This window comes from Pseudomonas sp. GD03862, from assembly GCF_029840855.1.
Lineage (GTDB): Bacteria > Pseudomonadota > Gammaproteobacteria > Pseudomonadales > Pseudomonadaceae > Aquipseudomonas > Aquipseudomonas alloputida.
The window spans coordinates 1-113623 of sequence record NZ_JAOCDI010000014.1 but is presented as its reverse complement, the minus strand read 5'-3'; the positions used below and the strand labels follow the sequence as shown (position 1 = coordinate 113623).

106 protein-coding genes, 1 other RNA gene and 1 pseudogene (1 of these 108 cut by a window edge) are annotated in these 113623 nt (G+C 61.2%); 62 read left to right on the top strand and 46 right to left on the bottom strand.

What is annotated here, in order from left to right; translation table 11 throughout:
- On the bottom strand, window positions 1–710 hold the 5' portion of the coding sequence (locus tag N5D53_RS12035; RefSeq protein ID WP_064491627.1) for an IclR family transcriptional regulator. The gene continues 124 nt to the left of window position 1, outside the view; only the first 710 of its 834 coding nucleotides appear in the window; it begins with the start codon at window positions 708–710; its stop codon lies beyond the left edge, outside the window.
- 112 nt (window positions 711–822) lie between these two features.
- Between N5D53_RS12035 and hmgA the strand changes: the two genes are divergently transcribed.
- The 3 genes from hmgA to maiA are packed head-to-tail and all read left to right on the top strand — an operon-like array spanning window position 823 to window position 4065.
- Window positions 823–2124: a homogentisate 1,2-dioxygenase gene (gene hmgA, locus N5D53_RS12030; RefSeq protein ID WP_104962552.1), complete on the top strand. Its 1302-nt coding sequence runs from the start codon at window positions 823–825 to the stop codon at window positions 2122–2124.
- A gap of 3 nt (window positions 2125–2127) precedes the next feature.
- Window positions 2128–3420 carry a fumarylacetoacetase gene (fahA, locus tag N5D53_RS12025; protein WP_064491625.1) on the top strand — a complete coding sequence of 431 codons (1293 nt, stop codon included), beginning with the start codon at window positions 2128–2130 and terminating at the stop codon, window positions 3418–3420.
- Between the two features lie 12 nt (window positions 3421–3432).
- Entirely contained in the window at window positions 3433–4065 is a 633-nt protein-coding gene (gene maiA / locus N5D53_RS12020; RefSeq protein WP_104962551.1) for a maleylacetoacetate isomerase, read from the top strand.
- Here the strand turns inward: maiA and N5D53_RS12015 are convergent.
- Window positions 4059–4865: a tetratricopeptide repeat protein gene (locus tag N5D53_RS12015; protein ID WP_190869986.1), complete on the bottom strand. Its 807-nt coding sequence runs from the start codon at window positions 4863–4865 to the stop codon at window positions 4059–4061. The two genes, maiA and N5D53_RS12015, sit on opposite strands and share 7 nt — an antisense overlap.
- 124 nt (window positions 4866–4989) lie before the next feature.
- Here N5D53_RS12015 and N5D53_RS12010 point away from each other — a divergent pair, with 124 nt between their 5' ends.
- On the top strand, window positions 4990–6009 hold the full coding sequence (locus N5D53_RS12010; protein ID WP_104962549.1) for a Glu/Leu/Phe/Val dehydrogenase dimerization domain-containing protein: 1020 nt from the start codon (window positions 4990–4992) through the stop codon (window positions 6007–6009).
- A gap of 58 nt (window positions 6010–6067) precedes the next feature.
- Here the strand turns inward: N5D53_RS12010 and N5D53_RS12005 are convergent, their stop codons facing one another.
- The 3 genes and pseudogenes from N5D53_RS12005 to N5D53_RS11995 form a co-directional block, all read right to left on the bottom strand.
- Window positions 6068–6331, bottom strand: a complete 264-nt coding sequence (locus N5D53_RS12005) for a YebG family protein (protein ID WP_003251679.1) — start codon at window positions 6329–6331, stop codon at window positions 6068–6070.
- Window positions 6332–6592: 261 nt separating this feature from the next.
- A pseudogene (locus tag N5D53_RS12000) lies at window positions 6593–6847 on the bottom strand (DUF3077 domain-containing protein); the annotation flags it as partial.
- A 154-nt stretch (window positions 6848–7001) separates the two neighbouring features.
- Window positions 7002–7244, bottom strand: coding sequence for a hypothetical protein (locus N5D53_RS11995; RefSeq protein ID WP_088513312.1), 243 nt, complete (start codon window positions 7242–7244; stop codon window positions 7002–7004).
- Window positions 7245–7692: 448 nt separating this feature from the next.
- Here N5D53_RS11995 and N5D53_RS11990 point away from each other — a divergent pair, with 448 nt between their 5' ends.
- Window positions 7693–8163: a phosphate-starvation-inducible PsiE family protein gene (locus N5D53_RS11990; protein WP_003251685.1), complete on the top strand. Its 471-nt coding sequence runs from the start codon at window positions 7693–7695 to the stop codon at window positions 8161–8163.
- 3 nt (window positions 8164–8166) lie between these two features.
- Here the strand turns inward: N5D53_RS11990 and N5D53_RS11985 are convergent, their stop codons facing one another.
- Both N5D53_RS11985 and N5D53_RS11980 read right to left on the bottom strand, forming a co-directional pair.
- A complete protein-coding gene (locus N5D53_RS11985; RefSeq protein WP_003251688.1) occupies window positions 8167–8457 on the bottom strand; it encodes a DUF3509 domain-containing protein in 291 nt (96 codons plus the stop codon).
- A gap of 120 nt (window positions 8458–8577) precedes the next feature.
- Window positions 8578–8925, bottom strand: coding sequence for an HPF/RaiA family ribosome-associated protein (locus N5D53_RS11980; protein WP_014592331.1), 348 nt, complete (start codon window positions 8923–8925; stop codon window positions 8578–8580).
- Between the two features lie 256 nt (window positions 8926–9181).
- Here N5D53_RS11980 and N5D53_RS11975 point away from each other — a divergent pair, with 256 nt between their 5' ends.
- From N5D53_RS11975 to N5D53_RS11950, 6 genes are all read left to right on the top strand, one after another.
- Window positions 9182–9487, top strand: coding sequence for a DUF3649 domain-containing protein (locus tag N5D53_RS11975; protein ID WP_104962548.1), 306 nt, complete (start codon window positions 9182–9184; stop codon window positions 9485–9487).
- Complete coding sequence (locus tag N5D53_RS11970; RefSeq protein WP_104962547.1) at window positions 9484–11061, top strand: PepSY-associated TM helix domain-containing protein; 1578 nt, start codon at window positions 9484–9486, stop codon at window positions 11059–11061. The genes N5D53_RS11975 and N5D53_RS11970 overlap by 4 nt, the downstream gene beginning before the upstream one ends.
- On the top strand, window positions 11061–11387 hold the full coding sequence (locus tag N5D53_RS11965; RefSeq protein ID WP_190869987.1) for a DUF3325 domain-containing protein: 327 nt from the start codon (window positions 11061–11063) through the stop codon (window positions 11385–11387). The genes N5D53_RS11970 and N5D53_RS11965 overlap by 1 nt, the downstream gene beginning before the upstream one ends.
- Before the next feature lie 5 nt (window positions 11388–11392).
- On the top strand, window positions 11393–11968 hold the full coding sequence (locus tag N5D53_RS11960; RefSeq protein ID WP_076402252.1) for a sigma-70 family RNA polymerase sigma factor: 576 nt from the start codon (window positions 11393–11395) through the stop codon (window positions 11966–11968).
- Entirely contained in the window at window positions 11965–12945 is a 981-nt protein-coding gene (locus tag N5D53_RS11955; protein ID WP_190869988.1) for a FecR family protein, read from the top strand. Before N5D53_RS11960 ends, N5D53_RS11955 begins: the two co-directional genes overlap by 4 nt.
- Window positions 12946–13143: 198 nt before the next feature.
- Window positions 13144–15534, top strand: coding sequence for a TonB-dependent receptor (locus N5D53_RS11950; RefSeq protein WP_104962544.1), 2391 nt, complete (start codon window positions 13144–13146; stop codon window positions 15532–15534).
- A gap of 29 nt (window positions 15535–15563) precedes the next feature.
- Here the strand turns inward: N5D53_RS11950 and N5D53_RS11945 are convergent, their stop codons facing one another.
- Window positions 15564–16439 (bottom strand): AraC family transcriptional regulator, encoded by an 876-nt coding sequence (locus N5D53_RS11945; RefSeq protein WP_104962543.1) that lies wholly within the window; start codon window positions 16437–16439, stop codon window positions 15564–15566.
- 185 nt (window positions 16440–16624) lie between these two features.
- On the opposite strand from N5D53_RS11945, the gene N5D53_RS11940 reads away from it, so the two are divergent.
- Window positions 16625–17527 (top strand): DMT family transporter, encoded by a 903-nt coding sequence (locus N5D53_RS11940; RefSeq protein ID WP_190869989.1) that lies wholly within the window; start codon window positions 16625–16627, stop codon window positions 17525–17527.
- A gap of 404 nt (window positions 17528–17931) precedes the next feature.
- Here N5D53_RS11940 and N5D53_RS11935 read toward each other — a convergent pair whose 3' ends face one another.
- On the bottom strand, window positions 17932–18906 hold the full coding sequence (locus N5D53_RS11935; protein ID WP_190869990.1) for a D-glycerate dehydrogenase: 975 nt from the start codon (window positions 18904–18906) through the stop codon (window positions 17932–17934).
- Window positions 18907–19081: 175 nt separating this feature from the next.
- Entirely contained in the window at window positions 19082–20029 is a 948-nt protein-coding gene (locus N5D53_RS11930; RefSeq protein WP_003251712.1) for a LysR family transcriptional regulator, read from the bottom strand.
- Between the two features lie 192 nt (window positions 20030–20221).
- Between N5D53_RS11930 and N5D53_RS11925 the strand changes: the two genes are divergently transcribed.
- Genes N5D53_RS11925 through N5D53_RS11910 form a run of 4 tightly spaced genes read left to right on the top strand, consistent with a single transcriptional unit; the run spans window position 20222 to window position 24986 of the window.
- The gene (locus tag N5D53_RS11925) at window positions 20222–21751 is read left to right on the top strand and encodes an efflux transporter outer membrane subunit (protein WP_129932698.1); all 1530 of its coding nucleotides are present in this window, start codon (window positions 20222–20224) and stop codon (window positions 21749–21751) included.
- On the top strand, window positions 21748–23925 hold the full coding sequence (locus tag N5D53_RS11920) for an FUSC family protein (RefSeq protein WP_003251716.1): 2178 nt from the start codon (window positions 21748–21750) through the stop codon (window positions 23923–23925). The genes N5D53_RS11925 and N5D53_RS11920 overlap by 4 nt, the downstream gene beginning before the upstream one ends.
- Window positions 23915–24115: a DUF1656 domain-containing protein gene (locus N5D53_RS11915; protein ID WP_003251718.1), complete on the top strand. Its 201-nt coding sequence runs from the start codon at window positions 23915–23917 to the stop codon at window positions 24113–24115. Before N5D53_RS11920 ends, N5D53_RS11915 begins: the two co-directional genes overlap by 11 nt.
- A gap of 10 nt (window positions 24116–24125) precedes the next feature.
- Window positions 24126–24986, top strand: coding sequence for an HlyD family secretion protein (locus N5D53_RS11910; protein ID WP_004575355.1), 861 nt, complete (start codon window positions 24126–24128; stop codon window positions 24984–24986).
- A gap of 71 nt (window positions 24987–25057) precedes the next feature.
- On the opposite strand, the gene N5D53_RS11905 is transcribed toward N5D53_RS11910, so the two are convergent.
- Window positions 25058–25510: a universal stress protein gene (locus N5D53_RS11905; protein WP_190869991.1), complete on the bottom strand. Its 453-nt coding sequence runs from the start codon at window positions 25508–25510 to the stop codon at window positions 25058–25060.
- A 217-nt stretch (window positions 25511–25727) separates the two neighbouring features.
- Between N5D53_RS11905 and N5D53_RS11900 the strand changes: the two genes are divergently transcribed.
- The 4 genes from N5D53_RS11900 to N5D53_RS11885 all read left to right on the top strand — a co-directional run bounded on the left by N5D53_RS11900 (window position 25728) and on the right by N5D53_RS11885 (window position 30852).
- Window positions 25728–26633, top strand: coding sequence for a LysR family transcriptional regulator (locus tag N5D53_RS11900; RefSeq protein WP_003251728.1), 906 nt, complete (start codon window positions 25728–25730; stop codon window positions 26631–26633).
- Window positions 26634–26769: 136 nt separating this feature from the next.
- Window positions 26770–28311, top strand: coding sequence for an MFS transporter (locus N5D53_RS11895; protein ID WP_020192686.1), 1542 nt, complete (start codon window positions 26770–26772; stop codon window positions 28309–28311).
- 28 nt (window positions 28312–28339) lie between these two features.
- Window positions 28340–29401 (top strand): HlyD family secretion protein, encoded by a 1062-nt coding sequence (locus N5D53_RS11890; RefSeq protein WP_049587435.1) that lies wholly within the window; start codon window positions 28340–28342, stop codon window positions 29399–29401.
- The gene (locus tag N5D53_RS11885) at window positions 29398–30852 is read left to right on the top strand and encodes an efflux transporter outer membrane subunit (protein ID WP_279840346.1); all 1455 of its coding nucleotides are present in this window, start codon (window positions 29398–29400) and stop codon (window positions 30850–30852) included. The genes N5D53_RS11890 and N5D53_RS11885 overlap by 4 nt, the downstream gene beginning before the upstream one ends.
- A gap of 529 nt (window positions 30853–31381) precedes the next feature.
- On the opposite strand, the gene N5D53_RS11880 is transcribed toward N5D53_RS11885, so the two are convergent.
- Entirely contained in the window at window positions 31382–32194 is an 813-nt protein-coding gene (locus N5D53_RS11880; RefSeq protein WP_020193631.1) for an SDR family oxidoreductase, read from the bottom strand.
- 123 nt (window positions 32195–32317) lie between these two features.
- The gene (locus N5D53_RS11875) at window positions 32318–32782 is read right to left on the bottom strand and encodes a hypothetical protein (protein WP_014592314.1); all 465 of its coding nucleotides are present in this window, start codon (window positions 32780–32782) and stop codon (window positions 32318–32320) included.
- 169 nt (window positions 32783–32951) lie between these two features.
- Here N5D53_RS11875 and N5D53_RS11870 point away from each other — a divergent pair, with 169 nt between their 5' ends.
- Window positions 32952–33404: a hypothetical protein gene (locus N5D53_RS11870; protein ID WP_190869992.1), complete on the top strand. Its 453-nt coding sequence runs from the start codon at window positions 32952–32954 to the stop codon at window positions 33402–33404.
- Between the two features lie 39 nt (window positions 33405–33443).
- Here the strand turns inward: N5D53_RS11870 and N5D53_RS11865 are convergent, their stop codons facing one another.
- The 13 genes from N5D53_RS11865 to yaaA all read right to left on the bottom strand — a co-directional run bounded on the left by N5D53_RS11865 (window position 33444) and on the right by yaaA (window position 51181).
- Window positions 33444–34898, bottom strand: coding sequence for a mannose-1-phosphate guanylyltransferase/mannose-6-phosphate isomerase (locus tag N5D53_RS11865; protein ID WP_029615389.1), 1455 nt, complete (start codon window positions 34896–34898; stop codon window positions 33444–33446).
- A 35-nt stretch (window positions 34899–34933) separates the two neighbouring features.
- Window positions 34934–35581, bottom strand: coding sequence for an alginate O-acetyltransferase AlgF (locus tag N5D53_RS11860; RefSeq protein ID WP_104962537.1), 648 nt, complete (start codon window positions 35579–35581; stop codon window positions 34934–34936).
- A 20-nt stretch (window positions 35582–35601) separates the two neighbouring features.
- The gene (locus tag N5D53_RS11855; protein ID WP_266023133.1) at window positions 35602–36759 is read right to left on the bottom strand and encodes an alginate O-acetyltransferase; all 1158 of its coding nucleotides are present in this window, start codon (window positions 36757–36759) and stop codon (window positions 35602–35604) included.
- Window positions 36760–36770: 11 nt separating this feature from the next.
- Entirely contained in the window at window positions 36771–38228 is a 1458-nt protein-coding gene (locus N5D53_RS11850) for an MBOAT family protein (protein WP_010952409.1), read from the bottom strand.
- A 182-nt stretch (window positions 38229–38410) separates the two neighbouring features.
- On the bottom strand, window positions 38411–39514 hold the full coding sequence (locus N5D53_RS11845; RefSeq protein ID WP_279840341.1) for a mannuronate-specific alginate lyase: 1104 nt from the start codon (window positions 39512–39514) through the stop codon (window positions 38411–38413).
- Window positions 39515–39522: 8 nt separating this feature from the next.
- Complete coding sequence (locus N5D53_RS11840; protein WP_279840340.1) at window positions 39523–40962, bottom strand: alginate biosynthesis protein AlgX; 1440 nt, start codon at window positions 40960–40962, stop codon at window positions 39523–39525.
- Between the two features lie 13 nt (window positions 40963–40975).
- A complete protein-coding gene (gene algG / locus N5D53_RS11835) occupies window positions 40976–42535 on the bottom strand; it encodes a mannuronan 5-epimerase AlgG (protein ID WP_003251754.1) in 1560 nt (519 codons plus the stop codon).
- Window positions 42536–42556: 21 nt separating this feature from the next.
- Window positions 42557–44035 (bottom strand): alginate export family protein, encoded by a 1479-nt coding sequence (locus tag N5D53_RS11830; protein ID WP_064490718.1) that lies wholly within the window; start codon window positions 44033–44035, stop codon window positions 42557–42559.
- Window positions 44032–45465 carry an alginate biosynthesis TPR repeat lipoprotein AlgK gene (gene algK / locus N5D53_RS11825; RefSeq protein ID WP_279840339.1) on the bottom strand — a complete coding sequence of 478 codons (1434 nt, stop codon included), beginning with the start codon at window positions 45463–45465 and terminating at the stop codon, window positions 44032–44034. Before algK ends, N5D53_RS11830 begins: the two co-directional genes overlap by 4 nt.
- A 10-nt stretch (window positions 45466–45475) precedes the next feature.
- Window positions 45476–46642 (bottom strand): PilZ domain-containing protein, encoded by a 1167-nt coding sequence (locus N5D53_RS11820; protein ID WP_070384331.1) that lies wholly within the window; start codon window positions 46640–46642, stop codon window positions 45476–45478.
- Window positions 46643–46679: 37 nt separating this feature from the next.
- Window positions 46680–48161, bottom strand: a complete 1482-nt coding sequence (locus tag N5D53_RS11815; protein ID WP_003251762.1) for a glycosyltransferase family 2 protein — start codon at window positions 48159–48161, stop codon at window positions 46680–46682.
- Between the two features lie 86 nt (window positions 48162–48247).
- Window positions 48248–49564, bottom strand: coding sequence for a UDP-glucose/GDP-mannose dehydrogenase family protein (locus N5D53_RS11810; RefSeq protein ID WP_004577139.1), 1317 nt, complete (start codon window positions 49562–49564; stop codon window positions 48248–48250).
- Between the two features lie 837 nt (window positions 49565–50401).
- The gene (gene yaaA / locus N5D53_RS11805; protein WP_104887081.1) at window positions 50402–51181 is read right to left on the bottom strand and encodes a peroxide stress protein YaaA; all 780 of its coding nucleotides are present in this window, start codon (window positions 51179–51181) and stop codon (window positions 50402–50404) included.
- 137 nt (window positions 51182–51318) lie between these two features.
- On the opposite strand from yaaA, the gene N5D53_RS11800 reads away from it, so the two are divergent.
- Complete coding sequence (locus N5D53_RS11800) at window positions 51319–52446, top strand: polysaccharide deacetylase family protein (RefSeq protein ID WP_014592303.1); 1128 nt, start codon at window positions 51319–51321, stop codon at window positions 52444–52446.
- A gap of 281 nt (window positions 52447–52727) precedes the next feature.
- Entirely contained in the window at window positions 52728–54122 is a 1395-nt protein-coding gene (locus N5D53_RS11795) for a PhoH family protein (protein WP_003251772.1), read from the top strand.
- A 45-nt stretch (window positions 54123–54167) separates the two neighbouring features.
- Here the strand turns inward: N5D53_RS11795 and N5D53_RS11790 are convergent, their stop codons facing one another.
- The 4 genes from N5D53_RS11790 to N5D53_RS11775 are packed head-to-tail and all read right to left on the bottom strand — an operon-like array spanning window position 54168 to window position 59739.
- A complete protein-coding gene (locus tag N5D53_RS11790; protein ID WP_266023125.1) occupies window positions 54168–55373 on the bottom strand; it encodes an MFS transporter in 1206 nt (401 codons plus the stop codon).
- 5 nt (window positions 55374–55378) lie between these two features.
- Entirely contained in the window at window positions 55379–56923 is a 1545-nt protein-coding gene (locus tag N5D53_RS11785) for a carbamoyltransferase C-terminal domain-containing protein (protein WP_104962529.1), read from the bottom strand.
- Window positions 56904–58640 carry a class I SAM-dependent methyltransferase gene (locus N5D53_RS11780; RefSeq protein WP_256597878.1) on the bottom strand — a complete coding sequence of 579 codons (1737 nt, stop codon included), beginning with the start codon at window positions 58638–58640 and terminating at the stop codon, window positions 56904–56906. Before N5D53_RS11780 ends, N5D53_RS11785 begins: the two co-directional genes overlap by 20 nt.
- Before the next feature lie 16 nt (window positions 58641–58656).
- Window positions 58657–59739 (bottom strand): SagB/ThcOx family dehydrogenase, encoded by a 1083-nt coding sequence (locus N5D53_RS11775; protein ID WP_104962528.1) that lies wholly within the window; start codon window positions 59737–59739, stop codon window positions 58657–58659.
- A 456-nt stretch (window positions 59740–60195) separates the two neighbouring features.
- Here N5D53_RS11775 and moaC point away from each other — a divergent pair, with 456 nt between their 5' ends.
- From moaC to moaE, 3 genes are read left to right on the top strand one after another with little or no spacing between them, the layout of a single operon-like run.
- Entirely contained in the window at window positions 60196–60666 is a 471-nt protein-coding gene (gene moaC, locus N5D53_RS11770) for a cyclic pyranopterin monophosphate synthase MoaC (protein ID WP_003251775.1), read from the top strand.
- A complete protein-coding gene (gene moaD / locus N5D53_RS11765) occupies window positions 60666–60911 on the top strand; it encodes a molybdopterin converting factor subunit 1 (RefSeq protein WP_003251777.1) in 246 nt (81 codons plus the stop codon). Before moaC ends, moaD begins: the two co-directional genes overlap by 1 nt.
- A gap of 2 nt (window positions 60912–60913) precedes the next feature.
- On the top strand, window positions 60914–61360 hold the full coding sequence (moaE, locus tag N5D53_RS11760; RefSeq protein WP_010952421.1) for a molybdopterin synthase catalytic subunit MoaE: 447 nt from the start codon (window positions 60914–60916) through the stop codon (window positions 61358–61360).
- A 193-nt stretch (window positions 61361–61553) separates the two neighbouring features.
- Here moaE and rhlB read toward each other — a convergent pair whose 3' ends face one another.
- Together rhlB and N5D53_RS11750 are read right to left on the bottom strand one after the other, a co-directional pair.
- A complete protein-coding gene (gene rhlB / locus N5D53_RS11755; RefSeq protein ID WP_190869999.1) occupies window positions 61554–62996 on the bottom strand; it encodes an ATP-dependent RNA helicase RhlB in 1443 nt (480 codons plus the stop codon).
- Window positions 62997–63096: 100 nt separating this feature from the next.
- Entirely contained in the window at window positions 63097–63753 is a 657-nt protein-coding gene (locus N5D53_RS11750; protein WP_010952423.1) for an alpha/beta fold hydrolase, read from the bottom strand.
- Window positions 63754–64085: 332 nt separating this feature from the next.
- Between N5D53_RS11750 and N5D53_RS11745 the strand changes: the two genes are divergently transcribed.
- From N5D53_RS11745 to N5D53_RS11730, 4 genes are all read left to right on the top strand, one after another.
- Window positions 64086–65114, top strand: a complete 1029-nt coding sequence (locus N5D53_RS11745; RefSeq protein ID WP_010952424.1) for an amino acid ABC transporter substrate-binding protein — start codon at window positions 64086–64088, stop codon at window positions 65112–65114.
- 67 nt (window positions 65115–65181) lie between these two features.
- Window positions 65182–66360 (top strand): amino acid ABC transporter permease, encoded by a 1179-nt coding sequence (locus N5D53_RS11740; protein ID WP_190870000.1) that lies wholly within the window; start codon window positions 65182–65184, stop codon window positions 66358–66360.
- Window positions 66361–66370: 10 nt separating this feature from the next.
- Window positions 66371–67468: an amino acid ABC transporter permease gene (locus tag N5D53_RS11735; RefSeq protein WP_010952426.1), complete on the top strand. Its 1098-nt coding sequence runs from the start codon at window positions 66371–66373 to the stop codon at window positions 67466–67468.
- 10 nt (window positions 67469–67478) lie between these two features.
- The gene (locus N5D53_RS11730; protein ID WP_003251792.1) at window positions 67479–68243 is read left to right on the top strand and encodes an amino acid ABC transporter ATP-binding protein; all 765 of its coding nucleotides are present in this window, start codon (window positions 67479–67481) and stop codon (window positions 68241–68243) included.
- A 129-nt stretch (window positions 68244–68372) separates the two neighbouring features.
- Here the strand turns inward: N5D53_RS11730 and algW are convergent, their stop codons facing one another.
- Window positions 68373–69533: a Do family serine endopeptidase AlgW gene (gene algW / locus N5D53_RS11725; protein WP_014592300.1), complete on the bottom strand. Its 1161-nt coding sequence runs from the start codon at window positions 69531–69533 to the stop codon at window positions 68373–68375.
- Window positions 69534–69701: 168 nt separating this feature from the next.
- Between algW and N5D53_RS11720 the strand changes: the two genes are divergently transcribed.
- From N5D53_RS11720 to cysN, 3 genes are all read left to right on the top strand, one after another.
- A complete protein-coding gene (locus N5D53_RS11720) occupies window positions 69702–70460 on the top strand; it encodes a Nif3-like dinuclear metal center hexameric protein (RefSeq protein ID WP_020191611.1) in 759 nt (252 codons plus the stop codon).
- A gap of 223 nt (window positions 70461–70683) precedes the next feature.
- Window positions 70684–71601 carry a sulfate adenylyltransferase subunit CysD gene (cysD, locus tag N5D53_RS11715; protein ID WP_003251799.1) on the top strand — a complete coding sequence of 306 codons (918 nt, stop codon included), beginning with the start codon at window positions 70684–70686 and terminating at the stop codon, window positions 71599–71601.
- Window positions 71602–71617: 16 nt separating this feature from the next.
- Entirely contained in the window at window positions 71618–73519 is a 1902-nt protein-coding gene (gene cysN / locus N5D53_RS11710) for a sulfate adenylyltransferase subunit CysN (protein WP_003251801.1), read from the top strand.
- Between the two features lie 220 nt (window positions 73520–73739).
- On the opposite strand, the gene N5D53_RS11705 is transcribed toward cysN, so the two are convergent.
- The 6 genes from N5D53_RS11705 to N5D53_RS11680 all read right to left on the bottom strand — a co-directional run bounded on the left by N5D53_RS11705 (window position 73740) and on the right by N5D53_RS11680 (window position 77695).
- On the bottom strand, window positions 73740–74009 hold the full coding sequence (locus N5D53_RS11705) for a bacteriocin immunity protein (RefSeq protein WP_104962524.1): 270 nt from the start codon (window positions 74007–74009) through the stop codon (window positions 73740–73742).
- The gene (locus N5D53_RS11700; protein WP_108190990.1) at window positions 74003–74323 is read right to left on the bottom strand and encodes an S-type pyocin; all 321 of its coding nucleotides are present in this window, start codon (window positions 74321–74323) and stop codon (window positions 74003–74005) included. The genes N5D53_RS11705 and N5D53_RS11700 overlap by 7 nt, the downstream gene beginning before the upstream one ends.
- 260 nt (window positions 74324–74583) lie before the next feature.
- Window positions 74584–74841 (bottom strand): bacteriocin immunity protein, encoded by a 258-nt coding sequence (locus N5D53_RS11695; protein ID WP_104962522.1) that lies wholly within the window; start codon window positions 74839–74841, stop codon window positions 74584–74586.
- On the bottom strand, window positions 74831–76177 hold the full coding sequence (locus N5D53_RS11690) for an S-type pyocin domain-containing protein (RefSeq protein ID WP_279840336.1): 1347 nt from the start codon (window positions 76175–76177) through the stop codon (window positions 74831–74833). Before N5D53_RS11690 ends, N5D53_RS11695 begins: the two co-directional genes overlap by 11 nt.
- Window positions 76165–77103, bottom strand: a complete 939-nt coding sequence (locus N5D53_RS11685; RefSeq protein ID WP_223843594.1) for a hypothetical protein — start codon at window positions 77101–77103, stop codon at window positions 76165–76167. Before N5D53_RS11685 ends, N5D53_RS11690 begins: the two co-directional genes overlap by 13 nt.
- A 112-nt stretch (window positions 77104–77215) precedes the next feature.
- Entirely contained in the window at window positions 77216–77695 is a 480-nt protein-coding gene (locus N5D53_RS11680; RefSeq protein WP_003251803.1) for an Lrp/AsnC family transcriptional regulator, read from the bottom strand.
- A gap of 127 nt (window positions 77696–77822) precedes the next feature.
- Here N5D53_RS11680 and N5D53_RS11675 point away from each other — a divergent pair, with 127 nt between their 5' ends.
- Window positions 77823–79019 carry a methionine gamma-lyase gene (locus N5D53_RS11675; RefSeq protein ID WP_279840335.1) on the top strand — a complete coding sequence of 399 codons (1197 nt, stop codon included), beginning with the start codon at window positions 77823–77825 and terminating at the stop codon, window positions 79017–79019.
- A 159-nt stretch (window positions 79020–79178) separates the two neighbouring features.
- Here the strand turns inward: N5D53_RS11675 and N5D53_RS11670 are convergent, their stop codons facing one another.
- Window positions 79179–79616, bottom strand: a complete 438-nt coding sequence (locus tag N5D53_RS11670) for a DUF1043 family protein (RefSeq protein ID WP_010952432.1) — start codon at window positions 79614–79616, stop codon at window positions 79179–79181.
- Between the two features lie 135 nt (window positions 79617–79751).
- Between N5D53_RS11670 and N5D53_RS11665 the strand changes: the two genes are divergently transcribed.
- From N5D53_RS11665 to zapE, 3 genes are all read left to right on the top strand, one after another.
- The gene (locus tag N5D53_RS11665; protein ID WP_279840334.1) at window positions 79752–80387 is read left to right on the top strand and encodes an alpha/beta fold hydrolase; all 636 of its coding nucleotides are present in this window, start codon (window positions 79752–79754) and stop codon (window positions 80385–80387) included.
- 25 nt (window positions 80388–80412) lie between these two features.
- Window positions 80413–81762, top strand: a complete 1350-nt coding sequence (locus N5D53_RS11660; RefSeq protein WP_279840333.1) for a tryptophan--tRNA ligase — start codon at window positions 80413–80415, stop codon at window positions 81760–81762.
- 212 nt (window positions 81763–81974) lie between these two features.
- Window positions 81975–83069 carry a cell division protein ZapE gene (gene zapE / locus N5D53_RS11655; RefSeq protein WP_279840331.1) on the top strand — a complete coding sequence of 365 codons (1095 nt, stop codon included), beginning with the start codon at window positions 81975–81977 and terminating at the stop codon, window positions 83067–83069.
- 106 nt (window positions 83070–83175) lie between these two features.
- Here the strand turns inward: zapE and N5D53_RS11650 are convergent, their stop codons facing one another.
- Window positions 83176–84096 (bottom strand): GlxA family transcriptional regulator, encoded by a 921-nt coding sequence (locus N5D53_RS11650; RefSeq protein WP_172402841.1) that lies wholly within the window; start codon window positions 84094–84096, stop codon window positions 83176–83178.
- Window positions 84097–84286: 190 nt separating this feature from the next.
- The gene (locus tag N5D53_RS11645) at window positions 84287–85327 is read right to left on the bottom strand and encodes an NADP(H)-dependent aldo-keto reductase (RefSeq protein ID WP_279840330.1); all 1041 of its coding nucleotides are present in this window, start codon (window positions 85325–85327) and stop codon (window positions 84287–84289) included.
- A 258-nt stretch (window positions 85328–85585) separates the two neighbouring features.
- On the opposite strand from N5D53_RS11645, the gene rplM reads away from it, so the two are divergent.
- The 7 genes from rplM (at window position 85586) to N5D53_RS11610 (ending at window position 90449) form a co-directional block, all read left to right on the top strand.
- On the top strand, window positions 85586–86014 hold the full coding sequence (gene rplM, locus N5D53_RS11640; protein ID WP_003251819.1) for a 50S ribosomal protein L13: 429 nt from the start codon (window positions 85586–85588) through the stop codon (window positions 86012–86014).
- Between the two features lie 14 nt (window positions 86015–86028).
- Window positions 86029–86421 carry a 30S ribosomal protein S9 gene (gene rpsI, locus N5D53_RS11635; protein ID WP_003251821.1) on the top strand — a complete coding sequence of 131 codons (393 nt, stop codon included), beginning with the start codon at window positions 86029–86031 and terminating at the stop codon, window positions 86419–86421.
- A 262-nt stretch (window positions 86422–86683) separates the two neighbouring features.
- Window positions 86684–87277, top strand: a complete 594-nt coding sequence (gene petA, locus N5D53_RS11630) for a ubiquinol-cytochrome c reductase iron-sulfur subunit (protein WP_003251823.1) — start codon at window positions 86684–86686, stop codon at window positions 87275–87277.
- Window positions 87277–88488 carry a cytochrome bc complex cytochrome b subunit gene (locus tag N5D53_RS11625; RefSeq protein WP_010952438.1) on the top strand — a complete coding sequence of 404 codons (1212 nt, stop codon included), beginning with the start codon at window positions 87277–87279 and terminating at the stop codon, window positions 88486–88488. The genes petA and N5D53_RS11625 overlap by 1 nt, the downstream gene beginning before the upstream one ends.
- A complete protein-coding gene (locus N5D53_RS11620) occupies window positions 88488–89267 on the top strand; it encodes a cytochrome c1 (protein WP_010952439.1) in 780 nt (259 codons plus the stop codon). Before N5D53_RS11625 ends, N5D53_RS11620 begins: the two co-directional genes overlap by 1 nt.
- Before the next feature lie 116 nt (window positions 89268–89383).
- On the top strand, window positions 89384–90007 hold the full coding sequence (locus N5D53_RS11615; protein ID WP_190870002.1) for a glutathione S-transferase N-terminal domain-containing protein: 624 nt from the start codon (window positions 89384–89386) through the stop codon (window positions 90005–90007).
- Between the two features lie 10 nt (window positions 90008–90017).
- Window positions 90018–90449 carry a ClpXP protease specificity-enhancing factor gene (locus N5D53_RS11610; RefSeq protein WP_003251830.1) on the top strand — a complete coding sequence of 144 codons (432 nt, stop codon included), beginning with the start codon at window positions 90018–90020 and terminating at the stop codon, window positions 90447–90449.
- 61 nt (window positions 90450–90510) lie between these two features.
- Here N5D53_RS11610 and N5D53_RS11605 read toward each other — a convergent pair whose 3' ends face one another.
- The 4 genes from N5D53_RS11605 to N5D53_RS11590 all read right to left on the bottom strand — a co-directional run bounded on the left by N5D53_RS11605 (window position 90511) and on the right by N5D53_RS11590 (window position 93954).
- Window positions 90511–91089 (bottom strand): BON domain-containing protein, encoded by a 579-nt coding sequence (locus N5D53_RS11605; protein ID WP_019439045.1) that lies wholly within the window; start codon window positions 91087–91089, stop codon window positions 90511–90513.
- Entirely contained in the window at window positions 91086–91679 is a 594-nt protein-coding gene (locus N5D53_RS11600) for a phosphoheptose isomerase (RefSeq protein WP_012053657.1), read from the bottom strand. Before N5D53_RS11600 ends, N5D53_RS11605 begins: the two co-directional genes overlap by 4 nt.
- 86 nt (window positions 91680–91765) lie before the next feature.
- A complete protein-coding gene (locus N5D53_RS11595) occupies window positions 91766–92137 on the bottom strand; it encodes a YraN family protein (protein WP_003251836.1) in 372 nt (123 codons plus the stop codon).
- Window positions 92137–93954: a penicillin-binding protein activator gene (locus N5D53_RS11590; RefSeq protein ID WP_190870003.1), complete on the bottom strand. Its 1818-nt coding sequence runs from the start codon at window positions 93952–93954 to the stop codon at window positions 92137–92139. The genes N5D53_RS11595 and N5D53_RS11590 overlap by 1 nt, the downstream gene beginning before the upstream one ends.
- A 186-nt stretch (window positions 93955–94140) precedes the next feature.
- Between N5D53_RS11590 and rsmI the strand changes: the two genes are divergently transcribed.
- From rsmI to lpxC, 18 genes are all read left to right on the top strand, one after another.
- On the top strand, window positions 94141–95016 hold the full coding sequence (gene rsmI, locus N5D53_RS11585; RefSeq protein ID WP_190870004.1) for a 16S rRNA (cytidine(1402)-2'-O)-methyltransferase: 876 nt from the start codon (window positions 94141–94143) through the stop codon (window positions 95014–95016).
- Between the two features lie 67 nt (window positions 95017–95083).
- Window positions 95084–95459, top strand: an RNA gene (rnpB, locus tag N5D53_RS11580) — RNase P RNA component class A.
- A 308-nt stretch (window positions 95460–95767) separates the two neighbouring features.
- Window positions 95768–96223 (top strand): division/cell wall cluster transcriptional repressor MraZ, encoded by a 456-nt coding sequence (gene mraZ, locus N5D53_RS11575; protein WP_004575120.1) that lies wholly within the window; start codon window positions 95768–95770, stop codon window positions 96221–96223.
- Window positions 96224–96225: 2 nt separating this feature from the next.
- The gene (rsmH, locus tag N5D53_RS11570; protein WP_172830962.1) at window positions 96226–97167 is read left to right on the top strand and encodes a 16S rRNA (cytosine(1402)-N(4))-methyltransferase RsmH; all 942 of its coding nucleotides are present in this window, start codon (window positions 96226–96228) and stop codon (window positions 97165–97167) included.
- The gene (gene ftsL, locus N5D53_RS11565; protein ID WP_003251845.1) at window positions 97164–97457 is read left to right on the top strand and encodes a cell division protein FtsL; all 294 of its coding nucleotides are present in this window, start codon (window positions 97164–97166) and stop codon (window positions 97455–97457) included. Before rsmH ends, ftsL begins: the two co-directional genes overlap by 4 nt.
- The gene (locus tag N5D53_RS11560) at window positions 97457–99196 is read left to right on the top strand and encodes a penicillin-binding protein 2 (protein ID WP_279840362.1); all 1740 of its coding nucleotides are present in this window, start codon (window positions 97457–97459) and stop codon (window positions 99194–99196) included. The genes ftsL and N5D53_RS11560 overlap by 1 nt, the downstream gene beginning before the upstream one ends.
- Entirely contained in the window at window positions 99196–100683 is a 1488-nt protein-coding gene (locus tag N5D53_RS11555; RefSeq protein ID WP_190870005.1) for a UDP-N-acetylmuramoyl-L-alanyl-D-glutamate--2,6-diaminopimelate ligase, read from the top strand. Before N5D53_RS11560 ends, N5D53_RS11555 begins: the two co-directional genes overlap by 1 nt.
- A complete protein-coding gene (gene murF / locus N5D53_RS11550; RefSeq protein WP_190870006.1) occupies window positions 100676–102043 on the top strand; it encodes a UDP-N-acetylmuramoyl-tripeptide--D-alanyl-D-alanine ligase in 1368 nt (455 codons plus the stop codon). The genes N5D53_RS11555 and murF overlap by 8 nt, the downstream gene beginning before the upstream one ends.
- Window positions 102043–103125 (top strand): phospho-N-acetylmuramoyl-pentapeptide-transferase, encoded by a 1083-nt coding sequence (gene mraY, locus N5D53_RS11545; RefSeq protein ID WP_003251852.1) that lies wholly within the window; start codon window positions 102043–102045, stop codon window positions 103123–103125. Before murF ends, mraY begins: the two co-directional genes overlap by 1 nt.
- A 6-nt stretch (window positions 103126–103131) precedes the next feature.
- Window positions 103132–104478, top strand: a complete 1347-nt coding sequence (gene murD, locus N5D53_RS11540) for a UDP-N-acetylmuramoyl-L-alanine--D-glutamate ligase (protein ID WP_029615326.1) — start codon at window positions 103132–103134, stop codon at window positions 104476–104478.
- Window positions 104478–105689: a putative lipid II flippase FtsW gene (gene ftsW / locus N5D53_RS11535; protein ID WP_177410040.1), complete on the top strand. Its 1212-nt coding sequence runs from the start codon at window positions 104478–104480 to the stop codon at window positions 105687–105689. The genes murD and ftsW overlap by 1 nt, the downstream gene beginning before the upstream one ends.
- Window positions 105679–106758 (top strand): undecaprenyldiphospho-muramoylpentapeptide beta-N-acetylglucosaminyltransferase, encoded by a 1080-nt coding sequence (gene murG / locus N5D53_RS11530; protein WP_010952454.1) that lies wholly within the window; start codon window positions 105679–105681, stop codon window positions 106756–106758. Before ftsW ends, murG begins: the two co-directional genes overlap by 11 nt.
- Entirely contained in the window at window positions 106751–108199 is a 1449-nt protein-coding gene (murC, locus tag N5D53_RS11525) for a UDP-N-acetylmuramate--L-alanine ligase (protein ID WP_010952455.1), read from the top strand. The genes murG and murC overlap by 8 nt, the downstream gene beginning before the upstream one ends.
- Window positions 108196–109152, top strand: coding sequence for a D-alanine--D-alanine ligase (locus N5D53_RS11520; RefSeq protein ID WP_014592278.1), 957 nt, complete (start codon window positions 108196–108198; stop codon window positions 109150–109152). Before murC ends, N5D53_RS11520 begins: the two co-directional genes overlap by 4 nt.
- 5 nt (window positions 109153–109157) lie before the next feature.
- Window positions 109158–110027, top strand: coding sequence for a cell division protein FtsQ/DivIB (locus N5D53_RS11515; RefSeq protein ID WP_003251865.1), 870 nt, complete (start codon window positions 109158–109160; stop codon window positions 110025–110027).
- 14 nt (window positions 110028–110041) lie between these two features.
- Entirely contained in the window at window positions 110042–111304 is a 1263-nt protein-coding gene (ftsA, locus tag N5D53_RS11510; protein WP_003251867.1) for a cell division protein FtsA, read from the top strand.
- Between the two features lie 55 nt (window positions 111305–111359).
- Window positions 111360–112556, top strand: coding sequence for a cell division protein FtsZ (ftsZ, locus tag N5D53_RS11505; RefSeq protein ID WP_003251871.1), 1197 nt, complete (start codon window positions 111360–111362; stop codon window positions 112554–112556).
- A gap of 112 nt (window positions 112557–112668) precedes the next feature.
- Entirely contained in the window at window positions 112669–113580 is a 912-nt protein-coding gene (gene lpxC, locus N5D53_RS11500; protein ID WP_003251873.1) for a UDP-3-O-acyl-N-acetylglucosamine deacetylase, read from the top strand.
- Window positions 113581–113623 lie beyond the last annotated feature (43 nt).

Sequence of the window (113623 nt, the reverse complement as noted above, 5' to 3'; positions counted from 1 at the left end):
CCATGTTCATCGGCATGGAAGATCGACGTCGGCCCGACCACGGTCATCACCGCGGCGATCTGCCCCATGGCGTTGAATACCGGCGCCGACAGCGCATCCACCCCCGGCATCAGCAGGCCATGCACATGGTGCAGGCCCTTTTCGCGGATGCCGGCCAGCAGTGTGTGGTAGTCACTGGCGGTTTGTTGCAATGCGGCCAGTTCCCTGTCGCGCAGTTCCTGGGTTTCTCGCTCGGGCAGGTAGGCGGCGAATACCAGGCCAGTGGACGAACTGAGCAACGGCAGCACCGAACCGATCTGGGTCACCACGGTGACCGCGCGCACGGCAGGTTCGATGCTTACTACCGTGGCCCCCTGGTTGCCCCACACGGCGATGAAGCAGCTTTCGTTGAGCTCATCTCGCAACTGCGACAACGGCATTGCCGCCACCTTCAGCACATCGATGCTGCCCAGCGCCGCCAGCCCCACCCGCAATGCCTCGCGCCCCAGCCCGTAATGGTTGGTGGCCGTATCCTGTTCGGCAAAACCACTGGCAATCAGCGCCTGCAGGTAGCGATGCACTTTGCTCGCAGGCATCTGCACGTGCTCGGCCAGGCGTGATAGTGACGTCGAGGGCGAGAGTTCAGCGAGGGCCTTGAGGATGTCGGTGCCGACTTCCGCCGAGCGGACCTTCTGCTTGCCGGTGTCGGTGGAGGCGTTGGCTTTGGCCATGGGAGGGGAGGTTCCGGGTTTATCGTGTCGCCTTTATAGCTTGACGCCTTGAACGGAGCAAATTACGTTATTCGTAATCTGATTACGATAAAAACAAAACCCGGAGGCATCGATGAACCGCGACACGTCGCCCGACCTTCACTACCTGAGCGGCTTCGGCAACGAATTCGCCAGCGAAGCATTGCCCGGGGCGCTGCCTGTCGGGCAGAACTCCCCGCAGAAGGCCCCGTATGGCCTGTATGCCGAGCTGCTGTCGGGCACGGCGTTCACCATGACCCGCAGCGAGCTGCGCCGTACCTGGCTGTACCGCATTCGCCCTTCTGCCTTGCACCCACGCTTCGAGCGCCTGGCGCGCCAGCCGCTCGGCGGGCCACTGGGTGGCATCAACCCCAACCGCCTGCGCTGGAGCCCGCAGCCGATTCCTGCTGAACCGACCGATTTCATCGAAGGTTGGCTGCCCATGGCTGCCAACGCCGCAGCGGAAAAACCGGCTGGCGTGAGCATCTATATCTACCGCGCCAACCGGTCCATGGAACGGGTGTTCTTCAACGCAGACGGTGAGCTGCTACTGGTGCCGGAACAGGGCCGCCTGCGTATCGCCACCGAGCTGGGCGTGATGGAGGTCGAACCGTTGGAAATTGCGGTGATCCCACGTGGCATGAAGTTCCGCGTCGAACTGCTTGACGGCCAGGCCCGTGGCTACATCGCGGAAAACCACGGTGCGCCGCTGCGTCTGCCGGACCTGGGCCCGATCGGCAGCAACGGCCTGGCCAACCCCCGCGACTTCCTCACGCCTGTGGCCCACTACGAAGAAGCGGAAGGCCCGGTGCAGCTGGTACAGAAGTTCCTGGGTGAACACTGGGCCTGCGAGCTGCAGCACTCGCCACTGGACGTTGTGGCCTGGCATGGCAGCAACGTGCCGTACAAGTATGACCTGCGCCGCTTCAACACCATCGGCACGGTCAGCTTCGACCACCCGGACCCCTCGATCTTCACCGTGCTCACCTCGCCAACCAGCGTGCATGGTATGGCCAACATGGACTTCGTGATTTTCCCGCCACGCTGGATGGTGGCCGAGAACACCTTCCGTCCGCCATGGTTCCACCGCAACCTGATGAACGAGTTCATGGGGCTGATCAATGGCGCCTACGACGCCAAGGCCGAGGGCTTCCTGCCGGGTGGTGCCTCGTTGCACGGGGTGATGAGTGCCCATGGCCCCGACGCCGAAACCTGTGAAAAGGCCATTGCCGCTGACCTGGCGCCACACAAGATCGACAACACCATGGCCTTCATGTTCGAGACCAGCCAAGTGTTGCGCCCGAGCCTGCAAGCCCTTGAATGCTCGCAATTGCAGGCCGACTACGATAGTTGCTGGGCGACTTTGCCGAGCACCTTCAACCCGAACCGGAGATAACCCATGAACCACTCTGCCAATGCCCGTAGCTGGGTCGAGCACGCCAACGGGCACAGCGACTTCCCCCTGCAGAACCTGCCATTGGGCATCTTCAGCCGGCCGGGTGAAGCCAGGCGCTGTGGCGTGGCCATCGGCGACGCGATCCTCGACCTGGAGGCGGTGCTGGCCGCCGGCCTGTTCGACGGGGCGGCCAAGGCCGCCGTTGAAGCCACCCGCGGCGGGGCTCTGAACGCATTCTTCGCTTTGGGCCGCAACGCCCGCGTAGCCCTGCGCGAGCGTTTGCAGGTGCTGCTGGGCGAGCACAGCGAACACCAGGCAGCCCTGAAGCCGGCGCTGCTCCCGGCCAGCGACTGCCAGCTGCACGTGCCAGCGCAGATCGGTGACTACACCGATTTCTACGTTGGTATCGAGCATGCGAAGAACGTGGGCAAACTGTTCCGCCCCGACAACCCACTGCTGCCCAACTACAAGTACGTACCGATCGGTTATCACGGCCGCGCCTCCACCATCCGCCCGTCCGGCACCGACGTGCGCCGGCCCAAGGGTCAGACCCTGCCGGCCGGGCACACCGAGCCGAGCTTCGGCCCTTGCGCTCGTCTGGACTACGAACTGGAACTGGGTATCTGGATTGGCCAGGGCAATGACATGGGCCAGGCAATTCCGGTAGGCGACGCTGCCGAGCACGTAGCCGGCCTGTGCCTGCTCAACGATTGGTCGGCGCGCGATATCCAGGCTTGGGAATACCAGCCACTGGGGCCGTTCCTGTCCAAGAGCTTCATCACCACCATTTCGCCCTGGGTAGTCACCGCCGAAGCGTTGGAGCCGTTCCGCTGCGCCCAGCCGGAGCGCCCGGAGGGCGACCCGCAGCCACTGTCGTACCTGCTGGACAAGCGCGACCAGGCCAGCGGTGCATTCGATATCGAACTCGAAGTGCTGCTGCTGACCGAGCGCATGCGTGAGCAGGGCATTGCCCCGCACCGCCTGACCCTGAGCAACACCCGCAGCATGTACTGGACCGTGGCGCAGCTGGTGGCGCACCACAGTGTCAACGGCTGCCAGCTGCAGCCAGGTGACCTGTTCGGTTCGGGCACGCTGTCGGGCGCCACGCCGGGATCGTTCGGTAGCCTGCTGGAGATCACCGAAGGCGGCAAACTGCCGGTCGAGCTGGCCAGCGGCGAGGTGCGCAAATTCCTCGAAGACGGCGACGAAATCATCCTGCGTGCCCGCTGCACACGTGACGGCGTGGCCAGCATCGGTTTCGGTGAGTGCCGCGGCACGGTCATCGCAGCCAACTGAGGAGGCAGGGGTATGGAGCTGTACACCTATTACCGTTCCACCTCGTCCTACCGGGTGCGCATTGCCCTGGCACTGAAGGGGCTGGCTTACCAGTCCCTGCCGGTCAACCTGCTGCAGGGTGAGCAGCGTGACGAGGGCTATGTAGCCGTCAACCCGCAGGGCCGCGTACCGGCCTTGCGCACCGACGGTGGTGAGGTGCTGGTGCAGTCGCCGGCGATCATCGAGTACCTGGAAGAGGTTTATCCACAGCCTGCGTTGCTGCCGGCCACAGCCGAGGCACGGGCCAAGGTACGTGGGGTGGCGGCCATCATTGGTTGCGACATTCATCCGCTGCACAACGTCAGTGTGCTCAACCGGCTGCGCCAGGCCGGTCAGGATGAGGGGCAGGTCAACCAGTGGATCGGCCACTGGATCAGCCAAGGGCTCGCGGCAGTGGAGCAACTGATTGGCGATCACGGTTTCTGCTTTGGCGACACGCCTGGGCTGGCGGATGTGTACCTGATCCCGCAGTTGTACGCGGCCGAACGCTTCAACATCGACCTCGACAGCTTCCCGCGCATCCTGCGGGTTGCCGCACTGGCGGCCGCGCACCCGGCGTTCGCCAAGGCCCATCCCGCCCAGCAGCCGGACAGCCCGGCTCAGTGAAGTGAACGGTTCGCCGCCGGAAGCTTGCCGATTCGCTCGGACAGCTTCAGGCGCTGGACCGGGTCTTCCGTCAGCAGCAATGCATGCTCCAGGTCGAAGCGCTCGGCCTGTGGGCAATCCAGATGATGGTAGAGCGAGGCGCGAGTCATGTAGTCGCTCACCTGCACCGGGCCCAACTGCATGATCCGCTCTGCATCGATCAATGCCGCCAGGTGGTTGTCGTTACTGATGTGCAGTTGGCGCAGGTTGCGTGACAGGCGTTGCAGCATCTGCAGCGGGCTGGCGCTGCGCAGGTGCTCGGCTGTCAGCGCCAGGTGCGGGCCGAACTGGCGCGCCAGCAATTCGCGGCAGTCGCTGGGATACAGGCGCCGGCCGCCACAGGGATCGAGCAGGTGGTCGGCACCCGGCACGCGCAGCAGGAAATGGCCAGGGAAGCCCACACCCTCCAGCGGTATGGACAGGCGCCTGGCCAGTTCCAAAGCGAGGATGGCCAGGGTCAGTGGTTGGCCGCGGCGGCGCTGCAGTACCTTGTCCATCATCGCCGCATGGGGGCGCAAGGGGTGATATTCATCCTGCTGAAAACCCAGCGCATTGAGCTGGCGCAGCAGTGGCTGGGCCAGTTCGCATAGTGGAAGCATCGGCAGGTTGGCGCTTATCTCGTGCTGCAGGTCGTGCAGCGCAGCAAGGCTGGCCGCGGGCTCGACACCAGGGTCGTGCTCGGCAGCAATCCACAATGCGGCTTCCAGCAGGTCGACAGGCTCGCGTTCCAGGCAGGCCAGGCAGGCTTGACGTGGCTTCATGGGGCATCTCCACACACGTTTGAGTATTAGCTGTGGCGCGTGGTTTCGTCCAGTGGTCCGGCGGCGGCGTCAACGCCGAGGCCGTGCCTATACTGGAAGGAGCACCTCGTAGGGGAGCCGGTCGATGTTCGCGCTGATGCAAAGCACCCGTACCCAGTCACTGCACCTGTTCAATGACCCGCCTACGGGCCTGAAAGCCGTTGTGGCAATCCACAGTGAGCATTTGGGCCCGGCCATGGGGGGGTGCCGCTACCTGCCTTATGCCGATGACGAAAGCGCCATGACCGACGCGATTCGCCTGGCCCAGGGCATGAGCTACAAGGCAGCACTGGCCGGCTTACCGATGGGGGGTGGCAAAGCGGTGATCATGCGCAACCCGCATGTGGAAAACCGCGCCGCGCTGTTCGAGGCCTTTGGCCGCTTCATCGATACTTTCCATGGCCGCTTCATTATCGCCGTGGACAGTGGCACCTCGACCTTGGACATGGACTGCATTGCCCACAGCACGCCCTACGTGACCAGCACCACTGCGTCGGGCGACCCATCGCCACATGCGGCGATGGGGGTGTTCGCGGGCATACGTGCCACAACCTCGTTCCGGCTGGGCAGCGATGACCTGAGAGGCTTGCGGATAGCGGTGCAGGGGTTGGGCAATGTCGGTTATGCACTGGCGGAGCAATTGCATGCGGTGGGCGCGGAGCTGCTGGTCAGCGACCTGGACCCGGGGCGGGTGCGGCTGGCGATGGAGCAGTTCGATGCCAAACCGGTGACCAACGATGCGTTGATCAGTACCCCTTGCGATATCTTTGCACCCTGCGGCGTGGGCCCGGTACTGAACGGGCAGAGCGTGATGCAACTGCGTTGTGCGGCAGTGGCGGGGGCGGCCAACAACCAGCTGACTACCTTGCAGGTGGCAGACCAACTGGAGTCGCGCGGCATATTGTATGCACCTGACTACGTGATCAATGCCGGTGGGCTGATCTATGTGGCTCTCACCCACCGTGGCGAAGACCAGCGCACGATTACTGCGCACCTGGCGCGGATCCCTTCACGGCTGACCGAAGTGTTTGGCCATGCGCAGGCGGAGAAGCGTTCGCCGGCAAGGGTGGCGCAGATGTTGGCGGAGCGGTTGTTGTATGGCTGAAGGTTGATGATGGCGTGGTGGGCCACTTCGCGGGTAAACACGCACCCCTCCAGCGATATCATTCGGCAGCAGTACCCTCAAGCAATTCGGCCAGCGCATCCGGCTGGCTTTTGAACGCCCGGGCGAACACATCGCGGTTCTTCGCCATGTAGATACCGGCTTCCTCGACCTGCTGCTCGGTCAGCGACGGCACCGCCTTGTGCAGCACTTCGGCCAGGCGCTCGGCCAGTTCGAGCATCTTGTCGTGACGGTCTGCTTCGGCCTTATCCATGAACAAGCGCTCCGGGTCGCGGCTGCTGCGGTACACCACTTCGACGGCCATTCATCACCTCTATGCCTTTTTGCTGGTTGCTTTGCGATTTACTGTATCTATATACAGTAATGGCAATGCGGGTTGGTTCGCAAGCAGAAATTGTATCGTGGCATAGACCGAGCGCTGCGGGTGCGCCTTTGCCAGGAACAATTGGCCCGAAATAGACGTAGGAGCGGGCTTGCCCGCGAATGCGGTGGCGGCTGCGACGGTGAATGACCGGGAGATATTGGCCGGCAGGTCTGGCCTATTCGCGGGTAAACCCGCTCCTACAATGCCCAAATCGGCATCATCCATCAGCGCCTTGGCCATGGCACTCAGATAATGGGCGGCCCAGATCATCATGGGCTTCTCCTCCATCAGGCCAGTAATGGTCAATTCACGCACATAGCCCATCAATTCCGACGACTGCTCGCGGGCGTCCCTGCAGGGGATGCCGGGCTCGATGCGGAACAGTGGATGGGTGCTGTTTTCGCCTTGATAGAAAGTGGTCTTGCCGACGGTGAATTGGGTGTCTTCTGTTGTCATTGTTCAATTCCCTGAAGTTTCTCGAGTGCCTGGCCGACCCTTTCGCGGGCATGCCCGCTCCCACAGGTACAGTGCAAGTCTTGAAGACTGTGGTGATCCTGTGGGAGCGGGCGAGCCCGCGAAGAGGCCGGCCCTCCCGGCACATTAACCAGCCTTAGTGCGAAGTCCTGGGCTCAGCGGGCATCTGCACCTGAACCAGTGCCGACTCAAGCAGAGCCCGCAGCGCCTCCAGCTCATGCATCGAGGTCATCATCAGGATCGAAACCGGTGACTTGGGCTGAAGCAGCAACGCCTGATGCACCACGGTGGCTGCGCACAACGCGTAGTCGGTGGCCTGGATCAGGGTGTCTTCGAGGGAATGGGGGTTATGGGGTGGATCGGGAACTACTTTCAGCATGGTGAAGGCCTGTTCAAAGTTGGGGCCACCACCTCCTGCTGTCAAACAATGAGGCGGCAGCTGTACATGGGTTGACAGACCGGTGAACAGAACCAAAAGCCGGCGCACACGAGGTGCCCCATGACAGCTGCCATAAAGGCAAAGCCATGTGGTTAGTTCAGGGCGGCCTGTCAAAGCCGGTCGCTGACTGGCAGCGACGACCCCAGACTAGTGCGCATGCCCGAACGCCACAATGGCAGGGAGTATCTTTGGGAAATACCCTACAAGGAAGGGGTTAAATCTGATTTTTCCCCAAGCACGGCGTGCTTTTTTGCAATGCGCTATGCCTCAAGGTGCCTTGCGGCAATCGGTCGCCTTCCAAGACAGGGGCTTGGCCCTTTAACTGCATGGCACAAGCGTCACATCAGCGACGCATCATCCTTAAAGACGTATCGGGGAATGGAACATCGTGAACATCAAATGGGCAGAAAAACTGCGCAAGGGCCTGCACGGCTCGGCCGACTCGCTGGGCAACCTGTGCGTCGAGGCGTTCCATTACCTGGCGCTGTTCGGCATTGGCGCCATCACCGCCTACGCGGCAGTGGTGACGTTCCTGGACATGCTGGGCAAGGGCGGGATCAGTGTCGATGACATCCTGCTGTTGTTCATCTACCTGGAGCTGGGGGCGATGGTGGGGATCTACTTCAAGACCAACCACATGCCGATCCGCTTCCTGCTGTACGTGGCAATCACCGCGCTCACTCGCCTGCTGATCGGCGATGTTTCGCATCACAAGGCACCGGATGAAGGGCTGCTGTACCTGTGCGGCGGCATCCTGCTGCTGGCGTTCTCGATCCTGGTGGTGCGCTACGCTTCGTACCGCTACCCCTCGACCAAGGTGCTGGACGCCAACGGCAAGGCAGTGGAGGAGGGCAAGTAGCCCTCAGTTGGCAATGAAATGGCGCGGCTCGTGGCGGGCGTCACGGGTCAGCGCGGCCAACACTTGCAGGGGGTTCTGGCTGAGTTCGATCGCAAGACCCAGGCGGATGCTGTCGATCACCCGTTGCAGGCGCACCGGGTCGTTGCGTTGGGCCGGGGTGATGAGGCGTTTGGCGACCACGCCGGCGTCGTCGGACAGGGTCAGCATGATGCTGCCGTCGAGGTTCGCAATGCTCAGGTTCACCCGGTATTCGGGGGCGAATGCAGCACTGATTCGTTCGAATGGGTTGTTCATGGTCTTGCTTCTGCGGTGAGTGATGCAGAGGTTGACCGGGACGTTCGCACGTTGGTTCAGCGCCATTTATCGGCACAAACGAAAACGCCCGGCTCAAGGCCGGGCGTTTTGCATTGCCGATCAGGCGTCCGGGTCACTCAGTTCCAAGGCGCCGCGCTTGCTGCGCAGCTTGCCGTAAAAGTGCTCCAGCGCGTGATTGAGCTTGGTGGCGGCACCGTCGACTGCCTGGTCCAGCGAACTGGCGGTGTGGGTCACGGAAATCGGTTGGTGGCCTTTCGGGCGAGCCTCCATCTGGCAGCGTTTGTCATGCGGTCCGGGCTTGACGCCGTTCTCGTCGCGCAGGTGAACCTCGATGCGGGTGAGGTCTTCTTCGTAACGTTCCAGCGAGTTCTGCAGTGTGCTGCGGACCCACTGGTCGAGCCGGGCGTTACCGTCGAAATCGTTGCTGCTGTTGACCTGGATTTGCATGATTCAATCCTTATTCAGCTTGCTCGCATGGAGACGCGCCTAGGCCCTTGAGACCCTTGGAATTTCTGCGCCTCTTGACTCTAAGGTCAGGCAACTGCGGAATGAATTCAAGCCCTTTTTGAAAATAAATTTCTTGTTGCAGATTGGCTGACTGCGGCATGCCGCTCCGTCGGCCAATCGGCTGGCGGGTTCTGGGCTTTGCTTATGAGAATTGAAATCATTATTATTGCAGCCTTTAAAACGCCCGGACCCCGCCATGACGCGCAAAACCGCTGGCCTTCCCCTCAGCTATCGCCTGGCCGTGACATCCCGTAGCCTGGCCGCGCTGCTGGGCGGCTACTTGCTGGCGTCGATGGCCAGTGTCTGTATTGCCTTGGTGGCGCCGTTGCCAAAGGTCGATGCCACGCTCACCGGTCTGTTGCTGTCGTTCGTCTTCTACCTGCTGGCGTTCATCTGGTGTTTTGCCTGCCGCAGCGCCTGGCGTGCCTGGTTGGGCGTATTGGCGCCAAGCCTGCTGCTGGGCGTGATCAGCGGCGTTGCCTACTGGATGAAAAACCCATGAAAGAAGGCTTCCGCCAGGCCATGGCCTGGCTGCACACCTGGACCGGCCTGATCTTCGGCTGGCTGTTGTTCGCCATCTTCCTTACCGGCACGCTGTCGTACTTCAAGGAAGAAATCACTCATTGGTCGCAACCTGAAGTGCGCAGCCATGCCCTAGACCCGATCAATAGCCTGGCGGTCGCTCAACGTTACCTGCAGGACAATGCAGGGCATTCGAGTACCTGGTTCATTCGCATGCCGAACGAACGGGAGGCCGCCTTGAGTGTGGGCTACCGCGACCCCAGTGGCGGCCCGCGTGGCTTCGTCAGGAAAACCCTCGATACCCAGACCGGCCAGCCGGTGGAAGCACGTGACAGCCGCGGTGGTGAGTTCTTCTACCGCTTTCACTTCCAGCTTCAGATGCCTTACCCGGTTGGCCGTTGGCTCTCGACGTTCTGCGCTTTCATCATGCTGCTGGGGTTGGTCACCGGCATCATTACCCACAAGAAGATCTTCAAAGAGTTCTTCACCTTCCGCCCTGGCAAGGGGCAGCGTTCCTGGTTGGACGGGCACAACGCCATCGGCGTGCTGGTGCTGCCGTTTCACCTGATGATCAGCTACAGCAGCCTGGTGCTGTTCATGTACATGGTGATGCCGGCGGGCATCATGGCCAGCTACGGCAATGACACCGACAAGTACTTCAACGACCTGTTTGGCCGCAACGATGCGCCCAAGGCGGCCCAGGTGGCCACACCGCTGGTAGCGCTGCCGAACCTGTACGCCAAGGTGCAGGAGCTGCAGCCGGGGGCGCGTGTCGGCAACATCCAGGTGCAGAACCCGGGCGACAGCAATGCCCGCGTCACCTTCACCCAATCGGCAGCCGACCACGTGGCTTATCGGCGTAGCGCCAACTGGACATTCGATGGGGCCAGTGGTGCGCTGTTGAGCCAGGGCAAGCCAGAGAGCGGGGTAATGATGACCGCCTTCAGTTTCGCTGGCCTGCACATGGGTAACTTTGCCGGGCCTTGGCTGCGCTGGCTGTACTTCTTCTTTGGCGTGGCCGGTACTGCGGTGATTGGTACCGGGTTGGTGATGTGGTTGGGCAAGCGCCAGCTCAAGCACGCCAAGAGCGGAGCTGTGCCAAGTGAGCTGCGCCTGGTCGAAGTGCTCAATATGGCCAGCATGAGCGGCTTGTTGCTGGCGGTGGCGAGCTTCTTCTGGGCCAACCGCCTGGTGCCCATGGCTGTCGAAGGCCGGGCCGACTGGGAGGTGAATGCTTTCTTCATCGCCTGGGGCCTGTCGCTGGTGCACGCCGTGCTGCGTAGCGGGCGCAAGGCCTGGGGCGAGCAACTGGCGCTGGGGGCGCTGGCCTTCGCGCTGCTGCCGTTGCTCAATGGCCTGACGACTGACCGGGGCTTGAACCATTCGGTGCTGGAGGGCGACTGGGCCATGGCCGGCTTCGATCTGACAGCCCTGGGGACCGGCCTGTTTCTGGCCTGGCTGGCTCGCAAGATGCTGGCCAGCCCCACGCCCGTAGCCAAGCGCGCGGCGCGTGCGACAAAAAAGCCGAGCATTGAAACGGTGGGGGCGAGCTGATGCTGGGTAACGCACTGATCGCCTTTGCAGGCTTCGTTGCCCTGTGCCTGGCGATGGTAAAGCACTTCAGCGACTTGCTCGGGCGCAAGCCGCGCCCGCGCCACTTGCACCTGTTGCGTGTCGCAGGTTGGCTGCTGCTGATACTGTCGCTGGTGCTCAGCGTGCACCAGCGTGGCTGGGCCATCGGCCTGGTGGAGTGGACCGCGGTGATGATGGCCGGGGTAACACTGTGGGTGTTCGGCCTGCCGTACCAGCCTCGTCTGCTGCTGGGCCTGGCCGCCGTCAGCGTGGTGCTGGGCCCGATACTCGCCGTATTTGCCGTGTGACCCCCGTGAGCGAGCCAGGGGATATCATCGAGCCTCACGCTGACAGCGCAGGCGCACGTGCACGTTTCGTCCAGGTGTTCCAGGCCCAGCGTGCGCGTATGGAGGCGTTGGTAAACCGTCGGGTCGGCTGCCGCGCCACCGCTTCGGACCTGGTCCAGGAGTTGTTCCTGCGTTTCTGGCGTCGCCCCGAGGTCAAGGTCGAGGCGCTGGACACTTACCTGCTGCGTTGCGCGGGCAACCTGGCCATAGACCACCTGCGCAGCGAAAGTAGCCGCGAACGCGTGGCCGAAGCCGCTGTGCCGGTGAGCGAGGCGAGCCTGGCCCAGGCCCCTGAGCAGGCCGTGGAGGTTGACCACGACTTGCAGCGTATCGAGGCCACCTTGCGTGCCTTGCCCGAGCGCACCCGGCAGATCTTCCTGCTCAACCGCATTCACGGCTGCAAGTACAGCGAAATCGCCAAAGCCATGCAGCTGTCACAGAGCGCCGTGGAAAAGCATATGATGCGCGCCCTCGAAGCGTGCAAGGCGAGTGTTGCCGAGCCCGCGTCCACCCCACGCCGGCCAGGGAGCGCCCGTCGATGAGCCGTTTACCGCCGATCACCGAAGCGCAGTTTCAGGCTGCCCTGCAATGGTTCAACCGGATCAACGAGCAACCCGGGCAAGCCGAAGGCGCGGCATTCAAGCGCTGGTTGCTGGCCGACCCCGCACACCGCGCAGCCTACGACCAGGCCCAGGTGCTTTGGCAGAAAAGCGCCGCCCCGGCAGCGCGGCTGGCGGACGAAGAACAGGACGCCCTGCAGCGCTACCTCGATACCATGGCCAGACCACCGGCGCGTGGCGGCTGGCGGCGGGTGGCAGGGCTGGCGATGGCAGCCTGCCTGGTGCTGGCCGTGGGCGTCGCGGGTGGTTGGCACCCAGGGTACTGGTTGCAGGACCTGCAGGCGGACTACCGCAGTGCCGGGCAGATTCGCCAGGTGACCTTGGCCGACCAGTCGCAGGTGACGCTTGATGCAGGTAGCGCCATTGCGGTCGATTTCGCCCAGGGTGAGCGCCGTGTGCGGTTGCTGCATGGCGCGGCGTTCTTCGAAGTTACCCATACCGGTGAGCCGTTCCTGGTGGAAGCTGCCGGCGGCGAAGTGCGGGTGCTCGGCACCCAGTTCGAGGTGCGTGAGCAAGGCGAGGGTGCCCAGGTGACGGTGCGCAGTGGGCGTGTGGGCGTCAGCCCCGCACAGGGCATGTTGGCGCGACAACTGACTGCCAACCAGCAGCTGACCTACCGCGCAGGCAGGGTAGGCGACACCCTGGCGGTGGACAGTGACAACCGCCTGGCCTGGCGCCAGGGGTGGCTGAACTATTACCAGGTGCCGCTGGCGCAGGTGATTGAAGACCTTGGGCGTTATTACCCGGGGCGTATCCTGTTGCTCGATGGTGACCTGGGGCAGCGCAAGGTCAGCGGCAGCTTCCCGGTGGCCGAGCCGCTGCTGGCGCTGGATTCGCTGGGCAAGGTGATGGGTTTTTCAAGGCAGACCGTGTTGGGGCGTTTGACCCTGGTTCGGTAGTTGCCCGTGCCGGCCTCTTCGCGGGTAAACCCGCACCTACACCGTTGCGCGCCCCCTGTAGGAGCGGGTTCACCCGCGAAGAGGCCGGCACAGCAAAAAATATTTCCAGGCACAGGTGAGGTAACAGCACGTGGCATCCGTGTAATGAGTGAAAGTGCGATTGATTCGCAATAATCACCCCCTCACAGGTCTGCGTCCATGAAGTTCTCCCCGCGTTGCGTCCCTCTCTGGTTCGGCCTTGCTGCGCTCCCGGCCTTCGCTGTCGCCCCCCTGGCAAGCGCGGCCGAGCAGCTGCAGGCCTATGCCTTCGCCCAGCCGGCCCAACCCTTGGCCCAGGCCCTGAACGCCTTCAGCCGCACCACTGGCCAGAGCGTGGTCTACACCCTTGAGCTGCAAGGCGTGCAAGCGCCAGCGCTGAATGGTCGGTTCAGCGCTGAGCAGGCGCTGCAACAACTGCTGGGCAACGCTGGGCTGGCCTGGCGCCGCGTCGACGCACGTACTCTGACCCTCGAACCTGCAGACACCTCCGGTGCCCTCAACCTGCAGGCCACCACCGTGACCTCGCAACTGGACGACTACAGCTACCAGCCCCCGGCCAGCGCTTCGATCATGCGCGGGCAGGGCCCGAGCCAGGACATCCCCCAGGCAATCAACGTGGTACCGGCCCAGGTCATCCGCGACCAGGCCCCGCGCAACCTTGATGACGCCCTGGCCAACGTCAGCGGCATTACCCAGGGCAACAACTTCGGCGGCACGTCCGACACGGTGATGAAACGTGGCTTCGGCGACAACCGAGACGGTTCGATCATGCGCGATGGCATGCCCGTGGTGCAGGGCCGCAACCTCAACGCCAGCACCGAGCGGGTCGAAGTGCTCAAGGGCCCTGCCTCGCTGCTGTACGGTATCCAGGACCCGGGTGGGGTCATCAACGTGGTCAGCAAGCGTCCGCAGTTGCAGCAGTACAACGCCCTGACCGTGCGCGGCTCGACCTATGGCAGCGGCAAGAACGGCAGCGGTGGCGGGCTCGACAGCACGGGCGCACTGGGTGACAGCAACTTCGCCTACCGCCTGATCGTCGACCACGAAGACGAGGACTACTGGCGCAACTACGGCGTGCACCGCGAATCGCTGGTGGCGCCGTCGCTGGCCTGGCTGGGCGAAGACACCCAGGTGGTGCTGGCCTACGAGCACCGTGAGTTTCTCTATCCCTTTGACCGTGGCACCGCGTTCGGCAACAACGGCCACCCGCTGAATATCCCTGCCACGCGCCGCCTGGACGAGCCGTTCAACGACATGGAAGGGCGCTCCGACCTGTATCGCCTGGAAGTCGACCATCAGTTGGCCGATGACTGGAAGCTGCACTTCGGCTACAGCTTCAATCGTGAGACCTACGATGCCAGCCAGGTTCGCGTGACCGGCGTCAACGAAACCCAAGGCACGCTGACACGCAGCATCGACGGCACCCACAACGCCATGAGCCGTGACCAGTTCGTGACCCTGAGCCTCAATGGCAATGTCGAGCTGGCGGGGATGCAGCATGACCTGCTGTTCGGCATCGACCATGAAGACCGCAAGATCTTTCGCGGTGACCTGATTCGCCAGACACCACAGTCCACGTTCAGTTATCTGGACCCGGTCTACGGACAGGAAGTGGAGGGCACCAACGTACGAGCCAGCGACAGCGACCAGACCGACAAGCTGCGCACCGATGCGCTGTTCGTGCAGGACGCGCTGCACCTCGATGAGCACTGGATCCTTGTTGCAGGTGCGCGTTTCCAGCAGTACGACCAGTACGCTGGCCGCGGTCGCCCGTTCAAGGCCAATACCGACATCAGTGGCCAGGCCTGGGTACCCCACGCCGGTATCGTTTACAAAGTCGACGACCAGCTCTCGTTCTATGGCAGCTACAGCGAGTCGTTCAAGCCCAACTCGACCATCGCGCCGCTGACCGGCAATGTCGTGCTCGATTCCTCGGTGGCACCTGAGGAGGGCAAGTCGTGGGAGCTGGGCGCCAAGCTCGACATGCCAGGCCGCATCACAGGCACCCTGGCATTGTTCGATATCACCAAGCGCAATGTACTGGTCTCGAACTTTGACGCCGTCACAAGCGAGACGGTCTACAGCAATGCGGGTGAGGTCAGTTCACGCGGTGTGGAACTCGACGTGACCGGCCAGCTCAGCGAGCGCTGGAGCCTGATCGGCAGCTATGCACTGACCGATGCCAAGGTCACCAAGGACCCTGATCTTGAGGGCAATCGCCTGCAGAACGTGGCCCGGCACAGCGGCTCGCTGTCGGCGGTGTATGACTTTGGCAGCCTGTTCGGGGGGGACCGGCTGCGCTTCGGTGCCGGCGCCCGTTATGTGGGCGAGCGTTCGGGTAACGCGACCAACACCTTTGACCTGCCGAGCTATACCGTTGCCGATGCGTTTGCCACTTATGAAACCAAACTCGACGAACACAACGTGCGCCTGCAACTGAACGTGAAGAACCTGTTCGACAAGGTGTATTACAGCTCGGCGGTGAACCAGTACTTTGTGGCAATTGGCGATGCGCGGCAGGTCAGTTTGTCGAGCACCTTCGAGTTCTAGGTAAATGGGGCCGCAGAGCGGGCGCTTTTTCAGGTGAAAAAGGCCTTGCGGTATTCGCCAGGTGTGGCCCCCAGGGCTTGGCGAAACCGGTTGCTGAAATGGCTGGCACTGGCAAACCCGCACAACAAGGCAATCTCCCCCAGCGGTAACACGCCCAGCCGCAACAGCTGGCATGCCCGGTGCAGCCGCCGGGCCAGCAGATACTGGTGCGGCGGGAGCCCGAAACTGGCGCTGAACATGCGCGCAAAGTGGTATGCGGACAGATTGCAGCGCAGCGCTAGCTCGTCCAGGGTGATGGGCTGGTCCAGGTGTGCCTCGATGTAGTCGACCAGCTGCCGGCGCAGGTTTGGCGCCAGCCCGCCTTTCAGGCGCAGGCCTTGGCGCAACCCGACCTGGCTGAGCAGCGCATGGTCCACGATCTCGTGCGCCAGGCTGCTGGCCAGCAGGCGCTCGCCGGGCTCGTCCCAGTCCAGCTGGATCAATTGACGGAAGCGGCCAGCCTGCTGCGGGTCGTCCAGAAAGGTCGCTTCCTGCAGTTGCAGCTCGCGCGGTTCCCGGTCGAGCAGGCGCACACAGCCCAGGGCAAACTGCGCCTCGCTGACATACAGGTGTGCCAGGCGGATCGCGCCATTGACGACCCAGTTCGATTCCTGCCCGGCCGGCATCACGCACAGCTTGTCGGGCGCACCTTTGTCGGCCGGGCGCTGGCGGCGGAAGGTGCCGGTGCCGTCGGCGATGTAGCACGACAGGGTGTGATGGCTAGGCGCCTGGTAGTCGCGCACATCGTCACGGTTGCTCCACAAGGCCGCCGCCAGTCCGTCGCCCAGGTGCGCGCTCAGCTCCAGCCTGGCGTTGGGCGAGGCATGCATGGCGTTGAACACTTGCAACTGGGTGAGTGGCGTCATTGGCGGGTCCTCTTGCCTGCCATCCTACTGCGCCCAGGATCGAGTGACATCCACCGGCGCAAGAAAAGCGCAAGTTCGTGCAAGCAGCCAGAGGCCGATCGAAAGAACACTGGTGATCCCTGTAGGAGCGGGTTTACCCGCGAAGCGCCGGGCACCGATTTCCAAAGGCCCAAGGAACCGCCACCATGAACCTGTCACTCTACCTGCTCACCGTCCTGATCTGGGGCACCACCTGGATCGCCCTGAAACTCCAGCTAGGCGTGGTCGCGATCCCGGTTTCGATCGTCTACCGCTTCGCCCTGGCCGGCCTGATCCTGTTTGCTTTCCTGTTGATTACCCGCCGGCTGCAACCCATGAACCGCCGTGGCCACCAGATCTGCCTGGCCCAGGGCCTGTGCCTGTTCTGCGTCAACTTTATCTGCTTCCTCAGCGCCAGCCAGTGGATCGCCAGCGGCCTGATCGCGGTGGTGTTCTCAACCGCCACACTGTGGAACGCGCTTAACGCCCGCATTTTCTTTGGCCAGAAAATCGCCAGCAATGTGCTTGGCGGTGGAGCCCTGGGCCTGCTCGGCCTGGGCCTGCTGTTCTGGCCGGAGCTGTCGCATCACGCAGCCAGCCGCGAAACGCTGTACGGCCTTGGCTTGGCCCTGTTGGGCACGCTGTGCTTCTCGGCCGGCAACATGCTGTCGAGCATGCAGCAGAAGGCCGGGCTCAAGCCGATGACGACCAATGCCTGGGGCATGGTCTATGGGGCGATGATGCTGGCGGTGTTCTGTGTGGTCAGTGGCGTGCCGTTCAGCATGGAGTGGAATGCGCGCTATATCGGATCGTTGCTGTACCTGGTGGTGCCGGGGTCGGTGATTGCCTTCACTGCCTACCTGACCTTGGTCGGGCGCATGGGCCCGGAGCGGGCAGCTTACTGCACGGTGTTGTTCCCGTTGGTGGCGTTGAATGTGTCGGCGGTGGCCGAGGGTTATCAGTGGACGGCGCCGGCCTTGCTCGGCTTGGTGGCGGTAATGGCGGGGAATGTGCTGGTGTTTCGCAAGCCCCGGGCCAGGGGGGCTGAGGGTGTTGTGGTCGCCAAATAGGTGATGGGTTGCCTGGGCCGGCCCTTTCGCGGGTAAACCCGCTCCTACAGGGCAGTGCACACCCGTTGTAGGAGCGGGTTTACCCGCGAAGAGGCCAGCACAGGCACTCCAAATCGTAGGGGCGGGTTTCCCCGCGAAGAGGCCAGCACAGGCACCCCAAATCGTAGGAGCGGGTTTACCCGCGAAGGGGCCCGCACAGGCACTCCAAATCGTAGGAGCGGGTTTACCCGCGAAGAGGCCAGCACAGGCATTCCAAATCGTAGGGGCGGGTTTCCCCGCGAAGAGGCCACCACAGGCACTCCAAATCGTAGGGGCGGGTTTCCCCGCGAAGAGGCCACCCCAGCACTCCAAATCGTAGGAGCGGGTTTACCCGCGAAGAGGCCAGCACAGGCACTCCAAAACGGTCAGCCCTTCCACACCTGCGGGTTCACCAGGTCCCGCGGCCGCTCGCCCAGCAGCGCCGCACGCAGGTTGTCGATCGCCCGGTTGGCCATGGCCTCACGGGTCTCGGCAGTAGCCGAGCCAATGTGCGGCAAGGTCAGCGCATTGGGCAGCTTGAACAGCGGCGAGTCGCTCAGCGGTTCCTTCTCGTACACATCCAGGCCTGCGCCCCGAATGGTGCCCGCCTGCAGCGCCTCGATCAGCGCCGCCTCATCCACCACCGGCCCACGGGCAATGTTGATCAGGAACGCGCTCGGCTTCATCAGCTTCAGCTCGCGGCGGCTGATCAGTTTGCGGGTGGCATCGGACAACGGCACCACGATGACCACGAAGTCGGCTTCGGCCAGCAATTGATCCAGGCTGCGGAACTGCGCGCCCAGCTCCTGCTCCAGCGCGGTCTTGCGGCTGTTGCCGCTGTACAGGATCGGCATGTTGAAGCCGAAGCGGCCACGGCGTGCCACTGCTGCACCAATGTTGCCCATGCCGACGATGCCCAGGGTCTTGCCATGCACGTCGCTGCCGAAGTGGGCCGGGCCCACGGTGGCCTGCCAGTTGCCGGCCTTGGTCCAGGCATCCAGCTCGGCGGTGCGCCGGGCGCAGCCCATGATCAGCGAGAAGCCCAGGTCGGCGGTGCTTTCGGTCAGCACGTCGGGGGTGTTGGTCAGGGCGATGCCGCGCTCGTTGAAGTAGTCGAGGTCGTAGTTGTCATAGCCGACCGACACGCTGGACACCACCTCCAGCCTTGCCGCACCTTCAAGTTGCGCCCGGCCGAGCTTGCGACCAACGCCGATCAGGCCATGGGCTTCGGGCAGGGCTTCGTTGAACTGGGCGCTGATGTCGCCGAGCTTGGGGTTGGGCAGGATCACGTTGAAGTCTTGCTGCAGGCGTTCGGCCATGGCCGGGGTGATACGGCTGAAGGCCAGGACGGTCTTTTTCATCGGGCAACTTCTCTGCAAGGCGGGGTGGGGCTGTGCTGGTCCCTTCGCGGGCAAGCCCGCTCCTACGGGGGGGCGCGGTGCCTTGTAGGAGCGGGCTTGCCCGCGAAGGTGCCGGAACAGGCGAAATCAATGGTTAGCAACCTACCATTGTCCGCCCCCGCATTGCAGCAGCTTTTTAGTTGGCGATCAGCACCTGATGGGTTTTCAGGTCTGCCTCATGCGCGGCAAGAATCTCTGGCAGCGAGTTGCGCAGGTACTCGACCCAGGTCTTGATCTTGGCATCCAGATACTGCCGCGATGGATAGATGGCATACAGGTTCAGCTCCTGCAGGCGATATTCGGGCAGCACCCGTACCAGGCTACCGTCCCGCAGGCCCTCGATAGCCGAATAGATCGGCAGCACGCCTACGCCCATGCCACTGCGAATCGCAGTCTTCATGGCATCGGCGGTGTTCACCATGAACGGCGAACTGGTGATGTTGACCATCTCTTGGCCTTCCGGGCCATCGAACAGCCACTTCTCCAGCGGTATCACCGGGCTGACCATGCGCAGGCAGGCGTGCTTGAGCAGGTCGGCAGGCTTGTGCGCCACGCCATGCTGGGCGATGTAGGCGGGCGAGGCACAGACAATGCTGTAGGTGATGCCCAGGCGCTGCGAAACGAACCCCGAGTCGGGCAGTTCGGTGGCCAGCACGATGGAGACGTCATAACCCTCGTCGAGCAGGTCGGGCACGCGGTTGGCCATGGTCAAATCGAAGGTCACGTCCGGGTGCGTTTCGCGGTAGCGGGCGATGGCATCGACCACGAAGTGCTGGCCGACCCCGGTCATCGAATGCACCTTCAACTGCCCGGCCGGGCGCGCATGGGCGTCGCTGGCTTCGGCCTCGGCTTCTTCGACGTAGGTAAGAATCTGTTCGCAACGCATCAGGTAGCGCTTGCCGGCTTCGGTCAGCGCAATGCGGCGGGTGGTACGGTTGAGCAGCCTTGTTTGCAGATGGGCTTCCAGGTTGGAGACCGCCCGCGACACGTTCGCGGTGGTCGTATCCAGTTGCGCCGCAGCGGCAGTGAAGCTGCCGAGTTGGGCTACGCAACTGAAAGCACGCATGTTTTGCAGGGTGTCCATGGGTCACTCTCGAGGTAGAGGACAAAATTGTGTCACGAAGTAACTTGGAAAAGAGAAAAAGTTGCCTTCGACCAAAGGCGGATTATCGCTGTTTTGGTAACAAAGATTCGCAGGAATCTGTGCTTATCGCCAGTGCTGCCGCCCCCTAGAATTGCCCGGCCCCCTTCACCTCTTCCTCGGGAAATCGCAGCTGTGCCGCGTCGCATCATCAGAACGCTCAAGGCGTTCAGTGCCTGTGCCCTTGCCCTCACCTTGAGCGGCTGTATCGGAACCTGGGGCATTGCCCCGCAAAGCAAGACGCTGCAAGCCAATACCTTGACCACCGACGCGGCCATTCGCGAAGCCGCGACCGACGCTCACTGGCCCGACCAGCAGTGGTGGCACGCCTATGGCGACCCGCAGCTGGACCGCTGGATTGCCCTGGCCGTGGCCGGTAGCCCGAGCCTGGCCATGGCTGCGGCGCGGGTGCGCGAAGCCAAGGCCATGGCCGGTGTGGTCGAGTCGGCGGAAAAGCTCCAGGCCAACGGCCAGGCCACGCTCAAGCGCCACAACTGGCCGGAAGACCAGTTCTATGGCCCTGGCGCGCTGTCCGGTGCCAACACCTGGGACAACAACGCTGCCATCGGCTTCAGCTACGCCCTCGACTTGTGGGACCGTGAACGCAATGCCAGCGAGCAGGCCGTGGACCAGGCGCACATGAGCGTGGCCGAAGCCCGCCAGGCGCAGCTGGAACTGCAGAACAATGTGGTGCGTGCCTACATCCAGTTGAGCCTGCATTTTGCCCAGCGCGATATCGTCAAGGCCGAGCTGGAGCAGCAAGAACAGATCCTGGCTTTGGCCAAGCGCAGGCTGGATGCCGGCATCGGCACCCACTTCGAAGTCAGCCAGGCCGAAGCGCCGCTGCCGGAAACCCACCGCCAGCTCGACAGCCTGAACGAAGAGATTGCCCTGACCCGCAACCAGCTGGCGGCACTGGCAGGCAAGGGCCCGGGCGAAGGCGCCCAGTTGCAGCGCCCGACCCTGGCCCTGGCTGCACCGCTGAACCTGCCGTCGAACCTGCCGGCCGAATTGGTTGGTCAGCGCCCCGACGTAGTTGCCAGCCGCTGGCAGGTGGCCGCGCAGGCGCGGGGTATCGACGTCGCCCACGCCGGCTTCTTCCCCAACGTGGACCTGGTCGGCAGCCTGGGCTTCATGGCCACTGGCGGTGGCCCGCTGGAATTCCTGACCGGGCGCAAGTTCAACTACAACGTCGGCCCGGCCATCAGCCTGCCGATCTTCGACGGTGGCCGTTTGCGCTCGCAGCTGGGCGTGGCCTCCGCCGGCTATGACGTGGCCGTGGCGCGCTACAACCAGACTGTGGTCGGTGCGCTGAAAAACATCTCCGACCAGTTGATCCGCCGCGAGTCGATGAAAGAACAGTCGCACTTCGCCGCCGAATCGGTTGCTGCCGCGCAGAAAACCTACGACATCGCCATGGTCGCGTTCCAGCGCGGCCTTACCGACTACCTGAACGTACTCAACGCGCAGACCTTGCTGTTCCGCCAGCAGCAAGTGCAGCAGCAGGTGCAGGCCGCCCGCCTGATCGCCCATGCCGAGCTGGTCACCGCCCTGGGTGGTGGCCTGCGGGCCGGTCAGGATGCGCCGAAAGAGGAACGCCAGGCAGCACCGAAGACCCCGGCCACCCTGGCCATTTTCGACAAGAAGCCGGATAACGCCGAATGAGCACTTCCAGTTTGCCCGTGCGCTGGCTGCAAAGCCTGGAATGGCGCCGGGGCTTCTTTGCCTGGGCGCGCACCGACGGCGTGACCTGGGTGTACATCTTCAAGGTGCTGGCCGCTGCGTTCATCACCTTGTGGTTGGCCATGCGCCTGGAGCTGCCGCAACCGCGTACAGCGATGATCACTGTTTTCATCGTCATGCAGCCGCAAAGCGGGCATGTGTTCGCGAAAAGCTTCTATCGGGTGCTCGGCACCCTGGCCGGCTCGGCGATGATGGTGGCGCTGATTGCCATCTTTCCGCAGAACACCGAGCTGTTTCTGCCCAGCCTGGCCCTGTGGGTGGGCCTGTGCTCGGCCGGTGCCATGCGCTACCGCACCTTCCGCGCCTATGGTTTCGTGCTGGCCGGCTACACCGCAGCGATGATTGGCCTGCCGGTGCTGCAACACCCCGACCAGGCCTTCATGGCAGCGGTATGGCGGGCGCTGGAAATTGCCCTGGGGATTCTGGTGTCGACCTTCGTCAGTGCCGCGATCCTGCCGCAGTCGGCCAGTGCCGCAATGCGCAACGCCCTCTACCAGCGCTTTGGCGTGTTTGCCGGGGTGGTGGTGGAGGCCCTGCGTGGCGACAGTCAAAAGGACCGCTTCGAGAGCAGCAACGTGCGCTTCGTGGCAGAGGCCGTGGGCCTCGAGAGCCTGCGCAACGTCACCGCTTTTGAAGACCCGCACATGCGCCGTCGCAGTGGCCGGCTGGTGCGCATGAACAGCGAGTTCATGGCCATCACCACCCGCTTCAATGCCTTGCACCGCTTGCTGGAGCGCCTGCGTGCCCGTGGCCCGCTGCAGATCGTCAGTGCCATCGAACCGGGCCTGAACACCCTGGTGGAGTTGCTGCAGCCCTATGTGGGCCGGGCGTTGACTGACGCCGATGCGCTGCGCCTGACCCTGGAGCTGGCCGCCTACAAGGAAGGCCTGCAGGCCCAGGTGCGGGGGCTGCGGGCTGAGTACCTGGCAACGGACCCCAGCGAATCCGACCTGCTCGATTTCCATACCGCGTTCGAGCTGCTGTACCGCTTCGTCGACGAGATGTTGAGCTACGCCGAAACCCATGCCTCGCTGGCCGCGCACAAGCATGAGCGCGAGCAGTGGGACGAACCCTACGTGGCGCAGACCAGCTGGTTGGTATCGCTGGCGGCCGGTGTGCGCGCCTCGGCAGTGCTGTTGCTGCTGGGCAGTTACTGGCTGCTCAGCGATTGGCCCAGCGGCGCCATGATGACCCTGATCGCCACGGTCACCGTATGCCTTTCGGCAGCGTCACCCAACCCCAAGCGCATGTCGTTCCAGATGGCTTGCGGCACGGCCATCGGCGCTTTTGTCGGCTTCTTCGAAACCTTCTTCGTGTTCCCCTGGATCGACGGTTTCCCGCTGCTGTGCATGGTGCTGGCGCCTGTGTTCGTGCTGGGCGCGTTTCTTTCGTCGCGCCCTGCCTACGCCGGTTATGGCATCGGCCTGCTGGTGTTCTTCGCGATTGGTTCGGTGCCGAACAACCTCACCGTTTATGACCCGTACACCTTCATCAACGACTACATCGGCATGGTGATCGGCATGTTCGTCTGTGCCGCCGCCGGGGCGATCATCCTGCCGCCCAACAGCCGCTGGCTGTGGAGCCGCCTGGAGCAGGCGTTGCGCGAGCAGGTGCTGTTCGCCATCAGCGGCCGCCTGCGCGGTCTGGGCTCGGCCTTCGAAAGCCGCACCCGCGACCTGCTGCACCAGGCCTATGGCCTGGCGGCCGGCAAGCCGCAGGTGCAAAGCCAGCTGATGGGCTGGATGTTCACCGTGCTGGAGATCGGCCACGCCGTCATCGAGCTGCGCAAGGAGCAAGCCCGCGCCCCGGTGCACCCGGCCTATGCCGAGTCGCAGCCATGGCGCCAGGCAATCCGTGTCATGGGCCGTGCACTGACCCGGCTGTTCCTGCAGCCCAGCGCCAGCAACCACGAACGCGCACTGGTGGCGGTAGACCACGCCATCGCCCGCGTGCAGGCCACCGACGAGCCATTCGCCCGGCACTTCGACACCTCGGTGCTGCGCCGCGTGCAAAGCTACCTGCACTTCATCCGTACTTCCCTGCTGGACCCACAGTCGCCACTGGCACCGGCGAAAGGATTGCACCATGCCCCGTGAGATCGCCTTCCATGGCGTGTACATGCCCACCATGACCTTGATGTTCCTGTTTGCCCTGGGCCTGGCCTGGGGCCTGGACCGGTTCATTGCCAGCCATGATGGCTACCGCTTCTTCTGGCACCCGGCGCTGCTGCGCCTGAGCCTGTTCGTCTGCTTGTTCGGCGCCATGGCGCTGTCTGTCTACTGGTGAGAATCCTTCGATGAAAAAGTTCTTCAGCCTGATCGCCACCCTGCTGGTGCTGGTCGCTGCCGTGGCCATCGGTCGCCAGTTGTGGCTGCACTACATGACCACGCCATGGACCCGTGATGGCCGTGTGCGTGCCGACATCATCAACGTCGCTGCCGACGTGCCCGGCTACGTGGTGGATGTACCGGTCAAGGACAACCAGCGGGTGAAGAAGGGCGACCTGCTGATCCAGATCGACCCTGAGCACTACCAGTTGGCCGTCGACCAGGCCAAGGCGCTGGTCGCCTCGCGCAAGGCCACCTGGGAAATGCGCAAGGTCAATGCCAAGCGCCGTGCCGACATGGACAACCTGGTGATCTCCAAGGAAAACCGCGACGACGCCAGCAACATCGCCAATTCCGCCCAAGCCGATTATCAACAAGCCCTGGCCGAGTTGGCCGCAGCCGAGCTGAACCTCAAGCGTACGCATATCGTGGCGACGGTTGACGGCTATGTGACCAACCTGAATATCCACAAGGGCGACTATGCGCGTACCGGTGAAGCGGTGATGGCGGTGGTCGACGAGCACTCGTTCTGGGTTTATGGGTTCTTCGAGGAGACCAAGCTGCCGCATGTGAAGGTGGGTGACCAGGCCGAATTGCAGATGATGAGCGGCGAGCGCCTCAAGGGGCATGTGGAGAGCATCGCCCGCGGCATCTATGACCGCGACAACCCACAGAGCCGCGAGCTGATCGCCGACGTGAATCCGACCTTCAACTGGGTGCGGCTGGCACAGCGGGTGCCGGTGCGCATTCACATCGATGAAGTGCCGGAAGGGTTTTTGCTGGCGGCGGGGACGACCTGTACGGTGGTGGTGAAGCCGAGTTCGCCTTGAGAGGCAGGTCGCCAGACTGATCGAGCGCCGCTCGCGTGGTGCTCGATCTTACAGGCGGCACATCGCTCCAATCATGCACTCGCCGCCCCCACCAACACCGGCACTTCGACCCGATCAATCACCTTCGCGCTGATCGATGGGTCGAGCAACCGCCCCAGCCGCGACAGGTGGCGGTGGCCCATGATGATCAGTTCGCAGTTCAATTCCTGCGCCTTGGCCACAATCGCTTCAACCGGCAGCCCGGCCACCATGCAGCCCTGACTGGCGAAGCCGGCTTGCTGCAGTTCGCGCACGGCCTCGGCTACGGCGTGGTCGGCATGCTGCTGTTCCTCGCAGGCGGCGGGGTATTCTTCCAGTTCCTCGGCGGTGTAGGGCGCGGGTTGCTCGTGCACCGCGAAGGTGGAATCGATGGCCAGCAGCACGTGCAGTTCGTGCTCGCCCGGGCGGCAGTAGCGGCGGGCGAGGGCAAGCAGGGCGGCAGATGCGGGGGAGGCGTCGATGGCGATCAGGACGGGGCTGGGCATGCAGAATCCTTGATGTATTTGGGGGGCTGGGGCGGCCTCTTCGCGTAGACCAACGTAGGAGCGGGTTTACCCGCGAAAGGGCCAAACCTGCCATGCATCATTCTTGACCCAACCCTTCCCCTGAATAAATGGCCCACCACGCACAAGCGCATTGCGTCCGGTGCAATCCATCTACCTGATACCATCGCATTCCCTACAGCTGTAACGGAAAACGGCCATGCAACTTCCGGACATGAACCTGCTTGTCGCCCTCGATGCCTTGCTCGACGAGGGCAGCGTGGTTGGCGCGGCGCAACGCATGAACCTGAGCCCGGCAGCCATGAGCCGAACCCTGGGGCGTATCCGCGAAGCGCTGGGCGACCCGATCCTGGTGCGCGCCGGCCGTGGCCTGGTGCCGACGCCACGTGCGCTGGCCCTGCGCGAGCAGGTGCATGGCCTGGTGGAGCAGGCCGGGCAGGTATTTCGCAGTCGCGACGATGTCGACCTGGTGAACCTGGACCGTGCCTTCAACATCCGCACCAATGACTTGTTCATCGCCCTGTATGGCGCTCAGTTGTTGCGCATGATGCTGGCCCAGGCACCGCATACGGTGCTGCGTTTTGTGCCGGAGGGCAGCGGCGACGATGATGCGGTGCTGCGCAATGGGCAAATCGACCTGATCATCAGTTCAGCCATTGAACTGGGCCCCGAAATCAAGGTTCAGAGCCTGTTCAACACCTACTTCGTGGGCTTGGCGCGTGAAGGGCACCCGGTTTTCGATGACGAGATCACCCCTGAGCGCTTCGCCGCCTACCCGCACATCAGCGTGTCACGCCGTGGCCGTGCCAATGGGCCTATCGACGTGGCGCTGGCCAATTACAAGGTGGAGCGCCGGGTAGCGCTGATCACGACGAGTTTTCACTCCGCGATGTTTTCGCTGCCGGACTCGGACCTGATCTTGCCGATACCCGCCAATATCCTGAACAGTGTGAACCGGCTGAAACTGCCATTGCGGTCCTTCGAGATCCCCGTGCCACTGGAAAAGGTCAACGTCATGCAGGCATGGCACCCGCGGTTCGATAACGACCCGGCCCATCGCTGGCTGCGGCAGACGTTGAAGGCGTGCGGCAGGATGGACCCTTGAGGCGTGGGGCACGTGCGCATCCGCTGCCCGATTGCGTTTGACGCAATATAAAACTGCCAACAAGTCAGTTTTCGTAAGTATTCGACCTTTTTAGACTTGCTCCAGTCGCAAATTTTGTTGCCGGAGATGTCTGCCCATGAGTTCCCTGTCCGTCCCGTCTGCCGCCATGGCCGCCGCCCCTGCGCCGGCTGCGCCCGCGCAGGCTGCGTTCGGCCTGCAGGTAGTGGTCGGGTTGTTCGGTGTGTTGCTGGCTGTGCTGTGCGCCGGCCTCAACGAGTCGGTAACCAAGATTTCCCTGGCCGATATCCGCGGCGCCATGGGCATCGGTGCCGATGAAGGTGCCTGGTTGCTGGCGGTATACAGCGCCGCTTCGGTCTCGGCCATGGCCTTTGCGCCGTGGCTGGCCACGACCTTCTCGCTGCGCCGCTTCACCATGAGCGCGGTGGGTCTGTTCGCCGTGCTTGGCCTGCTGCAACCGTTCGCCCCCAACCTGCACAGCTTGATGTTGCTGCGCGTACTGCAGGGCTTTGCCGCTGGCGCCTTGCCGCCGATGCTGATGAGCGTGGCCCTGCGCTTTCTGCCGCCAGGTATCAAGGTCTATGGCTTGGCTTGCTACGCCCTGACCGCCACCTTTGGCCCCAACCTCGGCACGCCGCTGGCGGGGCTGTGGACCGAATACGTCGGTTGGCAATGGGCATTCTGGCAGATCATCCTGCCCTCGCTGCTGGCCATGGTCTGCGTAGGCTGGGGGCTGCCGCAGGACCCGCTGCGCCTGGAGCGTTTCAAACAGTTCGACTGGCGGGGCGTACTGCTGGGCCTGCCCGCCATCAGTTGCACTGTGCTGGGCCTGTCGCTGGGCGACCGCTGGGGTTGGTTCGACTCGCCGCTGATCTGCTGGCTGCTGGGCGGTGGCCTGCTGTTGCTGGTGTTGTTCATGTACAACGAGTGGTCCGAGCCGTTGCCGTTTTTCCAGTTGCGCTTGTTGCAGCGGCGCAACTTGAGTTTCGCCCTGGTGACCCTGGCCGGCGTGCTGGTCGTGCTTTCGGGTGTGGGCAGCATCCCCTCGGCCTACCTTGCGCAGATCCAGGGCTACCGCCCGGCGCAGACCAGCCCGTTGATGATGCTGGTGGCCATGCCGCAACTGATCGCCCTGCCGCTGACGGCGGCACTGTGCAACATCCGCGCAGTGGACTGCCGCTGGGTGCTGGGCATTGGCCTGGCGATGCTGGCGGTGTCCTGTGTTGGCAGCAGCCTGCTGACCAGCGAGTGGATCCGTGGCGACTTCTACCCGTTCTACCTGCTGCAGGTGTTCGGCCAGCCGATGGCAGTGCTGCCGCTGCTGATGCTGTCCACCAATGGCATGACCCCGCAGGAAGGCCCGTTCGCCTCCAGCTGGTTCAACACCGTCAAGGGCCTGGCCGCCGTCATCGCCGGTGGCCTGTTGGATGTTCTTGGCACCCTGCGCCGGCATTTCCATTCCAATCACCTGGTGGACAGCCTGGGCAACGCGCCGCTGGTTGACGGCAACGCCGCTGGCCTGGCCAAGCGCATTCACGACCAGGCGCAGGTATTGACCTCGGCTGACCTCTATCTGGTGCTGGCCTGTATCGCCGTGGCCCTGATCTGCCTGATTCCTTTCGTGCCTACTCGGGTCTATCCGCCGCGTGCGGTGGCTTGAACCCTGGATGATTTCGAGAACCATTGAAATGACCAACAACCGCAAAACCCTTTTCATCGGCTCGGTGCTGGCCGTGGCCGTCCTGGCCGGCATCGTCGGCCCCTGGATGTTTGGCAGCGATCACCGCCAGAGCACCAATGACGCCTATGTGACCGCCGACTACACCGTGGTCGCGCCCAAAGTCGCCGGTTTCATCAAGCAAGTGCTGGTGGAAGACAATCAGCAGGTCACAGCTGGCCAGTTGCTGGCGACCATCGACGCGCGTGACTACCAGGCCGCGCTGGATGCTGCGCAGGCGCAGTTACTGGTAGCCCAGGCACAAAGCGCCGATGCCCGCGCCACGCTTGAACGCCAGGACGCGCTGATTGCCCAGGCCGAAGCGGCAGTGAAGGCGGCCCAGGCTGAAGTGGCGTTCGCCGACCATGAAGTCAACCGCTACAGCCGCCTTGCCGAGCAGGGCGCGGGTACCGTGCAGAACGCCCAGCAGGCGCGCAGCGCTGTCGATCAAGCCCGTGCTCGCCTGGCCAACGCTCAAGCTGCGCGGGTCGCGGCGCGCAAGCAGGTGGACATCCTCACGGCTCAAGTGGCCAGCGCCGATGGCCAGCTCAAGCGTGCAGAAGCAGGCCTGGAAAAGGCCCAGCTCGATCTGTCCTACACCCGCATCACAGCGCCGGTGGACGGTATGGTCGGCGAACGCGCCCTGCGCGTGGGGGCCTACGTCAACCCGGGCGCTCGCCTGCTGTCGGTGGTGCCGTTGCAGCAGGCCTATGTGGTCGGCAACTTCCAGGAAACCCAGCTGACCCACGTACAGCCGGGCCAGCCGGTGCGCATCAGTGTCGACACCTTCTCCGGCGAAACCCTGCAAGGCCATGTGCAGAGCATTGCCCCGGCTACCGGCGTCACCTTCGCCGCAGTCAAGCCAGACAACGCCACCGGCAACTTCACCAAGGTGGTGCAGCGCATTCCGGTCAAGATCGTTCTCGATGATGGCCAGCCACTGCTCACCCGCCTGCGTGTGGGCATGTCGGTCGAAGCCACCATCGACACGCGTGGCGACAAGCTGGACGGCAAAGAGGTAAGCGCGCGATGAAACCGGGATTACGCTTGAGCCCTTTGCTGCTGGCTGTGCTGCTGACCGGTTGCACCCTGGGTCCGGATTTCCTGCGCCCAGATAGCCAGGCCCCGCAGCAGTGGGCGCCGCTGCAAGGCGAGGCAGCGGCCAGCCAGCCGCAGGCCGAACCGCTTGAGCTGCGCTGGTGGGAAACGTTCCACGATGCCCGCCTGAGCGCTTTGATCCAGCGCGTTGCCGAACGCAACCTCGACCTGCAGATGGCCAGCGCGCGGCTGCTGCAAAGCCGTGCCCTGCGCAGTACCTTGGCTGCTGACGAAGTACCGTCGGTGGACGTGAACGCCGGTTACAGCCGTGCTCGTAACAGCGCCGATGGTTTGAGCGATCCGTCCGGCAAGGCCGGGAAAGAAGCCTTCAACCTCTGGCAGGGCGACCTGGTTGCCGGTTGGGAACTGGACCTGTGGGGCCGTGTGCGGCGTCAGGTCGAGGCTGCCGATGCCACGGTCGAAGTGGCCGAGAATGACCGCCGCGGTGTGCTGTTGGCACTGCTTTCGGAAACCGCTGGCAACTACATACAGTTGTGTGCCGTGCAGCACACCCTCGATGTGACGCAGGATAACCTCAGGGTCGCCCGGCACAGCCTGAAGCTGTCCCAGGACCGCCAGGCCGAAGGTGTTGCCACGCGCCTGGATGTGGCTCAGGCCAGCGCCCAGGTCGCGTCTATCGAAGCGCGTCTGCCAAGCCTGGAAGCGCGGCGTGATGACCTGATCAATGCCCTTAGCCTGCTCGCTGCCGAGCCGCCGCGCAGCCTCCAGGCCGAATTGCTGCCAGGCGGCGAGCTGCCTGCGCCGCAGCAGAAGTTTGCCATCGGCTTGCCGTCCGAACTGGCCGAGCGCCGCCCGGACATCCGCCAGGCCGAGGCCCGCCTGCATGCCGCCACCGCCAGCATTGGCGTGGCCAAGGCGGATTTCTACCCGAGTATCCGCCTGTCGGGCAGTGTCGGCTTCCAGGCGATGCAGCTGTCGGATTTCGGTGGCTGGGATTCGCGCCGGTTTGCCTTCGGTCCACAGATGTCGCTGCCGATTTTCGAAGGTGGCCGGCTCAAGGGCACCCTGGAACTGCGCGAGGCGCAACAGCAGGAAGCCGCGCTGAACTATCGCAAGGTGGTGCTGGGGGCCTGGCATGAAATTGACGATGTGCTACGCCTGTACAACGCCAGTCAGTTGCGCCGTGATCACCTTGCCGAGGCCGTGCGGCAAAACCGTATCGCCCTGGAAACCGCCCAGCGCCAGTATGTGGAAGGGGCGGTGGACTTTCTCAATGTGCTGACGGTGCAAGGCGCGCTGCTGGCCAGCGAGGAGCAATGGATCGACAGCTCGGCCGCGGTGTCGCAGGCGCTGGTGGGGCTGTACAAGGCGCTGGGTGGAGGCTGGCAGGCGTTTGATGAGCCGCCGCCGAATGCTCACGGTTAGAGAGGACGCGCAGTATCTGGAGGGCGGGGTACTGCGGTCCATGGCATGATGCTTTACAGCCTGTACTGGCCTCTTCGCGGGTAAACCCGCTCCTACACGACGGCCTGTGTCCAACCACCGATGTGTGTCCACCACCAATCTGGTGTAGGAGCGGGTTTACCCGCGAATACGGTAGCGGCGGCAACGGTAAACGGCGGGTGAAAATTGGCCAGCAGGCCCGGCCCTTTAGCGGGTAAACGGCGGCCTGTGTCCAACCACCGATGTGTGTCCACCACCAAATCTGTGTAGGAGCGGGTTTACCCGCGAATACGGTAGCGGCGGCAACGGTAAACGGCGGGTGAAAATTGGCCAGCAGGCCCGGGCCTTTCGCGTGTAAACGGCGGCCTGTGTCCAACCACCGATGTGTGCCCCCCACCAATCTGTGTAGGAGCGGGTTTACCCGCGAATACGGTAGCGGCGGCAACAGTGAACGGTGGGTGAAAATTGGCCTACAGGCCCGGCCCTTTCGCGGGTACAGGCAGGCGATCACTCAGAGCGGGCGCAGCAGGCCAAAGCGCTTGCGCAGTGCCCAGTCCAGCAACCGCCGCGGCAGCAACCGTGCCATCAGCGGCAAGGCTGTACTGCCATTCCCCAAACGTACCACCGCGGGCACCGGCGACTTGCCGACGGCTGCCAGCACGCCTTGGGCAAATACCGCCGCCGACGTTGGCTTGTCCTGCGATGCCCGCGCCCGCGCCTGCACATGCTCACGCAAAGGCCACCACGCCGAGTCTGCCGCCAGCACCTGCTCGGCCTGGCGCTGGGCATTGCTGGCGAACTGCGAGGCGATTGCGCCCGGCTGTACTTCCATTACCCGCACACCGAACGGCGCCAGTTCCAGGCGCAAGGCATCGCTCAGGGCATGCACAGCCGCCTTCGAGGCGCAGTACGCGCCAGCGAATGGCGTGACCAGCACGCCCGATACACTGCCGATATTCACCACCAGGCCGCGTGAGCGGCGTAGCAGCGGGAACAGCGCCCGGGTAACGCCGACCACGGCGAAGACGTTGGTTTCGAATTGCTGGCGCAGGGCGTCGACGCCACCATCGAGCAGTGGGCCCATGGCGCCGTAGCCGGCGTTGTTGATCAGGATATCGAGGGTCTCAAGTTCCTCTGCCAGGCGGGCCAGCGCCTCGCCATCGTTTACATCCAGCTGCCGGGCCGTGTAGCCGGCGGCACTCAACTGCTCGACATCCTCAGGCTTGCGGGCGGTGGCCCAGACATGGTGGCCCGCATCGCGGAAGGCGTCGGCCAGGGCGCGGCCGATGCCGCTGGAACAACCGGTGATCAGGACGGTGGGCATGGTTGGGGCCTGTTGTCATGGAGGATTGGTTGTTGCCTGTGCCGGCCTCTTCGCGGGTAAACCCGCTCCTACACACCCTGCAGGAGCGGGACTACCCGCGAAGAGGCCGGCATAGGCAACACATCAATTGGCAAATGTACCTTGCAGGCGTTCTGCGCGGAATTCCAGGGTCTGCGGCCGATAGCCGGAACGCAGTGGCGGCAATGGCAGGCAGTCTTGCCACTCGGCCCCCGGCTGCAATTCACCTGGCCCGCGGTATCGCGGGGCGTTGTAGGTGTTCTCGGCCAGGTTCACGGTATCGCCCGGTGCGTACGCCGCCACGCGCCAGCGCAGTTCGGTCAGCGGCACGTCGTTGCCGTTCTTCATGCGTACCTGCAAGGCACGGTCGGCGGGACAGTGTTCGGGGGCGTAGGTCAGACGCAGGTCCAGGCGCGCCAGTCGACTGCTTTCCCGGCTGTCTTGCCAGACGACGAACAAGGCCACCAGGCCCAGGCCACACACAGCCGCCAGGGAGATGGGAAGAGCCTTGGCTGGGTAACGCAACAACAACACCAGCCAGGTGAGGATCAGCAGGGCACCGATCAGCATCGCGTTATCGCCTCATTCGCGCGCAGGGATGGCTACAGCCTACCTAAAACCCAGCAGTCAGGTAACCGGTGAGCAACCGTGCCAGAAGCCAGACCTGGCAATACTGCGAGTAGTGGAAAGCGTATATCCATTCTAGATTCCGCCATGCCTATTCAAAAGGAGCATGGCCATGAGTCACACAGCAATTGAGCGAGAGCTTGTGCAAGAAATGAAAAAAACACCTGCCAAGGGCAACGTTACGGCTCTCATCAGCCTTGCGGGTCAAAAGGAGGATTTCGTTTCCGAGGGCGTGGACTACGGGAACGCTGAAAAATCAGCGTGGTTGTACGCCTACAAGGGGCAGGCCGAAGATGCGGACGTCTACATTGACTTCGATCTGGAACTACAGGAGGGCGTGCGGGATGTCGTTATCGGGGGTGAGGCGAACCGGGCGCTTGTTCACAAGCGCGGCACAACCTATGGCGGCTATGCGAAATCCGGGCGTATCCGGAAACTCGAAATGACTGCCACGAGCATCAGGGCTGAGTCCTTCGAATTTGAAGGGGAGGATGATTTGCAGCGACCTTTCAAGGTGGTGGGTGGCCCATTCGACATCTACGTCATAGCCCCGAGCGGTGAATGAGCAGGCTCGCCCCTGGTCAGCCCAGGGGCGAGTCAGCATTTACTGTGCGATGGTCTTCACCGAAACGCCGCGCTCCATGGGGGTGGACGTGCGCCCATACACATCCTCGAAGCGCTCGATGTCATCCTCGCCCAGGTAGCTGCCGGACTGCACCTCGATGATCTCCAGCGGGATCTTGCCCGGGTTGCGCAAACGGTGCACCGAAGCGATGGGGATGTAGGTCGACTGGTTTTCGGTCAGCAGGAACACGTTTTCGTCGCAGGTCACCTCGGCGGTACCGGATACCACGATCCAGTGCTCGGCGCGGTGATGGTGCATCTGCAGCGACAGGCTGGCGCCCGGCTTGACGGTGATGTGCTTGACCTGGAAGCGGCCGCCCATGTCCACCGAGTCGTACGAGCCCCACGGGCGATACACTTCCAGGTGGTTCTGGGTTTCCGTGCGGCCCTGTTCGTCGAGGGTCTTGACCATCTGCTTGACGCCCTGGACCTTGTCCTTGTGGGCAATCATCATGGCATCTTTGGTCTCGACCACCACGATGTTCTCCAGGCCGATCACCGACACCAGTTTGCCGTTGCCGTGGATCATGCAGTTGCGGCTGTCTTGAACCACCACGTCGCCCTTGGTGACGTTGCCGTTGTCGTCTTTCTCGTGCACTTCCCACAGCGACGACCAGCAGCCTACATCGCTCCAGCCGGCCGACATCGGCACCACGCAGGCACGCTGGGTTTTCTCCATCACCGCATAGTCAATGGAGTTGTCCGGGCAGCAGGCGAAGGTGGCTTCGTCGATGCTCAGTACATCGCCGTCTTCCTGGCTGCGCTCCAGGGCCAGTACGCAGGTATCGTAGATGTCGCCGTCGTGCTTTTTCAGCTCTTCGAGGAAGCGGCTGGCGCGGAACAGGAACATACCGCTGTTCCAGAAGTAACCACCGGCCTGGACGAACTCGGCGGCGCGTTTTTCGTCGGGCTTCTCGACGAACTGCGCAACCCGCGCCACGCCTTCGGGCAGCAGCGCGTCCTGGCTGGAGCGGATGTAGCCATAGCCGGTTTCCGGCTTGGTCGCCGGCACGCCGAACAGCACCATCTCGCCACGCTCGGCGGCCACGGTGGCCAAGGCCAGGGCACGTTGCAGGGCTTTCTGGTCATCGATCACATGATCGGCAGGCAGCACCAGCATCAGCTCGTCGCGGCCTTCGTTGACCAGCTTCATGGCAGCCATGGCCACGGCCGGCGCGGTGTTGCGGCCGAACGGTTCCATGAGGATGCCCTGGGTTTCCAGCTTCAGTGCGGCCAGTTGTTCCTGGACGATGAACTTGTGGTCCTTGTTACAGACCACGATCGGGGTGTCCATGCCCTCGAATACCAGGCGCTCGATGGTTTGCTGGAACAGCGTGTGTTCACCGGTCAGGGCCAGGAACTGTTTGGGGAACTGCTTGCGCGACAGAGGCCACAGACGGGAACCGCTACCACCAGAAAGAATTACCGGGATCATCATGTTTCTCCAATAGTCGTTGAGAGGCAGGGGAATCAGTTGCCAGCCACGGGGCGAGTTACCCACACCGGCGACAAGGCGTTGCCGGAACCCGTTACGTACAGCACTGCGGCTTCGCCGCGCTCCAGGGCGACGGGTTTCACGTCACCCACTTTCTTGTCTCCTTGGTACAGCGCCAGGTTGACCTTGACCGGGTTGATTTCGCGTTCGCCACGGCCGTTGGCGGCCACCGGCTTGACCACTTCGGTCTTGCCGTCGGCGGTTTTCAGTGTCAGTTGCTGGTCGCTCAGGTTCTGCACGCGCACCAGGGCTTTCTGCTTGTTCTTGAACGGTGGTTCTTCGATCAGTTTCGGGGTGCCGCTGTTGCTGTTGACCAGGGTGTAGTACTTGTCCGAGGCCAGCTTGACCGGCACGCTCTTGCCACCGACCTGGGCGGTGTAGTCGCCGCCTGGCAGGAAACTGAAGTCGCTGCTGGCCTGTGCGCCAACCTGTTTGATCTGGGTGTTGCCGACCGACGCGGCGGCGGGTGCGCTGGTCGCGTTGTACAGGCGTACGAAGGTCGAGCCTTTCGGCGCGCTTGGGCCATACAGTGCGGCGTCGGCACCAGCGAAGGCCTGCATCGAAGCAAGGGAAAGGCCGGCCGCGAGGGTGAGGGCTTTGGCAATGGAAGTCTTGGTAGTCATGTGCGTTTCCTCTCTATCAGTCAGTGGTCTGTCCGGGTGGACGACAAGGCCAGGTTTTCTTCGGATTTACGGGAGTTTTTCAGCTGCGCGATCCACTGCGGATCGAAGCTGCTGAGGTCGTTTTTCATTGGCAGATAACGTTCGGGGAATTCCCACACCACCACTTGTGGGGCGGCGTTTTTAAAGGCATCGCTTTGCAGGTACTTGAGCATCGGCAGCAGCGGGCCATGGCCGTCCTCGGCGTAGTTGGCGACGTCACTGCGCAGGGCCTGCTGCAGCGCGCCGAGGAAGTTCCAGTGCGGGTTGGCGCTGTAGCTGGTGCCTACCAGTGCAACCGGGATCTGCTTGTCGGCGAACAACGCGTCGCCGGCGTCACCCTCGGTATCGACCGGCCGGGTGGTGCGTTTCTGCAGGTTGTCCGGGGCTGGCAGCAGGTTGCTGAACAAGGGGTCCAGTGGCAGGAAGTTGGTCAGGTCGCCCTTGTAGGGGGCGGTGTTGCCGGCTTCGGTGATGAAGGATTGTGGGTCGCCGTTGAGCAGGCTCTGGCGGCTGACCGCTTCGGCCAGCGCCTGCGCCGCCACTTCGGCACCCATAGGCGTCCAGTGGGTATCGGTACGCAGGAATACCTGGCCGCGGGCCTTGGCCTGCTCCATCGGTGCCATCAGGTCCGGTGCGAACACGTTTGCCTGGCGTGCCTGGGCATGGAACTGGTTGTACAGGTCGTCATGCAGGCTGGCAGGCCGCTCTTTGCCCAGGTACTCGGCGTAGACCCGCGCCTTGGCCGGCACGATCGCCAGCACCAGCTGGCTACCGTGTTGCTGCAGGGTGTCGCGTACGCCACGGATCAGTGCCAGGTTTTCCTGCATCAATTGCTCGGCACCGGCGGTGGGCTTGAACTCTTCGTCGCTGAACAACCACTGGTCGCGGCCCAGTACCACACCCGGGCGGCCTTCGTTGAACAGTTTGAAGTCCATTGCCGCCCACAGGTTGGTGCCCAGGCGCTTGATCGGGAACTCGGCGTCGTAGTGGGTCTCGGCGGCCTTGGCCAGCTTGCCGTTGAGCAGGGTCATCTGCTCGGTGCGCTGGAAACTCTGCAGGCCACCGGTGGACCAGGCGCCCATGCCGACCAGCAGGCCGAGGAACGACAGGGAGTAGGTGATGCGTAATGTCCGGGTCATGGTCATCAACCTCAGAACTGGAAGTAAAGGAACGGCGAGTAGCTTTGCGCCGAAAGCTTGAGGATCGAGGCGACGAACAGCAGCAGGATCAGTGCGCGGGTCATCACCCGGGTCCAGTCCAGGCCGATCGAGCCGTCAGCGTTGACCTGCACCGGGGTCGCCTTGGGCGTCGGCCTGGCATTGCGGTAGAAGTCGCGCAGGCCGAAGAACGCCAGGGTGAGGTAGGCGATGACCAGGGTGGCCACCTGCAGACCGGTGAGCTGGGCACGGTTGAGCTCCGACAGCTGCCAGTCACCGAAGCTGAACATGGCGCCGTACATGCGGGCGGCCACATGCAGGTTTTCGGCGCGGAAGATCACCCAGCCGACCACCACCAGCAGGAAGGTGAAGGCCCACTTCACCGGGTTGAAGCGCTGCGGGTTGGTGTCGAGGCCCAGCGCGCGCTCGATGGCCAGCCACATGCCGTGCCAGGCGCCCCAGATGATGTAGGTGAAGTTTGCACCGTGCCACAGGCCGCCCAGCAGCATGGTCAGGAACAGGTTGCGGTAGGTATTGAAGGTGCCTTTGCGGTTACCGCCCAGGGTGATGTACAGATAGTCGCGCAGCCAGGTCGACAGGCTGATATGCCAGCGCCGCCAGAACTCGGTGATCGACTGGCTGATATAGGGCTGCTTGAAGTTTTCCATGAAGCGGAAGCCCATCATCAGGCCCAGGCCGATGGCCATGTCGCTGTAGCCGCTGAAGTCGAAGTACAGCTGTGCGGTGTAGGCCAGGGCGCCGAGCCAGGCATCGCCCGTGGTGGGGTTTTGCAGGGCGAAGCAGTGGTCGGCGACCACGGCCAGGGTGTCGGCGATGAACACCTTCTTGATGAAGCCCTGCATGAAGCGGGTGCAGCCTTCGGAGAACTTGTCCAGGGTGTGGGTGCGGTTGTTGAACTGGTCGACCAGGTCCTTGAAGCGCAGCACGGGGCCTGCGATCAGGTGCGGGAAAATCGCCACGAACGCTGCGAAGTCGATCAGGTTGCGGGTAGCCGGGGTGTCACCGCGGTATACGTCGATGATGTAGCTGATCGACTCGAAGATGTAGAACGAGATACCGATCGGCAGCAGCACGTGGGTCAGAATGAATGGCTCCAGGCCAAACGACGTCATGATCGCGTTCAGGCTGTCGACGCCGAAGTTGGCGTACTTGAAGTAGCCGAGGATCGCCAGGTCGACACCCACGCCGAGTAGCAGCCAGCGCTGCGCAGGCTTGGTGCGCACACCGGCGGCACCGACTTTCAGGCCGATCCAGTAGTTCCACAGGGTGACGCCGGCGAACAGTGCCAGGAAGTCCACCCGCCACCAGGCGTAGAAGATGTAGCTGGCGACCAGCAGCAGCAGGTTGCGATAACGTTGCCCGCTCAAGTAGTACAGGCCGAGGAAGATCGGCAAGAACAGGAACAGGAACACGTTGGACGAGAAGACCATCCCGGTTCTCCTAATTTGTTCACAGCATCCAGGGCAAAGCGCCCCCCAAACCCCCCACAAAAAGGTGGGAGATACCTAGTCCCCCGTAGGAGCGGGTTCACCCGCGAATGAGGCCGGCACAGGGCACCGCAGATGGCAGGCCCGGCCTCTTCGCGGGTAAACCCGCTCCTACAGGGATGGTGTTACTTTTTACGCTCTGCACTCGGGTCATAGACCCGGGTCACATCGCCGCCCAGCCGGAAGCTGTTGAACGGCTGCATGTCGTGCTTGCGCTCAAGCGTGTCGCCAACGCAGTGGTACAGCGCGCACCAGGGCTCGAGCCAGGAGTACTTGCTGTCGACCTTGAGGTCGGTCATGTCCTGTTTCTTGCCCGCCCGCGCCTTGAAGTGGCTGGGGTCGCGGGCGCCGGCCAGCACGCCTTCACCCAGGCGCTGCAAGGCGAAGTTGTTCTCGGCGCGCAGGTCGACGCCATTGGCCTGGGCGAAGCTGGCAATCATCGCCAGCGGCGGCAAGGCGTAGTTGTGATAGGCCAGCGCGCGCTGCTTGCGCTTGATTTCGTTGGGCAGGAAGCCCTGGTCATCCACCTGGTTGGCGCCCACCTTGTATTCCTTCACGGCCCAGTCGAACAGGTCGCGACGGTCGGTGGCGACGGCGGTAGCCATGACCGACCAGGCCGCCCAGTAGCTGTGGTTGTTGATCTTCTCCAGCGGCAGGTCGCTCCAGTCACGCACAGTCTGCTCGGCCAGGCGGGTGAGCCATTTTTCGATCAGGTCGGCCTCGGCCTGGTGTGCGGCCAGCGGCTGCGAGTTGGAGAATTTCAGCCGCAACCATGAACCGCTCATGCTGCCCAGCGCCCATTTGCGCATCGACTTGCCGGTATGGTTGTAGTCGGTGGACAGCAATGCACCGGCACGTGCCCAGGTGCCCAGCCACGTCAGGGTGCAGTCGAGTTGCGCCGGGCGGCCGTCGCGCATGTACTGGCCGACCATCTTGCTCACGCCTTTCTCCAGCGTGGTAATGTCTTCGGTCGACTTGCGGAAGGCTTTTTCCGAGGCAGCGTTGAGCGTTGCCCGTGCCTTGTCCGAGCCTTCGTACTTGCTGCGAAACTGCAGCGGGCCGGTGTATGGCTTGGGCGCCGCTTCGCAGCGGAAATTACCCTCACCGGTCTTGAGCTTTTCGATCCCCTGGTAGTAACCCTGCGGCGGTACCAGCGCGGCGTGCGCGGCACCACCAAACAAGGCCAACGCGAGCAGGGCGGGGCTGGAAATTCGTTTGAAAAGGGTCATGGGTCGCCTCACTGGCCTGCCTGCGCGGTCTGCGCAGGCACGGCGAAGTTGTTGCGTTTGCAGAGCTTGGCTTCGACCTTCTGGGTGCCGCTTTCCGGCCCCTGTACCTCGAACGCAAGCAGGCGCTGGCTGGCCCAGTCCTCGTCTTCGCGCATCTGGAAGACGAAGCGGCCGTCGGTGTCGGAGGTTTCCGGTTTTTCCAGCTTGATGTCCTCGTGGCGGCCGTTGAGGTACCAGAGGGTGGCCTGCAACACCTTCACCGAGGGGTCTTCGAACTTGACGTCCATCTGCAGGTTGCGGTTGATCAGGTCTTTGATCACGCCGCCCTTGCCGTTGACCATCAGCTCGTTCTTGCCAGGCTTGAGGGTGGTGCTGGCGCTCATCAGGGCTGGGCGGTCGTCGCAGCCGTCGTCGAGCAGGCCAAGGATTTGCCGCCAGATGGTTTCCTGGTCCAGGCGGTACAGCGGGGAGAATTCCCAGATCAGGATCCTCGGCGGGTTCTTCTGGAATTCCTCGCTGCCCAGGTACTGGATCATCGACCCTTCCAGGCCGCCGCCTGGGAAGGCGACGTTGAGCACGTCGGCGCCGATGTATTGCTCGAGGAAGCCCGAGAAGTTGTAGTTTTTGCCGCTGTGGCTGGTACCGACCAGGGTGATCTGCGCATTGCCGCTGTCACCGAACAGGTCGTCGCCGCCGCTTGCGCCTTTCGGCTCGGTGGCGAACTGGTCCATGTACTGGACGGCGTAGCTGGTGCCGCACAGTTGGCCGGCAACGTTGTGCAGGGTGCCGGTCTTGCCCATGCGCCCGGACTTCCTGGTCTCGAATTCCTTGCGCGGGATGCCTTCGAAGGCCGGCATCTTGTGCACGGTGTCGGCCACGATCTTCGCCGCACGCTCGGCACCGTACGGCGTCCAGTGCTGGTCGCCACGGAAGTAGAAGTCCTTGCCCTGGTCAGCGGCGGCCAGTTGCTCGTTGGTCAGCGGTGACAGGTCGGGCACGTTGTAGCCCATGCTGGCGAAGCGCTTGAGCATGGCCTGGTAGTTGCCCAGGGCCTTCTGGTAGTCGAAGGCGGCTTTTTCTGCCGGGTTGAGCATGTTGCGGTTCACCAGGCCACGGGTCGGCTGGTACACCACCACCAGTTCCACACCACGTTTCTTGAACGCGTCGTGCACTTGCTTCAGGCGTTTGTAGCCGGCCGGGGTGGTGTTGAACTCGGTGCGCAGGTCTTCGCGGGTGCGGAACAGCCAGTCGCCCTGGGCCTGCACCAGCGTGGTGAAGTTTTGCTGATAGCGGGTGGTGTAGCGGCTGGCATCGTGCGCTTCAGGGCACAACTGGCAGCAGGGCTCGGCGCTGAAGGTCGGGGCCTTGACGTCTTCGGCGCGCACGCCCTGGCTGATTGCCAGAAGGGCGGCGGACAGGCCCAGCAGTTTCATCAGGTGTGGAGTCATGGTCTGGGCTTCCTTAATCGATCATTTCGGTCTGGCGTTCGACCGGGTCGATCAGCACAGCCTTCTGCTGGCGTACCAGCAGGTCGAGGATTTCGTCCTGGCGCTCGCCCAGCACACCATTGAGGCTGATGCCGCTGGCCTTGCGTGGGGCGAGCATGGACACCTTGTACAGCTCGACCGACAGCGGCGAGTCGATCGACAGCGGGCCGGAGCCGTTGGCCGACAGCTCGCCACCCACCACGATCAGCGACACCTTGGTGTCGAACGGGTCGAGGGCGATGTCGCGGTCGGTGTCGGACAGGTCCTTGATGTGGCCGTATACGCCGACCAGGCCGTTGGCCATGGCGACGTTTTCGTACAGGCGGATGTTCACGCTGTTACGCACGCGGATGCCGTGGCGGCGGTTGTTGACCAGCTTGTTGCCCCAGATCAGGTTGTCGCCGCTTTCGTACAGGGTGATGCCGTCGGTGTGGTTGCGGTAGATCTCGTTGTAGGCCACCAGGTTGTTGACGCTGTTACGGTCGATCACCACGCCCGAGAGCTTGTTGTCGTAGCTCTTGTTGTTGATGATCCAGCTGTCGTTGACCTCACGCGAAACGATGATGCCGTGCTTCTTCTTGGTGCCGTACACCGTGTTGCCGGCGATGATCAGGCGATGCGAACGGTCGTGCGGGTCGATGCCGTAGACGATGTTGTCGCGGTAGGTGCTGTCCTTGATCACGAAGTCCTGGGTTTCGTAGCAGTAGAAGCCGTACCACATGTCGCTGAACTCCGAACCGATGATCCAGCCGGTGGGCTCCGGGCGGCCCATGCGCTTGGCCATGTTCGGCGTGTACTGCGAGATGCTCACGCCATACGACTTGGACTTGGCGTAGCCGAAGCTGGCCATCTTCGTATTGACGATGTAGGTCTCGGTGCCGCCCCACGACAGCAGGAACGGGCGGAATTCCTTGGGCGAGCGGAAGGTCGCCGGGCCGTTGTCCTTTTCCCGCCAGCCGGTCACCTGGGTGTCGGTTACGAACAGCTTGCCGTCATTGACCAGAAATGCGCCGCCCTCCTGGGACAGGCGCAGCTGTTTGACCTTGCCGTCGATCTCGAGGATGCCCTTTTGCCCGACCACGATCGGCAGGCGTGCCAGGTAAACCCCAGGCTCGACTTCGCTGAAGTACTGTTTGGGCACCTTCTTGCTCAACTCGGTCAGGTCGACATGGCCGTCATCGACGAAGATCGCCTGCGGGATGCCGTGCTGGCGCTGCACCCACTCGGCGGCCTTGTTGTCGCCGCCGACGAACTCCTTGAGGGTGTCCTCCTGGAACATACGGCGCAGGCTGACCTTGCCCTTGTGGCGGCGGTCGATTTTCTTCTGCACCGCCTCGGCCGTGAAACCGGTGAGGTCGGGCAGCTTTGGCGGGTCCATCTGCAGCGGTTCGATCGGTGCGCTGGCCACCGTATAGGTCTTGGCCTGCTGCAGCTCCTTGGCGATCACCTGGGGCTCTGCGGCAGTGGCCAGGCCGCTTGCCAGCAGCAAGGCACTGGCCAACAGGCTGTGACGTAAGTGCGGGTGAAGGTTCATCACGGTCAGTCCCCTACGGCCTCAGAAGCGCCAGATGACGTCGACGAAGGCGCGGTGCATGTACGAGTCCGTTTCCTTGCCGTAGGCGTCGCCCGGCTTGAATACACCGGCACGCAGGCGCACCAGGGCTGACGGCTCGTCGATTGCCTGGCTCATCGAAGCCGGCAGCAGGCCTTGCTTGAAGTACTTGGTCACGACCACGTCCATTTCCTGGCCAAGGTCCTTCTCGCCGTCGACCAGCTGACGGTTCACGCCGTTGTCGTCGACCACCGCGTTGATGCCGCTGGAGCCGATGTTCTGGTTACCGTCGACACGCCAGAACTTGTGGTAGATCAGGCTGGCGTCATAGTCGTCACGCAGCTGCCACGAAGCGAACAGGGTGGCGGCCTGCAGGTTGCCCAGTTCGCCGCGGAACGCTTCGCCGAAGCGGTGCACGCGCGAGCGGGTGCCGGTGAAGTTGGAGCGGTTGCTCTCCAGGCCGGTCTGCTCGAAGTTGTTCGAACCGTCATCGCCGCCGCCGCCGCTACCGCGGGCGTACGCAGCGCCGACCTGCCATTGCGGGTCCAGGCGCAGGCGGATACCGAGGTCGGTTGCCCAGGCGTTGACGTCACCGCTCTGCTTGCCGGTGGCGACTTGGTCGTCGCCCACCTGCTGGGTGCTCAGCTTGTCGCGGTCACCGGTCAGCCAGGTGACGCTGCCCCAGTAATTCACGGTGTGGTCGTTGCGCCAGTTGTAGGCGTCGCTGTTGGCCTCCAGACCCAGCCAGGTAAGGTCGCCAGTGCGGGTCTTGTCCAGCGCGTCGACCGTTTCGCCGGGGCTCTTCAGGCTGCCGCTGTCATGCGTGTGGTGAGCGCGCAGGCCAACCCAGTGGCCAGGGGTCCACTGCGTGGCGACGTTGCCGTAGATGTGGGTGCGGTCCTTGTCTTCCGGCGCCAGTTCGGTGAGGTCGGTGCGGTATTCGCTGAAACGCTGGGCTACGCCAAGGTCGGCCTTGAGCAGCGTGGTGTCGAAGGTCCAGTTCAGCGCTTCGATGTTGGTATCGCGCCACATGCCATCGTCGCTGCGCAGGCGCTGGCGACCGAAGCGCAGTTGCTCGCCAGGGTAGGCGGTAAGGCCGCTGTAGCCGACCCAGAACTCGCGCATGGCCAGGTAGCTTTTGTCTGGTTGACGGCTGTCGTCGCCGGTGTCGGTGCTGGTGCCGTCGTCGTTCTGGCGCAAGGTGTCGGTTTCGATGGTGTCGGTCGCAGCGACTGCCTGGCCCATGGCGTAGGCACTCCAGTTACCGCGCTCGCCATACACCCACGGGCGCAGATCCAGGCCCAGGCCGTTGACGTCGCCGCCAGAGCGGGTGCCGAGGTCACGGTCGTCTTCCGACTGGCCGGTGATTTTCACGTCCAGGCCGAAGTTTTTTTCAGCGGTCATTTCCGCCAGGGTCGGGCAGGACCACAGCAGGGCGAAGCTCAGGCCGATGCCGGCTTTCACGAAGGGATTGAGCGTCATAGCGAGTCCTCACCGTCTACTTCTTTTTCGTCGTCTTGCAAGGCTTCGAGGGCCAGGGTGCTGTTCGCGCCCTGCGCCATGCTGCCGCGTGCACGCTTTTCCTGGTCCAGCAGTTGCTGGGCCTGGTTGCGCTGGTCAGGTGTCAGTTGCTGGTCGAGCTGCTGCAGCAGTTCGGCTGATTGCGGCGTCGGGTTGGCCTGCGACAGCTGGGCGAACACCCAGGCGTTGCCCGGTTGCGGGCGGATGCCGTGGCCCTCGCTGAACAGCTGGGCCAGGGCATAGTCGGCGCTGTTCTGCCCGCCACGGGCGGCGGCCAGCAGGTGGTCGACGGCCTTCTGCGGCTCGACATTGCCCAGGTAGCCGCGGCGGTAAAGCTGGCCCAGGTAGTAATGGGCGCTGATCTCACCGGCTTCGGCTGCGGCTTGCAGGTGCTGCTCGGCTTTTTGAGCGTCGGCTGGCAGGGTTTTGCCTTCGTAGTACAGACGGCCCAGCAGCAGTTCGGCGCGGGGCTGTTCAGCTTCGCGGCCTTTGTCGATGTAGGCCATCAACTGGTCGGTGTCGCCCAGTTCGGGGAAGTCGTATACCAGCTGTGCCAGGCTGACCCAGGACGCCGGATTGGCCGGGGCTATTTGCTCGAGCAACTCCTTGGCGGTTTTTTCGTCGGTCTGGCCAAGGCTGCGATCGGCCAGCACCCGGGCCACGCTGTCAACCCGGGTGGCCGGTACGGCGCCACGGGCATAGGCGGATTTCAGCTGGCCGAGCAGGGCGGCTTGCTGATCGGCCTGGCCACGTTTCTGGTACACGGTGGCCAGTTCGACGTAGCAGATGTCGGTGGTGTTCAGCGCGGCCTTGCAGATCTTTTCCACTTCACCCAGGTGCTGGTCATAGGTGCCCTGGGTGCGGTACAGCAGCACCTGGGCCAGGCCCGCTTCCGGGTTGCCGGCGGCGCGCCACTGGTCGATCTGCTGCTGCGCGTTGACCTTGGGGAAACTCTGCGGGTAGCTTAGGTAGAGCATTGCCAGCGGAATCAGGGTATTGCTTTGGCCCTGTTTCGCGGCCTGCTTGAGTAGGGTTTCGGCTTCCTCACGTTCGGCCTGGGTGCTGTCCGGCTTGGCCACCAGCAGGCGGCCAAGGCGGGCCTGGGCGCGTGGCGACGTGGCGGCCGCAGCGCGATAGGTGGCCTCGGCTTCCTTGATTTGCGAGGGGTCGCGGGTGGCCACCTTGATGTCCGCCAGGCCGACTTGCGCTTCGCTGTAGCCCAGGTCGGCCAGCGCCTTGTAGTTGCGCTCGGCCAATGCCGTATCACCGCGCTTCATGGCCTCGTTGGCCAGGCGCTGGTCGGGCAGGCCGGCACAGCCGGCCAACGTGATGGCGGCGGCCAGTGCACACAATCCCAGGTTCACGCGGACCTTGTAGGTATCAGAGATCATTGTCCGTCCCTCACAGGCCACGGGCCACGGCTTTGTCGATCAGCCAGTTCAGCGATGGGCCACGGTCGCTGTTGACCGAGGCCGGGCGGCCGGCCAGTTCGGCTGGCAGGCCGCTGTCTGGCTTGATCTGCACGCGGATGTCGGAGGACAGGTCTTCGCTGTTGAGGCTTGTGCTGCTGACGATCTGACCGGTGCGCACTTCGTCTTCGCCGGCCACCTGGAAGTTGACCCGGGTACCCGGCTTGACCTCGTCGAACTGGCGGTAGCTGAAGCGCGCCTCGACCATCGGGGTGGTGGTGCGTGGGATCAGCTGGAAGATTGGCTGGCCCTTGGCGGCGTACTGGCCGTCGTCCACCAACTGGCGCGCGACCACGCAATCGCAAGGGCTGGTGAGGGTGCCGGACAGCTGCTTGCCGAACAGTTCCTCGATCTTCGCCGGCTCCAGCTGTGCGTCTTCAAGGTTGCCCTTGAGCATGTCCAGCATGCTGGTGGTGAAGCTGGCCAATGGCGCGCCCTTGGCGATCTGCCCACCGCTTTCGACCAGGCTGCTCACGGTACCGTCGCGCGGCATGGTGACGTTGGTGGTCGGCACTGCGACCACACCGGCTTCGGCGTGGCTGACGAAATACATGCCATACAACGATTTGGCGACGAAGCCGAAGGCCGCAACGCCGACCACGAACACGCCCAGTGTGACGGTGACTGCCTTGAAGCGGCCGAAGGCGCTCAGGCCCGATCCACCGTCCTTCTGCTTGCGCGCCTTGGTGAAGTTGTCGCGCTGCAGGGTGCTGAGTACGTCGCCGATGCTGATCAGCTCACCCGACAGGTGGCTGGTGATGATGTGCCGCAACGTGGCGATGTCGCGAGGTTCAAGGTTCTGGAACTGCGCACCGATACGGCCATTGTCCGGGTTGTACGAGCGCACCTGGAACTCGATGTCGATCGACAGGCCCAGGTTGTCGACCACGAACTGCAGGCGCCCGCGCAGCACATCGCCCACCGACTGCGGTTGCTTGGCGTGGAAGCTCAGGCCGCCGGCAGAAAGGTCTTCGACCTTGACTTCGTGGACCTGGCGCTGGGCGTCCAGGAACCGCAGCTTGGCGGGAATGCGTACCCGGGCGTGTTGGCGCTGGGCTTCGGACTCATGCACGACATTGACGTTCACGGCGGTATTCATGGTGGTTTGTTCCTGTTAGATCCGATCCGGGTTGGGCTCACACGACCATGAACAGCACAGCAACGAAGATGCTGGCAGCCGAGAAGGTCATGGTCCGCGAGGACCAGGTGTTGAACCATTGTTGAAAGCTGGCGAGGTCACGCTTGAGGGCAGTGGGCTGACGCGTCCACGACTGCTTGTCGAGGCGGAAGAACACGTAGATCTTCATCAGCGCGCCGATGATCTGGTTGTAATAGAGAATCAGCGGGTAGGCTGGGCCTACGTTGTGGCCGGAGCACAGCAGCATGATGGTGAGGATCAGGCGCGTGATGCCGATCCACAGCAGGTACACCAGCAAGAAGGCCATGCCGAACTTGAGGCTGGCGATCACCGCCACGGTCAGGCCCAGCAGGCTGGTCCACATCGACACGCGCTGGTCGAACAACACGATGCTGGTGAACAGCCCCAGGCGACGCAGGCCAAGGCCCAATGCCCGTGAGTTCTGCCGCAGGTTGTTGCCGTACCAGCGGTACATCAGCTTGCGGCTGGCCTTGAGGAAGCTTTTTTCCGGCGGATGCTCGACCGTGTTGATGGCGGCGTCCGGCACGTAGAAGGTGTCGTAGCCCAGGCGCATCAGGCTGAACCAGCTGGACTTGTCGTCCCCGGTAAGGAACTTGAAGCGGCCCAGGCGCCAGTGCATCAGCGAGTCGCTTTCGACGTCGGCGATGAACTCGGGGTTGGTCACCACGCTGGCGCGGAACATCGACATGCGCCCGGTCATGGTCAGTACGCGCTTGGACAGGGCCATCGAGCACATGTTGATGTGGCGCTGGGCGAAGCGCAGCTTGTGCCACTCGCTCATGATGTAGCCGCCGCGCACTTCGCAGAATTCATTGGTGGTCAGGCCGCCCACATTGGGGAACAGCTTGAACCACGGTACGGTCTTGCGCACCACGCCGTCGGCCAGCACGGTGTCACCGTCGATCACCGCCACCACGGCGTTCTCGTCCGGCAGCATGCGCGAGATGGCGCGGAAGCCGTAGGCCAGGCCATCACGCTTGCCGGTACCGGCGATACGCACGATGTCCAGCTTCACGTGGGCCGGCGGGTTGTACTTGGCCCACAGGCTCTTGACCAGCAGTTCATCGGACATTTCCACCAGCGAGCAGACCACGGTGGTGGGGAAGCCGCAGTTGATCGCCTCGCGGATCACCGAGCTGTACACCTGGGCGGTGGTCAGCGCTTCGATACGGAAGCTGGTGACCATCAGGTAGACATGCGACGGGTCGGTGGCATTACCCATTTTCTGCACCTTGCGGCGCAGGTACGGGTACACGCCGTAGAGGAAGATCATGCCGCGGATGAAATGGGTGGCGCCCATGGAGTAGCGCCAGATGCCGACTGCGCCGACCAGGAAGATGAAGTGCTTCGACTGCGAGTCGAAGATATCAGCTGGCAGGGCCAGGGCGATCAGCATGAGCAGGCTCATGTAGAGCAGCCACCCGGCGCACTGCAACAGCACTGTCTGGAGCCTTTGCATGTTCAGCATCCGTCGAGAATTCGGGAAAGGGTGGGCAGCGAGGAGGCGGCTCTTGTCGAGTGCCTCATCGCTGCCCGGCCGGGCACTTACCAGCAGATGCCTTCGGTACGGGCGGTGGTGCTGGTCGGTTTGTTCATGAAGCCGACCAGGTCGATCACCTGCTTGCCGGCTGGCGCTTGCAGGGCCAGCGCACGGAACTGCTCGTCACGGTTGCCGAGGACGATGATGTCGGCGTTGTCGATCACCTGCTGCAAGTTGGCGTTGAGCAGCGACGACACGTGCGGGATCTTCGACTCGATGTAGTCCTTGTTGGCGCCGTGAACACGGGCGTACTGGACGTTCTCGTCGTAGATGTCCAGCTGGTAGCCCTTGCCGATCAGGCGCTCGGCCAGTTCCACCAGCGGGCTTTCGCGCAGGTCGTCGGTGCCGGCCTTGAAGCTCAGGCCCAGCAGGGCGACCTTGCGCTTGTCGTGGGCTTCGATCAGCTCGAAGGCGTTCTGCACCTGCGATTCGTTACTGCGCATCAGCGAGTCGAGCAGCGGTGCACGGACATCGAGGCTGGCGGCGCGGTAGGTGAGGGCGCGTACGTCCTTGGGCAGGCAAGAGCCGCCGAAGGCAAAGCCAGGGCGCATGTAGTACTGGGACAGGTTGAGGACCTTGTCCTGGCAGACCACGTCCATCACTTCGCGGCCATCGACGCCCACTGCCTTGGCGATGTTGCCGATTTCGTTGGCGAAGGTGACCTTGGTGGCGTGCCATACGTTGCAGGTGTACTTGATCATCTCGGCCACTTCGATCGGCTTGCGGATGACCGGGGCGTCGAGTTCTTCGTACAGGGCCTGGAGGATGTCACCGCTGGCGCTGTCCAGTTCGCCGATGACCGTCATCGGTGGCTGGTCGTAGTCCTTGATGGCGGTGCTTTCACGCAGGAATTCCGGGTTGACCGCCACACCGAAGTCGACACCGGCCTTCTTGCCCGAGCAATCTTCCAGGATCGGGATGACCACGTTCTTGACGGTGCCAGGCAGCACGGTGCTGCGCACCACGATGGTGTGACGGCGGGTGGTGTCACGCAGCACGTAGCCGATTTCGCGGCACACGGACTCGATGTACTCCAGGCCCAGGTCGCCGTTTTTCTTGCTGGGGGTGCCCACGCAGATCATCGACACATCGCTGGCACGGATGGCTTCGGCGAAGTCGGTAGTGCCGCGCAGACGGCCATTGGCGATGCCCTGTTGCAGCAGTGCTTCCAGGCCAGGTTCGACGATGGGCGACTTGCCCTGGTTGATCAGGTCGATCTTGGTGCTGGACACGTCCACACCGATCACTTCATGGCCACGCGCCGTCAGGCAGCCTGCACAGACTGCACCCACATAACCCAAACCAAAGATGCTGATACGCATCGCTATCACCTCATGTGTTTATCACGCCGACGCCTCCGCAGAGAGCCGGGCTGGGTTGATTAACAACAGTTTTCGGGCGCACGGATCCATGGCGAATGCACACTTCGCCGAGCGCAGGCAAAATAAATCCGGAGCGCAAAAAGTTATGCACTCAAAGTTGGCACTCAATAGCCATATATTAAAAAACGTGCCCTGAAATGCAGCCGTCTTTATTGCAATGCGCTACTTGGCGCGTTGCTGTGCTTGTTTTTTCAAGTGAATAAATCCTTTGAAATCAACCACTAGGACGATTTTTAAGGGGCGCGTCTCTCCTGCATGGACAAGGTCTTCGGGGGTTTCCGTAATACCTGTCGAGTTTCTCATGGCGGGCAGTGGATACCCGCCGCTGTCATCTGTAAGTCATCTCTCACAGCCCGTAGGCAGGAAAATCGTTACGGCACTATGAGCGATTGGCTTCGGCAGAAGTTCCTGAGCCAGTTTCACTCGAATGAAAGATTTCTAAATATTTATTCAGTTGCGGACAGTTTCAAATTGATAGCACGCGGGTGTTTCACCCCCGTGTATCAAGGACGTAACTGTTGCGAGATATTTTTATGCCAGCATCTGAAAAATTTTTTCAGAATTCGTCAAAAAAGGTATGAACGGTCTTATGGCGTTTGGCGATAAAGGTGGGTGCGCTGGATTTTTGGCGTCGGATTCGTGGCGTGATGGCGGTTTGCAGCGTGCCCTGTTGCAGGGCAGAGAGGGGGGCAGAGCTGCTGGCCTCTTCGCGGGTGAACCCGCTCCTACAGGTAGCGCATTACCTGTAAGAGCGGGTTTGGCCGTGAAGGGGCAGGGTCACTCCGAGGGGTGATCGCGCAGGAACACCAAATGGTCCGGCTTGGACTGCTCGGCACTGTAGTAGTACCCCTGAGCATCGAACTGCTTGAGCTGTTCCGGGGTGCTGATGCGCTGCTGGATGACGAAGCGGCTCATCATGCCGCGGGCTTTCTTGGCGTAGAAGCTGATGATCTTGTACTGGCCGTTTTTCTGGTCCTTGAAGTCGACGTTGATCACCCGGGCCTTCAGTGCACTGCGTTTCACTGCACTGAAATACTCGTTACTGGCCAGGTTCAACAGCACGTCATCGCCTTGGTCGGCCAGGGCCTGGTTCAGCCATTCGCTGATGCGCGTGCCCCAGAAGGCGTACAGGTCCTTGCCGCGGGCGTTGGCCAGCTTGGTGCCCATCTCCAGGCGGTAGGGCTGCATCAGGTCGAGCGGGCGCAGCAGGCCATATAGGCCCGAGAGCATGCGCAGGTGGCCCTGAGCGTAGCTGAAGTCGTCTTCACTCAGGCTCTGGGCATCGAGGCCGGTGTACACGTCACCCTTGAACGCCAGCAGCGCCTGCTTGGCATTGGCCGGGGTGAAGTCTGGGGTCCAGCTGCCAAAGCGCGCCGCATTCAGGCCGGCGAGCTTGTCGGACAGGTGCATCAGCTCGCTGATCTGCGCCGGCGACAGTTCGCGCAGCTGCTGGATCAGGGCCTGGGATTCATCCAGGTACTGGGGCAGGGTGAAACGCTCGGTCACTGGCGGGGTGTCGTAGTCGAGGGTCTTGGCGGGGGAAATCACCGTCAGCATCGGGTCGGCTCCTGGCATCGTTGGCCGAGGATTCTACGGGGTGGGCGGTACAAGTCCAAACTATGGCGACGATAGTCACAGCCCATGGTCGGTGCAGGCGCTATAGTTCGCGTTTTGCCGTTGCGGAGCCTTCCACTGTGCGCATTGCTTCTGCCTTGCTGGCCGGCCTGCTGAGCCTGGCCGTGCAAGCCGCCCCTTCACCCCAGGTCAGCCTGGACCGCAGCCTGTGGCCCGAACAGCTGGACAGCCCGGCGCTGTTCGACGTGGCCTCTCGGGCAGAAATCCTTTCGTTCGCCCAAGTGCTGCACGAAAGCGAGTTGCTGGATGACGCAAGCCTGGCGGCCCGGCTGGGGTTGCGGCAGATCAACCTGCAGAAGGTGCGCCAGGTTCGTGCGCGCATGTGGCAGCGGTTGTGGGAGGGTTATCAACAGGCGCAGCGCAGTTGTGAGCAGGACGCATCATTCTGCTACCCGGTTACGTCCATGGCGGAGTTGCGTACACAAGCGGCGACGTTCGCTGCCGATGTCGGTGCGTTCTATACCGGCTGGATCGAGCCGAGCCACCAGTTCCATGTCCGCTACCTGGATGAGCAACTGCGCAAGGCGGCGTTGCTGCCGCAGACCAGCAGCGAAATCGAGCGGTTGTCTTCGCGTGAGCGCAAGGGTGACGAACTGAACGATCGCATGTTCCTGCTGACCTTCGTCGGCGGGCCCGGGCCCGAGGGGGGCAGTACGGATCTACTCACCGACTACCTGCGCCGACAAAAGCTCGAAGGCACGTTCTTCACGCTCGGTAACCGCTTGCAGCAACGCCGTGATGGCGCGGCGGCAAACGCCTTGCGCCAGCTCTATGACGGGCAGTGCGTGGGTATCCAGGGGTGGGAATACCGCTCCCATGCGCAGTGGACCGACTGGCAGGATTCGCTGCGGCGCAGCCAGGCGCGGGTGCAGGCTGATCTGCCCGAGCAGTACGTGCCGCTGTTCCGCCCACCTTATGGCCAGCGCCGGGCTGACGGCGAGGCGTTCATGGCCCGCCAGCAGTTGCGGGTATCGTTGTGGGACATCGATGCCCAGGATGACGGTGCATTGAGCGCAGAGGCGTCCGCACAGCGCGTATTGACCCTGATGCTGTTGTGGCGCAAGGGCGTGATCCAGTTTCATGACAGCCTTCCCAAGGCGCAGCCGGCGGTGGATTGGCTGTTGCGCAATACCGCGCAAAGCGGCATCGGCTGGGAGGATTGCCGGGAATATGGATACCGCGAATAGAGGGTATGACTTCTGAGCGTAGTCCCCTCTGACGGTGGCGCCAAGGCCTCTTCGTCAATCGGAAAAATAAACTTCAAAAATGCGTAAAAGTGCTTTTTTCGGTCATGGTTTTTGCGGTATGAAGAAACCAGACAGCCGATTCCTGCAGCACAGGTGGCGTCATCCAGGCCCACCTAGCCAGGTTCGCTTCCCGCCCGTAACAACGCGGATACGGGGACAGCGGCAGTCACTCTGCGGCGTAACAGACCACGCCGTGTGGCTTCGACATAAGGTGACCGAGTATGGATGACCAAGGACGCAACCCTTCCTCCAGCAAGCCAATCCTGTATGTGCTCGATACCAACGTCCTGATTCACGACCCTAACGCGTTACTGAACTTCGAGGAGCACCATGTCGCCATCCCGATGACGGTGCTGGAGGAACTCGACAAGCTCAAGACCGGCAAACAGAGTATCGCCGCCGAATGCCGCCAGGCCATCCGCCTGATAGACCAGACCCTCGGTGACGCTTCGCCCAGCGATGTCGAGCAGGGCGTACCGATCCAGCGCAACAAGAGCGGCCCCAAGGGGTTCCTGTCCATCCTGATGACCCCGCGCAACGAGCCGAACAAGCTACTGCCGGAAAACCTCAACGACAACATCATCATCAACCAGTTGCTCGAAGTCCGGGCCCGGCGCACCGACCTGGACGTCGTGCTGGTCACCAAAGACATCAACATGCGCCTGAAGGCGCGCGCTTGCGGTATAGCGGCTGAGGACTACAGCACCGACCAACTGGTCGATGACGTGTCCTTGCTGTCCAAGGGCTACCATTCGGTCACCGGCTCGTTCTGGGACCGCGTGAGCAAGGTAGATACCCGCCAGGAGCGCGGCCGCACCTGGCATCGGGTGCAGATGATCGACAACCTGCCAGCCGTGCACGTCAACGAGTTCATCATCGATGAGCAGGGCTTCGTCGGGTGGATCAAGGGCATTCGTGACGACGAACTGTTGCTGCTCGACCTGCACCAGGAGCCGTTGCTGCACCAGGAAGCCTGGGGCCTGAAACCACGCGACATTCACCAAAGCCTGGCGTTGTTCGCCCTGCTGGACCCGGATATCCACCTGGTGAACCTGACCGGCGCCGCCGGCTCCGGTAAAACCATCCTGGCGCTGGCTGCGGCCATCGAGCAGACCATGGTCAGCAAGCGCTACCGGCGCATCATCGCCACCCGCAGCGTGCAGGGGCTGGACCAGGAGATTGGCTTCCTGCCGGGTACCGAAGCAGAGAAGATGGAGCCGTGGCTGGGCGCCATCACCGACAACCTCGAAGCCTTGCACATGGATGACGAAAGTACCCATGGCAGCGTCGAATACATCCTTGAGCGCGTGCCGCTGCAGTTCAAGTCGCTGAACTACATCCGTGGCCGTAGCTTCCAGCAGAGCCTGATCCTGATTGACGAGTGCCAGAACCTGACGCCGCACCAGATGAAAACCATCATCACCCGTGCCGGCTCCGGGTCCAAGGTGGTCTGCCTGGGCAACCTGGCGCAGATCGACACCCCCTACCTGTCCGCGACCAGCTCGGGCCTGACCTACCTGACCGAGCGCTTCAAGGACTTCCCCCACGGCGTGCACATCACCCTGCAGGGCGTGCCTCGCTCGGTGCTGGCCGAGTACGCCGAGTCGCATTTGTAAGAGTGATGCTCTCAGTTGCAAGCCTGTTTACAGGCTTGCAACTTTTTACGAGGCACCGAGTGTTTCATGTGCTAGATAGTAGATGTGTAAAATGCCAGCGCTGATGAGTGTCAGCAATCCAGCTGTCATGATGACGCTGGCTGTACTCGTTATGCCTGCTAACCATGCGCCTGCGGCTGGCAGGACAATGAATAAGGAAATTGAACAGCTTCTCGCAGTGGAAAATGCTCTTCCTAGAATTTTACTTGGGCATTTAATTTGGAGAGTGGAAGTGAAACCTTGAGAGGTGAGTCCATAAGCAAAGCCTGCGATCAGAAAGAGAATCGGGAATGAGTGAGGTTTAACTATTTCAGGATTTAAACCCGCAATGGCTACAATGCATAAGCAAACGCCAAAAATTGATGAGGCGACTGTCGCACAAACTAAAAAATGTCGTCGGTAAAGTCTGGGGAAAGCAAGTCCAGCAATAATCCCCCCGATTGCCGTCGCGCTCACTACTTGACCGAAAGAAGTAGAGCTTAAACTCAGCTCCTTCATAAAAAGGCTTAGCAGAGAGTCATAGATGCCCAAGGCCGTCGATTGAATAAGCATGCATAATAGAAATGCTTGAACAGTCGTCTGAGAGACAAAAAAATTGATCACCTCGCGTAGGTTGGATTGTTGTTTTGTTTTTCCGCGTCTACCGGTGTGTATATCTCCTGACTTCAATAGCCAGACAAAAAACAATCCATTGATGCTGATGGCTGCAGAAATTAAGAAGCCGTAAGTACTATTGCTCCAGCTGATTGATAATCCAGCGGCAAGTGGTGCTATTATTTTTATGGTCTGATCAGTGATACTAACTAGTGACGTGTTTTTTATTATGCTTTCAGGGGGTAATAGCCTAGCTGTTAGTACGATCTCAGCTGGAGTTGAACCTAAGTTTGATAGGCCCTTTAGGGTTATAAAGAATAAAAATATATTCAAATCTACAGCGTGTGAAAGACAGGTCGCGGTAATTGCTCTAATACAAAAACTGACTGCTACTATTGCGCGTGGTGAATAGCGGTCTGGTAATGATCCAATGTATGGGCCCAATATGAGCGAGGGCAGGCCATAAAGCGCTGCCGCAAGTGCTAAAGTTTGTGCTTGTGCATTAAATATAAAAGTGAGCGTAGAAAATATTAGAATAAAGTCAAGCCATACGGTAGCAGAGCTACATAGCCGTATTCCGTACAGGTAGAAATACTGGCTGGTTGCCAACCTTTGCATTATCATTACTCCGCTTTTGTATACATCATGTCGTCAATGACGAATGTAGAAATATCGTTGTTCGTGCAGAATTTCTCTAAATCAGATCTATTGTTGATGAAGCCTGCACCACTGAAGTTGAGTGATGTATTGCATAAGACACCGATGCCACTAATTTTTTTAAATGTCGCTAAGAGGGTGTAGAGTGTGGGGTTATCCTCATAGGCTACGGTCTGAACACGAGCGGTGCCGTCTGCGTGAGTAATAGCTTGGAGTCTTGTATTAATAACTTTGTAGAATGACAGCATATATTTGCTAATTTTACAGTCTTCGAAATGCAGCGGAGCATCTTGCTCTAAGCAAATGGGAGCTACAGGTCGGTAATCTTCTCTTTTTTTTATTTTGTTCAGTTTTTGAGTGGTGACTTTAGAGAACGGGGATGCCAAAATCGAGCGGTTTCCTAACGCTCTCGGCCCGATTTCACAACGCCCTTGCACCCAGCAGACTATTTCACCTGCAAGAATTTTTTTACAAATTATATGGAGTTGGAGTGAGGATGAATTGTAGGAGGAGCTAGTAGAACTTCGATTATGTAAGAAAGGCTGACCCGAGTAGACGCTCCAGTTTAGGCCGCATCGTCCAGTCAAAAGTTTTTGCGCAAGCGCAGCTGCCCCGATAGCCACACCGGTGTCATTAGTGCATGGAGGTACGAAAACATCCGAAAACAAGCCGCAATCTTCCCATTGTTTGTTCCAGTCGCAGTTCAATCCACACCCGCCAGAAATTAATAATGGGATTCTCTTTGTTATGTGTGGTAGTGTTTTTGACTTTATATGCTCGAATAATGTGTTGGATATTTTTCTTGCAAGATTGCAGAAGGGTTGAGTGTGCGGCCCTATATTATAGTATTTAGAGGTTATAAAGTCTGCTTTACAAAAAGTATCTATCGGAGAGGAACAATTGATTAGATAGTCGAGCATGTGTTGTTCGTCGCTGCTCGTTTGAGAATTTTCACCAAGACCAGCAAGCGCCATCATTTTTCCAGCGTCACCCAGGCGGCAATATCCTTTAGGAAGGTTGAAGTGAGGGTCAGCAATTCCAAATGCGAAGGAGTATCTAAGGCCAGGGCTTTGAATAATATTTTGAAGGAGTTGTACATGTAGGTCTTTGTTGATGTAGTAGAGGTTGCCAATAAAGCCTTCCAATAAAAGTACATAACAGTCACTGATGTCAGCGTGTTTTGATAGTGCGTAAGAACATATGATGTGCGAAAGTTCGTGGCTGCAGTATATTGATGTCGTATTGCTGTTTTGTTCGATATTGTAGTCTAGCCCAAGGTATCCCCCGTCGATCGGACTATTTCGTGGGTCATGTCCCTTCGCCCACCCACTTACAGCGATCGCATCATATTCATTGTTGATCGTTGTAAGAGCTTTTAATAGGTCGCTAGGGGAATTGGCTGAGTACCGCGGATTGCTGTTTTTTTCAGCTTCGTAACTGAATATTAAATTGCCGTTTTCAATTAGACAAATCTGACCATCGTGACCGATGTTATAGCTTAGGATTCGCATGGTTATTCCTTGGTTTAACCCAGAATAGGTACATGTTTGAAAATGTTGTGGGGTTTGTTTCTTCGAATAAGTGCCACTTCCGCAGGAGGGATTTCAAGTCTGTTCTACTATTGAATTTAGTAAAGGAGGGGGCTTGAATTAAATTGTTTTCGAACCCACAGAAGTCTAGATTGTAGGTTTGAAGGAGGTCATAGATTCTTTTTAGGGTATAATTATCTTCATGGGGGTTGAATAAGAGATCCATGCACCCTTGGTGAGAGTAAAAGTCTCTCGACCAGATGATGCTCTCCAGCTCTTCTGGATGTTGAGTGACCGCAAGCCTTCTGATTGCTGTGAGATTTTTTGGAGAGTACGTTATGTTATGTTCGGTGCATTTGTTTTTTAATGTGTCAATGGGGGTTCTGGCTATTTTGCTATAAAGGCCTAGTTTTAGAATTCCGTTTTTATGGAGTGCCATTAATAAAGGTTTGATGCCTTTATGAGGTTGCTTAAAGTGATGTAAGACTCCAATGCACTCAATTATGTGAAACTTTATTTTGAGATTTGCTATGTCGAATATGCTGCAGTGTATGAACTTGGCGTTTTCAATGTTGTGATTTTGTTTCATGAAATTTGCATATCTCAGGCTTGATAAGCTTATGTCTATTCCATATATTTCAGCGTCTGGATAGTTGAGAGCCATCTGAATTGCATGGCGGCCAGTACCGCAACCGGCAATGAGTATCTTAATCTTGCGCGAAGGATTTTTTTTATTGTTTAACCCGGTTCTATAAAGGTAATCATAAATCGTGCCAGGTGTGTGATTTGGTAAATATGTCCACTTAGGATAAGGGTTTGATTCGTAGAATGACCTTAGAGGGTCTAAAGAGGCTTTGTGGACAAGCTTATTAAGTGAGCGGTTTTGTCCTCTCGGTTTTTGGATAGCTAATTTTGATGTGGTCTGTTTGTTTGAAATGAATTGGTTGAACTCACTCCGGTCTGTGTTGAAAGCGTGTTGCGATAAGTGATGTTGAGCGTCAATAACTGTGGAAAGCAACATGTTATTTTTTTTATCGATCTGAGCTAAGTGTGCTTTCGATCGCTCAAGTAATATTTCAAGTATAGGATTGGTTATGATGTGGGTGGTTAGAAGTTGAAGTGAAAATTCCTTTTCGAAAAGATGCGTTGCCAGTATAGAAGGCCAATAGGGGAGGGATGTATCTACTGTTGACTCTGTCAGTAGATTTCTATAGTAAAGGTGTGACAATAATTCAAGGTCAATTTTTTCGATCGTGTAAATTTTTTCTAGAGTTATTAGTGTCCTCCTGTTGTGGCTGCTTACGTAAGCGTTGGATAGCAGGTCGAGATATTTCACTGCGGTCTCATAGCAAGCGTTGCCTTCTGTCTCTATAGCTTTTTCGTATGCCCAGATACCCAGTGATATATCTTTTGTAGTAGTGCATGCACGAGCCAGATTTTTGTAGTAAATGTCAGCATTCTTTGTTCCGCTATTTAGTAGCGAGCAGGCTCTTCTATATAGCTCGGTGGACCTTTCTATTTCTCCAAGTTGTTCGTGAAGGGCGCCGAGATTGTTAAGTGTCTTAATGTTATGGTTGTCGAGTTCGAGGCTTTTCTTATAAGCGTCTGCTGCAAGGCTAAGATGTTGATTGATGAAAAAATCATCACCTTTTTTCCGTTCGATTTCGGAGGCTTCGCAGTGCTGTTGGCTATCGTTCATATAACACGCCTAGCTCCTAAATTAGTTTTTGCATATTTGGAGATATAGGGTCTGAATAGCCAGCGCCGCTAGCCATGACGAAGATGGAGTGTTCGTTTATACCGTCTACCTCCAACAGTTTGTTAAGCATGTCGTCGATAAAGTATCCGCTGAGCCATGTGTCTAACTTATACGCGGTTGCGGATAAGTTGAAGGTCTGAGAAAGATGGCCAACGTCCAGTAGAGCGGAGCGGTAGGCTCTTGAATGAGGATATTTCCACCAGAGCTTGTCAAATCTAGACGTCATTACAATCAGGAAGGATGCCTCTGTTGCGAATGTCTGATGGCATAATGTTTTACTCAGGTCGACAATGTCATGCTTAACGAGGGACAGTGAATGGTCTTGTGGTCTGTAATGGTAAATACCTTTCTGTAGCCCCTTTACATTGAGTGCAATCAGATAAGCTTCAGTGGCTTGCAGGCATCCAGCGCTAGGTGAAGAGCGCCTATAGCCAATAGTTTTGATTCCACGTCTGGCTAATGCGTCTTCATGAGTGTCACCGTGGAACTTGCCAAAGGTCGCGAATAGTAAGTCGGAAACAATATGTACGTCGGTTTCTATGTTTTTAAAGTGGCGGCTGGTTTTTCTATTTTTTAATGTGTTCAATAGTGATGCTTCAAGCTGCAGTAAACTTGGGTTTGGTAAGTTTGTTATGGCTCCATCTCGCTCTATGTGAATCGAAGGCATGTTGGCTGCGATACTTTCGCAAAAGTCAACATAGGCAGCCTCTGGGTTTTCTGAATCCTTGGAGAGGTCGCAGGGGAAATTGTGTTTAGTGCCTAAATGGAATATTTTTGCGATTTCGTCCCATCCCCATTGTTGTGGTTTTTCAAAATCGGTTTTTGTCGTTGCTAACTCTAGGATGCCGGCATCTATAAGGTCTTCATCGATATTGTCAACGGCGGCTCGGGGCTCCGAAAATGTTGTTAATTCGTAAATCCTATCGAGATATTTATGGTCGTAAATTTGGTATTGCTCGCCATTTGTCAAATTCCATAGTGCGAATACGCCTTTTTTAATCGTAAAAATGACGTCTTCATTGATCTTGTATTTTTTCATTATCTGCTCGTTTTCATTTCATTAAGTCCTGGGCAGCCGCGCACTGCCCAGGTTGTGGGTTTAGTCTACCAACGCTTGTACATGATCAAATCGAGCAACAAGGATATGATAGGCATTGTTGGACAAAGCACTGAGGTGGCTCTGCAATGTGATTTTTTTCATTGTTAGTTCCTCGTTTGGTTGTGGAAGTCTGATTGACTTCGTAGGTAAGAATAATTTCCATGCATTGAAAGTCAATCGCGTGGAGGTGTAGGAAAGTTCTACGAGAAGGGTAGGAGTTTTCCGTGGTAATAAGTGCTTTTATTTCATGAGGTTGAATGTTCTTTACGCACTAACGAACATCCATAGTCTTGAATGTTTTTTCACAGGTTACGTGCGATTCTCAAAGGCGAATTTTTTCTGCAAAAACCTGACCTACAGGTTTAAACTTTGGGTTCCCTTCACAGGAGCAGAGCAGTGCTGACACATCTTGATTCCCAGGGGCGGGCCAACATGGTCGACGTCACTGAAAAGGCCGTGACCGAGCGCGAGGCTACCGCCGAGGCGCGGGTGCGCATGTTGCCGCAGACCTTGCAGATGATCGTCGACGGTGAACACCCCAAGGGTGACGTGTTCGCCGTGGCGCGCATTGCCGGGATACAGGCGGCGAAAAAAACCAGCGACCTGATTCCGCTGTGCCACCCGCTGATGCTCACCAGCGTCAAGGTCGAGCTCAGCGCCGAGGGGCAGGATGCCGTGCGTATCGTCGCCCGCTGCAAGCTGGCCGGGCAGACCGGTGTGGAGATGGAGGCGCTGACCGCCGCCAGCGTGGCCGCGCTGACGATCTATGACATGTGCAAGGCTGTGGATAAAGGTATGGTCATCGAGCAGGTGCGCCTGCTGGAAAAACTCGGTGGCAAGAGTGGCCATTACAAGGTGGAGGCGTGATGAAGGTCAAGGTGATGTACTTCGCCCGTTACCGCGAACTGTTGGGCGTGGATGCCGAGCGGGTGGAGGGGGCGTTCAAGGTGCTCGATGATGTGCGCCAGGCCTTGGTAGCCAAGGGCGGGCAGTATGAAGTGCTGGCCGAGCAGAACCTGATGTGCGCGCGCAACGAAGAGCTGTGCAAGCTCGATGAACCGCTGGAAGAGGGCGATGAAGTGGCGTTCTTCCCGCCGGTGACCGGAGGCTGAACATGGCTGTGCGAGTGCAGGAAGGCGCGTTCGACCCGGGGGCTGAGACCAATGCCATGCATGCAGCCAATGTGGGCGTGGGCGCGGTGGTCGGTTTTGTCGGCTATGTGCGGGATTTCAACGATGGCCGCGAAGTGGCGGGGATGTTCCTCGAACACTATCCGGGCATGACCGAAAAGGCCCTGGCCAAGATCGTGGTCGAGGCCGAGCAGCGTTGGCCGCTATTGAAGGTGGAGGTGCTGCACCGCATCGGTGCGCTGGAGCCGGGCGAACCGATTGTGTTCGTGGGGGTGGCCAGTGCCCATCGGCAGGCGGCGTTCGATGCCTGCAACTTCATCATGGACTACCTGAAGACCCGGGCGCCGTTCTGGAAGAAGGAGAATACCCAGGAAGGGCCAAGGTGGGTGGAGGGGCGGCAGAGTGACCAGGATGCGGCGGGGCGCTGGTAATCAAGGCGCCACCGGTCGCCTGTAGGAGCGGGTTTACCCGCGAAAGGGCCGGGCCTGCTGGCCAATCTCCACCCGCCGTTCACCGTTGCCGCCACTACCGTATTCGCGGGTAAACCCGCTCCTACAGGGGGGCTTGTGTGGCGATTGGGCCGCACAAGGCCGCTCCCACAGGGCGCATGTAGCCCGCTGAAGGTCAGTGATGCTTGCGCGGCACCGGCTTGAGCAGTTCATCCGGTGGCATCTCGCACTTGATCTTGCGCCCCAGCAGCGCTTCGATCGCCGGCAGCTGATACGAGTCATCCTCACCGGCAAAGCTGATCGATACACCACTGGTGCCGGCACGGCCGGTACGGCCAATGCGGTGCACGTAGTCGTCAGGGTCTTCCGGCAGGGTGAAGTTGATCACGTGGCTGATGCCATCGATATGGATCCCGCGCCCGGCCACGTCGGTGGCCACCAGCACGGTGATGCGCCCTTCGCGGAAGCTCTCCAGGGTTCGGATGCGCTTGTGCTGCGGCACGTCGCCCGACAGCTGGGCCGCATTGATACCGTCGCGTACCAGCTTTTCCTCGATGCGCCGCACTTCGTCCTTGCGGTTGGCGAACACCATCACCCGTTCCCACTTGTTCTGGGTCACCAGGTTGTACAACAGTTTGTACTTGTCGCTGCCGGCCACCGCATACACGTGCTGCTCCACCGTTTCGCTGGCCACGTTCTCCGGCTCGATCTCGACGATGGCCGGGTTGGTGGTCCACTGCTTGGCCAGGTTCATCACATCGTCGGTGAAGGTGGCGGAGAACAGCAGGGTCTGGCGCTCGCTTTTCGGCGGTGTCTGACGAATGATTTGGCGGACCTGGGGGATGAAGCCCATGTCGAGCATGCGGTCGGCTTCGTCAAGCACCATCACCTCGACCATGTCCAGGTGCACTTCGCCGCGCTGGTTGAAGTCCAGCAGGCGGCCCGGGGTAGCCACCAGGATATCGCAGTGGCGCGCTTCCAGGGCTTTGAGCTGTTTGTCGAAGTCCATGCCACCGACGAAGCTCATCACGTTCAGGCCGGTGTACTTGGTCAGGGCAGCGGCGTCCTTGGCGATCTGCACCACCAGCTCGCGGGTGGGCGCGATGATCAGCGCGCGCGGCTCGCCCATGTAGCGCTCTTTAGGCGGTGGCGTCTGCTGCAACTGGGAAATGATCGAGATCAGGAAGGCGGCCGTCTTGCCGGTACCCGTCTGGGCCCGGCCGATGGCGTCCTGGCCACGCAGGGTGTAACCCAGGACCTGCGCCTGGATCGGCGTGCAGTACGGGAAGCCCAGGTCGTGGATGGCGTGCATCAGCTCGTTGGACAGCTTGAAGTCGTGGAAGCGGGTTTTGCCTTCCTGTGGCTCGACCACAAAGTCTTCGGGCTTCCACAGGCTGGCCTGTGGCTTGGGCTTGCGTTCGCGGCGCGGTTTGTCCTTGGCCGGTTGTTCGGCAGGTGGCGTCGCGGCGGCAGGTTGCTCGGCCTTGGGGGCGGGGTTGGCATGTGGTGCGGCCGGTTTTGCCGCGGGCTGGGCTTCCGGCGTCACGCTGGCAGCAGGAGCGGCGGCTTGTGGCGCGGCCTCTCCCTTGCCGAATATTTTTCTGAGTGCTTTGAGCACGGTCGTCTCATCAACTGATTAAGGAATGTACGCCGGGCAGTGTAATGCAAGATCCGGGCGCGGCGTAGCGGAATACGCCCACAACTACAAGCGAGGCTGCCTATTGCAGCTGCTTGCTCAGCCAGTCGTGGATATCGTTCAGTTCTTCGACCACCACTTCGTGTTCCATCGGGTATTCGTACCAGCGGGCAGCGACGCCCCAGGTATTCAGGTACTCGAAGGCGGTACGGCCCATGGACGGGATGACCACCGAGTCATGCACGCCATGCAGGCACAGGGCCGGGGTGCGTTGCTGGCAGGCACTCAACTGGTGCTGGTCATTGAAGGTGGGGGCATAGGTGGACAGGGCGATCACCCCGCCCAGTGCTTCCTGCCACTTTATATAGGCAGTGTGCAGCACCACCGCGCCGCCCTGGGAGAAGCCGGCCAGGAAGATCCGCGTCAGGTCGATGCCTTTGGCCTGTTCGGCCTTGATCAGGGCAACCACCTGCTCGGCAGATTCTTCCAGCTGCGCTTCGTCGATGGCACGGGCCGGGGTCATGGCCTTGATGTCATACCAGCTGGGCATGGCATAGCCGCCGTTGATGGTCACGGGGCGGGTCGGTGCCTGGGGCATGATGAAGCGTGTGCTGAGCAAGCGCTCCTGCATGAATTCGGCCACAGGTAGGAAGTCGTAACGGTCGGCCCCCAGACCGTGCAACCAGATCACACAGGCGTCAGCGGTTTTCTGTGGTTCGAGAATCAGCGGGTTGGTCATGACTGCTCCGAAAGTGTGCGGGTCTTGTTATGGCGTGCGTGAAAAGAAAGCACCGGAAATGATTGTCGGAAAAAGAATGTCGCAACGATACAACTTTTCCTACTTGACGAGCGCTTAAACGCTACAGCCAGAAAATTTGGTACGCGGTTTGCAACTACACCTGTGATGCAAAGGGCAGGCCGTGACGGTAACACCCTCTGCACGCGAAGGCTGTCACAGAACAGTCCATTGCGCCAATTGACCCAATAACAAGCCAATACGGGTCGGATACGCCTCAAAAGGGTGCGGTGCAATTCCGGCTCGATACAACAAGAGCGATTTGGAGGTTGTGAATGAAGATGTTGAAAACCACCCTGGCAGTCCTGACCGCTGCCGCCGCGCTGGGCGCCGTGAGCACTGCCCAGGCCGGCGCCACCCTCGATGCGGTAAAGAAGAAGGGCTTCGTCCAGTGTGGCGTGAGCGACGGTCTTCCAGGCTTCTCGGTACCTGATGCGCAGGGCAAGATCGTCGGCATCGATGCCGATGTCTGCCGTGCCGTGGCCGCCGCCGTGTTCGGCGATGCCACCAAGGTCAAGTTCAGCCAGCTCAACGCCAAGGAACGCTTCACTGCCCTGCAGTCGGGTGAGGTCGACGTGCTGTCGCGTAACACCACCTGGACCAGCTCGCGCGATGCCGGCATGGGCCTGGTGTTCGCGGGTGTCACCTACTATGACGGCGTCGGCTTCCTGGTCAACAAGAAGCTCGGCGTTTCCAGCGCCAAAGAGCTCGATGGCGCGACCATCTGCATCCAGGCCGGTACCACCACCGAGCTGAACGTCTCGGACTTCTTCCGCGCCAATGGCCTGAAGTACACCCCGATTACCTTCGACACCTCTGACGAGAGCGCCAAATCGCTGGAGTCTGGCCGTTGCGACGTGCTGACTTCGGACAAATCGCAACTGTTCGCCCAGCGCTCCAAACTGGCCGCGCCGACCGAATACGTGGTGTTGCCGGAAACCATCTCCAAGGAACCGCTGGGCCCGGTAGTGCGTAAAGGCGACGAGGAGTGGTTCAGCATCGTCAAGTGGACCCTGTTCGCCATGCTCAATGCCGAAGAGGCGGGCATCACTTCCAAGAACGTCGAGGCCGAGGCCAAGGCCACCAAGAACCCGGATGTCGCTCGACTGCTGGGTGCGGATGGCGAGTATGGCAAGGACCTCAAGCTGCCCAAAGACTGGGTAGTGCAGATCGTCAAGCAAGTGGGTAACTATGGCGAAGTGTTCGAGAAGAACCTGGGCCAGAGCACTGACTTGAAGATCGACCGTGGCATGAACGCCCTGTGGAACAACGGCGGCATCCAGTACGCGCCTCCAGTGCGCTGATGGCTGCACCCTGCGGCGGCATCCCGCCGCCGCAGGCTGTTCGAATCCCTACTGTCCGGGGCACTTCATGCAAAATCAAATCGGCGCACCCAAGGGCTTGTCCCTTAACGATCCGCGTGTGCGCGCGTGGCTGTTCCAGATCCTCACGATCGTCTTCGTGGTCGGCCTGGGCTGGTACCTGTTCCACAACACGCAAACCAACCTGCAACACCGGGGCATCACCTCGGGCTTCGACTTCCTCGACCGCAGTGCCGGCTTCGGTATCGCCCAGCACCTGATCCCCTATGTGGAATCCGACAGTTATGCGCGGGTGTTCGTCATCGGCCTGCTCAATACGCTGTTGGTGACCTTCATCGGCGTCATTCTGGCGACGATACTGGGCTTCATCATCGGTGTGGCTCGCCTGTCACCGAACTGGATGATCAACAAGCTGGCGACCGTCTATGTGGAAACCTTCCGCAACATTCCGCCGTTGTTGCAGATCCTGTTCTGGTATTTCGCTGTGTTCCTGACCCTGCCGGGACCGCGGGGCAGCATCAACATCGAGGACATGTTCTTCATCAGCAACCGTGGCTTGAACATGCCTGGCGCGTCCATGGCCGATGGCTTCTGGCCATTTGTGGTGGCTTTGGCGCTGGCCATTGCCGCTATTGCCGTGATGGTGCGCTACGCCAACAAGCGTTTCAACGAGACCGGCGTGCCGTTCCACAAGTTCTGGGCGGGGCTGCTGCTGTTCATCGCCATTCCGAGCCTGAGCGTGCTCTTGTTCGGCAGCCCGGTAACTTGGGACATGCCGCAGCTCAAGGGCTTCAACTTCGTCGGGGGCTGGGTGCTGATCCCCGAGCTGCTGGCGCTGACCCTGGCGCTGACTATCTATACGGCAGCCTTCATCGCCGAAATCGTGCGTTCCGGCATCCGTTCGGTCAGTCATGGCCAGACCGAAGCGGCTCGCTCGTTGGGCCTGCGCGAGGGCCCGACCCTGCGCAAGGTGATCATCCCCCAGGCACTGCGGGTGATCATTCCGCCGTTGACCAGCCAGTACCTGAACCTGGCGAAGAACTCTTCGCTGGCGGCCGGTATCGGCTACCCGGAGATGGTCTCGCTGTTCGCCGGTACCGTGCTCAACCAGACCGGCCAGGCCATCGAGGTGATCGCCATCACCATGAGTGTCTATCTCGCCATCAGCATCAGCATTTCGCTGCTGATGAACTGGTACAACAAGCGCATTGCGCTGATCGAGCGGTGAGGATACGCCCGTGAATGCCCATGTTTTCAAACCCGATATGCCGCCACCGGTGAAAACCGTCGGCGTGCTCGCATGGATGCGTGCCAATCTGTTCTCCAGCTGGCTCAACACGCTGTTGACCCTGTTCGCCATCTACCTGGTGTGGCTGATCGTGCCGCCGTTACTGCAGTGGGCGTTGATCGATGCCAACTGGGTTGGCACCACGCGCGCCGATTGCACCAAGGAAGGCGCCTGCTGGGTGTTCGTGCAGCAGCGCTTTGGCCAGTTCATGTACGGTTATTACCCGACTGAACTGCGCTGGCGTGTGGACCTGACCGTGTGGCTTGCCGTGCTCGGCGCCGCGCCGCTGTTCATCAAGCGTTTCCCGCGTAAGGCCTTCTACGGCCTGGGCTTCCTGGTGCTGTACCCGGTGCTGGCCTACACCCTGCTGCACGGGGGGTATCTGGGCCTGGAAAGCGTACCGACCAGCCAGTGGGGCGGGCTGATGCTGACCCTGGTGATCGCCACCGTGGGCATCGTCGGCGCCTTGCCGCTGGGCATCCTGCTGGCACTGGGCCGGCGTTCGAGGATGCCGGCCGTGAAAGTGGTGTGCGTGACCTTCATCGAGTTCTGGCGGGGCGTACCGCTGATCACCGTACTGTTCATGTCGTCGGTGATGCTGCCGTTGTTCCTGCCAGAAGGCATGAGCTTCGACAAGCTGCTGCGGGCGATGATCGGTGTGATCCTGTTCCAGTCGGCGTATATCGCCGAGGTGGTGCGCGGCGGCCTGCAGGCCATCCCCAAGGGCCAGTACGAAGCCGCCGCGGCCATGGGCCTTGGCTACTGGCGCTCGATGGGGCTGGTGATCTTGCCGCAGGCGCTGAAGCTTGTGATCCCCGGCATCGTCAACACCTTCATTGCCCTGTTCAAGGACACCAGCCTGGTGATCATCATCGGCCTGTTCGACCTGCTCAACAGCGTCAAGCAAGCAGCCGCAGACCCTGCCTGGTTGGGCATGGCCACCGAGGGCTACGTGTTCGCCGCCCTGGTGTTCTGGATTTTCTGTTTCGGTATGTCCCGCTACTCCATGCATCTGGAGCGCAAGCTGGACACTGGCCACAAGCGTTAGGAGTTTCGAAATGAGTGAAGCGATCAAGCAGCCTGCTGGCCCCGAAGGCATCATCCAGATGCAGGGTGTGAACAAGTGGTACGGCCAGTTCCATGTGCTCAAGGACATCAACCTGAACGTGCGCCAGGGCGAACGCATCGTGCTGTGCGGGCCGTCCGGCTCGGGCAAGTCCACCACCATCCGCTGCCTTAACCGCCTGGAAGAGCACCAGCAAGGGCGCATCGTGGTCGATGGCGTGGAGCTGACCAACGACCTCAAGCAGATCGAGGCCATCCGCCGCGAGGTGGGCATGGTGTTCCAGCACTTCAACCTGTTCCCGCACCTGAGCATCCTGGAGAACTGCACCCTGGCGCCGATGTGGGTGCGCAAGATGCCACGGCGCAAGGCCGAGGAAATTGCCATGCACTACCTGGAGCGTGTGCGGATTCCGGAGCAGGCACACAAGTACCCTGGCCAGTTGTCTGGCGGCCAGCAGCAGCGTGTGGCCATTGCCCGCGCGTTGTGCATGAAGCCCAAGATCATGCTGTTCGACGAGCCGACCTCGGCACTGGACCCGGAAATGGTCAAGGAAGTGCTCGATACCATGGTGGGCCTGGCCGAGGATGGCATGACCATGCTCTGCGTGACCCACGAAATGGGCTTTGCCCGTACCGTGGCGAACCGGGTTATCTTCATGGACAAGGGCGAGATTGTGGAGCAGGCCGCGCCGGATGACTTCTTCGACCGGCCGCGCAGTGATCGGACCAAGTTGTTCCTCAGCCAGATCCTGCATTGATGCTGTTTGGGCTGCGCGGCAGCCCTTCGCGGGCACGCCCGCTCCCACAGGTTTAGCGCTTGCTTTGGAGCCTGCGTAATTCCTGTGGGAGCGGGCGTGCCCGCGAAGGGCCGCAAAGCGGCCCTGGATTTATTTCTCTTCCTGGCTCGCAGCCGGCGCCGGTGGCGGCCGCAGCCCCACCTCGGCGATCAGCTTCAACTGCTGCCCGTTGCGCATCACCTCGATGGTGATCTTCTCGTTGGGCTTGATCCGCGCTACCTGGTTCATCGACTTGCGCCCGTCGCCGGCCGGCTCGCCATTGATGCTCAGGATCACGTCACCCAGGTGCAACCCGGCCTTGGCCGCTGGCCCTTCGCGGAAGATACCCGCCACCACGATGCCTGGGCGGTCCTTCATGCCGAACGATTCTGCCAGCTCCTGGCTCAGTGGCTGCACTTCGATACCCAGCCAGCCACGGATCACCTGGCCGTGTTCGACGATCGACTTCATCACCTCCAGTGCCAGTTTTACCGGGATGGCGAAGCCGATGCCCTGCGAGCCACCGGACTTGGAAAAGATCGCGGTATTGATGCCGATCAGGTTGCCATTGGCATCCACCAGCGCGCCACCGGAGTTGCCCGGGTTGATCGCCGCGTCGGTCTGGATGAAGTCTTCGTAGTTGTTCAGCCCCAGCTGGTTGCGGCCAGTGGCGCTGATGATGCCCATGGTCACAGTCTGGCCGACGCCGAACGGGTTGCCGATGGCCAGCGACACGTCGCCGATGTGAATGGTGTCGGAACGGCCGATGGTGATCGCCGGGAGGTTCTTCAAGTCGATCTTCAGCACCGCCAGGTCGGTTTCCGGGTCGCTGCCGATCACGCGGGCCAGGGTTTCGCGGCCATCCTTCAGGGCTACGACGATCTGGTCGGCGCCGCTGGTGACATGGTTGTTGGTCAGCAGGTAGCCCTCTGGGCTCATGATTACCGCCGAACCCAGGCTTGATTCCCAGCGGCGCTGTTTGGGCAGGTTATCGCCGAAGAAGCGGCGGAACTGCGGGTCTTCGAACAGCGGGTGGGCGCTTTTGTTCACCACCTTGGTGGTGTACAGGTTGGCCACCGCCGGGGCGGCCAGGGTCACGGCGTCGGCGTACGACACCGGGCCTTGCATGATCCGGGTAGTCTGTGGCGCTTGCTGCAGGTTGACGTCCTGGCTGGGCAGCCCGACCCATTGCGGAAAACGCTGGATGATCAGCATGGCGATCAGTATGCCGGTAAGCAGGGGCCAGCCGAAGTAACGCAAAGCCTTGAACATGAACGAATCCTGGAAAGAGCAGGGGCCAGCGGCCTGGCAGTGGGGCATGAGCGCGCGCGATCATACACCGGTTCCCCCAGTGACAGCGACGGCCCATAATGGCCGGCATTATACGGGCGTTCGTCAGGCGTTGCGCCCGAGAAAAGCGCAGTTTTCGAGGAGATTTTCATGGCCGTCGCTCTAAACACCCTGGTCGAGGAAGCCGAGCGTTACCTGGGCAGCGCGAAGATCCAGGATTATTGCCCAAATGGCCTGCAGGTCGAAGGCCGGCCGCAGGTCAGCCGTATTGTCAGTGGTGTTACCGCCAGCCAGGCATTGCTGGATGCCGCGGTCGAGGCCGAGGCCGATCTGGTGCTGGTGCACCATGGTTATTTCTGGAAGGGCGAGAACCCGTGCATCACCGGCATTCGCCAGCGTCGCCTGAAGACCTTGCTGAATAACGATATCAGCCTGTTGGCGTTCCACCTGCCCTTGGACGTGCACCCGGAAGTGGGCAACAACGTGCAGCTGGCGCGGCAACTGGAGATCACTGTCGAAGGGCCACTTGACCCGGAAAACCCCAAGGTGGTCGGCCTGGTCGGTTCGTTGGCCGAGTCGATGACCGCGCGCGATTTTGCCCGGCGGGTGCAAGAGGTGCTGGGGCGTGAGCCGTTGCTGGTCGAAGGCGATCAGATGATCCGCCGGGTGGGCTGGTGCACCGGCGGCGGGCAGGGCTATATCGACACGGCGATTGCCGCCGGGGTCGACCTGTACCTGACCGGCGAGGCGTCCGAGCAGACCTACCACAGTGCGCGCGAGAATGGCGTCAGCTTCATTGCTGCCGGGCACCATGCCACTGAGCGCTACGGGGTGCAGGCACTGGGCGATTACCTGGCACGACGGTTTGCCGTGGAGCACCTGTTCATCGATTGCCCGAATCCCATCTGAAGGCGGTATCGCCCCCTTCGCGGGTGAACCCGCTCCTACGCGCGGGCCTCGTAGGAGCGGGTTCACCCGCGAAGAGGCCGGCCCTGCCAGCCCAAACCCCCAGTCATATCGTTAGACTTTTTCGATCTAGCCAGCCTCCTAAATAGAAGCAGCTGCTGTGATAAAGTGGCTCGCTCGAACACGGCCCGCAGGCCGTCCATAAGATCGTTTTTCGTGAGTAGCCATGGTCGACAAACTGACGCACTTGAAACAGCTGGAGGCGGAGAGCATCCACATCATCCGCGAGGTGGCCGCCGAGTTCGACAACCCGGTGATGCTGTACTCGATCGGCAAGGACTCCGCCGTGATGCTGCACCTGGCGCGCAAGGCCTTCTTCCCGGGCAAGCTGCCGTTCCCGGTGATGCACGTCGACACCCAGTGGAAATTCCAGGAGATGTACAGCTTCCGCGACAAGATGGTCGAGGAAATGGGCCTGGAGCTGATCACCCACGTCAACCCCGAGGGTGTGGCGCAAGGTATCAACCCGTTCACCCATGGCAGTTCCAAGCACACCGACATCATGAAGACCCAAGGCCTGAAGCAGGCGCTGGACAAGCATGGTTTCGACGCTGCCTTCGGCGGTGCGCGCCGCGACGAAGAGAAGTCGCGGGCCAAGGAGCGTGTGTATTCGTTCCGTGACAGCAAGCACCGCTGGGACCCGAAGAACCAGCGCCCCGAGCTGTGGAACGTGTACAACGGCAAGGTCAACAAGGGCGAGTCGATCCGCGTCTTCCCGCTGTCGAACTGGACCGAGTTGGACATCTGGCAGTACATCTACCTTGAAGGTATCCCGATCGTGCCGCTGTACTTCGCCGCCGAGCGTGAAGTCATCGAGAAGAACGGCACCCTGATCATGATCGACGACGAGCGCATCCTCGAGCACCTCTCCGAGGAAGAAAAAGCCCGCATCGTCAAGAAGAAGGTGCGTTTCCGTACCCTCGGCTGCTACCCGCTGACGGGCGCTGTCGAATCGGAAGCCGAGACGCTCACCGACATCATTCAGGAAATGCTCCTGACGCGCACTTCCGAGCGCCAGGGCCGGGTCATCGACCACGATGGCGCCGGTTCCATGGAAGACAAAAAACGTCAGGGCTACTTCTAATTTTCAGGGTTACTCCATGTCGCACCAATCCGATTTGATCAGCGAAGATATCCTCGCTTATCTGGCTCAGCACGAGCGTAAAGAACTGCTGCGTTTCCTCACCTGCGGCAACGTGGATGACGGCAAGAGCACCCTGATCGGGCGCCTGCTGCACGACTCCAAGATGATCTACGAGGACCACCTCGAGGCCATCACCCGCGATTCGAAGAAAGTCGGCACCACCGGCGAAGAAGTCGACCTGGCGCTGCTGGTAGATGGCCTGCAGGCCGAGCGCGAGCAGGGCATCACCATCGATGTCGCCTACCGCTACTTCTCCACCGCCAAGCGCAAGTTCATCATCGCCGACACCCCGGGCCATGAGCAGTACACCCGCAACATGGCCACCGGTGCGTCCACCTGCGACCTGGCGATCATCCTGGTCGATGCCCGCTACGGCGTGCAGACCCAGACCCGTCGCCACAGCTACATCGCGTCGTTGCTGGGCATCAAGCACATCGTGGTCGCGGTCAACAAGATGGACCTGAAGGGCTTCGATGAAGGCGTCTTCGAGTCGATCAAGGCCGACTACCTGAAGTTTGCCGAAGCCATCAACCTGACCCCGAGCAGCCTGCACTTCGTGCCGATGTCGGCGCTCAAGGGTGACAACGTGGTCAACCACAGCGAGCAATCGCCGTGGTACGCCGGCCCGACGCTGATGGAAATCCTCGAAACCGTCGAGGTTTCGGCCGACCGCAACTTCACCGACCTGCGTTTCCCGGTGCAGTACGTCAACCGTCCCAACCTGAACTTCCGCGGCTTCGCGGGCACCATCGCCAGTGGCGTGGTGCACAAAGGTGACGAGATTGTCGTGCTGCCGTCGGGCAAGAGCAGCCGGGTCAAGTCCATCGTCACCTACGAAGGTGAACTGGAAAACGCCGGCCCAGGCCAGGCCGTGACCCTGACCATGGAAGACGAGATCGACATCTCCCGTGGCGACCTGCTGGTACATGCCGACAACGTCCCGCCGGTCACCGACCAGTTCGACGCCATGCTGGTGTGGATGGCCGAGGAGCCGATGCTCCCGGGCAAGAAATACGACATCAAGCGTGCCACCAGCTACGTGCCAGGCTCGATTGCCAGCATCACCCACAAGGTCGATGTGAACACCCTGGAGCAGGGCGCTGCCAGCGCGCTGCAGCTGAACGAGATCGGCCGCGTCAAGGTAGCCCTGGACACCTCGATCGCCCTCGACGGTTACGACAGCAACCGCACCACCGGTGCGTTCATCGTCATCGACCGCCTGACCAACGGCACCGTTGGCGCCGGCATGATCATCGCCCCGCCAGTGTTGCCACACGGCAGCACCGGCCATCATGGCAAGCAGGCCCACGTGTCCACCGAAGAGCGCGCCCTGCGCTTCGGCCAGCAGCCAGCCACCGTGCTGTTCAGCGGCCTGTCGGGTGCTGGCAAGAGCACCTTGGCCTATGCCGTTGAGCGCAAGCTGTTCGACATGGGCCGTGCGGTGTACGTGCTCGATGGCCAGAACCTGCGTCACGACCTGAACAAGGGCCTGCCACAGGACCGCGCTGGCCGTACCGAGAACTGGCGCCGCGCCGCCCATGTGGCGCGCCAGTTCAACGAAGCCGGCATGCTGACCCTGGCTGCGTTCGTGGCCCCGGATGCCGAAGGCCGCGAACAGGCCAAGGCGCTGATCGGCAAGGAACGCCTGGTGACCGTTTACGTCCAGGCCTCGCCGCTGGTTTGCCGCGAGCGTGACCCGCAAGGCCTGTACGCTGCCGGTGGCGACAACATCCCGGGTGAAAGCTTCCCGTTCGATGTGCCATTGGATGCTGATCTTGTGATTGACACCCAGGCCACCAGCGTGGACGAGGGCGTGAAACAGGTGCTGGACGTGCTGCGTCAGCGTGGCGCGATTTAAGCGCTAGCCTGTAAAAAAAACCCGCTTCGGCGGGTTTTTTTATGCGCGTAGTCCTGGTTTGTGTGGTGCCTGTAAGAGCAACTGCCTTGCTGACAATCTGAAAGTTTTCACAATCAGTGTAGGAGCGGCTTTAGCCGCGAACACCGGCAAGGCCGGTGCCTTGCACCGCCGTTCCCAAAGGTTCTTCGCTAGCCTCAGAGCTGTATCCAGACCCGGGCGGCTAGCTATCTTTAATTCTGAACACTGCGAGCCCCTTTGAGGCTCTCCATTCCAAGATGCGCGCCATGACCTGCTCGGAGCATCTTCCCCGTCCCTTGTCGGGGCTATAGATAAGGTCGGCGCCATCAGGATGCTCAACCACATGGATAAAATGCTCCAGCAATCGGTCCTGCGAATCACGCGAGCCTGTCGCCTGAATCAACGCCCCAACAATCGACCGGAACTCACCGTGGGTGTAGTCGGTGAGGCTGTGCTTCAAGCTGATTACCATGTTGTCTCCGAAGAAAGCGCGTATTGCATAGCGCTCATGATCCGCAGGTTTTCAGCGTCGTACATCAGCCCACCCCACTCGGGCGGGTTCAGGTGGCATATCTGATACGAGCGCAGTCCCTTTGCCGTTTCATGGAATGGCGCGCGAGGGGGCCAGCCTTTCTTGAGGCGGTTGAGTTGGGCGGGGATGAATTGCTGGCTGTAGATTGGGTCTTCTGCGATCGCCAGCCAGAAAGCTTGGGAGAAATGGTCGAAGCTGTGGAATGTTTGACCTGCGAGTTTACGGATGATGAATTCTGGAAGAAGGCTGGCCATGGAGTCGTCCCTGGGTGAAAGGCAGGGAAAGTGTGCCCTGGGACCAGCTTTCTGTATGTCAGGGGTAGGCTGTATGTCAGTAGGATCGTTCCTGGTGATTTGTAGGAGTAGTCTTGGAGCCTGTTTATCCTCCACCGCTTTGGATGAAAAACTGCCGGGTAAATTTGCCAAATGACTCCGGGTGCGGTGCCAGCATTCTCAGCGGCGCGTCATGGCATCCGGATATGTAGAGACCCTGGGTGATCAGGGCCTCATTCTATTCAGCTAGCTTTGAAACCTTCTTTGCCATTGGCCAGGCGCCACGTTTCGACTATTTCAAGTACTTGCTCAGGCTCACCCCGGTTGCTGCCTTGCGGTCTAAAAAAAAGATCACTACCAGACGGATGCTCGGTAATTTTCTCAAAATGTTCAATCAAAGGTACCAGTACGTTGTCTGGCTCATCCTCGATAGCTGTATCGATCATTTGGAGGAAGGTAAGGAACTCTTGTTTTGTGTAATCTTCAAGTTTATTTTTCAAGACCGTCTTTTCCATAGTGAATGTGGTTGTGGGCTTTGGGCGTCAAACTTATTAAGTTGTCCATGTCATATACACCACCTTGCTCGCTGATAGGCACGACGTGGTGAATTTCGTGGGAGCGTTTGCTCATATACTTGTCATCTCTATCGACCCAAGGCGAGTATCCATGTTTTCTCATTCGACGGATGTCTTGAGGGCTAAACTGCTTCGAAAGCTCGGGGTCATTAGCCACCGCCTTCCAAAATTGCCGCCGGAACGCGTTAAAGCTCCTATATTCTCTATCCCTTAGAAGATCAGCAATCTGAGCAGGAATTGGAGCACCTTCGAGGCTGGCTGCCGATTTACGCCATGTATCTGTTACCTGTGCACCGTTCCCGGTTGATGTACCAGCCTCGTATCGCGGACTCTTGAACAACACCAGAATAGGCGGTAAACCCGAGTCCATGGGAAAGGTGATGATCAACCGTTCCTGGTCCAGCAAGTCCAGCGCCGGGTAACCCTCTGTTTCGGTGCTGACGGGGTTCAGGGTACTGCCGGTGTAAACGACGGTACCGGGCGCTGCTGGCGGCAAGGTGGTGGAGCTTCCTTCTTCACCACCCGGCGCGTTGGCCGGTGTCCAAGTCAGAATCCGCTGCGGATTTTCCAGTGCAAGGCTGTAGACCAGACGTTCAGTGTCGAATGTCGCCGTGCGCACCGGTACTGGTCTGTCCCCAGGCACCACATACAGGTCCAGGCCGTTGTCATGCTCGGCCCCTGCCAACAAATACGGTAAGTCGATGCTGGTTGATGACAGAGCCAAGGCTGCAAGGTCCGGCCCGCCGGGCGGCGTAAGGCTGGCTAGTGAGGTGCTGATTAGGTACCTGCGCTCACTGTTACCCAGCGTTGATGGCCAGGCCATCGCGAGGGTGCCTACCGCAAGCGAGGAGATGGTAGTCGCAACGAGGCGGGTAATCGCCGCTGTGATCGCTTCGCTCAAAGCCTTATAAGACGTTTCGGCCACCGCGAATGTTGCTGTACCAATCGGGATTACGGCTGGCGTCGATCCCGATAAACGCGCTTCATTGATATAGGAGATATTACGCCGCAGCGTCTCTTGCCTTTGCCGCTCGGCTTCTGCAGCCAAGCGCTCGGCTTCGGCCTGCTGGCGTGCAGCTTCTTCCTGTGCAGCAAGTTGGGTCTGGAGGTTTTCCACCTCAGCGGCGCGCTGCATCAGGTTTTGCGTGGCACCTGCATATACGCCCAAAAACCTGATCGATTCGGTTAGCGCGAGTGCCAGATGGTATTCCTGCCAGCGCGGACCAGCCCTGCGTAGCCGTTGCTCGTCTACAAGATGCAAAAGCCCTTCAAGTTGGGGCTTCGACAGGGGCCCGCTGATTCGGGGGTTGTAATCAGAGTGTTGCGGAATTTGTGATTGCTTGGCCTGCACCAAGGCAGCCGCGGTTGCCAGGTAGGCACTGAAGTCTGGGCAAGCGTAAGCGCGTCGTCGATTACGGTTTGCCCCAGTTCATGCTGAAGAACATTGGGTAAACAATCGAAGTGTATTTGCCGCTCTGTGTGAATCTGCGCCGTTCTGCGCGAAATCATTTTCGACAGATCTGGAGGTTGGTGGCTGAGCTCCTCCTGATCTACTTGGTCTGCCAGCCCTTGAAGTTCGTCTGCCAGTGCCTGGTGTTTCTGAGCTTCCAGATGTAGGCGGTATGCGCCATCCCAAGACTTCTCCAGCCTCGTGGCCCATTCAATACCTAACTCTTCGCCCGTTGTGGCAGCGAAGAAACCCGGGTCCAAAAACCGGCTCATCATTGAGTCGCCGCGCTTGTAGAATGCGGGTACGCCAAAGTAGCTGTTGGCGTCGGGCAAAATTTGTAAATAATTCTCTCGAAGCTGACTGATTCGCGATGATAGGATTTGCTGTTCTGCTGTGCGTGGTGGTACCCCGCCATTTGTACTATTCGCCTCAGCTTTGATCTGGGCTTTCAATGCATTGATGGTTTCAGGGAGCTGGTTTATTTCGTGAGCATACTTATCTGAAGAGCCCTTCTCGATGCCTTGAAATTCTTCTGTCAGCACCCTGCGCGTGGAAATAACCCTGGCAATATCGGGTTTGGTAGGGCTGGTGCCCGGCGGGATGCCTTCGCTAAATCCCCATCCCCCGCTACCTGGGCCACCTCCACCATTACCGATTAACCGTAGTTCAGCGCCGGTGGGGGCCTGCGCATTAATAAATAAAGCCTCGTTAAGATAATAGGTGTTGTCCCGTGCCATGTAGGTTCTCCTGGTCACTACATGGGCTAGGTTTACGTATATCGAATTTGCGGTATGTCAGCTGCAGCCTGTCAATCAGTAGGAAGCTTCGTGTTGCTCGGAAAGATCCGTCTCAGATATGTTTCTCCGACACCGGTATCACCCGTCTTTCCTTCACCGCTTTGTACGAAAAACTCGAATAGATCTCCTTCACCCCCGGCAACCGCTGCAGCACCTCCCGGGTAAATTCGCCAAACGACTCCAGGTCCCGTGCCAGGATCTCCAGCAGAAAGTCATAGCGGCCGGAGATGTTGTGGCAGGCGACGATCTCGGGTATTTCCATCAGGCGCTGTTCGAACGCCAGCGCCATGTCCTTGGTGTGCGAGTCCATCATGATGCTGACGAACGCGGTCACGCCAAACCCCAGCGACTTGGGCGAGAGGATGGCCTGGTAGCCGGTGATGTAGCCGTTTTCCTCCAGTAACTTGACCCGTCGCCAGCAGGGCGAGGTGGTCAGTGCCACCTGGTCGGCGAGTTCGGCAACGGTGAGACGGGCATTGTCCTGCAAGGCGGCGAGCAGGGCGCGGTCGGTGCGGTCGAGGCTTGAAGGCATTTTTTGCCCTCCTGGTCCGTTGATTATTGTTTTTGTTCCAGCAAGCACGTGTATGCGTAGGCTATTTTGGAAAAAATCGGGCAGCTCGGTGGCATAAGCTTATAGCAAACCACAAGAGGCTGTTGCCATGCGCGACTCCCACCACAACACCGGCTTTTCCACGCGGGCCATTCATCATGGCTATGACCCGCTTTCCCATGGTGGCGCCCTGGTGCCACCGGTGTACCAGACGGCTACCTATGCCTTCCCCACTGTCGAGTACGGTGCTGCCTGCTTCGCCGGGGAGGAACCTGGGCATTTCTACAGCCGCATTTCCAACCCCACGCTGGCCTTGCTGGAGCAGCGCATGGCGTCGCTGGAGGGCGGTGAAGCGGGGTTGGCGTTGGCCTCGGGGATGGGCGCGATTACCTCAACCCTCTGGACCCTGCTCAGGCCTGGCGATGAGCTGATTGTCGGGCGCACCTTGTATGGCTGTACCTTCGCTTTTCTGCACCACGGTATTGGTGAGTTCGGGGTGAAAGTTCGCCATGTAGATCTCAATGATGCCAAGGCCCTGAAAGCGGCGATCAGCAGCAAAACACGGATGATCTACTTCGAAACACCGGCCAACCCCAATATGCAACTTGTGGATATCGCGGCGGTTGTGGAGGCGGTGCGGGGGCATGATGTGCATGTGGTGGTCGATAACACCTACTGTACGCCGTACCTGCAGCGGCCACTGGAGCTGGGGGCGGACCTGGTGGTGCACTCGGCAACCAAGTACCTCAGTGGGCATGGTGATATCACTGCCGGGTTGGTGGTGGGGTGCAAGGCGTTGGTAGACCGTATCCGCCTGGAAGGGCTGAAGGATATGACCGGGGCGGTGCTGTCACCGCATGACGCGGCGTTGCTGATGCGCGGTATCAAGACCCTGGCCCTGCGCATGGACCGGCATTGCGCCAATGCCCAGCAGGTGGCCGAGTTTCTCGCCCGTCAGCCGCAGGTGGAATTGATTCACTACCCAGGGTTACCGTCATTTGCCCAGTACGCGCTGGCCCAGCGACAGATGCGGTTGCCTGGCGGGATGATTGCCTTTGAGCTCAAGGGTGGCATTGAAGCGGGGCGGCGCTTCATGAATGCGCTGCAGCTCTTCGCCCGGGCGGTGAGCCTGGGGGATGCCGAGTCGCTGGCGCAGCATCCGGCGAGCATGACGCATTCCAGCTATACGCGGCAGGAGCGGGCGCATCACGGGATATCGGAGGGGTTGGTGCGTCTGTCGGTGGGGCTGGAGGATGTGGAGGACCTGCTGGCAGATGTCGAACAGGCATTGCAGGCCTGCTGTTAGGTTGCCCGCACTGGCCTCTTCGCGGGCACGCCCGCTCCCACAGGTATTCCACAAGTTTCACATGCTGTGGTGAGCCTGTGGGAGCGGGCGTGCCCGCGAAGGGGCCAGTGAATCCAGCCCACAAAAAAGGCCTCTTGCGAGGCCTTTGTCACATTCAGATCAACGCTTGAGCCCGTAGCTCTCATCCAGCATGCCCGGCGAGTTAGGCGCTTTCGGCGCATAGTCGCGCGGCACTTCGGCGGTGTCTTTAGGTGGGGTCAGGCGGTCACGCGGGCCTTGCGGTGCATCGGAGTGCAGCGCAGCCAGCAGGCGTTGGCGGGTGACGTCATCGAGGGCCAGGCTGTTGGCGCCTTCAGCCAGGTGATCCTGTACGTCCTGATAGCTCTGGGTCAGTTTCTTGACCAGCATGGCGGTGCTGTTGAAGTGGGTGACCACTTCGTTCTGATAGCTGTCGAAGCGCTTCTGGATGTCATCCAGTTGACGCTGGGTGTTGCTCGGGGCCGCATTGGGCAGCAGGCGGGCAACAATGAAACCGACTGCCACACCGATGACCAGGGCCAGGGTTGGCAACAACCAAACAAGGAGCGAGAGTTCCACGAGTCCTTCCTCTATAAACGGCTTTGCTTTACGTTAACGGCTCAGACCTGCGCTGTATACCGCGAGCGATCGCAAATCAGAACAGAATTTCACACCTAGACGAATCGACCCTTCCCGAGGTCACGGAGTAGTGCCTTGCTTGTCCGCGAAACCCCCTTGTTCATCGATGGCCCCAGCGGCCAGCTGGAAGCCTTGTACCTGGACGTGGCCAATGCCCGTGGCGCGGTGCTGATCTGCCACCCCAACCCGGTCCAGGGCGGCACCATGCTCAACAAGGTGGTCTCGACCCTGCAGCGCACCGCACGTGATGCCGGCTATGTGACCCTGCGTTTCAACTACCGTGGCGTCGGCCAGAGCGCCGGCAGCCACGACATGGGCGCTGGCGAAGTGGCCGATGCCGAGGCCGCAGCAGCATGGCTGCGTGCCAGGCACCCCGGGCTACCGCTGGTGCTGATGGGCTTTTCGTTCGGTGGTTTCGTTGCCACCAGCCTGGCCGGGCGCCTTGAAACTGCCGGCGTCGAGTTGCAGCACCTGTTCATGATCGCCCCGGCAGTCATGCGCCTGACCGCCGAATTTCCGCTGCCGCAGCGCTGCCCGATCACCGTGGTGCAGCCGGACGCCGACGAAGTCGTCGCGCCGCAGCTGGTTTACGAATGGTCCGACAGCCTGCCGCGTCCCCATGAGCTGCTGAAAGTGGCAGAATGCGGACACTTCTTCCATGGCAAGCTGACCGATCTGAAGGATCTGCTGCTGCCGCGCCTTTCGAACTGAGCCAAGCCTGAATAAGCGAACACCCATGACCACGCGCATTCTTACCGGTATCACCACCACCGGCACTCCGCACCTGGGCAACTACGCCGGCGCCATCCGCCCGGCGATCCGTGCCAGCCAGCAGCCCGGTGTCGACTCGTTCTACTTCCTGGCCGACTACCACGCCCTGATCAAGTGCGACGACCCGCTGCGCATCCAGCGCTCGCGCCTGGAAATCGCCGCCACCTGGCTGGCCGGTGGCCTGGACCCGGACAAGGTGACCTTCTATCGCCAGTCCGACATCCCGGAAATCCCCGAGCTGACTTGGCTGCTGACCTGCGTTTCCGCCAAAGGCCTGCTGAACCGCGCGCATGCCTACAAGGCCTCGGTGGACAAGAACGTCGAGAACGGTGAAGACCCGGACGCCGGCGTGACCATGGGCCTGTTCAGCTACCCGGTGCTGATGGCCGCCGATATCCTGATGTTCAACGCCAACAAGGTGCCGGTTGGCCGTGACCAGATCCAGCACGTGGAAATGGCCCGCGATATCGGCCAGCGCTTCAACCACCTGTTCGGCCAGGGCAAGGACTTCTTCGCCTTGCCGGAGGCTGTGATCGAGGAAAGCGTGGCGACCCTGCCGGGCCTGGACGGGCGCAAGATGTCCAAGAGCTATGACAACACCATCCCGTTGTTCACCAGCGCCAAGGACATGAAAGACGCCATCTCGCGCATCGTCACCGATTCGCGCGCGCCAGGTGAGGCGAAAGACCCGGACAACGCGCACCTGTTCACCCTGTATCAGGCCTTCTCCACGCCTGAACAATGCGCCGGTTTCCGCGAAGAGCTGCTGCAGGGCCTGGGCTGGGGCGATGCCAAGCAGCGCCTGTTCCAGCTGCTGGACGGCCAGCTGGCCGAGAAGCGCGAGTACTATCACCAGTTGATCGCCCGGCCGGCGGACCTGGAAGACATCCTGCTGGCTGGCGCCGCCAAGGCCCGCAAGATCGCCACGCCGTTCCTCGAGCAGCTGCGCGAGGCCGTTGGCCTGCGTTCATTCCGCAGCAGCGTGCAGGCCACCGCCGAAGTGAAGAAAAAAGCCACCAAGAGCGCGCGTTTTGTCAGCTTCCGTGATGAAGACGGCAGCTTCCGCTTCCGCCTGCTGGCCGCTGACGGCGAGCAACTGCTGTTGTCGCGCAGCTTCGCCGACGGCAAGAGTGCCGGCGCCGTGAGCAAGCAGCTGCAGCAAGGTGGCGAGGTTGATGTGCGCGTCGAAGGCCTGAGTTTCGGCCTGTGGCTCAATGGCGAGCAGGTCGCCGACGGGCCGCAGTTCGACAACGCTGAAGCCCGTGATGCGGCCATTCAGAGCCTGAACGAAGCCTTGGCACCACAGCAGGACTGAGGCAGCCAAACAGTGGGAGCAACTGTCTTGCTCAATTTCTGAAAGCTGGCGCTATCCGTGTGGGAGCGGGCATGCCCGCGAAACAGGCGCCGCGGTGCATGGCACCGGCTTTGCCGGTGTTCGCGGGCACGCCCGCTCCCACAGACTGATTGCCATTAAGCGGGCCTGTCGCTACAGTGACGGCCCGTTTTTTGTTGCCTCGCTAACGAATCATGACTCCCTTAGAACGCTATCAAGCAGATCTGAAACGTCCCGACTTCTTCCATGACGCGGCGCAGGAAACTGCGGTGCGTCACCTCCAGCGCCTGTACGACGACCTGGTGCACGCGCAGAACAACAAGCCGGGCGTGTTCGGCAAGCTGTTCGGCAAGAAGGAGCAGACTCCGGTCAAGGGCCTGTACTTCTGGGGTGGGGTGGGGCGAGGCAAGACCTACCTGGTTGATACCTTCTACGAAGCGCTGCCGTTCAAGCAGAAGATGCGTACGCACTTCCACCGCTTCATGAAGCGTGTGCACGAGGAGATGAAAACCCTCAAGGGCGAGAAGAACCCGCTGACCATCATTGCCAGGCGCTTCAGCGAAGAAGCCAAGGTGATCTGCTTCGACGAATTCTTCGTGTCGGACATTACCGACGCCATGATCCTCGGCACCTTGATGGAAGAGCTGTTCAAGAATGGTGTGTCGCTGGTGGCCACCTCCAACATCGTGCCGGACGGCCTGTACAAGGACGGCCTGCAGCGTGCGCGCTTCCTGCCGGCCATCGCCATGATCAAGCAGTACACCGACGTGGTGAACGTCGATAGTGGGGTCGACTACCGCCTGCGTCACCTGGAGCAGGCTGAACTGTTCCACTTCCCACTCGATGACGCGGCGCACCAGAGCATGCGCGCCAGCTTCAAGGCGCTCACCCCTGAGTGCACCCAGGCGATCGAGAACGACGTGCTGATGATCGAGAACCGCCCGATCAATGCCCTGCGTACTTGCGACGACGTCGCCTGGTTCGACTTCCGCGACCTGTGCGACGGGCCGCGCAGCCAGAACGACTACATTGAGCTGGGCAAGATCTTCCACGCCGTATTGCTGAGCAACGTGGAGCAGATGGGCATCACCACCGACGACATCGCCCGCCGCTTCATCAACATGGTGGACGAGTTCTACGATCGCAACGTCAAGCTGATCATCTCGGCCGAGGTGGAGTTGAAGGACCTGTATACCGGTGGGCGTCTGAGCTTCGAGTTCCAGCGTACCCTGAGCCGGTTGCTGGAGATGCAGTCGCACGAATTCCTGGCGCGCGCACACAAGCCCTGACGCCAGCGGCAAGCTTCAGGCGGCAAGGAAAATTCAGGGCAATGCGCGATCCGCTCTGGTTTTTCCTCGTCGCTTGAAGCTCGAAACCTGCCGCACCGGAAGCCTTTCAGGCTTCCTGCATGAACTGCTGCCGATACTGGTTCGGCGACAACTCGGTATGCTGGCGGAACAGCCGCGCAAAGAAACTGGCATCGTCATAGCCCACCTCGTAACTGATGGTCTTGATGCTCTTGCGCGTACTCGACAACAACCCCTTGGCTGTCTCGATGCGTAACCGTTGCAGGTAATGCAGCGGCTTGTCACCCGTTGCGCCCTGGAAGCGGCGCATGAAGTTGCGGATGCTCATGCCGTGGTTGCGGGCCACATCCTCGAAGCGGAACTTGTCGGCGAAGTGTTCCTCCAGCCAGTGCTGGATCTGCAGGATGATCAGGTCCTGGTGCAGCTTCTGTCCGCCAAAGCCCATGCGCCCCGGGGTGTAGTTGCGTTGCACTTCGTAGAGGATGTCGCGGGACACCGCACGGGCCACGTTGGCACCGCAGAAGCGTTCGATCAGGTAGATGTACAGGTCGCAGGCCGAGGTTGCACCGCCGGCGCAATAGATATTGTCGGCATCGGTCAGGTGCTTGTCCTGGTTCAGGCGGATCTGCGGGAAGCGTTCGGCAAAGCTGTTGAAGAAGCGCCAGTAGGTGGTCGCCTCCTTGCCATCGAGCAGGCCGGATTCGGCCAGCCAGAACACACCACTGGCCTCGGCGCACAGCACCGCGCCACGCGCGTGCTGTTCACGCAGCCACGGCAGCACCTGTGGGTAACGTTGCAGCAGGTTGTCGAAATCATCCCAGTAGGCAGGGAGGATGATCACATCAGCGTCGTCCAGGCCGCCGTCAACCGGTAACTGCACATTGCTGAAGCTGTCCACGGGCTGGCTGTCGGGGCTCACCAGGCGGATTTCGAACATGGGCTGCAAGCCCAGGCCCAGCTGCTTGCTGTAGCGCAGGCTGGCGAGGTGGAAGAAGTCCTTGGCCTGCATCAAGGTCGAAGCGAACACCTTGTCAATGGCCAGGATGCTGACGCGCCGCAGCGACGCTGAGGGTTGGGTAAACATCATTGTCATTGTTCTTATAGGGTAGAGTGGTCAATCACCGGCTGGATCGTCTTATTTTTTGGCGATTGTGTCTACCCCATGTAACAGCGGCGCGAAGCGGGGCGCAGTGTTTGGCTCAAGGCGCCGGGTTGGGCTGCTCCTGATGAATGGCTTCGATCGCTGTCAGCAGATCGGCGCTCAGGTTCAGTTCAAGGCTGGCCAGGTTGCTGTCCAGTTGCTGCAGGCTGGTGGCGCCAATGATGTTGCTGGTCACGAACGGCTGTCGGGTGACGAACGCCAGGGCCATTTGCGCCGGGTCCAGGCCGTGCTCGCGGGCCAACTGCACGTAGCGGCTACAGGCCGCCACGGTCTGTGGGTTGGAGTAACGGGCAAAGCGGCTGAACAGGGTCAGGCGTGCATTGTCTGGCCGTGCGCCGTTCTCGTACTTGCCCGAGAGCATGCCGAAGGCCAGCGGCGAATAGGCCAGCAGGCCACATTGCTCGCGTATGGCCACTTCTGCCAGGCCCACCTCGAAGCTGCGGTTGAGCAGGTTGTACGGGTTCTGGATCGATACCGCCCGTGGCCAGCCCCGGCTCTCGGCCAGCTGCAGGAATTTCATGGTGCCCCACGGCGTTTCGTTGGACAGGCCGATGTGGCGGATCTTGCCCGCACGTACCTGCTCGTCGAGCACCTGGAGGGTTTCTTCCAGTGGGGTGAAGTGATCCTGTGGCAGGTGCTGGTAGCCCAGCTTGCCGAAGAAGTTGGTGCTGCGCTCTGGCCAGTGCAACTGGTACAGGTCGATGCGGTCGGTCTGCAGGCGCTTGAGGCTATCGTCCAGCGCCGCGACGATGTGCTGACGGTTGTGCTTGAGCTGCCCGTCACGGATATGGCTGATGCCGTTGCCCGGGCCTGCCACCTTGCTGGCCAGGATCCACGCGTCGCGGTCGCCATGGTCACGGAACCAGTTGCCGATGATGCGCTCGGTGGCCGCGTAGGTCTCCGGGCGGGGAGGGACCGGGTACATCTCGGCGGTGTCGATGAAGTTGACCCCGGCAGCCTTGGCCCGGGCAATCTGTTCGTAGGCCTCGGCCTGGATGTTCTGCTCGCCCCAGGTCATGGTGCCCAGGCACAGGGCGCTGACGTTGAGGTCGGTACGGCCGAGCAGGCGGTATTCCATCGGTTATTCACTCCTTGGCGATAGAAGCCAATCAAAGCAGGTTGAAATTTTTCGCGCAATCTGGATAATTCAGCCCCTCTCCGCGTGGCGGAAGTGATGCACCATCACGCAGGAAGAACCCCGTCGAACATTGGCGTGCCCGACCCGAGCCCCCAAAAGCGTCTGTGTTCGGCTGCGCGCTTGCCCTTGGCAAGCTGTGCACTATCCAGTAAGATTCGCCGTCTATTTTTCGCTGGGCGGCCTCTGAGGCTTTAGAGAATGAAAACTTTTACTGCTAAACCGGAAACAGTAAAGCGCGAGTGGTTCGTAGTCGACGCCGCTGGCCAGACCCTGGGTCGTCTGGCTACCGAAATCGCTACCCGTCTGCGTGGCAAACACAAACCAGAATACACCCCTCACGTTGACACCGGCGACTACATCGTCGTTATCAACGCCGAGCAGGTTCGTGTGACTGGTGCCAAGTCTTCCGACAAAATGTACTACTCCCACTCCGGTTTCCCAGGCGGTATCAAGGAAATCAACTTCGAGAAGTTGATCGCCAAGGCCCCTGAGCGTGTTATCGAAACTGCGGTCAAAGGCATGCTGCCTAAGAACCCGCTGGGTCGCGACATGTACCGCAAGCTGAAAGTGTACGCGGGTGCTGCTCACCCTCACACTGCTCAGCAGCCTCAAGAACTGAAGATCTAACGGGATAGTTCATTATGTCGGCGACTCAAAATTACGGCACTGGCCGTCGCAAGACCGCAACCGCTCGCGTATTCCTGCGTCCGGGTACTGGTAACATTTCCATCAACAACCGTTCTCTGGACGTGTTCTTCGGTCGCGAAACCGCTCGCATGGTTGTTCGCCAGCCGCTCGAGCTGACTGAATCCGTTGAGAAATTCGACATCTACGTCACCGTTTCCGGTGGTGGTGTCAGCGGTCAGGCCGGTGCGATCCGTCACGGTATCACCCGCGCTCTGATGGAATACGACGAAACCCTGCGTGGCGCTCTGCGTCGTGCTGGCTACGTCACCCGCGACGCTCGTGAAGTTGAGCGTAAGAAAGTGGGTCTGCGTAAAGCGCGTAAGCGTCCTCAGTACTCCAAGCGTTAATACCGCTTCGGCAGTCGAAAAAAGCCCGGTTCCTTGGAACCGGGCTTTTTTTTTAGCCTTGAACTAACCTGTCAGCAGTCAGTGGCCGCTTGTCGCATAGACGTAGATCAAGCAAAGCGTGGGTTGTCGCCCTTGCCGGGGTAATCACCTTGTCAGTGTGTGGATTTGTTTCTTACCATGGCGGCCAATTTTTAGTGCCATTGACACAACCTAAGTACAGGCCAGGTCCAACTGGCCAAGCAAGCTGATGGGAGAGGACTGAATGAGCAATGACGGCGTCAACGCAGGCCGGCGCCGCTTCCTCGTAGCCGCGACATCCGTGGTCGGGGCGGCGGGGGCAGTGGGGGCTGCGGTACCGTTCGTGGGGTCATGGTTTCCCAGTGCCAAGGCGAAAGCCGCGGGTGCACCGGTGAAGGTCAACATCGCCAAGGTCGAGGCAGGGCAGCAGATGGTGGCCGAGTGGCGTGGCCAGCCCGTATTCATCGTGCGGCGAACGGAGGAAATCCTTGGCAATCTGAAAAAAATCACGGGTGACCTGTCCGACCCCGAGTCCAAGGCCTCGGTACAGCCAGCGTACGTCGACCCTGAGGTTCGCTCGATCAAGCCGGAAATTCTCATTCTCGTCGGCCTGTGCACGCACCTGGGCTGCTCGCCCACCTTCCGGCCAGAAGTGGCGCCCGCCGACCTTGGGCCGAAATGGGTGGGTGGTTACTTCTGCCCGTGCCACGGCTCTCACTATGACCTGGCTGGTCGTGTCTACAAGTCCCAGCCGGCGCCTCTCAACCTGCCCGTGCCACCGCACTCTTATGAGTCGGACGAGATCATCGTCATTGGCGTCGACCAGGAGAACGCATGATGAGCAAGTTCATGGACTGGATTGATGCTCGCTTCCCCGCCACCAAGATGTGGGAAGACCACCTCAGCAAGTATTACGCACCCAAGAACTTCAACTTCCTGTACTTCTTCGGCTCCCTGGCATTGCTGGTGCTGGTCAACCAGATCGTGACCGGCGTGTGGCTGACCATGAGCTTCACGCCCTCGGCGGAAGAGGCGTTCGCCTCGGTCGAGTACATCATGCGTGACGTGGAATACGGCTGGATCCTGCGCTACCTGCACTCCACGGGGGCGTCAGCGTTCTTCATCGTGGTCTACCTGCACATGTTCCGCGGCCTGCTCTATGGCTCCTACCAGAAGCCACGCGAGCTGGTCTGGCTGTTCGGCATGCTGATCTATCTGGCGCTGATGGCTGAAGCGTTCATGGGCTACTTGCTGCCATGGGGGCAGATGTCGTACTGGGGCGCCCAGGTGATCATCTCGCTGTTCGGTGCCATCCCGGTGATCGGTGATGACCTTACCCAGTGGATCCGTGGTGACTACCTGATCTCGGGCATCACCCTGAACCGCTTCTTCGCCCTGCATGTGGTTGCCCTGCCAATCGTGATTCTCGGCCTGGTGGTATTGCACATCCTCGCCTTGCACGAAGTGGGTTCGAACAACCCTGATGGCGTCGACATCAAGAAGAAAAAGGACGAAAACGGTATTCCGTTGGATGGTATTCCGTTCCACCCGTACTACACCGTCAAAGACATTGTCGGCGTGGTGGTGTTCCTGTTCGTGTTCTGCGCCGTGGTGTTCTTCTTCCCTGAAATGGGCGGTTATTTCCTGGAGAAACCTAACTTCGAGCAGGCCAACGCCTTCAAGACTCCAGAGCACATCGCGCCGGTGTGGTACTTCACACCGTTCTACGCAATCCTGCGTGCGGTGCCTGACAAACTGATGGGCGTCATTGCCATGGGAGCGGCCATCGCCGTGCTGTTCGTACTGCCTTGGCTCGACCGCAGTCCGGTGCGTTCCATGCGTTACAAGGGCTGGATCAGCAAGGTCTTCCTGCTGGTGTTCTGCGTGTCCTTCGTCATCCTCGGCGTGCTGGGCGTACTGGCACCGACACCTGGGCGTACTTTGCTGTCGCAGGTATGCACGGTGCTGTACTTCGCCTACTTCCTGCTGATGCCGTTCTACACAAGGCTCGAGAAGACCAAACCGGTTCCGGAAAGGGTGACTGGCTGATGAAAAAGTTGATTGCAGTATTTTTGCTGGCAGTGATGCCCGCCTTTTCCTTCGCTGCCGAACATGGCCTGGAGCTGGACAAGGTCGATATCGACCTGACTGACAAGGCCGCCATGCAGGACGGCGCGCGTACCTTCGCCAACTATTGCATGGGTTGCCACAGTGCCAAGTTCCAGCGCTACGAGCGGGTGGCTGACGACCTGGGTATCCCGCATGAACTGATGCTCGAGAAGCTGGTGTTCACAGGTGCCAAGATCGGTGACCACATGCAGATCGGCATGAAGCCCAGCGACGCCAAGACCTGGTTCGGTGCTGCGCCGCCCGACCTGACACTGGTCGCCCGCGTGCGCGGTACCGATTGGCTTTACACCTACCTGCGCAGTTTCTATGAGGACCCATCCCGCCCTTATGGGGTGAACAACAAGGTATTCCCGAACGTCGGCATGCCTAACGTGCTGGTGGGTCTGCAAGGTAACCAGGTGGTGGGTTGCAAGCAGGTGCAGACGGTGGTCGATGGCAAGAAGCAATTCGACCCGTTGACCGGCAGCCCGTTGACCCATGAAGCTTGCGATCAGCTGACCATTACGCCGAATTCCGGTACCCTGACGGCCGAGCAGTTCGACGAGAAGGTCAAGAACCTTGTGACCTTCCTGGCCTATTCGGCCAACCCAGTCAAACTGGAAAGCCAGCGCATCGGCACCTATGTGTTGCTGTATCTGGCTTTCTTCTTCGTATTCGCCTACTTGCTCAAGCGTGAATACTGGAAGGACGTGCACTGATCACGCAGTAGTTTCTGGTTGTTGAACGCGCCCGGGGTGGCCTAGCAGTATTGCCAGGCCACCCCGGGCGCGTTTTCATTTAAAGTTGCACAAGCATCCGTGCGAGGAGCCGCTACATGGGCGCAACCAACAGGTTAGCCTGCTATTCCGATCCCGCTGATCACTATTCTCATCGGGTGCGCCTGGTTCTGGCCGAGAAGGGCGTCAGCGTGCAGTTGATCGATGTCGATCCCGCCCGCCTGCCGCCGAAGCTGGCCGAGGTCAACCCTTATGGCAGTGTGCCGACCTTGGTCGATCGTGACCTGGCGTTGTATGAATCGACCGTGGTGATGGAATACCTCGAGGAGCGTTACCCGCACCCGCCGCTGATGCCGGTATACCCGGTAGCGCGTGGCAGCAGCCGTCTGCTGATGCACCGCATCCAGCGCGACTGGTGTGCCTTGGCCGATACCGTGCTTGACCCGCGTAGCAGTGAAGCTGCCCGAACCGAAGCGCGCAAGGCCTTGCGCGAAAGCCTGACCGGGGTCTCGCCGTTGTTCAGCGAGTTCGCCTGCTTCATGAGTGATGAGCAAAGCCTGGTCGATTGCTGTCTATTGCCCATACTCTGGCGTTTGCCGGTGTTGGGTATCGAATTGCCGCGGCAAGCCAAGCCGCTGCTGGATTACATGGAGCGCCAGTTCGCCCGCGAGCCTTTCCAGGCGAGCCTGTCCTCCGTAGAACGTGAAATGCGCAAGCTTTAAGGAGCCGTTGATGAACTCCAGTCGCCCCTATCTGGTTCGAGCACTGTACGAGTGGATCGTCGACAACGATTGCACGCCCCATATGCTGGTCAATGCCGAATTCCCGAAAGTTCAGGTGCCGGATGGTTTCGCCAGTGATGGCCAGATCGTCTTGAATATCTCGCCAAGTGCCGTGCGTAGCCTGCACATGGACAATGATGCAGTCAGCTTCGAGGGCCGCTTCAGTGGCGTGGCTCACTCGCTGTTCGTGCCGGTTGGTGCAATCCTGGGTATCTACGCCCGCGAAAATGGCCAGGGTATGGTCTTCGAGCTGGAGCCGTCTTCGATGGATGGCGACGAGCTGGAAGACGATGATGTGCAGCCGGATGACGATGGCCCGCCAGACGATGGAGGGCAGCCGCCGCGTCCGACTGGCCGGCCAAGCCTGAAAGTGGTCAAGTAACAAAAAAAGGCGATCCGGATGGATCGCCTTTTTTGTTTGGCCTGTCCAGGCAATCACTGAGTCAATCGATGTACTCGAACAGCTTGACGATCTTCTGCACGCCCGACACGCCCTGCACCACGGCAGTGGCCGAGTTGGCTTCTTGACGGGTGACCAGGCCCAGCAGGTAGACGATGCCGTTTTCGGTAATCACCTTGATGCGCGAGCTGGGCACGGCGCTGTCGGTCAGCATCTGGGTCTTGATCTTGGTGGTCAGCCAGGCGTCGTTGTTGCGCGCCAGAATGGAGGAGGGCTGCATCACTTGCAGCTCGTTGTGTACTTTCTTGACCCGCTGGACCTGGCTGGCGGTTTGCTCCGCGAGGCTCTTGAGGTCGGCGCGCGGGGTCTGCCCGGCCAGCAGGACGATGCCGTTGTAGCTGCTGACAACGATGTGCGAGCCCTTGTCCAGGTCTGGGTTGGCTTTGGAAATGTTCACGGCGGCCTTGGTCTCGATCAGCGAGTCGTCGATCTTGCTGCCGATGGTGCGCGTGCCGCGATCGTCCTCGATCGGCGAATTGCGGGTAGAGGTGAGTACCGAGCTGCAACCAGTGACGCTCAGGCACAGGGTCAGGGCCATCAGGCCGAGGCGCATAGGGGTCATTCTTCACTCCCGAACAGTTGGCTGTCGATCAGATCGCACAGGCAGTGGATCGCCAGCAGGTGGACTTCCTGGATACGCGCGGTAACTGTCGAAGGCACGCGGATTTCCACGTCCTCGGGCAGCAGCAGCGAAGCCATGCCGCCGCCGTCGCGACCCGTCAATGCTACGACAATCATTTCACGGTCATGTGCGGCCTGGATGGCCTGGATCACGTTGGCCGAATTGCCGCTGGTAGAGATCGCCAGCAGAACGTCACCGGGCTGGCCCAGGGCGCGGATCTGCTTGGAAAAGACTTCGTTGTAGCTGTAGTCGTTGGCGATCGAGGTCAGGGTCGAGCTGTCGGTGGTCAGCGCGATAGCTGGCAGGCTGGGGCGCTCGCGCTCGAAGCGGTTGAGCAGCTCCGATGAAAAGTGCTGGGCATCGCCGGCCGAGCCGCCGTTGCCGCAGGCGAGCATCTTGCCCTCGTTGAGCAGCGCATTGACCATGACCAGGCTGGCCTGCTCGATGTGCGGTGCCAGGATGTCCATTGCCTGTTGCTTGGTTTCGATGCTGGCCTCGAACAGCCGGCGAATTCGGGATTGCATGTCCATCTGGTGACCTTAAATGGGGCGGTGGCCTTTGCTACGCGCAACAACGACCAGCCCGCGATACATAGAGCAAAAAAAACGAAGTGGGTTCAGCATTCGAAGGCGTTTTTCAGCCATTGAAGCGGTCTGCCTGCATGGTGGCTACCCTGCAGGGCGACCACGTCGAAGCGGCAGGGGTAGTTGCCCCAGTGGGCCTCCTTTTGCAGAAACAGGCTGGCGGCAAGCACCAACCGTTTCTGCTTGCGCCCGTCGATACTGTCGAGGGCGCCTCCGAAGCCCGCGTGCAACCGGTAGCGGACTTCGACGAATACTACTGTATCGGCGTCGAGCATGACCAGATCAAGCTCACCGCCTTTGCATCGCCAGTTGCGTGCCAGCAACTGCAGCCCTTGCCCCTGAAGGTACTCAAGGGCTTGGGTTTCTGCCGCTTGCCCGGCACGGGTAGGCGATGCTGCGGCCATCAACGCACGGTGTCAGGCAGGCGCTTGACCTGGCCGCCGCTAAACTCGGCCCAAGGCAGCTGGCGTTCGACGCGCTGGTTGGCATTGATGCTCAGGCTGCCCGAAAGGCCAAGGACGCGGTTGTCCGGTAGCGCTTTCAGTTGGCCCAGGCGCGGCGCCAGGCTGTAGGCATCGACGCCCATGGCATACAGGCGGCCGAGGCTGCCAGCGGCTTGCGGCCACTGCTGTACAACCTGTTGACGCAGGCTGTTGCTGGTGTCGAGCAGCCACGGTGTTTCGCAGAAGCGGATGCCGTTCATGTCATTGTACTGGTTGACGTCACCGCTGGCGCTGTACAGGTTCGAGGTGGCATAGACCGGCACGTCACCGGCGTACTGGAAGTTCAGGGTCGGCTTGATCTGTTGCGCCTGTTGTGGGGTCGAGGCGAGGAAGATGAAGTCGATGTCCTGGCGGCGCGACGGTTGTGCAGCGATGCTGCCGCCCACTGTGCTTTGCAGGCTCTTGGCGCGGCCTTCGCTCTGGCGCAGCTGGAACAGGTCGGCAATTTGCTGGGCCAGGGCGACCGGCTGGGCGATGCGCTCGGCGGCGAGCAGGGTTCCGCCATTGCCTTCCCAGTCCTGGCGGAAGGCGGCCAGGACACGGTCACCCCATTCGCCGCTCGGCACCAGGGCAACGGCGCGGACCATGCCATCGGCGCGGGCGCGGCGGGCCACTTCGCGGGCTTCGTCCTCGGCAGCCAGGCCGAACTGGAACAGTTGTGGCGGCGCCTTCTGGCCAGCGTCGGCGTAGTTCAGGGCCAGTGTGGTGATCGGCAGCTGTGGTTTGGCGGCCAGTTGTTTGACCAATGGCTTTTCAAGCGGGCCGATGACCAGTTGCACGCCGGCGGCTTGCGCCTGGCGATAGAAGTCGCCCAGCGAGCCGATGCGTGAGCTGTCGAACACCTGCACCGCAGGCGCTGGCTGGCCGCTTTGCTGGGCCTGGAAGTGGGCGGCCATGAAGCCATCGCGCAGGGCGCGGGCTACACCGGCCAGCGGGCCTTCCTGAGGCAGCAGCAGGGCGATCTTGGTCAGCGGCTGGCTGGCCAGCTCCTTGAGCTTGGTCAGGGCCAGCGGCAGTTGCTGGGCGGCAGGGTGGTCCGGGTGCTGTTTGACCCAGGCTTCGATGGCCGCTTGCTGCTGCTCCAGGGTGCCGGCGCTTTTCACGGCGAAGGCCAGGCTGGTCCAGCCAGCCAGGGTCTGATCGTTGGTTGGCTGCTGCAGTTGCTCTGCAGGCAGCGAGGCGACCAAGGCCCAGATGGCGTCATTGTTGGTGCTGGCGGCCTGGCCGCCAAGCAGCGGGGCCAGGAGAGTGCGCTGCTGTGCGGCAGCCAGGGCCTGGCCGTCGGCTTCGAGCGCGGCGGCGTGCACGCTGTAGGTGCGCACTTGCTGTTCTGTCGGCAGCTCGGCAAGGCGCTGCAGGCTCGGGTGGGCCAGGGCGGTCAGCGCTGCTTTGGGCTGGTTGCGGCTCATGGCCAGTTCCGCCGCGAGGGTGCTGGCGAACACTTGCTGGGCCGGCTTGAGCGTGTCCAGCGGGACCTGCTCGAGAATGCGTGCGGCGCGTGGGAAGTCCTTCTGCTTGTAGGCCAGGTCGGCCGCGCTCAGGCGCAGCAGGGCGGCGTCTTCCGCAGACTTGCTGGAAGCGGCCTTTTCGAGCAGTTGCTCGATGCTGGCATCCGGGGTGCGTGGCAGTTCGCCCAGGCTGGATGAGGGCGAGCTGGCGCAGGCTGCCAGCAGGGCGGCGAGGCAGAGGGCTGTGAGCAGCCGCAGGCAAGCGATCATGTAAAGGTCCTGTTACTCGATCAAGTTGGCCGGCAATTGTACCCAAGCACTGGCCGGGGCGCGATGTTGCTGTGTCGATCCTTCACTATAGGTGGCGTGTTCCTGATCGCCGGCGAAGTTCTTTGCGCCCTGTTGCAGGCGCTCGGGCTACAATGGCGCCTTTGATCCGAATGACAGGTGTGCGCAGTGACTGATGTGGCAGGGGCTTCGAAATCCACGGTGGGGACGCTGTATGTGGTGGCAACCCCCATCGGCAACCTTGACGACATGAGCGCCCGGGCGCTGAAGGTGCTGGCGGACGTGGCGCTGATCGCGGCCGAAGACACCCGTCATTCGATCCGCCTGCTGCAACACTTTGGCATCGATACGCCGTTGGCCGCTTGTCATGAGCACAACGAGCGTGACGAGGGCGGGCGTTTCCTCTCCAAACTGCTGGCGGGTGAAAATGTGGCGCTGGTCTCCGATGCCGGCACGCCTCTGATTTCCGACCCGGGCTATCACCTGGTGCGTCAGGCGCGGGCCGCGGGGGTGAGCGTGGTGCCGGTGCCGGGCGCCTGTGCCTTGATCGCCGCGCTTTCGGCGGCAGGTCTGCCGTCGGATCGCTTCATCTTCGAAGGCTTCCTGCCGGCCAAGCAGGCAGGGCGCCGGGCGCGCCTGGAGCAGGTGAGGGAAGAGCCGCGCACGTTGATCTTCTACGAAGCCCCGCATCGAATCCTGGAATGCCTTGAAGACATGGAGGCGGTATTTGGTGGCGATCGTCCGGCGTTGCTGGCGCGCGAACTGACCAAGACCTTCGAGACCCTGAAGGGCTTGCCGCTGGCCGAGTTGCGCGCCTTCGTAGCCGGCGACAGCAATCAGCAGCGTGGTGAATGCGTGGTGCTGGTCGGCGGCTGGAGTGCGCCGGAGGGCGAGCAGGCCATCAGTGCCGAAGCACAGCGCGTGCTCGATCTGCTATTGGCTGAGTTGCCACTGAAGCGGGCGGCGGCGCTTGCAGCGGAAATTACCGGGGTGCGCAAGAACCTGTTGTATCAACAGGCCCTTGAAAAGCAGAAAGCCGAATAGTGGCAGTTTGATATAAATGCCGTTAGCGCTTGTTCTTGCGCCCGCGTGTCGGTAACCTTGGCGGCGGAGAGTCGATCGGACAGTCGCTGCCTGTTTTTGTTCCGCAACTTTTTGTTGTGTGAGCAGCAGGGGGAGGAAAGTCCGGGCTCCACAGGGCGGAGTGCCAGGTAACGCCTGGGAGGCGTGAGCCTACGGAAAGTGCCACAGAAAATAACCGCCTAAGCACTTCGGTGCCGGTAAGGGTGAAAAGGTGCGGTAAGAGCGCACCGCACGGCTGGCAACAGTTCGTGGCTAGGTAAACCCCACTCGGAGCAAGACCAAATAGGGTTCCATCAGGCGTGGCCCGCGTCGGAACCGGGTAGGTTGCTAGAGGCGTCCAGTGATGGCCGTCGTAGAGGAATGACTGTCCTCGACAAAACCCGGCTTACAGATCGACTCTCCACCTTTCTTTCCCTGCTTGAATCGATAGCAGATCCTCTCTGGTAATACCGAAAAAATCTTACTCTTAATAAATTACTTTAACTTCGAACTCCATTCGCTTGCGTGGGTTTGATTTTTCTCGTGTTTTTTTCTCTCTGGCAGTCCTTCCACATTCCCTTGTTGCGCTAAATCTCGGTCCTGTAAGGCTTTTCCTTATGAACGTGCCTTGACGGTGCTGCGGGCGGATTCCTATAGTGTGCGCAAGTGGCAGAAAGTGGGATGAAGTGGGTTTTCTGACACAAAAAAGCTAACATTGTGGGGAATCACAGCCGTGTTCCGCGGAGCCAACGCCGTCAGCCTCGATGCCAAGGGCCGTCTCGCCATGCCGAGTCGGTACCGTGACGAGCTCGACTCACGTTGCAATGGCCAACTGATCGTGACCATTGACGCCGTAGACCCCTGCTTGTGTGTTTATCCCCTCGATGAGTGGGAACAGATAGAAGCCAAGTTGCGTGCCTTGCCATCGTTGCGTGAGGAAAACCGCCGCCTCCAGCGTTTGCTGATTGGTAATGCGGTTGACCTGGAGCTCGATGGCAGTGGGCGTTTCCTGGTGCCGCCCCGCCTGCGTGAGTACGCCAAGCTCGACAAGAAGGCGATGCTGGTGGGGCAACTGAACAAATTCCAGCTGTGGGATGAAGATGCCTGGAACGCGGTTTCGGCAGCTGACCTTGCAGCTATTCAACAACCGGGCGCCATGCCCGACGAATTGCGTGACCTGATCCTGTGACCATAGATAGCGGCTTCAACCACATTACCGTCCTGCTCGATGAAGCTGTCGAGGCATTGGCCCTGCGCGCCGACGGTTGCTATCTGGACGGTACTTTCGGCCGGGGCGGACACAGCCGTCTGATTCTCAGCAAGCTCGGGCCGCAAGGGCGGCTCTTGGGCTTCGACAAAGATCCACAAGCGATTGCCACGGGGCAAGCGCTGGCGGCCGAAGACGGCCGCTTTGTCATTGTGCAGCGCAGTTTTGCCGAGCTGGGTGCAGAAGTGGCAGCACGCGGCCTGCACGGCAAGGTCAGTGGTGTGTTGCTGGACCTGGGCGTGTCCTCGCCGCAGCTGGATGACCCGGAGCGTGGCTTCAGCTTCCTCAATGATGGCCCGCTGGACATGCGCATGAACCCGGACCAGGGCATCAGTGCCGCTGAGTTCATCGCCACTGCGCCTGTGGAAGAAATCGCCCGCGTCTTCAAGGAGTACGGCGAGGAACGCTTTGCCGGGCGAATGGCGCGTGCAGTGGTCGAGCGTCGTGAGAAGCAGCCCTTCACCCGTACCGCCGACCTGGCGGAGGTGCTCAAAGTGGCCAACCCGGCATGGGAAAAGGGCAAGAACCCGGCTACCCGAGCCTTCCAAGGCCTTCGCATTCACGTCAACAACGAGCTGGGTGACCTGGAGGCTGGCCTTGAGGCTGCGCTCGATGCGCTCGAAGTCGGTGGTCGCCTGGCGGTCATCAGCTTCCACTCGCTGGAAGACCGGATCGTCAAACTGTTCATGCGCAAGCTGGTGAAGGGTGAGGCCGACAACCTGCCGCGTAACCTGCCGGTTCAGCACAAGGCCTTCGAGCCGAAAATCAAGCTGATCGGCAAGGCTCAGTTCGCCTCCGAGGCCGAGCTCAAGGCCAACCCGCGGTCGCGTAGCGCCGTGATGCGCGTGGCGGAGAAGCTGCGGTGAGCAGGCTACTTGCCAAACCCTTGCCAGGCGGAAGCTTCCTGATGCTTTTGCTGTTCGTCGGCGTGCTGGTTTCGGCCATTGCCGTGTCCTACAGTGCGCACTGGAACCGTCAACTGCTCAACACCCTGTACGGTGAATTGAACGAGCGCGACAAGGCTCAAGCCGAATGGGGCCGGCTGATTCTTGAGCAGAGTACCTGGACCGCTGCCAGCCGCATCGAGAGCCTGGCCTCCGAGCAGTTGAAGATGCGCGTGCCGTCAGCTGACGAAGTCCGGATGGTGGCGCCATGATGAAGCTCGAAGGCGCACTCTACCCGTGGCGCTTCCGCGTAGTGATCGGCTTGCTGGCGATCATGGTCGGCGCCATTTGCTGGCGCATCATCGACCTCCAGGTGGTTGACCGTGACTTCCTCAAGGGCCAGGGCGATGCACGCAGCCTGCGTCACATCCCCATCCCGGCGCACCGCGGCTTGATCACCGACCGCAACGGTGAGCCGTTGGCCGTGAGTACCCCGGTCACCACGTTGTGGGCCAACCCCAAAGAGATGCAGGCCTCCAAGGAGCGCTGGCCGCAATTGGCCGCTGCGCTGGGGCAAAACCCGCAGCAGTTGATCGAGCGCCTGACCCAGCAGGCCAACAAAGAGTTCATCTACCTGGTCCGGGGGCTGACCCCCGAGCAGGGCCAGCACGTGCTCGACCTCAAAGTGCCTGGTGTGTACGGACTGGAAGAATTCCGCCGCTTCTATCCGGCCGGTGATGTGACTGCGCACATGGTCGGCTTTACCGACCTCGACGACCACGGTCGTGAAGGGGTGGAGCTGGCCTATGAAGAGTGGCTGGCCGGCGTGCCCGGCAAGCGCCAGGTGATCAAGGACCGGCGCGGTCGGCTGATCAAGGACATTCAGGTAACCAAGAACGCCAAGGCCGGGAAGACCTTGGCGTTGTCGATAGACCTGCGCCTGCAGTACCTGGCTACCCGCGAGTTGCGCAACGCCATTGCCGAGCAGGACGCCAAGGCCGGCAGCCTGGTGATCATGGACGTCAAGACCGGTGAGGTCCTGGCCATGGTCAACCAGCCGACCTACAACCCCAACAACCGCCGTAGCATGTTCCCGGCGGCCATGCGTAACCGGGCGATCATCGACGTGTTCGAGCCGGGCTCCACGGTCAAGCCGATCTCCATGAGTGCGGCGCTGCAGAGCGGCCGCTGGAAGCCGACCGACAAGGTCGAGGTGTACCCCGGCAGCCTGCAGATCGGCCGCTACACCATCAAGGACGTGTCGCGCAGCGAGGGCCCGATACTTGATCTGACCGGCATCCTGATCAACTCCAGTAACGTTGGCATGAGCAAGATCGCCTTCGACATCGGCGGCGAGGCCATCTACCGGGTCATGTCCCAGGTCGGCCTGGGTCAGTACACCGGCCTTGGCTTCCCGGGCGAACGTGTCGGCAACCTGCCCAACCACCGTGAGTGGCGCAAGGCCGAGACCGCCACCCTGTCCTATGGCTACGGCGTATCGGTGACCGCCCTGCAGCTGGTGCATGCCTACGCGGCGCTGGCCAACGACGGCAAGATGGTGCCGCTGTCGATCATCAAGGTCGACAAGACGCCGGAAGCCGTGCAGGCCATTCCGAAGGAAGTCGCCGAAACCGTTCAGGGCATGCTGCAGCAGGTGATCGAAGCGCCGCGTGGCGTCTTCCGAGCCCAGGTGCCGTTCTATCACGTGGCCGGCAAGTCCGGCACCGCGCGTAAGGCCACCGTGGGTGCCAAGGGGTACACCGAAAACGCCTACCGCTCGCTGTTTGCCGGCTTCGGGCCAATGAGTGACCCGCGCTACGCCATCGTCGTGGTCATCGACGAGCCAAGAAAGGGTGGTTACTTCGGTGGCCTGGTTTCGGCGCCTGTATTCAGCAACGTCATGTCCGGCACCCTGCGCCTGATGAACGTGCCGCCAGACAACCTGCCGCCACCGGCACCAGCCGTGCCATCACAAGTCAATGCAGCAGCCGCCAAGGGAGGGCGTGGATGATGACAATGCCATTAAGCAAACTTTTCGCCCATGCCAGCCGTGATCCGTTGATTCGTGAGCTGACCCTGGACAGCCGTAGTGTGCGCCCGGGTGACTTGTTCCTGGCGGTGCCGGGTGCCAAGGTCGATGGCCGTGAGCATATCGCCGATGCCCTGGCCCGTGGTGCTGCTGCCGTGGCCTATGAAGAGCAGGGCGCCAACGTGCTGCCGCTGACCGATGTGCCCCTGATTCCGGTCAAAGGCCTGATCGCTCAGCTGTCAGATATCGCCGGGCGCTTCTACGGTGAACCGAGCCGCCAGTTGAATCTGGTCGGCGTGACCGGCACCAACGGCAAGACAAGTGTTACCCAACTGGTCGCCCAGGCGCTCGACCTGCTTGGCCAGCGCTGCGGCCTGATTGGCACCCTGGGTACCGGTTTCTACGGCGAGTTGCAGAGCGGCCGCCTGACCACGCCGGACCCGATTGCCGTGCAATCGACCCTCAACGACCTCAAGAAAGGCGGCGCCAAGGCCGTGGCCATGGAAGTGTCTTCCCATGCCCTGGAGCAAGGCCGGGTTGCCGCACTGGAATTCGACATCGCGGTGATGACCAACCTGTCCCGCGACCACCTCGACTATCACGGCAGCATGGAAGCCTATGAGGCCGCCAAGGCCAAGCTGTTCGCCTGGCCGAGCCTGCGTTGCCAGGTGGTCAACCTGGATGACGACTTTGGTCGTCGTCTGGCGGCCGACTTCGCGCGTCGCCCGAGTGTCGACCATATCGAAACCCGGCTGCTGAGCTACAGCCTGGAAAACCCTGAAGCCTCGCTGTTCTGCCGCGAAGCCGTATTCAGTGACGATGGCGTGCGCGCCACCCTCGTCACCGCCCAAGGTGAGCGTATCTTGCGCAGCCAACTGCTGGGCCGCTTCAACCTGAGCAACATGCTTGCCGCTGTGGCGACCCTGCTGGCGCTGGACTATGCGCTGGACGAGATCCTCAGGGTCACGCCGCAACTGCAGGGGCCGGTAGGCCGCATGCAGCGCCTGGGTGGCGGCGACAAGCCGCTGGTGGTGGTCGACTACGCGCACACGCCGGATGCACTTGAAAAAGTACTCGAGGCCCTGCGCCCGCACGCTCACGGCAAGCTGTTGTGCCTGTTCGGCTGCGGCGGTGACCGTGATCGCGGCAAGCGCCCGCTGATGGCCGAAGTGGCCGAGCGCCTGGCTGACCGCGTACTGGTCACCGACGACAACCCGCGTACTGAAGATCCGTTGCGCATCTTCGATGATATCCGCCCCGGTTTCACCAGGCCTGACGACGTCGAGTTCGTCGCCGGCCGTGGCGAAGCCATCGCGCACCTGATTGCCACCGCTGCTGCCAACGATGTGATCGTGCTGGCCGGCAAGGGGCACGAGGATTACCAGGAGATCAATGGCGAGCGCCATGATTTCTCCGATTTGACCGAAGCCGAAAAGGCACTTGCAGCCTGGGAGGCTCCACATGCTTAAGCCGCTGTCACTCAGCCAGCTGACCACAGCACTGAAGGGTCAACACATCGGTGACGACGCCACGTTCACCGGCGTCAGCATCGATAGCCGCAGTGTCAGCGCCGGGCAACTTTTCGTCGCCCTGGCCGGCCCGCGTTTCGATGGCCATGACTACCTGGCAGACGTGAAAGCCAAAGGCGCAGTAGCCGCCCTGGTCGAGCGTGAAGTAGCCGATGTCGACCTGCCGCAGTTGCAGGTGGCCGATTGCCGCCTGGCCCTCGGCCAGCTCGGTGCATTGAACCGCGCCGCTTTCGACAAGCCTGTAGTGGCCATTACCGGTTCCAGCGGCAAGACCACGGTCAAGGAAATGCTCGCCAGCATCCTGCGTACCCGTGGCCTGGTGCACGCCACCCGCGGCAACTTGAACAATGACCTCGGTGCACCGCTGACACTGCTGGAGATCGCACCGGAGCACAGCGCGGCAGTGATCGAGCTGGGCGCCTCGCGCATTGGCGAAATCCGCTACACCGTAGGCCTGACGCAACCGCAGGTTGTCATCATCAACAACGCCGGTACTGCCCACGTTGGTGAATTCGGCGGCCCGGACAAGATCGTCGAAGCCAAGGGCGAGATTCTCGAAGGCCTGGGCCAGGGCGGTATTGCCATCCTCAACCTGGACGACAAAGCCTTTGACATCTGGAAGGTGCGTGCCGGTGCGCACAAGGTCGTCAGTTTCGCACGCAGCAACCCGAAGGCCGATTTCCACGCGTCAGACATTGGTCGCGATGCCCGTGGCTGCCCGTCCTTCACCCTGCATGGCGCCGGTGAAACGGTAGCCGTGCAACTCAATGTGCTGGGTGAACACAACGTCAGCAATGCCCTGGCCGCCGCCGCCGCTGCACATGCCGTTGGTCTGAGCCTGAGCGGCATCGCCGCCGGCCTGGCGGCGGTGCAGCCGGTCAAGGGGCGCACCGTGGCGCAGATCGCGCCGAACGGGGTACGGGTAATCGACGACAGTTACAACGCAAATCCCACCTCTATGTGCGCAGCCATTGATATACTCGCCGGCTTTTCCGGACGCACCGTTCTGGTGCTTGGGGATATCGGCGAATTGGGGCAATGGGCGGAAGAAGGCCACCGTCAGGTGGGTGACTACGCGCGTGGCAAGGTCGACGCCCTGTACGCAGTGGGTTCCAACATGACACATGCGGTCAAGGCGTTCGGCGCCAATGGCCGCCATTTCGCTACTCAAGCTGAGCTGATCGATGCGGTTAGCGCCGAGAATGCCAGTGACACCACTATCTTGATCAAGGGCTCGCGCAGCGCTGCGATGGAAAACGTCGTGGCGGCATTGTGCGGTGCCAGCGGGGAGAAACATTAATGCTGCTGCTGTTGGCCGAGTATCTGCAACAGTTCCACAAAGGCTTCGCGGTCTTTCAGTACCTGTCCCTGCGCGGGATTCTTGGTGTACTGACCGCGTTGTCCCTGGCGCTGTGGCTGGGCCCCTGGATGATCCGTACCCTGCAAATTCGCCAGATCGGCCAGGCCGTGCGTAACGACGGCCCGCAATCGCACCTGTCCAAGTCCGGCACCCCGACCATGGGTGGGGCGCTGATCCTGTCGGCTATCGCCGTCAGCACCTTGCTGTGGGCCGACCTGAGCAACCGCTATGTATGGGTTGTGCTGATCGTCACCCTGGCGTTCGGTGCCATCGGCTGGGTCGATGACTACCGCAAGGTGATCGAAAAGAACTCGCGTGGCCTTCCGAGCCGCTGGAAGTACTTCTGGCAGTCGGTGTTCGGCCTGGCGGCGGCGGTGTTCCTGTACAAGACGGCGCCCACCAGCGTCGAGACCACGCTGATCCTGCCGTTCATCAAGGATGTCACCATTCCGCTGGGCGTCGGCTTCGTCGTACTGACCTACTTCGTCATTGTCGGCTCGAGCAACGCGGTCAACCTCACCGATGGCCTTGACGGCCTGGCAATCATGCCGACGGTGATGGTCGGCGGCGCGCTGGGCATCTTCTGCTACCTGTCGGGTAACGTGAAGTTCGCCGAATACCTGCTGATCCCCTACGTGCCGGGCTCGGGCGAGCTGATCGTGTTCTGCGGCGCGCTGATCGGTGCCGGCCTGGGCTTCCTGTGGTTCAACACTTACCCGGCGCAAGTGTTCATGGGCGACGTCGGCGCGCTGGCACTGGGCGCCGCGCTTGGCACCATCGCCGTCATCGTGCGCCAGGAAATCGTGCTGTTCATCATGGGCGGCATCTTCGTGGTGGAAACCCTGTCGGTGGTGATCCAGGTCGCCTCCTTCAAGCTGACCGGCAAGCGCGTGTTCCGCATGGCGCCGATTCATCACCACTTTGAACTCAAGGGCTGGCCAGAGCCCCGGGTGATCGTCCGATTCTGGATCATCACCGTGATCCTGGTACTGATTGGCCTTGCAACCCTGAAACTGAGGTAGATGAGCGTGTCTTTGATCGCTTCCGACCAATTCCGCATCGTTGTCGGCCTCGGCAAGAGCGGCATGTCCCTGGTTCGCTTCCTGGCGAGCCGGGGCATTGCCTTTGCGGTCGCCGATACCCGCGAGCAACCGCCGGAACTGGAAACCCTGCGCCGTGATTACCCGCAGGTGGAAGTGCGCTGTGGTGAACTGGACGTGGACTTCCTGTGCCGCGCCAACGAGCTGTACGTGAGCCCCGGTCTGGCCTTGGCCACGCCGGCCTTGCAGCAGGCTGCCGCGCGTGGCGTGAAGCTGTCTGGCGACATAGAGCTGTTTGCTCGCCATGCCAAGGCGCCGATCGTTGCCATCAGTGGTTCCAACGCCAAGAGCACCGTCACGACGCTGGTCGGTGAAATGGCCGCCAAGGCCGGCAAACGCGTGGCCGTGGGCGGTAACCTCGGTACCCCGGCCCTCGACCTGCTGGCCGATGACATCGAGCTGTACGTGCTGGAGCTTTCCAGCTTCCAGCTGGAAACCACTGACCAGCTCAACGCCGAAGTGGCGACCGTTCTGAACATCAGCGAAGACCACATGGACCGCTATAGCGGCCTTCCGGCCTACCACCTGGCCAAGCACCGGATTTTCCGCGGTGCCCGCCAGGTGGTGGTCAACCGCCAGGACGCCCTGAGCCGGCCGCTGCCGGTGGAAGGCCGTCCATGCTGGACCTTCGGCCTCAACCCGCCCGACTTCAAAGCGTTTGGCCTGCGTGAAGTGGACGGTGAGAAATACCTGGCGTTCGAGTTCCAGACGCTGATGCCGGCGCGCGAACTGAAGGTTCGCGGTGCTCACAACCAGAGTAACGCCCTGGCGGCGCTGGCCCTGGGGCATGCTGCAGGCCTGCCGTTCGAGCCCATGCTCGAGGCCCTGCGCGAATTCGGTGGCCTGGCCCACCGGTGCCAGTGGGTACGCGAGCGTAATGGCGTGAACTGGTACGACGATTCCAAGGCCACCAACGTCGGTGCAGCCCTGGCCGCCATCGAAGGCCTGGGCGCCGATATCGAAGGCAAGTTGGTGCTGATCGCCGGTGGTGACGGCAAAGGTGCTGAATTCACTGCGCTGCGCGAGCCGGTCAAGCGTTTCTGCCGCGCCGTGGTATTGCTTGGCCGTGATGCCGAGCGCCTGGCCGAGGCCTTGGGCGATGCCGTGCCACTGGTTCGGGTCAAGACCCTTGACGATGCCGTACAGCAGTGTGCCGAGCTGGCCCAGGCCGGCGATGCCGTGCTGCTGTCGCCAGCATGCGCCAGCCTCGACATGTTCAAGAACTTCGAGGAACGGGGACGCCTGTTCGCCCAGGCAGCGGGAGGTCTTGCATGATCTTCGGCATCTTCAAACCCTACCCGTCGCCGCTGATCAGCGGCCGTGGCATCGACCTGGACTTCCCGATGCTGGCCGGTTGCCTGGCCTTGCTGGGCCTGGGCCTGGTGATGATCACTTCGGCCTCCTCGGAAGTGGCTGCGGTACAGTCCGGCAACCCGCTGTATCACATGTTCCGCCACCTGGTGTACGTGTTCCTTGGCCTGGTGGCCTGCGGGGCAACCATCCTGGTGCCGATCGCCACTTGGCAGCGCATGGGCTTCATGATGCTGCTTGGCGCCTTCGGCTTGCTGGTACTGGTGCTGGTGCCGGGTATCGGCCGTGAGGTCAACGGCTCCATGCGCTGGATCGGTTTCAGCTTCTTCAACGTGCAGCCTTCGGAAATCGCCAAGGTGTTCGTGGTCATCTACCTGGCCGGCTACCTGGTACGCCGACAGACCGAGGTGCGCGAAACCTGGATGGGCTTCTTCAAGCCGTTCATCGTGCTGCTGCCCATGGCCGCCTTGCTGCTGATGGAACCGGACTTCGGCGCCACGGTGGTGATGATGGGCGCGGCGGCGGCCATGTTGTTTTTAGGAGGGGTGGGGCTGTTCCGCTTCAGCCTGATGGTGGTGCTGGCGGTGCTGGCGGTATTTGTCCTGGTGCAGGCGCAGCCCTACCGGATGGCGCGCCTTATTACCTTCACCGACCCCTGGGCCGATCAGTTCGGCTCGGGCTACCAGCTGACCCAGGCACTGATCGCCTTCGGCCGTGGCGAGTGGCTGGGCGTTGGCCTGGGCAACAGCGTGCAGAAGCAGTTCTACCTGCCTGAAGCGCACACCGACTTCGTGTTCTCGGTACTGGCGGAAGAACTGGGCGTGGTCGGCTCGCTGCTGACCGTCGCGCTGTTCGTGTTTGTCACCGTGCGCGCCCTGTACATCGGCCTGTGGGCCGAAAAAGCCAAACAGTTCTTTGCCGCCTACATGGCGTTCGGCCTGGCTTTCCTGTGGATTGGCCAGTTCCTGATCAACATCGGTGTGAACGTCGGCCTGCTGCCGACCAAGGGCCTGACCCTGCCGTTTCTCAGTTACGGGGGGAGCTCGCTGGTGATCTGCTGCGCCTGCGTGGGCCTGTTGCTGCGCATCGAGTGGGAAAGCCGCACGCACCTGGGCAGTGAGGAGCACGAATTCAGCGAAAGCGATTTTGCCGAGGAGACCAGTCATGGCCGCTGAAGGCAAAAATGTGTTGATCATGGCCGGCGGCACCGGGGGGCACGTATTCCCGGCGCTGGCCTGCGCCCGTGAGTTCCAGGCGCGCGGTTACAGCGTGCACTGGCTGGGCACCCCGCGTGGCATCGAGAACGAGCTGGTGCCGCAGGCGGGTTTGCCATTGCATCTGATTCAGGTCAGCGGCTTGCGCGGCAAGGGCAAGCTGTCGTTGCTCAAGGCGCCTTTCACCTTGGTCAAGGCCGTACTGCAGGCACGGCGCATCATTCGCCAGCTCAAGCCCGTATGTGTCCTGGGCTTTGGCGGCTATGTGACCGGCCCCGGCGGCGTGGCCGCGCGGCTGTGCGGCGTGCCACTGGTGATCCATGAGCAGAACGCCAGGGCCGGTACCGCCAATCGGTTGCTGGTGCCACTCTCGGCCCGGGTCTGCGAAGCTTTCCCGAACACCTTCGAGGCCAGCGACAAACGTCGCACCACCGGCAACCCGGTGCGTCCGGAGCTCTTCATGGACGCGCAACGCACGCCTTTGGGCGAGCGCCGCGCACGCCTGTTGGTGCTGGGGGGCAGCCTGGGTGCGGAACCATTGAACAAATTGTTGCCTAAGGCCCTGTCCGAGGTGCCCGCGGCGCTGCGGCCAGAGGTGTTCCACCAGGCCGGCAAGCAGCACGCACCGATTACCGCCGAGCGTTATCACGAGGCGGGCGTCGCGGCTCAGGTAGAGCCTTTCATCAAAGACATGGCCCAGGCTTATGGCTGGGCCGACCTGGTGGTGTGCCGGGCCGGTGCCTTGACTGTCAGCGAACTGGCAGCAGCAGGCCTGCCTTCGATGCTGGTGCCTTTGCCCCACGCGATCGACGATCACCAGACCCACAACGCCCAATATCTGGCCCGCGAAGGCGCTGCCTTCCTGATGCCACAAGCGACAACTGGCGCAGCGCAACTCGCTGAACGCCTGAACGAGGTGCTGATGCAACCCGAGAAACTCAACGTCATGGCTGGCACCGCACGGCGCCTGGCCAAACCTGCTGCAACCAGCACCGTGGTCGATATCTGCCTGGAGGTGGCCCATGGTTGAGAGCCAGAAAGCCATGCCCCAGCCGAAGATGGGCCGTATTCGCCGCATTCATTTCGTCGGCATCGGCGGCGTGGGCATGTGCGGTATTGCCGAAGTGTTGCTGAACCTGGGCTATGAAGTGTCCGGTTCGGACCTTAAAGCTTCGCCGGTCACCGAACGCCTGGAGTCCTTCGGCGCTGAGATCTTCGTCGGCCACCGCGCCGAGAACGCCGCCACCGCCGATGTGCTGGTGGTATCCAGCGCCATCAACCCGGCCAACCCGGAAGTTGCCACCGCACTGGAGCGGCGCATTCCGGTGGTGCCGCGTGCCGAGATGCTCGCCGAGCTGATGCGTTACCGCCATGGCGTGGCCGTTGCCGGTACTCACGGCAAGACCACCACGACCAGCCTGCTGGCTTCAGTGTTCGCCGCCGGTGGCCTGGACCCGACCTTCGTCATCGGTGGCCGCCTTACCGCTGCCGGCACCAATGCGCAGCTGGGCACCAGCCGCTACCTGATCGCTGAAGCAGACGAAAGCGATGCCAGCTTCCTGCACCTGCAGCCGATGGTGGCGGTTGTCACCAACATCGATGCCGACCACATGGCGACCTACGAAGGTGACTTCAACAAGCTGAAGAAAACCTTTGTCGAGTTCCTGCACAACCTGCCGTTCTATGGGCTGGCGGTGATGTGCCTGGACGACCCGGTGGTTCGCGAGATCCTGCCGCAGGTGAAGCGCCCGACCGTGACCTACGGCTTCAGTGAAGAGGCCGACATCCGCGCCATCAATGTGCGTCAGCAGGGCATGCAGACCCACTTCACCGTGCTGCGCCGTGACCGCGAGCCGTTGGAGGTTTCGGTGAACATGCCCGGCAACCACAATGTGCTCAACGCCCTGGCTACCATCGCCATCGCCACTGACGAAGGCATTACTGACGAGGCCATCGTCCAGGGCCTGTCCGGCTTCCAGGGTGTCGGTCGTCGCTTCCAGGTATACGGCGAGCTGCCGGTCGAAGGCGGCAGTGTGATGTTGGTCGACGACTACGGTCATCACCCGACCGAAGTGGCGGCGGTGATCAAGGCTGTGCGCGGTGGCTGGCCAAGCCGCCGCCTGGTGATCGTCTACCAGCCGCACCGCTACAGCCGCACCCGCGACCTGTACGACGATTTCGTCCAGGTACTGGGCGATGCCAACGTGCTGCTGCTGATGGAGGTCTACCCGGCCGGCGAAGAGCCGATCCCCGGTGCCGACAGCCGTCAGCTGTGCCACAGCATCCGCCAGCGCGGCAAGCTGGACCCGATCTACATCGAGCGCGGCGCCGAACTGGCACCGCTGGTCAAGCCACTGCTGCGCGCTGGCGACATCCTGCTCTGCCAGGGTGCCGGTGATGTCGGCGGCCTGGCTCCCCAGTTGATGAAAAGCCCGCTGTTCGCAGGCGCCAAGCAGGAGAAGTCGAAATGACCAGCGCCTACGACAAGCTGCACTCGACCCTGGACGTCAAGGCGTTCGGTCGCGTCGCCGTGCTGTACGGTGGCAAGAGCGCCGAGCGTGAAGTGTCGCTGAAATCCGGCGCCGCAGTGATCGATGCGCTGAGCACTGCCGGCGTCGACGTGGTTGCCATCGACGTCGGTGACGACCTGCTCGCACGCCTGCAGAGCGAGAAGATTGACCGCGCCTTCATCATCCTCCACGGCCGTGGCGGTGAAGACGGGAGCATGCAAGGTTTGCTGGAGTGCCTGGGCATCCCCTACACCGGCAGCGGCATCCTGGCTTCGGCGCTGGCGATGGACAAGCTGCGCACCAAGCAGGTGTGGCAGAGCCTGGGCATTCCCACGCCACGCCACGCGGTGCTGGCGAGCGAAAGCGATTGTTTGCAGGCCAGTACGGAACTGGGCTTCCCGCTTATCGTCAAACCCGCCCATGAAGGCTCTAGCATCGGCATGGCCAAGGTGAACAGCGCCCAGGAACTGGTCGCCGCCTGGCAGGACGCCGCCAAATACGATTCCCAGGTACTGGTGGAGCAGTGGATCCACGGCCCGGAGTTCACCATCGCGGTACTGCGCGGCCAGGTGCTGCCGCCGATCGCCCTGGGTACGCCGCACGTGTTCTACGACTACGACGCCAAGTACATCGCCAACGATACCCAGTACCGCATCCCGTGCGGGCTGGATAGCGTCAAGGAACAGGAACTGATCGACCTGACCGCGCGCGCCTGCGATGCCATTGGCATCGAAGGCTGGGGGCGGCTGGACGTGATGCAGGACGAGCAGGGCCGGTTCTGGCTGCTCGAAGTCAACACCGCACCAGGCATGACAGATCATAGCCTGGTGCCCATGGCGGCCCGCGCGGCTGGCCTGGACTTCCAGCAACTGGTGCTGGCAATCCTGGCCGAAAGCGTGGCGACGCGAGGTTAATAACCATGCAAGGCGCGATGATACGTCAGCAGCAACCCGTTACCGGCCGTAGCAAGCCGGTGCCGCGTGGTGCCAGCCGGCTGGTGGCCGACGAGCCCGTATCGGCGCGCCTGCCCCGGCCAAGCCTGGGCGGCCTCAAGCGCTTGCTGTGGCCGGTGTTGCTGGTGGCGGCCGGCTTTGGTGCCTACGAGGGCGCCATTCGCCTGATGCCGTACGCCGACCGCCCGATCACCAAGATCGATGTGCAGGGCGACCTCAGCTACATCAGTCAGCAATCGGTGCAGCAGCGTATCGCGCCCTACGTGGCGGCGAGCTTCTTCAGCGTCGACCTGCCGGCGATGCGCGCCGAGCTCGAGCAGATGCCGTGGATCGCCCACGCCGAAGTGCGCCGGGTGTGGCCCGACGAGGTGGTGATCCGCCTTGAAGAGCAGCTGCCGGTGGCACGCTGGGGGGACGCAGCCCTGCTCAACAACCAGGGTCAGGCTTTCACCCCGCGCGAGCTGGCCAACTATGAGCACCTGCCGCAGCTGGCCGGGCCGCAGCGTGCTCAGCAACAAGTCATGCAGCAGTATCAGGTATTGAGCCAGATGCTGCGCCCCTTGGGCTTTTCCATCGCTCGCCTGGAGCTGCGCGAGCGAGGCAGCTGGTTCCTGACCACCGGTGCGAGCAGTGCCGGGCCAGGCATCGAGTTGCTGCTGGGGCGCGATCATCTGGTGGAGAAGATGCGCCGTTTCATTGCCATTTACGACAAGACACTCAAAGACCAGATCACCACTATCGCCCGCATTGATCTGCGTTATTCCAACGGACTTGCCGTTGGTTGGCGGGAACCGATTGCACCGACGACGGCCCAACCCGCCGTTGCGAAGAATTAGAGAGAGGCAGGACCATGGCAAACGCGCATAGCGGCAAAATGATCGTCGGGCTGGACATTGGCACCTCCAAGGTGGTGGCGCTGGTGGGCGAAGTGGGCGAAGACGGCACCCTGGAAATCGTCGGGATCGGCACCCATCCGTCCCGTGGCCTGAAAAAAGGCGTGGTGGTGAACATCGAGTCCACCGTGCAGTCGATCCAGCGCGCCGTGGAAGAGGCGCAGCTGATGGCCGGCTGCCGTATCCACTCGGCGTTCGTCGGTGTGGCCGGTAACCACATCCGCAGCCTGAACTCTCATGGCATCGTCGCCATCCGTGACCGCGAAGTCAGCCTGGCCGACCTGGAGCGCGTACTCGACGCCGCCCAGGCCGTGGCGATTCCGGCCGACCAGCGCGTGCTGCACACCTTGCCGCAGGACTACGTGATCGACAACCAGGAAGGCGTGCGCGAGCCGCTGGGCATGTCTGGCGTGCGCCTGGAAGCCAAGGTTCACGTGGTCACTTGCGCAGTCAACGCCGCCCAGAACATCGAGAAGTGTGTGCGCCGCTGCGGCCTGGAAATCGACGACATCATCCTCGAGCAGCTGGCTTCGGCCTACTCGGTGCTGACCGATGATGAAAAAGAACTGGGCGTGTGCCTGGTGGACATCGGTGGCGGCACCACCGACATCGCCATCTTCACCGAGGGTGCCATCCGCCACACGGCGGTCATCCCGATTGCTGGCGACCAGGTGACCAACGACATCGCCATGGCCCTGCGTACCCCGACCCAGTACGCCGAAGAAATCAAGATCCGCTACGCCTGTGCCCTGGCCAAACTGGCTGGCGCTGGCGAGACCATCAAGGTGCCGAGCGTGGGCGATCGCCCACCGCGCGAGCTGTCGCGCCAGGCCCTGGCCGAGGTGGTGGAGCCACGTTACGACGAGCTCTTCACCCTGATCCAGGCCGAACTGCGCCGCAGTGGCTACGAAGACCTGGTGCCCGCCGGCATCGTCCTCACCGGCGGCACCGCGAAGATGGAAGGCGCCGTCGAACTGGCCGAGGAAATTTTCCACATGCCGGTACGCCTGGGCGTGCCGCACAGCGTTCGGGGGCTGAGCGACGTGGTGCGCAACCCGATCTATTCCACTGGTGTGGGCTTGCTCACCTACGGCCTGCTGAAGCAGTCCGAGGACTTGGCCCTGACCGGTAACAGCAACAGCAGCAGCAACAGCTATGGCGATGAACCGAAGGCCCCAGTGCTTGAACGCTTCAAGAAGTGGGTCCAGGGCAACTTCTAAGTTTCAAAGCAGTAGTGGTAGGCGCAACAACTAGAGAACTGTAAGGAGAGGGAAAATGTTCGAGCTCGTAGACAACGTCCCGCAAAGTCCGGTCATTAAAGTGATCGGCGTTGGTGGTGGTGGCGGCAACGCCGTCAATCACATGGTCAAGAGCAGCATCGAAGGCGTGGAATTCATCTGCGCCAACACCGATGCCCAGGCGCTGAAAAACATTGGCGCGCGCACCATCCTGCAATTGGGCACTGGCGTGACCAAAGGCCTGGGTGCCGGTGCCAATCCGGAAGTCGGCCGTCAGGCCGCGCTGGAAGACCGTGAGCGCATCGCTGAAGTGCTGCAGGGCACCAACATGGTGTTCATCACCACTGGCATGGGCGGCGGTACCGGTACCGGTGCAGCGCCAATCATTGCCGAAGTGGCCAAGGAAATGGGTATCCTCACCGTCGCAGTGGTGACCCGTCCGTTCCCGTTCGAAGGCCGCAAGCGCATGCAGATCGCCGATGAAGGCATCCGCATGCTGGCTGAAAGCGTCGACTCGTTGATCACCATCCCCAACGAGAAGCTGCTGACCATCCTGGGCAAGGATGCCAGCCTGCTGTCCGCCTTCGCCAAGGCTGACGATGTACTGGCCGGTGCCGTACGCGGTATCTCCGACATCATCAAGCGCCCAGGCATGATCAACGTCGACTTCGCCGACGTGCGTACCGTGATGGGTGAAATGGGCATGGCCATGATGGGTACTGGCTGCGCCAGCGGCCCGAACCGTGCACGCGAAGCCACCGAGGCAGCTATCCGTAACCCGCTGCTGGAAGACGTCAACCTGCAGGGCGCCCGCGGTATCCTGGTGAACATCACCGCAGGCCCGGACCTGTCGCTGGGTGAGTACTCCGACGTAGGTAGCATCATCGAAGCCTTCGCCTCCGACCACGCGATGGTCAAGGTCGGCACCGTGATCGACCCGGACATGCGTGACGAACTGCACGTGACCGTGGTGGCCACTGGTCTGGGCGCACGCATCGAGAAGCCTGTGAAGGTGGTCGACAATACCCTGCAGACTGCCCAGCAGGCGTACGAAGCGTCCAATCCTGCGCCGGTGCGCCAGGAGCAGCCAGCGGTCAACTACCGTGACCTGGAGCGCCCGACCGTCATGCGCAACCAGGCGCATGCAGGTGCTGCCGCAGCCGCTAAACTGAACCCTCAGGATGACCTGGACTACCTCGATATCCCGGCATTCCTGCGTCGTCAGGCTGATTAATGGAATTTATCAGGGGTATAAAGGTGATTGGTATTCATCAAAGGTTGGGTCTGTTATCATCCCCAGCCTTTGTTGATACCTGTTCGCAATTTGCGCTGAAGCGGCCAATGCCATGATTAAACAACGCACCCTGAAGAATACCATCCGTGCCACAGGTGTCGGTCTGCACTCCGGGGAGAAGGTTTACCTGACCCTCAAGCCTGCACCTGTTGACACCGGCATCGTCTTCCGCCGCGCCGACCTCGACCCTGTGGTCGAGATCCCTGCGCGTGCGGCCAACGTCGGCGAGACAACCATGTCGACGACGCTGGTCAACGGTGACGTCAAGGTCGATACGGTCGAGCACCTGCTCTCCGCCATGGCGGGTCTGGGCATCGATAACGCCTACGTCGAGCTCTCCGCCTCGGAAGTGCCGATCATGGATGGCAGCGCCGGTCCTTTTGTATTCCTGATTCAGTCTGCCGGCCTGGAAGAACAGGACGCAGCCAAGAAGTTCATCCGCATCCTGCGTGAGGTAACCGTGGAAGAGGGCGACAAGCGCGCCACGTTCCTGCCTTTCGAAGGTTTCAAGGTGAGCTTCGAGATCGATTTCGATCACCCGGTGCTTCGCAACCGGACCCAGAGCGCCAGCGTCGACTTTTCCAGCACGTCGTTCGTGAAAGAAGTCAGCCGCGCGCGTACTTTTGGTTTCATGCGTGACATCGAGTACCTGCGCAAGCACAACCTTGCGTTGGGTGGCAGTGTCGAGAACGCCATCGTGGTCGATGAGGACGGCGTGCTGAACGAAGACGGCCTTCGTTACGAAGACGAATTCGTCAAGCACAAGATCCTCGACGCCATCGGCGATCTGTACCTGCTGGGCAACAGCCTGATCGGCGAGTTCAAGGGCTTCAAGTCCGGCCACGCGCTGAACAACCAGCTGTTGCGCAAGCTGATTGCTGAAACCGATGCCTGGGAAGTGGTCACTTTCGAAGATGCCAGTACGGCACCGATCTCGTACATGCGCCCTGTTGCGGCCGTGTAAGTTCGAACACTCTCTAGTTCATTAAGGCCACCTTCGGGTGGCC

Bases quoted from the DNA above. Each gene is read 5' to 3' on its own strand.
- hmgA (WP_104962552.1), top strand. From the start codon at position 823: ATGAACCGCGACACGTCGCCCGACCTTCACTACCTGAGCGGCTTCGGC.
- fahA (WP_064491625.1), top strand. From the start codon at position 2,128: ATGAACCACTCTGCCAATGCCCGTAGCTGGGTCGAGCACGCCAACGGG.
- maiA (WP_104962551.1), top strand. From the start codon at position 3,433: ATGGAGCTGTACACCTATTACCGTTCCACCTCGTCCTACCGGGTGCGC.
- N5D53_RS12015 (WP_190869986.1), bottom strand. From the start codon at position 4,865: ATGAAGCCACGTCAAGCCTGCCTGGCCTGCCTGGAACGCGAGCCTGTC.
- N5D53_RS12010 (WP_104962549.1), top strand. From the start codon at position 4,990: ATGTTCGCGCTGATGCAAAGCACCCGTACCCAGTCACTGCACCTGTTC.
- N5D53_RS12005 (WP_003251679.1), bottom strand. From the start codon at position 6,331: ATGGCCGTCGAAGTGGTGTACCGCAGCAGCCGCGACCCGGAGCGCTTG.
- N5D53_RS11995 (WP_088513312.1), bottom strand. From the start codon at position 7,244: ATGCTGAAAGTAGTTCCCGATCCACCCCATAACCCCCATTCCCTCGAA.
- N5D53_RS11985 (WP_003251688.1), bottom strand. From the start codon at position 8,457: ATGAACAACCCATTCGAACGAATCAGTGCTGCATTCGCCCCCGAATAC.
- N5D53_RS11980 (WP_014592331.1), bottom strand. From the start codon at position 8,925: ATGCAAATCCAGGTCAACAGCAGCAACGATTTCGACGGTAACGCCCGG.
- N5D53_RS11975 (WP_104962548.1), top strand. From the start codon at position 9,182: ATGACGCGCAAAACCGCTGGCCTTCCCCTCAGCTATCGCCTGGCCGTG.
- N5D53_RS11970 (WP_104962547.1), top strand. From the start codon at position 9,484: ATGAAAGAAGGCTTCCGCCAGGCCATGGCCTGGCTGCACACCTGGACC.
- N5D53_RS11965 (WP_190869987.1), top strand. From the start codon at position 11,061: ATGCTGGGTAACGCACTGATCGCCTTTGCAGGCTTCGTTGCCCTGTGC.
- N5D53_RS11955 (WP_190869988.1), top strand. From the start codon at position 11,965: ATGAGCCGTTTACCGCCGATCACCGAAGCGCAGTTTCAGGCTGCCCTG.
- N5D53_RS11950 (WP_104962544.1), top strand. From the start codon at position 13,144: ATGAAGTTCTCCCCGCGTTGCGTCCCTCTCTGGTTCGGCCTTGCTGCG.
- N5D53_RS11945 (WP_104962543.1), bottom strand. From the start codon at position 16,439: ATGACGCCACTCACCCAGTTGCAAGTGTTCAACGCCATGCATGCCTCG.
- N5D53_RS11940 (WP_190869989.1), top strand. From the start codon at position 16,625: ATGAACCTGTCACTCTACCTGCTCACCGTCCTGATCTGGGGCACCACC.
- N5D53_RS11935 (WP_190869990.1), bottom strand. From the start codon at position 18,906: ATGAAAAAGACCGTCCTGGCCTTCAGCCGTATCACCCCGGCCATGGCC.
- N5D53_RS11930 (WP_003251712.1), bottom strand. From the start codon at position 20,029: ATGGACACCCTGCAAAACATGCGTGCTTTCAGTTGCGTAGCCCAACTC.
- N5D53_RS11920 (WP_003251716.1), top strand. From the start codon at position 21,748: ATGAGCACTTCCAGTTTGCCCGTGCGCTGGCTGCAAAGCCTGGAATGG.
- N5D53_RS11915 (WP_003251718.1), top strand. From the start codon at position 23,915: ATGCCCCGTGAGATCGCCTTCCATGGCGTGTACATGCCCACCATGACC.
- N5D53_RS11910 (WP_004575355.1), top strand. From the start codon at position 24,126: ATGAAAAAGTTCTTCAGCCTGATCGCCACCCTGCTGGTGCTGGTCGCT.
- N5D53_RS11905 (WP_190869991.1), bottom strand. From the start codon at position 25,510: ATGCCCAGCCCCGTCCTGATCGCCATCGACGCCTCCCCCGCATCTGCC.
- N5D53_RS11900 (WP_003251728.1), top strand. From the start codon at position 25,728: ATGCAACTTCCGGACATGAACCTGCTTGTCGCCCTCGATGCCTTGCTC.
- N5D53_RS11895 (WP_020192686.1), top strand. From the start codon at position 26,770: ATGAGTTCCCTGTCCGTCCCGTCTGCCGCCATGGCCGCCGCCCCTGCG.
- N5D53_RS11890 (WP_049587435.1), top strand. From the start codon at position 28,340: ATGACCAACAACCGCAAAACCCTTTTCATCGGCTCGGTGCTGGCCGTG.
- N5D53_RS11885 (WP_279840346.1), top strand. From the start codon at position 29,398: ATGAAACCGGGATTACGCTTGAGCCCTTTGCTGCTGGCTGTGCTGCTG.
- N5D53_RS11880 (WP_020193631.1), bottom strand. From the start codon at position 32,194: ATGCCCACCGTCCTGATCACCGGTTGTTCCAGCGGCATCGGCCGCGCC.
- N5D53_RS11875 (WP_014592314.1), bottom strand. From the start codon at position 32,782: ATGCTGATCGGTGCCCTGCTGATCCTCACCTGGCTGGTGTTGTTGTTG.
- N5D53_RS11870 (WP_190869992.1), top strand. From the start codon at position 32,952: ATGAGTCACACAGCAATTGAGCGAGAGCTTGTGCAAGAAATGAAAAAA.
- N5D53_RS11865 (WP_029615389.1), bottom strand. From the start codon at position 34,898: ATGATCCCGGTAATTCTTTCTGGTGGTAGCGGTTCCCGTCTGTGGCCT.
- N5D53_RS11860 (WP_104962537.1), bottom strand. From the start codon at position 35,581: ATGACTACCAAGACTTCCATTGCCAAAGCCCTCACCCTCGCGGCCGGC.
- N5D53_RS11855 (WP_266023133.1), bottom strand. From the start codon at position 36,759: ATGACCCGGACATTACGCATCACCTACTCCCTGTCGTTCCTCGGCCTG.
- N5D53_RS11850 (WP_010952409.1), bottom strand. From the start codon at position 38,228: ATGGTCTTCTCGTCCAACGTGTTCCTGTTCCTGTTCTTGCCGATCTTC.
- N5D53_RS11845 (WP_279840341.1), bottom strand. From the start codon at position 39,514: ATGACCCTTTTCAAACGAATTTCCAGCCCCGCCCTGCTCGCGTTGGCC.
- N5D53_RS11840 (WP_279840340.1), bottom strand. From the start codon at position 40,962: ATGACTCCACACCTGATGAAACTGCTGGGCCTGTCCGCCGCCCTTCTG.
- algG (WP_003251754.1), bottom strand. From the start codon at position 42,535: ATGAACCTTCACCCGCACTTACGTCACAGCCTGTTGGCCAGTGCCTTG.
- N5D53_RS11830 (WP_064490718.1), bottom strand. From the start codon at position 44,035: ATGACGCTCAATCCCTTCGTGAAAGCCGGCATCGGCCTGAGCTTCGCC.
- algK (WP_279840339.1), bottom strand. From the start codon at position 45,465: ATGATCTCTGATACCTACAAGGTCCGCGTGAACCTGGGATTGTGTGCA.
- N5D53_RS11820 (WP_070384331.1), bottom strand. From the start codon at position 46,642: ATGAATACCGCCGTGAACGTCAATGTCGTGCATGAGTCCGAAGCCCAG.
- N5D53_RS11815 (WP_003251762.1), bottom strand. From the start codon at position 48,161: ATGCAAAGGCTCCAGACAGTGCTGTTGCAGTGCGCCGGGTGGCTGCTC.
- N5D53_RS11810 (WP_004577139.1), bottom strand. From the start codon at position 49,564: ATGCGTATCAGCATCTTTGGTTTGGGTTATGTGGGTGCAGTCTGTGCA.
- yaaA (WP_104887081.1), bottom strand. From the start codon at position 51,181: ATGCTGACGGTGATTTCCCCCGCCAAGACCCTCGACTACGACACCCCG.
- N5D53_RS11795 (WP_003251772.1), top strand. From the start codon at position 52,728: ATGGATGACCAAGGACGCAACCCTTCCTCCAGCAAGCCAATCCTGTAT.
- N5D53_RS11790 (WP_266023125.1), bottom strand. From the start codon at position 55,373: ATGCAAAGGTTGGCAACCAGCCAGTATTTCTACCTGTACGGAATACGG.
- N5D53_RS11785 (WP_104962529.1), bottom strand. From the start codon at position 56,923: ATGCGAATCCTAAGCTATAACATCGGTCACGATGGTCAGATTTGTCTA.
- N5D53_RS11780 (WP_256597878.1), bottom strand. From the start codon at position 58,640: ATGAACGATAGCCAACAGCACTGCGAAGCCTCCGAAATCGAACGGAAA.
- N5D53_RS11775 (WP_104962528.1), bottom strand. From the start codon at position 59,739: ATGAAAAAATACAAGATCAATGAAGACGTCATTTTTACGATTAAAAAA.
- moaD (WP_003251777.1), top strand. From the start codon at position 60,666: ATGAAGGTCAAGGTGATGTACTTCGCCCGTTACCGCGAACTGTTGGGC.
- moaE (WP_010952421.1), top strand. From the start codon at position 60,914: ATGGCTGTGCGAGTGCAGGAAGGCGCGTTCGACCCGGGGGCTGAGACC.
- N5D53_RS11750 (WP_010952423.1), bottom strand. From the start codon at position 63,753: ATGACCAACCCGCTGATTCTCGAACCACAGAAAACCGCTGACGCCTGT.
- N5D53_RS11745 (WP_010952424.1), top strand. From the start codon at position 64,086: ATGAAGATGTTGAAAACCACCCTGGCAGTCCTGACCGCTGCCGCCGCG.
- N5D53_RS11740 (WP_190870000.1), top strand. From the start codon at position 65,182: ATGCAAAATCAAATCGGCGCACCCAAGGGCTTGTCCCTTAACGATCCG.
- N5D53_RS11730 (WP_003251792.1), top strand. From the start codon at position 67,479: ATGAGTGAAGCGATCAAGCAGCCTGCTGGCCCCGAAGGCATCATCCAG.
- algW (WP_014592300.1), bottom strand. From the start codon at position 69,533: ATGTTCAAGGCTTTGCGTTACTTCGGCTGGCCCCTGCTTACCGGCATA.
- N5D53_RS11720 (WP_020191611.1), top strand. From the start codon at position 69,702: ATGGCCGTCGCTCTAAACACCCTGGTCGAGGAAGCCGAGCGTTACCTG.
- cysD (WP_003251799.1), top strand. From the start codon at position 70,684: ATGGTCGACAAACTGACGCACTTGAAACAGCTGGAGGCGGAGAGCATC.
- cysN (WP_003251801.1), top strand. From the start codon at position 71,618: ATGTCGCACCAATCCGATTTGATCAGCGAAGATATCCTCGCTTATCTG.
- N5D53_RS11705 (WP_104962524.1), bottom strand. From the start codon at position 74,009: ATGGTAATCAGCTTGAAGCACAGCCTCACCGACTACACCCACGGTGAG.
- N5D53_RS11700 (WP_108190990.1), bottom strand. From the start codon at position 74,323: ATGGCCAGCCTTCTTCCAGAATTCATCATCCGTAAACTCGCAGGTCAA.
- N5D53_RS11685 (WP_223843594.1), bottom strand. From the start codon at position 77,103: ATGGCACGGGACAACACCTATTATCTTAACGAGGCTTTATTTATTAAT.
- N5D53_RS11680 (WP_003251803.1), bottom strand. From the start codon at position 77,695: ATGCCTTCAAGCCTCGACCGCACCGACCGCGCCCTGCTCGCCGCCTTG.
- N5D53_RS11675 (WP_279840335.1), top strand. From the start codon at position 77,823: ATGCGCGACTCCCACCACAACACCGGCTTTTCCACGCGGGCCATTCAT.
- N5D53_RS11660 (WP_279840333.1), top strand. From the start codon at position 80,413: ATGACCACGCGCATTCTTACCGGTATCACCACCACCGGCACTCCGCAC.
- zapE (WP_279840331.1), top strand. From the start codon at position 81,975: ATGACTCCCTTAGAACGCTATCAAGCAGATCTGAAACGTCCCGACTTC.
- N5D53_RS11650 (WP_172402841.1), bottom strand. From the start codon at position 84,096: ATGCAGGCCAAGGACTTCTTCCACCTCGCCAGCCTGCGCTACAGCAAG.
- N5D53_RS11645 (WP_279840330.1), bottom strand. From the start codon at position 85,327: ATGGAATACCGCCTGCTCGGCCGTACCGACCTCAACGTCAGCGCCCTG.
- rplM (WP_003251819.1), top strand. From the start codon at position 85,586: ATGAAAACTTTTACTGCTAAACCGGAAACAGTAAAGCGCGAGTGGTTC.
- rpsI (WP_003251821.1), top strand. From the start codon at position 86,029: ATGTCGGCGACTCAAAATTACGGCACTGGCCGTCGCAAGACCGCAACC.
- petA (WP_003251823.1), top strand. From the start codon at position 86,684: ATGAGCAATGACGGCGTCAACGCAGGCCGGCGCCGCTTCCTCGTAGCC.
- N5D53_RS11625 (WP_010952438.1), top strand. From the start codon at position 87,277: ATGAGCAAGTTCATGGACTGGATTGATGCTCGCTTCCCCGCCACCAAG.
- N5D53_RS11620 (WP_010952439.1), top strand. From the start codon at position 88,488: ATGAAAAAGTTGATTGCAGTATTTTTGCTGGCAGTGATGCCCGCCTTT.
- N5D53_RS11615 (WP_190870002.1), top strand. From the start codon at position 89,384: ATGGGCGCAACCAACAGGTTAGCCTGCTATTCCGATCCCGCTGATCAC.
- N5D53_RS11610 (WP_003251830.1), top strand. From the start codon at position 90,018: ATGAACTCCAGTCGCCCCTATCTGGTTCGAGCACTGTACGAGTGGATC.
- N5D53_RS11605 (WP_019439045.1), bottom strand. From the start codon at position 91,089: ATGACCCCTATGCGCCTCGGCCTGATGGCCCTGACCCTGTGCCTGAGC.
- N5D53_RS11600 (WP_012053657.1), bottom strand. From the start codon at position 91,679: ATGGACATGCAATCCCGAATTCGCCGGCTGTTCGAGGCCAGCATCGAA.
- N5D53_RS11595 (WP_003251836.1), bottom strand. From the start codon at position 92,137: ATGGCCGCAGCATCGCCTACCCGTGCCGGGCAAGCGGCAGAAACCCAA.
- N5D53_RS11590 (WP_190870003.1), bottom strand. From the start codon at position 93,954: ATGATCGCTTGCCTGCGGCTGCTCACAGCCCTCTGCCTCGCCGCCCTG.
- N5D53_RS11560 (WP_279840362.1), top strand. From the start codon at position 97,457: ATGAAGCTCGAAGGCGCACTCTACCCGTGGCGCTTCCGCGTAGTGATC.
- N5D53_RS11555 (WP_190870005.1), top strand. From the start codon at position 99,196: ATGACAATGCCATTAAGCAAACTTTTCGCCCATGCCAGCCGTGATCCG.
- murF (WP_190870006.1), top strand. From the start codon at position 100,676: ATGCTTAAGCCGCTGTCACTCAGCCAGCTGACCACAGCACTGAAGGGT.
- mraY (WP_003251852.1), top strand. From the start codon at position 102,043: ATGCTGCTGCTGTTGGCCGAGTATCTGCAACAGTTCCACAAAGGCTTC.
- murG (WP_010952454.1), top strand. From the start codon at position 105,679: ATGGCCGCTGAAGGCAAAAATGTGTTGATCATGGCCGGCGGCACCGGG.
- murC (WP_010952455.1), top strand. From the start codon at position 106,751: ATGGTTGAGAGCCAGAAAGCCATGCCCCAGCCGAAGATGGGCCGTATT.
- N5D53_RS11520 (WP_014592278.1), top strand. From the start codon at position 108,196: ATGACCAGCGCCTACGACAAGCTGCACTCGACCCTGGACGTCAAGGCG.
- N5D53_RS11515 (WP_003251865.1), top strand. From the start codon at position 109,158: ATGCAAGGCGCGATGATACGTCAGCAGCAACCCGTTACCGGCCGTAGC.
- ftsA (WP_003251867.1), top strand. From the start codon at position 110,042: ATGGCAAACGCGCATAGCGGCAAAATGATCGTCGGGCTGGACATTGGC.
- ftsZ (WP_003251871.1), top strand. From the start codon at position 111,360: ATGTTCGAGCTCGTAGACAACGTCCCGCAAAGTCCGGTCATTAAAGTG.
- lpxC (WP_003251873.1), top strand. From the start codon at position 112,669: ATGATTAAACAACGCACCCTGAAGAATACCATCCGTGCCACAGGTGTC.